The organism is Kurthia senegalensis (assembly GCF_000285595.1).
GTDB classification, from domain to species: Bacteria; Bacillota; Bacilli; order Bacillales_A; family Planococcaceae; genus Kurthia; species Kurthia senegalensis.
Map to the genome: position 1 here is coordinate 57,341 of NZ_HE611064.1, position 115,343 is coordinate 172,683.

At 37.2% G+C, this 115,343-nt stretch carries 118 protein-coding genes, 2 tRNA genes, 3 pseudogenes, 2 riboswitches and 3 other annotated features (1 of these 128 cut by a window edge); of the genes and pseudogenes, 36 read left to right on the plus strand and 87 right to left on the minus strand.

The features are described from left to right. From KSHG_RS19180 to KSHG_RS17860, 4 genes are all read right to left on the minus strand, one after another. Positions 1-217, minus strand: a 217-nt coding sequence (locus KSHG_RS19180; protein WP_210432970.1) for an LrgB family protein, incomplete at its 3' end; no start/stop codon positions are given. Next, positions 175-549, minus strand: coding sequence for a CidA/LrgA family protein (locus KSHG_RS00615; protein WP_010300347.1), 375 nt, complete (start codon positions 547-549; stop codon positions 175-177). The genes KSHG_RS19180 and KSHG_RS00615, both read right to left, overlap by 43 nt. 110 nt (positions 550-659) lie before the next feature. Continuing rightward, a complete protein-coding gene (locus tag KSHG_RS15760) occupies positions 660-1,385 on the minus strand; it encodes a LysR substrate-binding domain-containing protein (RefSeq protein ID WP_010300350.1) in 726 nt (241 codons plus the stop codon). Continuing rightward, positions 1,379-1,549, minus strand: coding sequence for a LysR family transcriptional regulator (locus KSHG_RS17860; RefSeq protein WP_010300353.1), 171 nt, complete (start codon positions 1,547-1,549; stop codon positions 1,379-1,381). Before KSHG_RS17860 ends, KSHG_RS15760 begins: the two co-directional genes overlap by 7 nt. A 210-nt stretch (positions 1,550-1,759) precedes the next feature. Here KSHG_RS17860 and KSHG_RS00625 point away from each other — a divergent pair, with 210 nt between their 5' ends. From KSHG_RS00625 to KSHG_RS00655, 7 genes are all read left to right on the plus strand, one after another. Then, positions 1,760-2,101, plus strand: coding sequence for a hypothetical protein (locus KSHG_RS00625; protein WP_235728324.1), 342 nt, complete (start codon positions 1,760-1,762; stop codon positions 2,099-2,101). A gap of 20 nt (positions 2,102-2,121) precedes the next feature. Continuing rightward, the gene (locus KSHG_RS00630) at positions 2,122-2,586 is read left to right on the plus strand and encodes a hypothetical protein (RefSeq protein ID WP_010300356.1); all 465 of its coding nucleotides are present in this window, start codon (positions 2,122-2,124) and stop codon (positions 2,584-2,586) included. Between the two features lie 68 nt (positions 2,587-2,654). Continuing rightward, positions 2,655-3,125 (plus strand): hypothetical protein, encoded by a 471-nt coding sequence (locus KSHG_RS00635; RefSeq protein WP_010300360.1) that lies wholly within the window; start codon positions 2,655-2,657, stop codon positions 3,123-3,125. 174 nt (positions 3,126-3,299) lie between these two features. After that, positions 3,300-3,370, plus strand: a tRNA-Thr gene (locus KSHG_RS00640). 147 nt (positions 3,371-3,517) lie between these two features. Further along, positions 3,518-3,640 (plus strand): hypothetical protein, encoded by a 123-nt coding sequence (locus KSHG_RS18905; protein WP_261797742.1) that lies wholly within the window; start codon positions 3,518-3,520, stop codon positions 3,638-3,640. Positions 3,641-3,719: 79 nt separating this feature from the next. Further along, positions 3,720-4,652 carry a sensor histidine kinase gene (locus KSHG_RS00650; RefSeq protein WP_026022466.1) on the plus strand — a complete coding sequence of 311 codons (933 nt, stop codon included), beginning with the start codon at positions 3,720-3,722 and terminating at the stop codon, positions 4,650-4,652. 4 nt (positions 4,653-4,656) lie between these two features. Further along, entirely contained in the window at positions 4,657-5,139 is a 483-nt protein-coding gene (locus tag KSHG_RS00655) for a hypothetical protein (protein ID WP_010300366.1), read from the plus strand. Positions 5,140-5,218: 79 nt separating this feature from the next. On the opposite strand, the gene KSHG_RS00660 is transcribed toward KSHG_RS00655, so the two are convergent. Beyond that, a tRNA-Lys gene (locus tag KSHG_RS00660) sits at positions 5,219-5,292 on the minus strand. Between the two features lie 433 nt (positions 5,293-5,725). On the opposite strand from KSHG_RS00660, the gene KSHG_RS00665 reads away from it, so the two are divergent. The 6 genes from KSHG_RS00665 (at position 5,726) to trpA (ending at position 11,242) form a co-directional block, all read left to right on the plus strand. Beyond that, the gene (locus KSHG_RS00665; RefSeq protein WP_010300369.1) at positions 5,726-6,367 is read left to right on the plus strand and encodes an alpha/beta hydrolase; all 642 of its coding nucleotides are present in this window, start codon (positions 5,726-5,728) and stop codon (positions 6,365-6,367) included. A gap of 169 nt (positions 6,368-6,536) precedes the next feature. Beyond that, positions 6,537-6,758 (plus strand) — a binding site (T-box leader). A 114-nt stretch (positions 6,759-6,872) separates the two neighbouring features. After that, positions 6,873-7,898, plus strand: coding sequence for an anthranilate phosphoribosyltransferase (trpD, locus tag KSHG_RS00670; RefSeq protein ID WP_010300374.1), 1,026 nt, complete (start codon positions 6,873-6,875; stop codon positions 7,896-7,898). After that, positions 7,898-8,677: an indole-3-glycerol phosphate synthase TrpC gene (gene trpC, locus KSHG_RS00675; RefSeq protein ID WP_010300376.1), complete on the plus strand. Its 780-nt coding sequence runs from the start codon at positions 7,898-7,900 to the stop codon at positions 8,675-8,677. Before trpD ends, trpC begins: the two co-directional genes overlap by 1 nt. 1 nt (position 8,678) lies before the next feature. After that, a complete protein-coding gene (locus KSHG_RS00680; RefSeq protein WP_010300379.1) occupies positions 8,679-9,296 on the plus strand; it encodes a phosphoribosylanthranilate isomerase in 618 nt (205 codons plus the stop codon). Then, the gene (trpB, locus tag KSHG_RS00685) at positions 9,277-10,467 is read left to right on the plus strand and encodes a tryptophan synthase subunit beta (RefSeq protein WP_010300380.1); all 1,191 of its coding nucleotides are present in this window, start codon (positions 9,277-9,279) and stop codon (positions 10,465-10,467) included. The genes KSHG_RS00680 and trpB overlap by 20 nt, the downstream gene beginning before the upstream one ends. 1 nt (position 10,468) lies before the next feature. After that, positions 10,469-11,242, plus strand: a complete 774-nt coding sequence (trpA, locus tag KSHG_RS00690; RefSeq protein WP_010300383.1) for a tryptophan synthase subunit alpha — start codon at positions 10,469-10,471, stop codon at positions 11,240-11,242. Between the two features lie 129 nt (positions 11,243-11,371). On the opposite strand, the gene KSHG_RS00695 is transcribed toward trpA, so the two are convergent. Further along, positions 11,372-12,445, minus strand: a complete 1,074-nt coding sequence (locus KSHG_RS00695; protein ID WP_010300386.1) for an AbrB family transcriptional regulator — start codon at positions 12,443-12,445, stop codon at positions 11,372-11,374. Positions 12,446-12,819: 374 nt separating this feature from the next. On the opposite strand from KSHG_RS00695, the gene KSHG_RS00700 reads away from it, so the two are divergent. From KSHG_RS00700 to KSHG_RS15770, 5 genes and pseudogenes are all read left to right on the plus strand, one after another. Further along, positions 12,820-13,773 carry an MBL fold metallo-hydrolase gene (locus KSHG_RS00700; protein ID WP_010300389.1) on the plus strand — a complete coding sequence of 318 codons (954 nt, stop codon included), beginning with the start codon at positions 12,820-12,822 and terminating at the stop codon, positions 13,771-13,773. A gap of 297 nt (positions 13,774-14,070) precedes the next feature. Beyond that, positions 14,071-14,403 (plus strand): site-specific integrase, encoded by a 333-nt coding sequence (locus tag KSHG_RS18625; protein ID WP_235728325.1) that lies wholly within the window; start codon positions 14,071-14,073, stop codon positions 14,401-14,403. A gap of 62 nt (positions 14,404-14,465) precedes the next feature. Then, the gene (locus tag KSHG_RS18630) at positions 14,466-15,035 is read left to right on the plus strand and encodes a tyrosine-type recombinase/integrase (RefSeq protein ID WP_235728326.1); all 570 of its coding nucleotides are present in this window, start codon (positions 14,466-14,468) and stop codon (positions 15,033-15,035) included. Between the two features lie 203 nt (positions 15,036-15,238). Next, positions 15,239-15,340: riboswitch (purine riboswitch) on the plus strand. A 133-nt stretch (positions 15,341-15,473) separates the two neighbouring features. After that, a complete protein-coding gene (locus KSHG_RS00715; protein ID WP_010300395.1) occupies positions 15,474-16,769 on the plus strand; it encodes an NCS2 family permease in 1,296 nt (431 codons plus the stop codon). A gap of 226 nt (positions 16,770-16,995) precedes the next feature. After that, positions 16,996-18,617, plus strand: a pseudogene (locus KSHG_RS15770) (sensor domain-containing protein). A gap of 45 nt (positions 18,618-18,662) precedes the next feature. On the opposite strand, the gene KSHG_RS00725 reads toward KSHG_RS15770, so the two are convergent. Further along, positions 18,663-19,697, minus strand: a complete 1,035-nt coding sequence (locus KSHG_RS00725; protein ID WP_010300402.1) for a PTS transporter subunit IIC — start codon at positions 19,695-19,697, stop codon at positions 18,663-18,665. Between the two features lie 430 nt (positions 19,698-20,127). Further along, complete coding sequence (locus KSHG_RS00730) at positions 20,128-21,414, minus strand: dicarboxylate/amino acid:cation symporter (protein ID WP_010300403.1); 1,287 nt, start codon at positions 21,412-21,414, stop codon at positions 20,128-20,130. Between the two features lie 205 nt (positions 21,415-21,619). Between KSHG_RS00730 and KSHG_RS18190 the strand changes: the two genes are divergently transcribed. After that, a complete protein-coding gene (locus tag KSHG_RS18190; RefSeq protein ID WP_154646860.1) occupies positions 21,620-21,778 on the plus strand; it encodes a hypothetical protein in 159 nt (52 codons plus the stop codon). A gap of 268 nt (positions 21,779-22,046) precedes the next feature. On the opposite strand, the gene KSHG_RS00740 is transcribed toward KSHG_RS18190, so the two are convergent. Together KSHG_RS00740 and phaQ are read right to left on the minus strand one after the other, a co-directional pair. Continuing rightward, complete coding sequence (locus KSHG_RS00740; RefSeq protein WP_010300407.1) at positions 22,047-22,559, minus strand: hypothetical protein; 513 nt, start codon at positions 22,557-22,559, stop codon at positions 22,047-22,049. Positions 22,560-22,613: 54 nt separating this feature from the next. Beyond that, complete coding sequence (phaQ, locus tag KSHG_RS00745) at positions 22,614-23,021, minus strand: poly-beta-hydroxybutyrate-responsive repressor (RefSeq protein ID WP_010300410.1); 408 nt, start codon at positions 23,019-23,021, stop codon at positions 22,614-22,616. 165 nt (positions 23,022-23,186) lie between these two features. On the opposite strand from phaQ, the gene KSHG_RS00750 reads away from it, so the two are divergent. Beyond that, the gene (locus KSHG_RS00750) at positions 23,187-23,699 is read left to right on the plus strand and encodes a PhaR (protein ID WP_010300412.1); all 513 of its coding nucleotides are present in this window, start codon (positions 23,187-23,189) and stop codon (positions 23,697-23,699) included. Between the two features lie 36 nt (positions 23,700-23,735). Then, positions 23,736-24,845, plus strand: a complete 1,110-nt coding sequence (gene phaC / locus KSHG_RS00755; RefSeq protein ID WP_010300415.1) for a class III poly(R)-hydroxyalkanoic acid synthase subunit PhaC — start codon at positions 23,736-23,738, stop codon at positions 24,843-24,845. A gap of 34 nt (positions 24,846-24,879) precedes the next feature. Here the strand turns inward: phaC and KSHG_RS00760 are convergent, their stop codons facing one another. Next, complete coding sequence (locus KSHG_RS00760; RefSeq protein ID WP_010300418.1) at positions 24,880-25,914, minus strand: DctP family TRAP transporter solute-binding subunit; 1,035 nt, start codon at positions 25,912-25,914, stop codon at positions 24,880-24,882. A gap of 87 nt (positions 25,915-26,001) precedes the next feature. Here KSHG_RS00760 and KSHG_RS00765 point away from each other — a divergent pair, with 87 nt between their 5' ends. The 4 genes from KSHG_RS00765 (at position 26,002) to KSHG_RS00780 (ending at position 30,682) form a co-directional block, all read left to right on the plus strand. Beyond that, positions 26,002-27,600: an ATP-binding protein gene (locus KSHG_RS00765; RefSeq protein ID WP_010300421.1), complete on the plus strand. Its 1,599-nt coding sequence runs from the start codon at positions 26,002-26,004 to the stop codon at positions 27,598-27,600. A gap of 12 nt (positions 27,601-27,612) precedes the next feature. After that, a complete protein-coding gene (locus tag KSHG_RS00770; protein ID WP_010300424.1) occupies positions 27,613-28,299 on the plus strand; it encodes a response regulator in 687 nt (228 codons plus the stop codon). A 12-nt stretch (positions 28,300-28,311) separates the two neighbouring features. Next, positions 28,312-28,812, plus strand: coding sequence for a hypothetical protein (locus KSHG_RS00775; protein ID WP_010300427.1), 501 nt, complete (start codon positions 28,312-28,314; stop codon positions 28,810-28,812). A 703-nt stretch (positions 28,813-29,515) separates the two neighbouring features. Then, positions 29,516-30,682, plus strand: a complete 1,167-nt coding sequence (locus KSHG_RS00780; protein WP_147630469.1) for a hypothetical protein — start codon at positions 29,516-29,518, stop codon at positions 30,680-30,682. Positions 30,683-30,762: 80 nt separating this feature from the next. On the opposite strand, the gene KSHG_RS00785 is transcribed toward KSHG_RS00780, so the two are convergent. The 22 genes from KSHG_RS00785 to KSHG_RS15785 all read right to left on the minus strand — a co-directional run bounded on the left by KSHG_RS00785 (position 30,763) and on the right by KSHG_RS15785 (position 48,680). Next, positions 30,763-31,188 (minus strand): GatB/YqeY domain-containing protein, encoded by a 426-nt coding sequence (locus KSHG_RS00785; protein ID WP_010300431.1) that lies wholly within the window; start codon positions 31,186-31,188, stop codon positions 30,763-30,765. 69 nt (positions 31,189-31,257) lie between these two features. After that, on the minus strand, positions 31,258-31,851 hold the full coding sequence (locus tag KSHG_RS00790) for an anthranilate synthase component II (RefSeq protein WP_010300434.1): 594 nt from the start codon (positions 31,849-31,851) through the stop codon (positions 31,258-31,260). Next, positions 31,852-33,138, minus strand: coding sequence for an anthranilate synthase component I (gene trpE / locus KSHG_RS15775; protein WP_010300436.1), 1,287 nt, complete (start codon positions 33,136-33,138; stop codon positions 31,852-31,854). Beyond that, on the minus strand, positions 33,072-33,242 hold the full coding sequence (locus KSHG_RS19055) for a hypothetical protein (RefSeq protein ID WP_315970493.1): 171 nt from the start codon (positions 33,240-33,242) through the stop codon (positions 33,072-33,074). Before KSHG_RS19055 ends, trpE begins: the two co-directional genes overlap by 67 nt. 73 nt (positions 33,243-33,315) lie before the next feature. Next, positions 33,316-33,521 (minus strand) — a binding site (T-box leader). Between the two features lie 47 nt (positions 33,522-33,568). Further along, complete coding sequence (locus KSHG_RS00800) at positions 33,569-34,330, minus strand: hypothetical protein (protein ID WP_010300440.1); 762 nt, start codon at positions 34,328-34,330, stop codon at positions 33,569-33,571. Positions 34,331-34,345: 15 nt separating this feature from the next. After that, entirely contained in the window at positions 34,346-34,681 is a 336-nt protein-coding gene (locus tag KSHG_RS00805; protein ID WP_010300444.1) for a hypothetical protein, read from the minus strand. 2 nt (positions 34,682-34,683) lie between these two features. Beyond that, a complete protein-coding gene (locus KSHG_RS00810) occupies positions 34,684-35,838 on the minus strand; it encodes a S8 family peptidase (RefSeq protein WP_010300447.1) in 1,155 nt (384 codons plus the stop codon). An 82-nt stretch (positions 35,839-35,920) separates the two neighbouring features. Further along, positions 35,921-36,628, minus strand: a complete 708-nt coding sequence (locus KSHG_RS00815; protein ID WP_010300449.1) for an ECF transporter S component — start codon at positions 36,626-36,628, stop codon at positions 35,921-35,923. Continuing rightward, on the minus strand, positions 36,618-38,300 hold the full coding sequence (locus KSHG_RS00820) for an ABC transporter ATP-binding protein (protein ID WP_010300452.1): 1,683 nt from the start codon (positions 38,298-38,300) through the stop codon (positions 36,618-36,620). Before KSHG_RS00820 ends, KSHG_RS00815 begins: the two co-directional genes overlap by 11 nt. Before the next feature lie 64 nt (positions 38,301-38,364). Continuing rightward, positions 38,365-39,168 carry an energy-coupling factor transporter transmembrane component T family protein gene (locus tag KSHG_RS00825; protein WP_010300454.1) on the minus strand — a complete coding sequence of 268 codons (804 nt, stop codon included), beginning with the start codon at positions 39,166-39,168 and terminating at the stop codon, positions 38,365-38,367. Position 39,169: 1 nt separating this feature from the next. Further along, complete coding sequence (locus KSHG_RS15780; protein ID WP_010300457.1) at positions 39,170-39,631, minus strand: DUF4430 domain-containing protein; 462 nt, start codon at positions 39,629-39,631, stop codon at positions 39,170-39,172. Beyond that, complete coding sequence (locus KSHG_RS00835; protein ID WP_010300460.1) at positions 39,628-40,176, minus strand: hypothetical protein; 549 nt, start codon at positions 40,174-40,176, stop codon at positions 39,628-39,630. Before KSHG_RS00835 ends, KSHG_RS15780 begins: the two co-directional genes overlap by 4 nt. A gap of 66 nt (positions 40,177-40,242) precedes the next feature. Beyond that, entirely contained in the window at positions 40,243-41,598 is a 1,356-nt protein-coding gene (locus KSHG_RS00840) for an Ig-like domain-containing protein (protein WP_010300461.1), read from the minus strand. Beyond that, the gene (locus KSHG_RS00845; protein WP_010300463.1) at positions 41,592-42,038 is read right to left on the minus strand and encodes a hypothetical protein; all 447 of its coding nucleotides are present in this window, start codon (positions 42,036-42,038) and stop codon (positions 41,592-41,594) included. The genes KSHG_RS00840 and KSHG_RS00845 overlap by 7 nt, the downstream gene beginning before the upstream one ends. A 134-nt stretch (positions 42,039-42,172) precedes the next feature. Beyond that, positions 42,173-42,362, minus strand: a riboswitch (cobalamin riboswitch). Between the two features lie 114 nt (positions 42,363-42,476). Then, on the minus strand, positions 42,477-42,644 hold the full coding sequence (locus KSHG_RS00850; protein WP_010300465.1) for a hypothetical protein: 168 nt from the start codon (positions 42,642-42,644) through the stop codon (positions 42,477-42,479). 147 nt (positions 42,645-42,791) lie between these two features. Then, positions 42,792-43,274, minus strand: coding sequence for a threonine/serine exporter family protein (locus KSHG_RS00855; RefSeq protein ID WP_010300468.1), 483 nt, complete (start codon positions 43,272-43,274; stop codon positions 42,792-42,794). Positions 43,275-43,286: 12 nt separating this feature from the next. Continuing rightward, complete coding sequence (locus KSHG_RS00860; RefSeq protein ID WP_010300470.1) at positions 43,287-44,033, minus strand: threonine/serine exporter family protein; 747 nt, start codon at positions 44,031-44,033, stop codon at positions 43,287-43,289. A gap of 89 nt (positions 44,034-44,122) precedes the next feature. Further along, positions 44,123-44,881, minus strand: a complete 759-nt coding sequence (locus tag KSHG_RS00865; protein ID WP_010300472.1) for an SDR family NAD(P)-dependent oxidoreductase — start codon at positions 44,879-44,881, stop codon at positions 44,123-44,125. 11 nt (positions 44,882-44,892) lie between these two features. After that, the gene (locus tag KSHG_RS00870) at positions 44,893-46,047 is read right to left on the minus strand and encodes an acyl-CoA dehydrogenase family protein (protein WP_010300474.1); all 1,155 of its coding nucleotides are present in this window, start codon (positions 46,045-46,047) and stop codon (positions 44,893-44,895) included. Between the two features lie 371 nt (positions 46,048-46,418). Beyond that, positions 46,419-47,165 (minus strand): tyrosine-protein phosphatase, encoded by a 747-nt coding sequence (locus tag KSHG_RS00880; RefSeq protein ID WP_010300478.1) that lies wholly within the window; start codon positions 47,163-47,165, stop codon positions 46,419-46,421. A gap of 180 nt (positions 47,166-47,345) precedes the next feature. Further along, positions 47,346-47,729 (minus strand): hypothetical protein, encoded by a 384-nt coding sequence (locus KSHG_RS00885; RefSeq protein WP_010300481.1) that lies wholly within the window; start codon positions 47,727-47,729, stop codon positions 47,346-47,348. Positions 47,730-47,948: 219 nt separating this feature from the next. Then, positions 47,949-48,680: an arylamine N-acetyltransferase family protein gene (locus KSHG_RS15785; protein WP_010300487.1), complete on the minus strand. Its 732-nt coding sequence runs from the start codon at positions 48,678-48,680 to the stop codon at positions 47,949-47,951. 90 nt (positions 48,681-48,770) lie between these two features. Here KSHG_RS15785 and KSHG_RS00895 point away from each other — a divergent pair, with 90 nt between their 5' ends. Continuing rightward, complete coding sequence (locus tag KSHG_RS00895) at positions 48,771-49,598, plus strand: MurR/RpiR family transcriptional regulator (protein WP_010300489.1); 828 nt, start codon at positions 48,771-48,773, stop codon at positions 49,596-49,598. A gap of 63 nt (positions 49,599-49,661) precedes the next feature. Further along, a complete protein-coding gene (locus tag KSHG_RS00900) occupies positions 49,662-50,516 on the plus strand; it encodes an alpha/beta hydrolase (protein ID WP_010300492.1) in 855 nt (284 codons plus the stop codon). 117 nt (positions 50,517-50,633) lie between these two features. On the opposite strand, the gene parC is transcribed toward KSHG_RS00900, so the two are convergent. Together parC and parE are read right to left on the minus strand one after the other, a co-directional pair. After that, on the minus strand, positions 50,634-53,060 hold the full coding sequence (parC, locus tag KSHG_RS00905) for a DNA topoisomerase IV subunit A (RefSeq protein ID WP_010300495.1): 2,427 nt from the start codon (positions 53,058-53,060) through the stop codon (positions 50,634-50,636). Then, positions 53,060-55,033 (minus strand): DNA topoisomerase IV subunit B, encoded by a 1,974-nt coding sequence (gene parE, locus KSHG_RS00910; RefSeq protein ID WP_010300497.1) that lies wholly within the window; start codon positions 55,031-55,033, stop codon positions 53,060-53,062. The genes parC and parE overlap by 1 nt, the downstream gene beginning before the upstream one ends. A gap of 294 nt (positions 55,034-55,327) precedes the next feature. Here parE and plsY point away from each other — a divergent pair, with 294 nt between their 5' ends. Beyond that, positions 55,328-55,930 (plus strand): glycerol-3-phosphate 1-O-acyltransferase PlsY, encoded by a 603-nt coding sequence (gene plsY, locus KSHG_RS00915; protein WP_010300500.1) that lies wholly within the window; start codon positions 55,328-55,330, stop codon positions 55,928-55,930. A 16-nt stretch (positions 55,931-55,946) separates the two neighbouring features. Continuing rightward, positions 55,947-56,249, plus strand: coding sequence for a HesB/YadR/YfhF family protein (locus tag KSHG_RS00920; protein WP_010300503.1), 303 nt, complete (start codon positions 55,947-55,949; stop codon positions 56,247-56,249). A 155-nt stretch (positions 56,250-56,404) separates the two neighbouring features. Here the strand turns inward: KSHG_RS00920 and KSHG_RS15790 are convergent. The 22 genes and pseudogenes from KSHG_RS15790 to KSHG_RS18640 form a co-directional block, all read right to left on the minus strand. Continuing rightward, positions 56,405-56,838 (minus strand): annotated as a pseudogene (locus tag KSHG_RS15790) (acyl-CoA thioesterase). Positions 56,839-56,891: 53 nt separating this feature from the next. Beyond that, a complete protein-coding gene (locus KSHG_RS15795; protein ID WP_010300510.1) occupies positions 56,892-57,779 on the minus strand; it encodes a M14 family metallopeptidase in 888 nt (295 codons plus the stop codon). A gap of 155 nt (positions 57,780-57,934) precedes the next feature. Next, on the minus strand, positions 57,935-58,465 hold the full coding sequence (locus tag KSHG_RS17300) for a hypothetical protein (protein ID WP_010300513.1): 531 nt from the start codon (positions 58,463-58,465) through the stop codon (positions 57,935-57,937). Between the two features lie 438 nt (positions 58,466-58,903). After that, the gene (acnA, locus tag KSHG_RS00940) at positions 58,904-61,612 is read right to left on the minus strand and encodes an aconitate hydratase AcnA (protein WP_010300516.1); all 2,709 of its coding nucleotides are present in this window, start codon (positions 61,610-61,612) and stop codon (positions 58,904-58,906) included. Between the two features lie 142 nt (positions 61,613-61,754). Beyond that, positions 61,755-62,150: a thiol-disulfide oxidoreductase DCC family protein gene (locus KSHG_RS00945; protein WP_010300517.1), complete on the minus strand. Its 396-nt coding sequence runs from the start codon at positions 62,148-62,150 to the stop codon at positions 61,755-61,757. Positions 62,151-62,289: 139 nt separating this feature from the next. After that, on the minus strand, positions 62,290-62,997 hold the full coding sequence (locus KSHG_RS00950) for a LutC/YkgG family protein (RefSeq protein WP_010300520.1): 708 nt from the start codon (positions 62,995-62,997) through the stop codon (positions 62,290-62,292). Next, a complete protein-coding gene (locus tag KSHG_RS00955) occupies positions 62,942-64,426 on the minus strand; it encodes a LutB/LldF family L-lactate oxidation iron-sulfur protein (protein ID WP_010300524.1) in 1,485 nt (494 codons plus the stop codon). The genes KSHG_RS00950 and KSHG_RS00955 overlap by 56 nt, the downstream gene beginning before the upstream one ends. A 2-nt stretch (positions 64,427-64,428) precedes the next feature. Continuing rightward, positions 64,429-65,154, minus strand: a complete 726-nt coding sequence (locus KSHG_RS00960; protein ID WP_010300527.1) for a (Fe-S)-binding protein — start codon at positions 65,152-65,154, stop codon at positions 64,429-64,431. A gap of 171 nt (positions 65,155-65,325) precedes the next feature. Next, the gene (locus tag KSHG_RS00965) at positions 65,326-66,033 is read right to left on the minus strand and encodes a hypothetical protein (protein WP_010300531.1); all 708 of its coding nucleotides are present in this window, start codon (positions 66,031-66,033) and stop codon (positions 65,326-65,328) included. Between the two features lie 57 nt (positions 66,034-66,090). Next, entirely contained in the window at positions 66,091-66,924 is an 834-nt protein-coding gene (locus KSHG_RS00970; RefSeq protein WP_010300534.1) for a tetratricopeptide repeat protein, read from the minus strand. 373 nt (positions 66,925-67,297) lie between these two features. Next, positions 67,298-67,510, minus strand: a complete 213-nt coding sequence (locus KSHG_RS00975) for a hypothetical protein (RefSeq protein ID WP_010300537.1) — start codon at positions 67,508-67,510, stop codon at positions 67,298-67,300. Positions 67,511-67,703: 193 nt separating this feature from the next. After that, positions 67,704-68,294 carry a 3-isopropylmalate dehydratase small subunit gene (gene leuD, locus KSHG_RS00980; protein WP_010300541.1) on the minus strand — a complete coding sequence of 197 codons (591 nt, stop codon included), beginning with the start codon at positions 68,292-68,294 and terminating at the stop codon, positions 67,704-67,706. Positions 68,295-68,308: 14 nt separating this feature from the next. Further along, positions 68,309-69,715 carry a 3-isopropylmalate dehydratase large subunit gene (gene leuC, locus KSHG_RS00985; RefSeq protein ID WP_010300544.1) on the minus strand — a complete coding sequence of 469 codons (1,407 nt, stop codon included), beginning with the start codon at positions 69,713-69,715 and terminating at the stop codon, positions 68,309-68,311. Between the two features lie 16 nt (positions 69,716-69,731). Next, positions 69,732-70,826 (minus strand): 3-isopropylmalate dehydrogenase, encoded by a 1,095-nt coding sequence (gene leuB / locus KSHG_RS00990; RefSeq protein ID WP_010300549.1) that lies wholly within the window; start codon positions 70,824-70,826, stop codon positions 69,732-69,734. Between the two features lie 75 nt (positions 70,827-70,901). After that, positions 70,902-72,442: pseudogene (locus tag KSHG_RS15800) on the minus strand (2-isopropylmalate synthase). Between the two features lie 2 nt (positions 72,443-72,444). Continuing rightward, positions 72,445-73,461: a ketol-acid reductoisomerase gene (gene ilvC / locus KSHG_RS01000; protein WP_010300551.1), complete on the minus strand. Its 1,017-nt coding sequence runs from the start codon at positions 73,459-73,461 to the stop codon at positions 72,445-72,447. A 48-nt stretch (positions 73,462-73,509) separates the two neighbouring features. Beyond that, on the minus strand, positions 73,510-74,025 hold the full coding sequence (ilvN, locus tag KSHG_RS01005) for an acetolactate synthase small subunit (protein ID WP_010300554.1): 516 nt from the start codon (positions 74,023-74,025) through the stop codon (positions 73,510-73,512). Continuing rightward, a complete protein-coding gene (gene ilvB / locus KSHG_RS01010) occupies positions 74,025-75,767 on the minus strand; it encodes a biosynthetic-type acetolactate synthase large subunit (protein ID WP_010300557.1) in 1,743 nt (580 codons plus the stop codon). The genes ilvN and ilvB overlap by 1 nt, the downstream gene beginning before the upstream one ends. 78 nt (positions 75,768-75,845) lie before the next feature. After that, positions 75,846-76,092 (minus strand) — a binding site (T-box leader). Between the two features lie 24 nt (positions 76,093-76,116). Continuing rightward, a complete protein-coding gene (ilvD, locus tag KSHG_RS01020; RefSeq protein WP_010300559.1) occupies positions 76,117-77,784 on the minus strand; it encodes a dihydroxy-acid dehydratase in 1,668 nt (555 codons plus the stop codon). 303 nt (positions 77,785-78,087) lie between these two features. After that, complete coding sequence (locus KSHG_RS01025; RefSeq protein WP_010300562.1) at positions 78,088-79,380, minus strand: D-arabinono-1,4-lactone oxidase; 1,293 nt, start codon at positions 79,378-79,380, stop codon at positions 78,088-78,090. Continuing rightward, positions 79,368-79,898: a type III PLP-dependent enzyme domain-containing protein gene (locus KSHG_RS18635; protein WP_010300565.1), complete on the minus strand. Its 531-nt coding sequence runs from the start codon at positions 79,896-79,898 to the stop codon at positions 79,368-79,370. Before KSHG_RS18635 ends, KSHG_RS01025 begins: the two co-directional genes overlap by 13 nt. Beyond that, positions 79,895-80,536: an alanine racemase gene (locus tag KSHG_RS18640; RefSeq protein WP_010300568.1), complete on the minus strand. Its 642-nt coding sequence runs from the start codon at positions 80,534-80,536 to the stop codon at positions 79,895-79,897. Before KSHG_RS18640 ends, KSHG_RS18635 begins: the two co-directional genes overlap by 4 nt. 385 nt (positions 80,537-80,921) lie before the next feature. Here KSHG_RS18640 and KSHG_RS01040 point away from each other — a divergent pair, with 385 nt between their 5' ends. Continuing rightward, positions 80,922-81,467 carry a cysteine hydrolase family protein gene (locus KSHG_RS01040; protein ID WP_010300570.1) on the plus strand — a complete coding sequence of 182 codons (546 nt, stop codon included), beginning with the start codon at positions 80,922-80,924 and terminating at the stop codon, positions 81,465-81,467. 45 nt (positions 81,468-81,512) lie between these two features. Here KSHG_RS01040 and KSHG_RS01045 read toward each other — a convergent pair whose 3' ends face one another. Then, positions 81,513-82,931 (minus strand): MFS transporter, encoded by a 1,419-nt coding sequence (locus tag KSHG_RS01045; RefSeq protein WP_010300572.1) that lies wholly within the window; start codon positions 82,929-82,931, stop codon positions 81,513-81,515. Between the two features lie 129 nt (positions 82,932-83,060). Here KSHG_RS01045 and mscL point away from each other — a divergent pair, with 129 nt between their 5' ends. After that, positions 83,061-83,444: a large conductance mechanosensitive channel protein MscL gene (gene mscL, locus KSHG_RS01050; RefSeq protein ID WP_010300574.1), complete on the plus strand. Its 384-nt coding sequence runs from the start codon at positions 83,061-83,063 to the stop codon at positions 83,442-83,444. A gap of 903 nt (positions 83,445-84,347) precedes the next feature. On the opposite strand, the gene KSHG_RS01060 is transcribed toward mscL, so the two are convergent. The 7 genes from KSHG_RS01060 to KSHG_RS01090 all read right to left on the minus strand — a co-directional run bounded on the left by KSHG_RS01060 (position 84,348) and on the right by KSHG_RS01090 (position 90,771). Further along, entirely contained in the window at positions 84,348-84,872 is a 525-nt protein-coding gene (locus tag KSHG_RS01060; RefSeq protein ID WP_010300577.1) for a CcdC family protein, read from the minus strand. 21 nt (positions 84,873-84,893) lie between these two features. Beyond that, positions 84,894-85,253: a response regulator gene (locus KSHG_RS01065; RefSeq protein WP_010300579.1), complete on the minus strand. Its 360-nt coding sequence runs from the start codon at positions 85,251-85,253 to the stop codon at positions 84,894-84,896. A 54-nt stretch (positions 85,254-85,307) separates the two neighbouring features. Then, positions 85,308-86,015: a cytochrome c biogenesis CcdA family protein gene (locus tag KSHG_RS01070; RefSeq protein WP_026022467.1), complete on the minus strand. Its 708-nt coding sequence runs from the start codon at positions 86,013-86,015 to the stop codon at positions 85,308-85,310. Positions 86,016-86,250: 235 nt separating this feature from the next. Continuing rightward, entirely contained in the window at positions 86,251-87,621 is a 1,371-nt protein-coding gene (argH, locus tag KSHG_RS01075; protein WP_010300584.1) for an argininosuccinate lyase, read from the minus strand. Next, entirely contained in the window at positions 87,621-88,829 is a 1,209-nt protein-coding gene (locus tag KSHG_RS01080) for an argininosuccinate synthase (RefSeq protein ID WP_010300587.1), read from the minus strand. The genes argH and KSHG_RS01080 overlap by 1 nt, the downstream gene beginning before the upstream one ends. Positions 88,830-89,090: 261 nt before the next feature. Further along, entirely contained in the window at positions 89,091-89,837 is a 747-nt protein-coding gene (locus KSHG_RS01085; protein WP_010300590.1) for an SDR family NAD(P)-dependent oxidoreductase, read from the minus strand. Beyond that, the gene (locus KSHG_RS01090) at positions 89,824-90,771 is read right to left on the minus strand and encodes an MBL fold metallo-hydrolase (RefSeq protein ID WP_010300593.1); all 948 of its coding nucleotides are present in this window, start codon (positions 90,769-90,771) and stop codon (positions 89,824-89,826) included. The genes KSHG_RS01085 and KSHG_RS01090 overlap by 14 nt, the downstream gene beginning before the upstream one ends. A 212-nt stretch (positions 90,772-90,983) precedes the next feature. Here KSHG_RS01090 and KSHG_RS15810 point away from each other — a divergent pair, with 212 nt between their 5' ends. Beyond that, positions 90,984-91,538, plus strand: a complete 555-nt coding sequence (locus tag KSHG_RS15810) for a pyrroline-5-carboxylate reductase family protein (RefSeq protein ID WP_235728327.1) — start codon at positions 90,984-90,986, stop codon at positions 91,536-91,538. Next, positions 91,424-91,789 carry a pyrroline-5-carboxylate reductase family protein gene (locus KSHG_RS18645; RefSeq protein ID WP_235728328.1) on the plus strand — a complete coding sequence of 122 codons (366 nt, stop codon included), beginning with the start codon at positions 91,424-91,426 and terminating at the stop codon, positions 91,787-91,789. The genes KSHG_RS15810 and KSHG_RS18645 overlap by 115 nt, the downstream gene beginning before the upstream one ends. Before the next feature lie 78 nt (positions 91,790-91,867). Here the strand turns inward: KSHG_RS18645 and KSHG_RS01100 are convergent, their stop codons facing one another. The 6 genes from KSHG_RS01100 to KSHG_RS01125 form a co-directional block, all read right to left on the minus strand. Continuing rightward, positions 91,868-94,936: an AAA family ATPase gene (locus tag KSHG_RS01100; RefSeq protein ID WP_010300596.1), complete on the minus strand. Its 3,069-nt coding sequence runs from the start codon at positions 94,934-94,936 to the stop codon at positions 91,868-91,870. Continuing rightward, complete coding sequence (locus KSHG_RS01105; RefSeq protein ID WP_010300598.1) at positions 94,918-96,093, minus strand: exonuclease SbcCD subunit D; 1,176 nt, start codon at positions 96,091-96,093, stop codon at positions 94,918-94,920. The genes KSHG_RS01100 and KSHG_RS01105 overlap by 19 nt, the downstream gene beginning before the upstream one ends. 84 nt (positions 96,094-96,177) lie before the next feature. Next, positions 96,178-97,509 (minus strand): sodium-dependent transporter, encoded by a 1,332-nt coding sequence (locus tag KSHG_RS01110; protein ID WP_010300600.1) that lies wholly within the window; start codon positions 97,507-97,509, stop codon positions 96,178-96,180. A 132-nt stretch (positions 97,510-97,641) separates the two neighbouring features. Then, on the minus strand, positions 97,642-98,058 hold the full coding sequence (locus KSHG_RS01115; RefSeq protein WP_010300603.1) for a PaaI family thioesterase: 417 nt from the start codon (positions 98,056-98,058) through the stop codon (positions 97,642-97,644). Positions 98,059-98,283: 225 nt separating this feature from the next. Beyond that, positions 98,284-99,060 (minus strand): alpha/beta hydrolase, encoded by a 777-nt coding sequence (locus KSHG_RS01120; protein WP_010300605.1) that lies wholly within the window; start codon positions 99,058-99,060, stop codon positions 98,284-98,286. Between the two features lie 441 nt (positions 99,061-99,501). Then, positions 99,502-100,020 (minus strand): hypothetical protein, encoded by a 519-nt coding sequence (locus tag KSHG_RS01125; RefSeq protein WP_010300608.1) that lies wholly within the window; start codon positions 100,018-100,020, stop codon positions 99,502-99,504. Positions 100,021-100,222: 202 nt separating this feature from the next. On the opposite strand from KSHG_RS01125, the gene KSHG_RS01130 reads away from it, so the two are divergent. Then, complete coding sequence (locus KSHG_RS01130; RefSeq protein WP_010300612.1) at positions 100,223-101,020, plus strand: enoyl-CoA hydratase/isomerase family protein; 798 nt, start codon at positions 100,223-100,225, stop codon at positions 101,018-101,020. Positions 101,021-101,170: 150 nt separating this feature from the next. Here KSHG_RS01130 and KSHG_RS01135 read toward each other — a convergent pair whose 3' ends face one another. From KSHG_RS01135 to KSHG_RS15825, 16 genes are all read right to left on the minus strand, one after another. Continuing rightward, on the minus strand, positions 101,171-101,653 hold the full coding sequence (locus KSHG_RS01135) for a GNAT family N-acetyltransferase (protein WP_010300616.1): 483 nt from the start codon (positions 101,651-101,653) through the stop codon (positions 101,171-101,173). A 1-nt stretch (position 101,654) separates the two neighbouring features. Continuing rightward, complete coding sequence (locus KSHG_RS15815) at positions 101,655-102,293, minus strand: hypothetical protein (protein ID WP_010300619.1); 639 nt, start codon at positions 102,291-102,293, stop codon at positions 101,655-101,657. A 4-nt stretch (positions 102,294-102,297) separates the two neighbouring features. Next, positions 102,298-102,462, minus strand: coding sequence for an ATP-binding protein (locus tag KSHG_RS18195; protein ID WP_010300622.1), 165 nt, complete (start codon positions 102,460-102,462; stop codon positions 102,298-102,300). Continuing rightward, entirely contained in the window at positions 102,459-103,289 is an 831-nt protein-coding gene (locus KSHG_RS01145; protein ID WP_010300625.1) for a Cof-type HAD-IIB family hydrolase, read from the minus strand. Before KSHG_RS01145 ends, KSHG_RS18195 begins: the two co-directional genes overlap by 4 nt. An 18-nt stretch (positions 103,290-103,307) precedes the next feature. Then, positions 103,308-104,321: a YdcF family protein gene (locus KSHG_RS01150; protein WP_010300628.1), complete on the minus strand. Its 1,014-nt coding sequence runs from the start codon at positions 104,319-104,321 to the stop codon at positions 103,308-103,310. Positions 104,322-104,352: 31 nt separating this feature from the next. Beyond that, positions 104,353-104,583 (minus strand): hypothetical protein, encoded by a 231-nt coding sequence (locus KSHG_RS15820; protein WP_010300629.1) that lies wholly within the window; start codon positions 104,581-104,583, stop codon positions 104,353-104,355. Positions 104,584-104,635: 52 nt separating this feature from the next. Continuing rightward, positions 104,636-104,962 carry a hypothetical protein gene (locus KSHG_RS01160; RefSeq protein WP_010300632.1) on the minus strand — a complete coding sequence of 109 codons (327 nt, stop codon included), beginning with the start codon at positions 104,960-104,962 and terminating at the stop codon, positions 104,636-104,638. Between the two features lie 406 nt (positions 104,963-105,368). Then, positions 105,369-106,391, minus strand: coding sequence for an LCP family protein (locus KSHG_RS01165; RefSeq protein ID WP_010300636.1), 1,023 nt, complete (start codon positions 106,389-106,391; stop codon positions 105,369-105,371). A gap of 347 nt (positions 106,392-106,738) precedes the next feature. Next, entirely contained in the window at positions 106,739-107,263 is a 525-nt protein-coding gene (locus KSHG_RS01170) for a tubby C-terminal domain-like protein (protein ID WP_010300640.1), read from the minus strand. Between the two features lie 89 nt (positions 107,264-107,352). Then, positions 107,353-107,793, minus strand: a complete 441-nt coding sequence (locus tag KSHG_RS01175) for a CoxG family protein (RefSeq protein WP_010300644.1) — start codon at positions 107,791-107,793, stop codon at positions 107,353-107,355. Between the two features lie 32 nt (positions 107,794-107,825). After that, a complete protein-coding gene (locus KSHG_RS01180) occupies positions 107,826-109,076 on the minus strand; it encodes a glutamate-5-semialdehyde dehydrogenase (RefSeq protein ID WP_010300647.1) in 1,251 nt (416 codons plus the stop codon). Positions 109,077-109,079: 3 nt separating this feature from the next. Further along, positions 109,080-110,177: a glutamate 5-kinase gene (proB, locus tag KSHG_RS01185; protein WP_010300649.1), complete on the minus strand. Its 1,098-nt coding sequence runs from the start codon at positions 110,175-110,177 to the stop codon at positions 109,080-109,082. Between the two features lie 355 nt (positions 110,178-110,532). Next, positions 110,533-110,802, minus strand: coding sequence for a hypothetical protein (locus tag KSHG_RS01190; RefSeq protein WP_010300653.1), 270 nt, complete (start codon positions 110,800-110,802; stop codon positions 110,533-110,535). Between the two features lie 103 nt (positions 110,803-110,905). Next, positions 110,906-111,709 (minus strand): hypothetical protein, encoded by an 804-nt coding sequence (locus tag KSHG_RS01195; RefSeq protein WP_010300655.1) that lies wholly within the window; start codon positions 111,707-111,709, stop codon positions 110,906-110,908. Positions 111,710-111,825: 116 nt separating this feature from the next. Further along, complete coding sequence (locus KSHG_RS01200; protein ID WP_010300657.1) at positions 111,826-112,644, minus strand: YitT family protein; 819 nt, start codon at positions 112,642-112,644, stop codon at positions 111,826-111,828. A gap of 91 nt (positions 112,645-112,735) precedes the next feature. After that, a complete protein-coding gene (locus KSHG_RS15825; protein ID WP_052309315.1) occupies positions 112,736-113,695 on the minus strand; it encodes an MFS transporter in 960 nt (319 codons plus the stop codon). Positions 113,696-113,979: 284 nt separating this feature from the next. Between KSHG_RS15825 and yeiL the strand changes: the two genes are divergently transcribed. Beyond that, entirely contained in the window at positions 113,980-114,669 is a 690-nt protein-coding gene (gene yeiL / locus KSHG_RS01210; RefSeq protein WP_010300659.1) for a transcriptional regulator YeiL, read from the plus strand. 149 nt (positions 114,670-114,818) lie between these two features. After that, positions 114,819-115,343: the start of an aminotransferase-like domain-containing protein gene (locus tag KSHG_RS01215; protein ID WP_010300662.1), read on the plus strand. It continues 648 nt past the right edge of the window; only the first 525 of its 1,173 coding nucleotides appear in the window; it begins with the start codon at positions 114,819-114,821; its stop codon lies off the right edge, out of view.

The window sequence follows — 115,343 nt, forward strand, 5'->3', positions numbered from 1 at the left end:
ATTCAGCGCCGCCGTTATATTGAGCATAATCTACATTAAAAATAAATAATAAAATGATAATAATAATCGGACAAGTTAGTAAAGGAGAAAGCCATATTTTTTTATGCGTTGCGTAAAATTTTTTACTGCTATAAAAAACGATGATTGTCCCAATTAAACAAATAATGGATAGCATCATTTTGCAACATCTCCTTTTGCAAATTTTTCTGCAATCCATCCAGTTGAAGCCATGACAACCATCGTACTACAAATAATGACGATGATTAATTTAATACCGATTATACCGAATATATCTTCATATTGAACGATGCCTACTGCAGCTGGAACGAAAAATAATAATAATTCGCCTGTTAAAAAGCTTGCACCTGCATCAATCCACTGAAGTTTAATAATATGCAATTTCAAACAAATAAATAGCAATACTAAACCGATAATACTTCCTGGTAGTGGAATCGAGAAAAAGTTACTTACCCAAGTACCTAGCAATAAAAAGCCCCATATAAAGATAATTTGTACGATGACTTTGAGTATTTTTTTACATTTTTCCATTGATACACGACCTTTAAAATTACAAAAACCACTTCTGGGAAGTGGTTTCCTTTCTGAGTTCTTATTTAGTGTACATGAAAAAAACATATTCGTAAAATACATAATAATTATCATTTGGATTCCAAAATGGAATGTTTTTGAATATAATGAATGAATTCTTGCATAGCACGTGAACGATAACGATTTTTTTTAGAAATGAACGCAATTTGCCATAAAATCGGCTTTTCTAATGCAATCGTACATACTTTTTCATGATTCACTTTTTCTGCAAATGGTTCTGGGAATAAAGCAATCCCTAAATTATGCTCGACCATTTGACTAATGAACTCCCACTGAGAACTTTCGAATGCGATATGGGGCTCGAATCCATAATCTTGGCATTCTTGAATAATCCGATCATGCAAAGTGAAATCTTCTGAGAAAAGGAGCAAACTTTCATTTTCTAATTGAGATACGGATAATTGCTGTACTTTTGAAAGGGCATGTTCTTTCGAAACGATTGCAACGACGTTGTTTTCCACGAAAGGCAGTACATCATAATCTTCGTCATGTGCAGGTAACATAACAAAACCACCGTCTAAATCACCTGAGAGAACACGTTCTTTGACGACATTGGCACCAATTTCATCTAATTGGAATGTGATTTGAGGAAAAAATTGCTGGAATCCTTTCATCAGTTTTGGGAAAAATAAAATACCGATGAGTGGTGGCATGCCTAATTTTAAATGTCCTTTTTTCAGATGCTCTAAATCTTCTAACACGAGATGCACTTCATCAACCATTTGAATGATTTTGAGTGCCCGTTCAAAAACGATTTCACCAGCGTCCGTTAACATTGTTTTTTCTTTGCTCGATCAAGCAATGTCGTACTTAATTCCGCTTCTAGTTGGCGAACCATTTTTGACAAAGTCGGTTGTGTGACATGTAATGTGTGCGCTGCCTTCGTAAAGCTTTGTTGTTTTGCTACTTCGGTAAAATACATAAGTTGACGAATATCCATAAATAACCTCCGAACCGCTTCTTAATAATTACTAGTATACGCCATTTCACGCAATCTTACTTACATGTAACAATAAAATCACTTTGAAAATTAAGAAAATTTTGTATAATAGAACATACATAAATGAGTAAGATAGGAATGAGTTAGATGACGATGTCTTTGCCAGTCTTTTTTGTATTTTTTTATTGCATCATTCTCATATGTATAAGTATGAGCGGACTAATTCACTATAAAAAATATAAAGCAGCTCTAAATGGAGAAAATGTAAAGCCGCCGCTTCTTGGCATGCTGTATACGACCCTACGCAAACAACGTGTATTTCGTACACTATTAGAAATATGTTTAAAGTTTGCTATTTATTTTTACGCTTATTTATTGTATCCAACGAGTCAACTAATGATCATCATCGCCTTATTAAGTATTTGTCGAGTGTATGTGTTATGGATGCCCATTCAAAAGTTAAAAAATACGAAGTTGGATTTCATCGTCCTTTTATTCGAGTTATCATTTTTAACTATTTTCACCGCATCTTTGCTCGTATATGAAGCATAGAATGAATGGAGAGGATTTTAATGAAAATTGTATGGGCTATTTTCGGGGATGAGGAGTTAATAGAAAGAGGAAAAGTGGATGAGTTTTTTTGGAAAGGGTGTCGCTTTGACGTCTTTGAAGAAGGAAAATGTCCGTTGACGATTCAATCAAACGTTAACCACGGTGTATTGATTGAAGACATCGCTACAGCTCTCAGTAATGCGATTCAAACTGATGATAACCAAATATTTCATACGTATATTACATCTCAGTCATATGAGGTGATTTTTTTAGGGCGTGACATTGAATTTCGTAACTTTGATCCAAATACGAAAAAGACGCTGCGTCGGTCAATGGTTCCGAAAATTGCTTTTATTGATGCTTTCATCTATGCTTTCACAAAATATGTCAACCATTTAGTTGAGCGGAACGAAATCGTACGAAAAAATAAGATGTACCAACGTCTTCAACAATTACTTCTACAATTAAATCAATTGACAAAATAGCCAATTCTAATGAATTGGCTATTTTTTTATGAAAACGTCACTTATAATATGAGATGGAGGTTGATGATTTGAATAAATTAGCTTGGTATGTGTCACTAGCGATTAGTTTGTTTGGCTTTTTACTAATCCGTTATTATTTTACGTTAAAGCCTACTGAAAAAATAGGTGAAATTAATCCGGCTTTCATTCCGGGGATTTTCCTTATTCCTTTCGTTTGTTTAAGCTTATTCATTACGTTCATAGTAGGTTCTGAATATTTTGCAGAAAAGCAAGCGCGTACGTATACGAAATACGCCTTATTCATGCTGCTCATTATCGTAGCAGGTGGTCTGCTTGAATATGTACAAGTATCAAATGATTTAGAAACATTCGGTGGCGGTGTAAGTGCACCGCACTCAAAATTATATGAGTTACTGATTTGGAATAGTTATACGAATGGCTGGTTTTTAAATGAGTCTGTCTTTTTCTTTATCCATGGAATCGCATTTGGACTCGGTATGTTAAAAAAAGTACCAATTGAAAAAAATAAAAACGCGTAATGTATAGCATAAAAGCAATTATGCTTCTTGTATTAGAAATAATTAGATTAAAAGAGAAATTAATTTAATATACAAGAAAAGTGTTTTTTGTACAAATATATTGCTTTAAGCACAATATATTGTTATAATAGACTCATCAGTTAAGTGATAAACATATTTTCACATAATGATTTTGCCCACTTAGTTTAATGGTAGAACAGCGGTCTCGTAATCCGCAGATGAGAGTCCGATTCTCCCAGTGGGCATATAAAAAATTCAAAAAGAAGCTCGTGATTAATCACGAGCTTCTTTTCTTTTTCAATATACAAATGTCATAAGAAAGACGTGTGTTTTATTACTTTGAAAAAATGGGTGAAACATTTATAATGAAAGACGTTGAAAGGAGCGATTTTATGCAAAAAAAGGCCTATGCCTTTGAAATTATTACGAATCGACCACTTTTAAGCTTTATGTTATGGATGTTAGCAAGCTTTATCCCCTTTACGGCGATTTTTATACGAGAGAAACGTATGTAATTAGTATTGCAACGGCCTTACTAATTAGTTTTTAATTTGTACATATTTTGCATCAACTTTATCGAATGGGCTCGTTTATATGTGGCTATCATTTATGATGACAATCAATGCCGTCATGGCCATTTTGTACGGCTATTTCTACTTCGCCTTCTTTACAGCAATGTTAATTGGACGCATCCGTAGTACGGCTGGCTTTTATATTATGTACGGTATACATATCGGTATTACGGTCGGTTCAATTATTGGGGGCTTTTTCATTAATACGACACTATATGTCGAACAAATCCCTTATATGGTACTCGTTGTGTTCGGAGCGATTTTAGGACCTTTCTATTTATATAGTAGAAAGCAAAATACGGAATTAGAAGGACAACTTCAATCTGCAAACGAACGAATTTCTGAATTAAGCGTTTATGAAGAACGTCAACGCATTGCGCGTGATTTGCACGATACACTCGGTCAAAAGTTGTCGATGATTGGTTTGAAATTAGACTTAGCAATTCGTCTTGTAGATCAAAAACCCGCACAAGCAAAACAAGAACTAAAAGAAGTTCGCCAGACGACAAGTTTAGCGTTAAAAGAAGTTCGAGAAATGGTATCGGATATGAAAAAAGTGAAATTGTCAGATGAACTGATCCAAGTAGAAGAGCTATTACGTGTAGCCAATATTGATAGTTCATTGAAAGGGACGTATAAACTAAAAGATGTACCATTAATTGTAGAAAACACGTTAAGCATGTGTTTGAAAGAAGCGATTAATAACGTCGTTAGACATAGTGAAGCAACAGCTTGCACAATCGTTGTTTCTCAAACGTCAAAAGAAGTACAACTTACGATTACAGATAACGGAAAAGGGTTACCGCCCTCTGTTGATCAGGCCAGTGGGAACGGCTTGAAAGGCATGAAGGAACGTGTTGAGTTCGTCAATGGAAAACTGACAATAGACACGACAACAAAAGGAACAACACTTACCTTTACCGTACCACTCGTAATCGTATACCAAGAAGGATGATTCGATGAAAAAGAAACGCTGGATTATGATTATTTTAATGATCGTACTTGGCATAGCAGCATTTACGTCACTTCAGCAAAATAAAAACGCAGAGCAAGACGTTGAAAAAATCATAAATGAACGTGACCAAATCGATCAAATTATCGTGAAACAAGAAGATCAAACGATTCAAAAAATTGTTGGGGTACAATCGGTTAAACAATATGTGGAAGAAACACCACTAGCCAAAATCGAAAATTTAGAACGCAGTACGAAAAAGAAATTTGTTAAAAAACCTCAGTGGACGATTGATTATAAAATAGGCAATCGCGTGTTGTATAGCGTAGACGTATTCCAATTGAAAAAAGAAGAAGCGTTATCTACAGAAGAAAATGATTATATTTTTTCAATCGGTCAACAATCGTATATGCTCGTATGGCAGCCTTATGAAGAAAGACTTTCACAAAATGAGCGAACGTTGCAACTACTTGAAAATAGTGTGAAATAATAAAAGAGAGCGTATATACGCTCTCTTTTATTATGATAAAAAAATAAAACACTTCAAATTGAAGTGTTTTATTTAGAAGTGGACCTGGTGGGGATCGAACCCACAACCCCCTGATTAAGAGTCAGGTGCGCTAACCAGTTGCGCCACAGATCCATATGTTTTATAAGTAATAAGTTGTTTCGTTCTCTTGAACAATTAATAGTATAGCACGATGAAAAATAAAAACAATAGTCTTTTCCCTATATAGTCAAGTTATTTTTCTTCGTTTTGTGCTTAAAAGCTGTTATTTATACGTATTTTCTGTTACAAACAATCAAATGCTCATTTTTGCTTTTTGAAAATAAATTATTTTTTAACGTATAGGCAACTACTGTTCTTTCAAAGAAAGTTATTCTAACAAGGGGAATACGATTAGGTAGTGGGGATTTCTTTTATAAAGTATTTCAATAAAATAAATACTGTAATAATTTTCCATATTGAAATGATACAGGAAAAGAATCGACTGTTTTGAAGAAGAATGTTTGGGAAAGGAAATCATAGTGTGCTACTATAATGTTGAACTGTTATTGTTGAAAGGAAGATTAATTTGAAATCACCATTTACATTTGAGCATAGTGCTCCGAATAATATCGAAAAAGGGAAACTATATCCTGCTGTCTTTTTAATGCACGGTATGGGAAGTAATGAACAAGATCTACCTCCGCTTCTAAATGAGCTTAAAGACCAATGTCACATTTTCAGCTTACGTGGACCTATCGTACAACCCCCAGGCTATGCCTTTTTCACAATTGAAGAATTCGGCAAACCGAATAAAGCTATTTTCGATAAAATTGTCATTCACATTCGTGACTTCATTGAAGAAGTTGTTAGTGAATATCCAGTCGATGCAACGAAACTATTCGTTATGGGCTTCAGCCAAGGTGCAATCTTATCTCAAACATTATCACTCGTACTAGGAAACGAAAAACTAGCAGGTGCCGTCGTTTTAAGTGGCTACTTACCTGAGCACGTACGCGATGAGTATTATAAACACGATGTGACAAACTTACCGATGCTTGTGACACACGGCACGATGGACTATATGCTTCCTTACCAATGGGGAGAAGCGACACGTGACTACTTTAAAGAACAAGAAGCAGACGTTACATTCCTTTCTTTCGAAGATGGTCATGGTGTCACACCAGCTGTACAAAAAGAAATTATTCGCTTCTTTAAAAAACATTTCTAATTATACATTCAGAGAGCTAGTATGCAGAGCATACTAGCATTTTTTATTTTTATGTTTGACAAACTTTACCTGCTTGCGTTAAGATAATATCAACTTATTCGAACGGAGGGTAGAAAGCTTTGAGAGCAAAGCTTCCCTTTAGATGAGTTGAGAAGAGTAGAGCATAGCTGAGAAATTGAAGAGTAAGAGTAGTAGCAAGTCTTCCTTTGAGAAGAGAGTCAGTGGTCGGTGAGAACTGAACGAAGGACCTTGTGAATGGACTTATGAGAGCATTTACGAAATGATGTAGTAAATGACGCCTCATCCCCGTTACCGGATGCTGAGTAATCAGATAGAGCGGGAGTTTTTTAACTCCAACTTGAGGTGGCAACGCGGTATATTCGTCCTCATGAAAGATTTTTCTTTCGTGAGGGCTTTTTTATTTCTCTTTCGATCGTACTAGGCGGTTCAACTATACTACGTTTAAAATTCTAAATTTTCAGTATAAAAGGAGTCGGTAGACAAGATGAAGGAATACATTGAAAAAGTGAAAAATAATGAGTCTTTAACGATGGAACAAATGAAACGAGCAGCAGAAGCGATTTTTAATGAAGAAACACCCGCTTCGATTATAGAACAATTTTTACGTGCACTAAGTGAAAAAGGAGAAACAGCAGACGAACTAGCTGCACTCGCAATCGTTATGAAAGAAAATGCGTATTCCTTACACGAAACACCTCAAAGCTATTTAGACAATTGCGGAACGGGGGGCGATGGAATTGGAAGCTTCAACATTAGTACGGCTGCTGCTTTCGTATTAGCTGCAGGAGATGTATACGTCGCAAAACACGGCAACCGAAAAGTATCAAGCTTAGCAGGAAGTACAGATACGTTAGAAGAACTAGGCATTCATGCAAACTTCACACATGCACAACTTAAACAATTGTTAGATGAACAAAAACTAGCGTTCATTTTCGCACCGTCGATTCATCCGAAATTGAAAAGAATCGGTCGTATTCGTCAAAAAATAGGCAAACCGACGATTTTCAACCTCGTAGGACCACTTGCGAACCCTGTAGCGCTTCCTACGCAGTATACAGGAATCAATCGCCCTGAATTTGTCGTAGAGTATGCCAAAGTCATGCGACTACTCCAACGTGAACGAGCTGTCGTTGTTAGTGGGGAACAAGGGATGGACGAAGCATCTTTATCAGGGATTAACCGACTCGCTATTTTAGAAAATAATCAGATTACACAAATGACATTAACTGCAGAAGATGTCGGGTTGCAAACGTATCCGCTATCTGCCATTAAAGGAGGCAATAGCCGAGAAAATGCACAGCTCATTCACCGTGTATTGCAAAATGAGCAAGGCGCTTATTTAGATACCGTGTTACTCAATGCCGGTATTGGCTTTTTCGCAAATGGAAAAACGACGACGATTCAAGAAGGAGTTCATTTAGCACAACAGCTAATTGCTTCTGGAAAAGCATATGAAAAATTACGAGCAATCATCGCTTTTAGTAAAAACTATGAGAAGGAGCATGCTTAATGACGATTTTGGAAACAATTATTCAAACGAAGAAAGAAGAAGTTGAACGATTAAAAGCACAACCGACGCCACTACCGATACAAAGAAAGTCACGTCCATCGTTAACGACATTGTTTCAAAATAAACAGTTGCAAGTCATTGCTGAAGTAAAAAGAGCTTCCCCCTCAAAAGGAGATATTAATATAGAAGTCGATCCGATTCAGCAAGCGATTCAATATGAACGAGCAGGTGCTTCGTGTATATCTGTTTTAACAGATCATCATTACTTCAAAGGCTCTTTTAAGGACTTAAAAGCGGTTTCTGAACATGTCGACATCCCTGTACTATGCAAAGACTTCATCATTGATTCTATTCAAATTGATTACGCGTATGCGAACGGCGCATCGGTCGTATTATTGATCGTTGCAGCGCTTCCTCAAACGAAGCTTCAATCTTTATACGCGTATGCGAAAAAGTTAAAATTGGACGTTTTAGTCGAAGTGCATAACGAAGAAGAGCTCGAGCGTGCACTGTCATTAGATGCTCGCTTAATCGGTATTAACAATCGAGATTTAAAAACATTTCACGTAGATTTAACACATACCGTTCAACTAGCAGAGAAATTCCCATTTTATGAAGACCGCTTCTTAATTAGTGAAAGTGGCATGAAGCGCGTTGCAGACGCTGCGTTCGTTGCGAATGTTGGAGCGAGTGCTGTACTAGTCGGTGAAACATTAATGAAAAGTGATGATATTGCTTATACGATTCAATCATTCCACGTTGAAAAGAAGGTTCGATAATATGACACGTGTAAAAATATGCGGATTAAAGCTTGTCGAAAGTGTCCACATTGCAACGAAAGAACGTGCCGATATGGTTGGATTTGTTTTTGCGAAAAGTAAAAGACAACTGACACTACAAGAAGCGAAACAACTTGCGAAAGATGTACCACCGTCTGTTTTAAAAGTAGGCGTCTTCGTGAATGAGCGACTAGAAAATGTTCTAACGATTGCGCAACAAGTCCCTCTAGATGTTATTCAATTACACGGGCATGAAACAAATGAATACATTCAAAAAATCCCATATCCGACGATTAAAGCGCTCGGTATTCGAACAGAGGAAGATGTGAAAAGCTTATCTAATTATCCATCTGCTACGTACATGCTCGTCGACGCACCAATCGCTGGAAGCGGTGAAACATTTAATTGGGCATTACTTAAAAATGTTCAACAACCACTTATTTTAGCAGGTGGACTTCACATAAATAATGTAGAAGAAGCTATTCGAACGGTGAACCCTTATATGGTTGACGTATCAAGTGGTGTAGAAACAAATGGCCAAAAAGATTCGAAAAAAATAAAGCAATTTATTCAAAGAGTGAAACAGGGAGAGATGACAGATGACAGAAGCGACGATTAAAAAAGGGCGTTATGGGAAGTTTGGAGGACAATTCGTACCGGAAACGTTAATGACAGCTTTACAACAATTAGAGCAAGCGTATGAAGAAGCAAAACAAGATCCAACGTTCCAACAAAAATTGAACGGTTATTTAAAAGATTATGTAGGGAGAGAAAATCCGCTTTACTACGCAGAACGCTTAACGAAAAAACTAGGTGGCGCAAAGATTTATTTAAAACGAGAAGATTTAAATCATACTGGCGCACATAAAATTAACAATGCACTCGGACAAGCGCTATTAGCACAACGTATGGGGAAAAAGAAAGTCGTCGCAGAAACAGGTGCGGGACAGCACGGTGTAGCAACCGCAACCGTTTGTGCGTTATTTGATTTAGAATGTATCGTCTTTATGGGAAAAGAAGATGTGAAACGCCAAGCATTGAATGTTTTTCGTATGGAGTTACTCGGAGCAACTGTCGTATCTGTCGACCAAGGTTCTGGAACACTTAAAGATGCTTGTAATGAAGCGCTACGTTACTGGGTCTCTAACGTAGAAGATACGCATTATATTTTAGGTTCCGCTTTAGGTCCTCATCCATTCCCTGCGATTGTGAGAGATTTCCAACGCGTCATTGGAGATGAAACGCGCCGACAAATTTTAGAAAAAGAAGGAAAACTACCAAATACAATCGTTGCTTGTGTCGGAGGCGGAAGTAATGCAATCGGGATGTTTACACCTTTCGTAGAAGATGAAGACGTTGCTTTATATGGTGTTGAAGCGGCTGGTAGTGGCATTCAAAGTGGCTTACATGCCGCTGCATTTGCTGAACTACAAGAAGGGGTTTTGCACGGGGCATACATGTATATTTTGCAAGATGAACATGGTTTCATTAAAGAAGCACACTCTATTTCTGCCGGCTTAGATTATCCAGGTGTTGGACCTGAACATTGTCATTTACACGATATAGGGCGTGTGCAGTATGATGCGGTCACAGATGATGAAGCACTGGAAGGATTACAATTACTATCTCGCACAGAAGGCATTATTCCTGCATTAGAAAGTAGTCATGCGATTTATTATGCCGCTCAATTAGCCAAAAAAATGAAACAAGATGAAATTTTAGTTATTTGCCTTTCAGGACGTGGTGATAAAGACGTTCAAACCGTGCAAAAAGCATTGGAGGAAAAGTAAAATGAAAACACTTCAAACACAAATTGAACGTATTAAAGCACGAGGACAAAAAGCGTTTGTCCCTTACGTAATGGCAGGAGATGGCCATTTAGAAGAACAACTTCTTTATTTGCAGCAAAAAGGAGCAACAGCGATTGAAGTCGGTATTCCATTTAGTGATCCTGTAGCAGACGGACCCGTCATTCAAGAAGCGGGGCAACGAGCGCTTCAAAACGGGGCGAACTTAACACGTATTTTAAAAGAACTTCATACGCTACAAGCGACGATTCATATCCCACTTGTCTTAATGACGTATTTAAACCCTATTATTCACTATGGCATAGAGAAATTTGTTCGAGAAGCGGAAGCAGCGAATGTAAAAGGGCTTATTATTCCTGATATGCCACTTGAGGAAGCCGATTGTATTCAACCATTTTTAATCGAAACTGACATCGCACTCGTCCAGCTTATTTCTTTAACGAGTCCTTTAGAGAGAATTAATAAATTAGCCGCTGCTGCAGAAGGGTTTATTTATGCTGTAACGGTAAACGGCACAACCGGTTCTCAAAGTCAATTCAAATCGAATTTACACGAGCATTTTGAAGTGCTTGAACGCGCGGCATCTATCCCAGTACTAGCAGGTTTCGGCATTTCTACGCCACAACAAGTTCAAGAAATGAATCAATACGTAGACGGCGTCATCGTTGGAAGTGCTATCGTCAAAGCATTTCACGAAAATAACAATTCACATATAGATGAATTGCTAGCCGCTGCTTCATCGCCAATTCGTTCGTAAGCTCTTTCGTTAAGTTTCGAATTTAATTTACCAATCAAAAAAGATACTTCCAAAAGTTTTATCTTTTAGAAGTATCTTTTTTATATATTCTTAGAAATTGAGGTTCAGTCTTTTATGAGAAGATTTTCTTTATTTTAATGATGACGCTGTATACCGTCGAACTGCTAGTGTAATGAGTGGTGGAACGAGGAAATATACGAATAGCATTCTAAATACTTGATACATCGTAATCATAGACAAATCTGCGCCAATCTCATGTCCGATAATACCCATTTGATCTACACCGCCTGGGGCAAGACTTAAAAACCCTGTTGCAATAGATGTTTTTTCAATCCATGGCATCCAAGTAGCACTAAGTAAAAAGGCTGTCGCAATAAGCGTAACACAACTTAAAATGCTGAGTGGGATAACGACTTTCTTTCTCGGTAAATCTGATGGATTCAGCAACAAGCCAATATGTGTACCGATTACTAACTGACAAATAGCCATAAACCAGTTTGGTAAAGAAAATGCTGAAATTCCGATGAAACAACTAATGAAAATCGTTCCGACAATTGGTCCGAGAATCGTCGGTGCGGGGACTTTCCACTTTTTAAACAATAAAAAATGGACGTAACATACGACGATATACAAAATAATTTTAATTAAAAGCGGTACATCGAAACGGTCATTTATTGGATTTATAAAGGCTGTTGGATTCGTTACAGCTTGTTGAATTGCTGGGATGTGTACAATTAATGGTACGAGTGAGACGATCATAATGACTCGAATCGTGTGGAAGAAAGCGACTACCGTAATATTAATACCACGCAGTTGTTCTGCCAGTGCCACAATTTGTGTCAAGCCGCCGGGGACACTGCTCGTAAGCGCTGTCGGGTAATCGACTCGACCAAATTTAGAAAGTAACCAAGAAAACAGTAAACTAATCGCAAAGAGGACGAGTGTTGTAACGAGCATGCTCGGAATATGATGAACCATACTTTTTAATATAGGTAATGTAAAAGCAGAACCTAGAGCATAGCCGATAATCATTAAACAATAATTACGTATTTTTTTAGGCCATTTCAGCGGGAGCGATGTTAGTTGGTTCAATAAAAGCATCGTAATCATCGGTCCTAAAAGAAAAGGCACGGGAATGCGGCATACATAAAAGAGTATCGCTCCAAATAATGAACATAGTAATGTAATAAAATAAGGATTCATAAGGGCACACCTTTCTAGCCACAATTATACCGATTATTCTTCGTTTCGCCAATTATTTTAAATAATATTATTATGTAAACTAATAAACGAATATAAAAAGAATTACTTTTGCTGATTTCTATCATAATAGGAATCAGTGAGTATAGTAAAAAATGCGATAACTGCAAAAGATATGTCGATTAAAAGCTTATTTCTAGCCAATTTATTATAAACTGTTTTCAATAAGGGCACTCCTTTAGTCAATGCTATTTTTAATGAATTACGAATGAAACATTTTATCGAAAAATGATTTCTTTTGTTTATTTACCCTCTCTCATTGTAAATATAGTAAAATACCTTTATCTTTACCGATTTTTTTCGAAAGGAAATGAATAATGACACGTCACATACCAATTGAATTTTCTATCCCTCAATTTCCGTTAAAATCTATTAATTGCTACATAACAGACAATGAACAGCAAACGATTTTAATTGATGCAGGAATTAACCATCCAGCTTTTAAAGATTTTTTCAAGAAGACAATTACAAGTGAAAACATGTCCATTTCATCACTCGATGCCGTTTATTTAACGCATCATCATGAAGATCACGTCGGGCTTTTACCGTATGTATTGTCGAAAAAAGAGCTTCCTGTTTACGTTCATAAAGAAGCGTTACCTCGCTTGCGATATGAAGAGGATTTCTTATTAATGCGCATGCATTTTTTCGAGCAGTTGTATCGTAACTTAGATTGTTTAGAAGATGCCGAGCAGCGTTTTAAAAAATTACAGAAAACGTACGAAAAACGACATGAATTAAAAATAGATGCTGATTTTCGAATCATCGAACCGAATAAACATCTCGGTCGGTTCCAAGTAATTCATTTACCAGGACACTCCGAAGATTCTATTGGATTTTACGATGCGATAGCACAAGAAATATTCGCTGGAGATGCTTTATTAGCTCAAACATCGACTAATCCAATTGTCGATCCAAACGTGAACGGTGAGTATGTTCATAATAGTTCGCAACAAAGAAATACATGGACGAAACTTGCTAATATGCCGATTCGTACATTGTACGCAGGACATCAGCAACCGATTAAACAAGTTGCTGCAGTCGTTTTTCAAAAACAACAGAAATGGTTAGCGAAAGAACAAAAAGTACTTTCGCTTTTAAATCATCCGATGACAGGAAGAGAAATTGCTCAAACTTTTTACGGTTCGTTGTATAAAAAACAATTTTCACTTATCATGTCTGAAATGGTCGGTTTGTTAGATCTTTTAGAAAAGAAAGAACAAATTATAAAAATCGTAGAGAAAGGACGGTATATTTTTATGAAACGATAGGCACTATGCCTAAAGATAAATATTCTGAATATTCAGATGAAGCTTCGCTAAGAACTTTAATGAATGTATTCGTGCGTAAAAGGCGATTTCAAAAATGCGATTTTCCTATTCATTATCCAACTGCTGAAATAAAAATTTTGGGAAATTTAGTACGCTATGAATTTCTTTCTAAAATGCAAAAAAAGCATCATTTTTTAAATAAAATAGAAAAAGGTTCCCAAATGTATATTTGGGAACCTTTTTTGTGGTAAAATAAGATGAATTATGACGGAAATAAAGAGATTGAGGCGAGTATTTATGAAGAAAAATCCAAAAGTACTGAAAGATTTTTTGATTTATTTAACAGCAATTAAAGGGAAATCGAAACGAACACGTGATGAATACGAATATGACTTAACCTTGTTCTTTAAATTTTTAATCGCATTAGAACGCGATTTAGATGTGACAAATTTAAAGGAAGTATCCATCGATGAAGTAGATGTCATATTTATGCAAAAAATTTCATTAGAAGATATGTATTTATTTCTAGAATATTGCGAGGAAGTACGGAAAAATAGTGCAGTAACACGTGCTCGAAAAGTAGCGACGTTAAAATCATTCTTCAAATACTTAAAAACGAAAAACGTTTAATTGATGATAATCCTGCAGAACTTTTAGAAACTCCGAAAACGAATCGAAAACAGCCTGTTTATTTGAAGTTACCCGAAGCAGAGCAGTTTTTATTACATATCCCATCACGCACGCATTATTACCGCGATATGTGCATGATGACCTTTTTATTAAATATTGGTTTACGTGTAACGGAATTATGTAACCTAACAATGAAAGATGTCAAAGATCGTTACATTACAATCGTCGGAAAAGGTGGAAAAGAACGTCGTATTTACTTGAATGATCGTTGTATGGAAACATTAGAGGATTATTTACAAAATGAAAGACCTGCTTTAGCTAATAAACTTGGCACAGAGGCATTGTTTCTATCGCAAAAGGGAACGATGCTTACGAGACAACGCGTAGCAAAAATCGTAAAAAGTATTAATGCCGCTTCAAAGTTAAACATTGATCATCTAACGCCGCATAAACTTCGCCACACATCTGCGACAATCATGTACCAAAATGGTGCAGACATTAGAAGCTTACAACAAATTTTAGGGCATTCTAATTTGTCGACAACACAAATTTACACGCACGTTGAAGATGAAATGTTGAAAAAAGTGTTCGATAATAACCCATTGAATCATCGTACGACAGATTCTGAATAAAAATTGAAAAATAATGTTTTTCGTTTTTATTTTAAGAATACGTATCAAAACAATGATATAGAACTTTATAGCTAATAAAGACATATATTTTCAGTTCAATCTATTATTTCATTCGCCTTTTTTACTGTATACGTAGGGAATTAAGTTAATTTGGAATATATTCCATTGACGCTATGACATAAATTTGTTATTATTCTACTATTATTTTAAAAGAATATAGACCTTGTATAAATTCAAGAATATGGCTTGAAAGTTTCTACCAGCTACCTTTAAATAGCTTGTCTACAAGGATTGAAAAATAAACATGCTATTTTTTAATTCTGTTTGTAAAGTAACTTTGGCCTCGCATTTGCTCGGTCAAAGTTTTTTTGCATTTATGACACCTATATACTTTCTTTATATCTTTTAATGACAACTTCATAAGTAGGAGATTAGATCATGAAAAACTTTTTCAAATTCGCGGAACGTAACACAACGTACAAAAGAGAAACGATTGCAGGGATTACAACATTCTTATCAATTGCATACATTTTAATCGTTAACCCGCATATTTTAGCTCAATCTGGTATGGATCAAGGAGCGGTATTTACAGCAACTGCGCTAACAGCAATCATTGGTACGTTATTAATGGCGATTTTAGCCAACTTCCCAATTGCAATTGCACCTAGTATGGGATTAAACTCAATTTTTACTTTTAGTATTTGTATCGGTATGGGCATCCGCTGGGAAGTCGCTTTAACAGGCGTATTTATTGCTGGTGTCATTTTTATGATTTTAAGCGTATTAAAAATCCGTGAAAAAATCATTAACATTATTCCGAAAGATTTAAAATTCGCTATCGCAGCAGGAATCGGTTTCTTCATTACTTTTATCGGTTTGAAAAATGGTGGTATTATCGTCGGAAACAAGGACACATTCGTTTCAATTGGTAACTTAACATCTCCAATGACGTTACTTGCCATTTTAGGTTTAGTTATTACCGTTATTTTACTCGTACGTGGGATTAACGGCGGGATTTTCTACGGTATGGTTATTACGACAATCGTTGGTATGTTCTGTGGCTTAATTGAAGTACCAACATCAATTATCGGTAGCATTCCGAGCCTTGAACCTACATTTGGTGTTGTGTTCAGTCATTTTGGTGATGTGTTTAACATTGAAATGGTCACAGCTATTTTCACATTTTTAATCGTTGCATTTTTTGACACAGCCGGTGCTTTAATCGGTTTAACAAGTCAAGCAGGTATGATGAAAGATAACAAAATTCCAAACATTGGAAAAGGTTTATTAGCAGATTCAACTGCAGGTGCAATTGGTGCTGTTTTAGGTACATCAACACCTGCAACGAGCGTTGAGTCTTCAGCAGGTATTGCACTTGGTGGACGTACAGGATTCACAGCCATCGTTATCGCTATTTGTTTTGCGATTGCTATGTTCTTCTCTCCATTAGTTAATATTATTTCAGTCGAAGTAACGTCAGCTGCATTAATTATCGTTGGTTCATTAATGGCAATGGAAATCCGTCGTATTGATTGGTCAAAATTAGAAATCGTTATCCCGGCATTCTTGACGATTATTATGATGCCACTTACTTCTAGTGTCGCCATCGGCATTGGTGTAGGATTTATTTTCTATCCAATTTGCTTAGCAGCTCAAAAACGTTTCAAAGAAATTCATCCAATTATGTACGTTCTTTGTATTTTATTTATTTTATATTTTGCATTCATTCTTTAATGTTAGTAAAAAGAACTGCCTCGGCAGTTCTTTTTTTGTGACTTTGATAGGTGTAAAGATATCGTTTTGGATTAATTAAATGAATGAATGAAAAAATAATAATTCTTTATATCTAGTTTATGGTAAAATAGTTTTAGTTAAATAAACCGGTATGGAGGGTTCTATATTGCCTATGAATGAACAAAATGATAAGAAAGTTTTATCCTCTACAACTATTTTAAAAGCAATGAATGAAGCGCTCATTATTGCGGTGACGGATGATAGTGGGAAAATATTGTCCGTCAACGATCAATTTTGTAAGATTTCTCAATATAAAAAAGAAGAATTAATCGGGGAGAATCATAGTAAAATTAGTTCAGGCTATCATACGAAAGAGTTTTTCGAAGAAATGTGGCATACGTTACTTGAACGTAAAACATGGTCTGGTGAAATATGCAACCGTGCTAAAGATGGTTCTATTTTTTGGTTGAAAACGACGATTATCCCAAGTTATGATCAATTGAAAAATCAAATGCACTACATTACGATTCGCACAGATATTACAGAACGTAAAAATATGCCTCATTTAAAAAAACCGTATACAATTGATAGATTGACTCGCTTAGGTAATGGACGCTCACTTGATATGCACTTTAATAAAACGCTCGCCACAGACAGTGCTGAAACAATCTCAGGTATTATTATGTTGGATTTAAGTCGTTTAAAAAAGATTAATGATAGTTTTGGGCGCTCTATTGGGGATTTATTTATATTAAATGCAATAAAAAAAATTAAGCTTACTTTAAGTGAAAATGACAGAATTTTCAGATATAATGGGAAGAAGCTCGTCATTACGACAAATGAATTTAAAGTTCCTTTCCTTACCCAACAAATCATCGCTATTTTTAATCGCCCATTCACCATCGAAGAATATCACTTTTATTCGAATGTACATATAGGCGTTGCAATTTTTTCTAAAAATGGTTTAACGATTCAACAATTATTGAAAAATGCTGAATTAGCATTAATTGAAGCTAAAAAAGAGCATGGTAATAAAGCATTGTATTTTAAAGAGTCGATGACGACCATTTTTACAGAACAACTCGATATAGAAAAAAGGCTTCGAATAGCACTTCATACGAACCAACTCACGTTATACTATCAGCCGAAATTTGAAACGAAAACGCATCAATTAATCGGGATGGAGGCATTGCTCCGTTGGTACGATCCCGACTATGGTTTTATTCCACCGGATAAATTTTTACCGATTGCTGAAAAAAATGGTTTAATGCCACTTATTGATGCATGGGTATTAAAAACAGCCGCTGAACAAATGAAAGAATGGCTCAATCAATTTCCGCATCTTCCACTACGAGTAGCTGTTAATATTTCACCATTGCACATTCAAGAAAAAATTTTATTTGTTTCGTTGAAAATATTTTACAAGAAGTACAATTGAAAGCGATGTATTTAGAAATAGAAATTACGGAAAGTTCATTCATTAATGAGGCAGACAACGTATTACAAACGATTTTAGCTTTGAAACGGTCTGGTATTTCGATTGCAATCGATGATTTTGGTACAGGTTACTCTTCTTTAGCGTATTTGAAACAATTTCCGATTGATACGATTAAAATTGATAAATCTTTCATACGTGGTATAAAACAGCATTCAAAAGATGCTTCTATGGTAAAAGCGATTATTCATTTAGCACATATTATGAATATGGACGTCGTCGTAGAAGGGGTAGAAACGTTAGAAGAGTTGACGATTATTACGTTAGCGAATGGTGATATGATTCAAGGCTATTATTTTTCTCCAGCGCTTGCAGTCGAAAATTTTTACAGAATTATTAAAAGTGACGCATGATTCTATGCATCGCAAATAAAAAAGAGATGCCGAAGCATCTCTTTTTTATTTATAGTCTACTTTATAATCTTCCGAAGTAATCCAGTTTAATTTACGTTCGAAGATTTTTAAGAATGTTAAGTTGAGTATGATTGGTAGTACAATAAATAAGGCTAATGTAACGATGACATTATAAGAAGTCCAACCTTCTAGCGATAAGTATTTTAACGGTCCGACAAAGCCAGCTAAACCAAAACCAGCTGAATAAGGATCCCCTATAATTTTAAATACGCCTGCAAGTGCACCGAGTATAGCAGCTGTTAAAATAGCTGGAAACGCAATTTTTGGTTTCATAAAGAAATTACGCATTTGTATTTTAGCAGAAGCAACATGAGCTAAAGCGGTTCCTAAGTTGTTTGCACGGTAAGAAGCAATCGCCATCCCTACACCTGAAGCACAAACGCCTAAGTTCGCTGCACCTGCGCCGATGCCTGAAAGCATAATCACCGTCGCAACCCCAATTGTTGAAATAGGAGAAAGAATTAAAATAGAGAAGATCATCGCAATAAGTGCACCCATTAAAATCGGTTGTAATTCCGTTACATATTCAATTCCGACACCTACATAATCCGCTCCTTCTTTTACGTAAGGAAGAATGGCCATCCCGATAAAACCAGGGATAAACATTGATAGTGCTGGCATCGCAAGAAGCGTCCAGTCTTTTAGCTTCGTTCCTAAGAACATTACGAATCCAGTTGCTAGACCTGCTGTAATCCCGATGTTAATAACAACACCAATGCCTGCCATTTTCATTCCTTCATCTGTAAAGGAGACGACACCAGAACCGACCATCGTCGCTAATCCAATTGAACACATTTGAATAGGTGTTAGTTTAAATTGAATACCGACCATAACCCCGATAACAAGAGGGAGGCAACTCATCGCTAAAATCGAAATATTTAATATAGTAGATAGTAAAGGTACATTCGGATAATGTGCAATTACTAATTTTAAAATCTCTCCAACGAGTGCATTTGGAATTAAACAAACGACAATTCCAAGACTCATACCTGTTAGTAGCTTACTAAAAAAATCTTTCATCTAATCATTCTCCTTTGACGATACCGTTTAGCAGTAAAGTTGCGTTGTTTTTAAGTGTTTTTAGTATAGGAATTTTTTAATTATCCGTCAATATCGAATTTTCTGAAAAATTAGTTATGAAAACATAAGTGAGCTAAATTGTGTTTTTTGTAGATAATATATTCAGAATTAACAGAATATATTTTATAATATGTAATATATTACATAGGGATATAAAAGCTTCACATTCTAAAAACAGTAGAAAAATGCTTGGAAATAAAGGTTTTAATCGATTTGAAAAATAATTGTATATTGTATTTTACATATTTTTTAAAGTTCGCGTCATAATACGTGTACTATGTATCTTCATTAGAAGTTAATTAATCAAAAAAGACCGCTATGATTTAAAGTCATAACGGTCTTTTCGATAAAACGAATGTTTTGTACGTATTTATTTAGAATGATGTTTCATGTTTCGTTCTTCCGCGAGCTCTTGAAGTAATAACTCGTGCTGTTTCGGATCGTATTCATTTTCCCATTTAGCAACGATTACTGTAGCAGCAGAATTTCCGATAATATTTGTGATGGCACGTGCTTCAGACATGAAGCGGTCTACACCGATTAAAAGAGCAATTCCTTCTACTGGAATCATCGGGAATGCTGCGAGTGTTGCAGCGAGTGTAATAAACCCTGAACCTGTCACCCCTGCAGCTCCTTTAGATGTCACCATTAAAATTAACAATAAATAAACTTGTTGCCAAAGTGATAATTGAACGTCATACACTTGAGCGATAAACATCGCTGCCATTGATAAGTAAATAGCTGTTCCGTCTAAATTAAAGGAATAGCCTGTTGGAACGACTAAACCAACGACTTGTTTAGAACAACCAAAGCGTTCTAATTTTTTCATAATGAGTGGTAATGCCGATTCAGATGAAGACGTTCCTAATACGATTAATAATTCATCTTTTAAATACACTAAAAATTTGAATATGTTAACATTTGCAAAGTATTTTAAAACGAGTCCTAAAATAACGATGACGAATAATGCCATTGTAATGTATACACAAAGCATTAAAGCGCCTAAATTAATAAGAGATTTCATACCGAAGTTCCCAATCGTAAATGCCATCGCTCCAAAAGCAGCGATAGGAGAGAAGCGCATGACCATCCCTACAATTTTAAAGAAAATTTGAGAAGTTTGTTCACACAGTGTAATGATTGGTTTTACAGGTTCGCCAATAGAAGCGGCAGCTAATCCGAAAAATACAGCACAAACGAGAACAGGAAGTAGTTCACCATTTGCTAAAGAACCGAAAAAGTTTTCAGGTAATATGTTCATAATAAATGCTTGAATGGAATTATCTTGTTCTGAAGCGGCTTTCGTATATTGACTAATATCGCCACCTGCAATTTTAGACGTGTCAACGCCTTTCCCAGGTTGGATAATATGTACGACGATAAATCCAATAGCAAGAGCAATCGTTGACATGACTTCAAAGTAAATCAACGCTTTCAAGCCGATGGAGCCGACTTTTTTCATATCGCCCATACTACCAATACCAATAACGACTGTTAAGAAGATAATCGGTGCGATTAACATTTTAATAAGTTTAATGAAGATATCTGCAAGTATTTTAAGCTGTGCGCCGAACGTTGGGAATATTGCCCCCACAATAATCCCTAAGACGATAGCAACCAACACTTGTACGGTAAGATTTTTGAAATTTATTTTCATTTTTCCAAACCCCTTTGTCTTGTTTGTAAAACGCTTACATTATGTAATTTAGTACATAATCAAAGTATTTGGAATATTGTGTTCATAATGTTTATTTTGGTCTTTTTGGTCTTTTTTATTTAAATGGATTTTCATTCATTTTTTTAAGGGGATATGTTACATTGAAATGGGCGATACCCTTGTCATAAGGCAGGGGGGTGAGAAGATGTTCGAAACCTTTTGCATTGCTGTTATGTTGTATTACGTACCATTGATTTTAAAAAGAGTTCATTTTGAAATATCGCGAGATGAACACGGAAAAGTTCGACGTACGTTTAGCTATAATGCCCGTGCAAAAGAAAAAGACTCCAATTCAGATGAATAGGAGTCTAAGTCAAAACATCAGTTAAACCGTCGGGAAACGGTGTGACTAAGCAACGGTTATTCAATCACTTATGATCAAAGTAATCCGTTTGTCCGAGTCGTAATCGGATCTGGATAAGTCGCCTAGAAGAAGATGTTCGCGCATCTTCTTTTTTTAATCTTAACATCATTTAAATGGAAATTCAACGAAACGATTCCTCGCTCATTTAGAACGGTATGATTCGCTGTTATACAATAAAAAAGAATCGCTACATAGCGATTCTTTTTACTTATTTTGCTGCAGGTGCTTGAGGAAGTTTCGTTAATAATGATTTTTGATCTTCTTTTAATTTTGCAGTTAATTGTTCAATATTTTTCAATGCTTTATCACGTTCAGCTTTTTGAGCTTTTACAGAAGCGGCTACTGTTTTATCCCATTCTGTTTGCGCTTTTTCAATGTATTCTGAAGCGATTTTTGTCGGTTTCGCAGTTAGTTCTTGTGTTTGTTGTGTTACTTGTTTTAATGTCGTAAACCAAGTTGAAAGTTGTTCTGTTTGTGCTGGAGTCGCAACTGATTCAAAGCTTGTTAACAATTGATTTTGCCATTGTTGTAATGCCTCATTTGTTTTCACTTCAGCAGCTTTAAATGTATTTAACGCTGTATTGAATGTCGTTTTTTGAGCATTTAATGCTTCAATCGTACGTTTTTCAATATCCTCTTGTACCGTATTAATTGTTTTAACGCTGTTTAACCAGTTGTCCCAAATTAAATCTACACTTTTCGTTAATAGTTCGTTTGCCATATGAATGTTCCTCCCTGAAAATAATGTTTTTTTGCGGGGAGTCTTGGCTGTCATTTATTCTTTGGTGTCGTCCGCTGAATCCGTTTCTTCCTCTTTCCTAGATAAAATAGAAGGTGTGAAAAGAAACGGGTTGTACAATTTAAAGAAATTTGTAATCAACTTTTGATATTCGTCAAAAGAGCCTGCCCAAATGTCCAAATACTGTTGACCTTCTTCTGTTATAGCATATACACGTTTTGCTGGACCGTTTTCATCTGTATTCCATTCTGATGTAACGAGTTCGTCTTTTTCAAGTTGTCTTAAAATCCGATAAAAATTCCCTCGATCAAGAGAATCGATTCCGAATGACGTCAGCTTCTCCATCAATTCATATCCATACGCGTTAAAATCTCTTAAGTGCAGTAAAATTACAGGCACTAGAAAATTTTTAGGTGCGCCAGTTTTTGGTTTTTTGGTAGACATATGATCACCTCTCTTCAAATTACTTATAAGTGTAATTTACATCTATATGATTTTTTTGTCAACTGAAAGATTTTAGATAATTTATTCAGTAAAAAATAATTGAAAAAAATACATTATGTGGTAAAGTTGGAATTGTACTACGACAGATTGATAGGAGGAATTCAATTGGCAAATCAAACTTCTTTCGATGCTTTTTCCGTTTGGAAAGATTTATACAACCAGACAGAATCAGCATTTCGTGATTCAATTCAATCCACTCTTGAACAACCTGCCTTTGCAGAAAGTTTAGGAAATATTCAAAAACAGTACTTACAATATCAAGGTGTCGTTAACGGCATGACAGAGTCTTATTTAAAAACACTGAATATTCCGACGCGTGATGAAATAGCGAGTCTCGCAAAACTTGTTATTAATACGGAATCTAAAATAATTGATTTAGAAGATCAATTAGAACATATCGGTGACCGCAGTGAAAATAACGCAAAAGAAATTAAGCTTTTAAAGTCATCTGTCGGGAAACTAGACAAAAAACTTGATACGATCATTGAGTTACTTTCTAAACAACCGAATGAAACAATTCAAAAAGCAACTGTGGTCAATGCAGCTACACCCCAAAAAACAGCAACGAAGACACAATCAACTACGACTGTAAAACCATCTTCACAAGCAAAAAAATAAAAATAGACGATTTTTAATCTAATGGAGGTTTTTGTTGTGACAAACGGAGTAAAGACACCCCCAGGTTTCGAAGAGTGGCTACAATCATTTAAAATTCCAGAAGAAGGCTTTTTAAAAGAAAATGTTGATAAATTTACACGTTTTCAAGAAGTAATGACGACAGATGCCGAACCACAAGTAGGTCAAACACCGAAAGAAACAATTTGGACGAAAAATAAAGCATCTCTTTATCATTACGCACCAGCGAAAAAGAAAACAAATCAAGTACCGATTTTATTCGTTTATGCGCTTATTAATAAAGCGTATATTCTGGATTTATATCCGGGGAATAGTCTTATTGAGTACTTAACAGATCAAGGACACGACGTTTACCTACTTGATTGGGGTGTAGCAGGTTACGAAGATCGTCATATGAAACTAGACGATTACATTTTAGATTACTTACCGCATGCAGCGAAAAAAGTATTGCGTCATTCAGGTGCGAAAGAGCTTACGCTATATGGTTACTGCATGGGTGGAACGATGACGGCTATTTTTGCTGCTCTGTATGCGAAGCTTTTGCCAATCCGAAATGTCGTATTAATGACATCGCCAATTGATTTTTCAGAAGCGGGATTATATACGAAGTGGCTTAATAAAGAGACGTTCCAATTAGATAAGTTAGTTGACGTACTCGGAAATATTCCATTTGAGATGATTGATTACGGAAATAAATTATTGAGTCCTATTTCAAATTCAATGGGAACGTACATTAATTTAGCAAGCCGTATTGATAATGACCAAGCTGTCCTTAATTGGAAATTGATGCAAACGTGGCTCAATGATGGGGTTCCTTTCCCGGGAGAGTCATATCGTCAATGGATTCGAGACTTTTATCAAGATAATAAATTAATTAATGATGAATTGACGGTACGAGGGCAAGACGTTCGCCTGCAGCATATTACAGCGAATTTACTTAACATTTGTGCTATGCGTGACAATATCGTGATGCCACATCAAATCCAAGCATTGAATGAAAAAGTATCGAGTAAAAATAAAACATTACATGAAGTACCGACTGGTCACGTATCGGTATGTACGGGGCGTTACGCGCAAAAAGAGATTTATCCATACGTTAGTGAATGGTTGCATAACAATTCTAAATAATAAAAAACAGGAGTCGCTAAGCGATTCCTGTTTTTTATTTCGTTATTCGTTGAATTTGTTGTAAAAGATCCGTCTGATGTTGTTTTTTAAACGTGTCGTATAAAGGGATAAACGTTCGTTTCCATTCTTCCTTCTCTTTCTCCGATAAAGTGACAATTGTCGTACCGTACTGTTTCATCGCTTTCAAATCCGCTTCATTCATCGCTTGCGCATTTTTCTCATTCCACTGTGAAGCTTCATTCATCGCATTTGTGATGACCTGTTGATTCGTTTCCGATAAACTTTCCCAAAATGATTCATTCATTAAAACACCGTATCCGAGAATCCCATGATTAGATAATGTAATATACGGTTCTTTTTTGTAAAAGCTTTTCGAAAAAATATTCGAGAGCGTATTTTCTTGTACGTCTATTTTCTCTTCATCAATCTTTTTGTTCACTTCATCAAAAGAAATCGCATTCGTACGTGCCCCTAAAAGCATTCCTTGTTGAAGTAAAATGTTGCTATTCATCGTTCGCATAGAGCGCCCTTTAAAATCGGATACGTGTCGTATGCTTCGCTCGTTTGAAATCATTTGTTTGAAACCATTTTGCCAAAAGCCTAAGCCATGTAAGCCTTCTTCTTTTGTTTTCGATAGGAGTTCCTTGCCAATCGCACTGTTTAAAATAGATTGTACTTGTTGTTCATCTTTAAATAAGAAAGGAAGGTCAAGTACTTCCCAAGAAGGGACAACGGTCGAAATTTTAGAATAAGTAGGGGCAATCATTTGAATTTGATTTGTTTTTAATGCATCCATTTCCGTTTCATCATTGTATAACATACCATTCGGATACAATTCAACACGGATTTTGCCATTCGATTTTGATTCGACTTGTTTTTTAAAATAAAGAGCTGTTCGTCCTTTTGGGGTGTTTTCAGCGACGACGTGACTGAAGCGGATTGTAACAATCTCATTAAGTCCAACTTGCTCAGCATCGTATGCTGTTTGTTGTTTCGTAAAATTAGGGTATGCGATTAGTCCAATAACGAGACATAAAATAATACCAGCTGATCCGATGTACATACGCATATAGTTCACTCCTTACACTTTCAAGTTTCCCTATTTTAACACGGTATTCATGATAAAATGATACTAGTTTATAAAGGGGATGTCATCATGCAGCATAGAAAGTTATCGATGAATGGGAAAATCGTTGCATTACTTTATTTCATACTCGCTTTTTCTTTTTTAGTCATCGGCATTTTCATATTGAATAACATACGAACGAATCAGCAACAAGCTATGTCAGACAGAGCAGAAGTAGTTGCTCAAACAGTAGGGAAGCTGACGGTTGTGACACAAACATTAACTAATCAAACGTTATCGAATCAACGACGCGCAACTATTTTAAAAGGGCCGATAGAAAATGTTCGTTTATCGAATGAAGCGAAGTATATTGTCGTCATGACGATGGACCATATTCGTTTAACACATCCAAACGAAGGGCTTATTGGACAATCTTCTACGTCTGGGGACATAGAAGATTCTTTCACTGAACACTATTACACTTCAATAGGAAAAGGGGAATCAGGGTATGTAGCGAGAGCATTCGTTCCAATTATGAATGCGAATCATGAGCAAATAGGGGTTGCGCTCGTTGGCTACGCGATTCCTACAATGTATGAAATCGTCCGTTCATTGAAAGTGGAAATACTCATCGGAACGATGATTACGCTTATTTTCGGTGCGTGGGGTGCTTTTCTCGTCAGTCGTAGTTTAAAAAGGGAACTATTAAACAATGAACCACATGAAATTGCGAAAATGTATATTGAACGGACAGAGACATTTAATGCGATGCACGAGGGAGTCATTGCGATTGATACGACGTTTTGTATTACTATTTTTAACGATAAAGCTAAACAAATATTAAACGTAAAGGAGCCCAACTTAATCGGTCAAAACATTTATGATGTTTTACCAGACTCTCGATTACCTGAAATACTTGATTTCAATCAACCTATTTACAATAAAGAATTATTGATTAATCAACATACGATTTTATCGAATCGTGTGCCGATTGAAGTGGAGGGGGAGACAGTAGGGGCGATTGCGATTTTCCAAGATCGTACGGATGTAAAGAAAATAGCAGAGGAACTCACAGGCGTCAAAGAATTCGTACAAGCGTTACGTGTACAAAATCATGAACATAAAAATAAAATTCATACCGTAGCGGGCTTGATAGAACTCGGCAACTATACGGAAGCGCTACACTATATACAAGATGTCAAAATAGAACAAGAAAAAATACATCAATTTTTAAATGAGCGGATTCAAAATAAAAATATAGCTGGTCTATTATTGAGTAAAGTGAATCGAGGAAAAGAACTCGGAATTCAAGTCGAAATTGATAATCAGAGTATGTTGCAGTACTTACCAGAAGCACTTTCGTTAAATGATCTTGTTATTATATTAGGAAACTTAATTGAAAATAGCTTTGATGCACTGCAACTAGCTTCTATTGAACCGAAAGAAGTGTTATTAAGTATTGACCAAAATGAACAAGTTTTAACAATTCTCATAGAAGATAACGGCATCGGGATGAGCGATGTACAAATAGAGCGGATTTTCAATAATGGCTATACGACAAAAAATTCGAAAAATCATGGCATTGGTTTGTATTTAATCCAAGAAATTATACAGAAAGCGAACGGAACAATTGATATTCAAAGCACAGAAAAAATGGGGACGAGTATCGTGTTAACTTTTGAAATGTAGGGGTGGAGTGTATTGTTTAAAGTACTTTTAATAGAAGATGATCCAATGGTTCGACAAGTAAACGAACAGTTTATTGAAAAGGTATCCGGTTTTGAAGTGATCGCTATTGCAAAAAATGGTGTAGAAGGTGTTCAAAAAACGGTGGAATTACGACCAGACCTCGTTTTTATGGACGTATTCATGCCGAAGCAAGACGGAATCGAAAGTTTGCGTCAAATACGGGAAAAGGGACTTTCTGTAGACGTCATCGCCATTACTGCAGCGAATGACTTACAAACAATTGAAAAAATCGTACATCTCGGTGTATTTGATTACATTATGAAACCTTTTTCATTCGAAAGATTACAGACGGCGCTCATGCGTTATCGTCAATTTAAACAAAAGACAGCACATAAAGAAGCGTTTACTCAAAGTGAATTAGATGAGTTGTTGCATTATCCAACAACTCATGCGCAACATGAAAATGAATTACCAAAAGGGTTAAATAAAGCGACTTTAGAAAAAATTATCGCACATATTGATACGCAAGAAGCGGCCATTTCTGCAGAACAAGTGGCAAATGGGGTAGGGCTTGCTAGAGTAACTGCACGTCGATACTTAGATTACTTAGAAAAACAACATATCGTCGAAATTCATATTCAATATGGAGGGGTAGGAAGACCAGTCAATCAATATCGTTTACTTCCACATACGACATAGGAGGTACTTTATTTGAAAATTGTGCGTAAAACGAGTTTTACAGAAGCAAATGATCATACATTTACGATTTGTAATGCGAAAAATCAGCTTTACTATCGTACAAAAAAGAAATGGACGTTTGCACGTTTATTTAACTTGATTTCACTATTATTTTCGGAAACGTATGATTTGTATACAGTTGACCATCAATTAGTATGTGCGTATCGAAAAATAAATCGTACAACGTATAAAATTGGGCATCAAAAAGTGGCCTACGCGTTAAAAAATGGCGATCGTACATATACATGGCAATCTAGCACGAATACGTATACGCTGTATTCACGTTATATGACATCTATTTATTTTAAAAAGAATGATGAAATACCTGTAAATATTTCATTTCATTATACGTCAGAATTTAAAGCTGAAATGGAAATAAATTTACAACCGATGAATGAAGCGGATTTGGTCGTTGTTATGAGTATTTGCATCAATGCGTATTTTCAACGTAATATCGATGGGAAATTATTTTAAAATGAGTAAACCAAAATATATGCGTATATGCATATACACATATATCCGTATACGCATATACGCTCGCATAAAAGTTATTTAAGAAGATACGCTTAAGGTTCAGCACACGAATCAACTCAACTGATGAAATGATATAAGTACATAATTCATTCATAAAACACGACAATAGTTAAGCGTATAAATCAAGTAGCATGAAGAAAACAAAATACTGCATACCGTGGTATGCAAAGAAACGATTAAAATGTACGGGAGTTAAAAACCATACATTTTAATTTTAAATACTCAACTTCCTCTAATATATATTATGTAAACTAAATAAAATAGAATAAAGGGTTAGCGTTCTCCTTCTTATATTTGGGCTAACTATTTATAAAATGCCAAACTTCCTGTTCTTTCTATTTTTATTTTATTTCGATCTTATTACGCCGTCTATTTTCCATACGTAAATGTAGAATAAATTCCATATGAAAATCGAATCCGTTTTCGTACAAAATCCGCTTCGTTTTATCCAGCCTATGAGCAAGTCGCATATTTTTCTCATTCTAAATCATACATTTTGAGTAATATGATGTTTTTTAGAGCGAAAAATGTCTTTTCTTTAAAATATGCCCTTTTTATCGTTATAGAACAAATGTTCGTTTTCGCTTTTTTTACCCCGCTTCTGTATAATGGTATAGACTACAAATCGAAAGGTTTTGAGAACATGTCTAACGTAGAAAAATTATTAACGAACGCAAAAGAATTAATGACACAATCCCGCTTGAATCAAGCAATCAATATGTGTACAGCAGCAATTCAAGAAGAACCTGCAAATAGTAATATTTATCGCCTATTAGGTGAAGTGGCATACTTAATGGAAAATAAAAACTTAGCAATTGCCTCTTACTTATCTGCCCTACATATTGAAATTGCGAAAATCGAACATTACGGCTTAACAGAGCAAACGCAACCGATGTACGATCAAATTCCGGATGAGATGAAAAAGGATTTACCTGTAGTAGGCGCATTCCTTTTATTCTATGATACGAATACGTTACGTAACTTAGCACATGCCGTTGCGGACTACGACGAAAATGCGGTAAATAGCGAGGAACAACTACAACTATTTAAACAACTGTATCGTCATCAGTTAATGCAAAATCAAGAAGGTTTCCAAGCGTTATTAAACGAAAACAATTGGACAGAAAAAGAATACAATGAAAATGAAGAGTCTTTCTATATTCCGATCGGTAAAGAACTTGCTGAAGCTTGGGTTCGTTGGGATCAATTAGAAAGTCTTGACGTAGGACGCCTTTATTTCGGCACAGAGCCCGCTTCTAAAGAAGAGAAACCGAAAGAGGAAGATAAAGACTTAGAATCTGTTAATCGCCTATACAGCATGCTATTTAGTCAATTACTGCAATATGTTGATCAAGATAGCGTTCAAAAAGAATACAATGCGATGTTAACAGGTGAAAAAGTAACGATGAACGGTAAAACGGAAGTATATGAACATTCCCTTTTACAAAAAATCGCTTCACTTACAGGTAAGCAAGGTTTACTCCTCGAGTTATTAAAAGAATTAATTCGTACGAAGACGTCTTATTCAACAGACGAATTGGATGCCAAACTAGCAAAATCTGAAGAAGATAGCTTAACGACATACAATCAAGTGATTCCTATGCTAAAGCAAATGTATAAAGGCTCTGAACAACAAAGAATCGATGCATTAGAGCGTGATTATAAATTGTATTCATTTACGAATAGTTTATTAATGGATTTAACGATGATGTTAAATGATAACGAAGCATTATTAACACGTTTAGCAATCGTTTCACCCCGAAATGAACGCGAATGTGATTCAACAATATTGCGGGTACTATTTAAGTGAGTTATTCCCTACTAACTAAATAATAAATAAAAAGAGCAGTTCCTTATAAGAGGAGCTGCTCTTTTTATTTATTGTATACATTAAATTAATGATTTTACGACTTTCGCCATTGTTTTTCCGTCTGCTTTACCGGCAAGCGCAGGTTTCGCAATTTTCATTGCATCACCCATATTCATGCCTTTTGTAATGCCTGCATCTGTTAAAACTGAAACGATTTCATCTTCTGATAATTGTTTCGGTAAGAAAGCGTGTAAAATATCCAATTTACGTTTTTCCGCTGTAATTAAATCTTCACGTTTTGCTTGTTCAGCACCTTCAAGTGCTTGCTCAGTTTGTTTCACTTCACGTTGAATAATCGCTAGTTCATCTTGTTCTGAAACAGGAGCGCCTTGTTCTTTCGCTTGTAAATCAATTGCTGATTTCACGAGAGTTAATACGCCTTTTTTCAACGTATCTTTATCGCGCATCGCTTGTTTTAATTGTGTAAATACTTCATCTTTAATCATGTTTATCACTCCTATGCTTCTATTGTAGCACTTTTAAGGAATACGACTACCCTTTTGACTCGGAGCTCATTAAAAAGAAGCGTGTTCAATTGTCATTTGTTTGAAAAACTGTGCGACCATCTGCGTTCCTTCTTCCGTTCCAATAGACTCTGGATGAAATTGTACACCGTATATCGGATAATCCTTATGTCGAATCGCCATAATCTCTTGGTCATCTGTAGACGTCGCTAGTACGACAAGACTGTCTGGTAACGTATCCGGATCAATGACGAGCGAATGATAACGCATAACCGTTGGATGTTCTGAACATAATTGGAATAACGACTGTTTTTCTTGAATCACCAAATCCGAAAATTTTCCGTGCATAATTTGCTGTGCACGTATAATATGTGCTCCGAAAGCTTGACCAATTGATTGGTGACCTAAGCAAATACCTAAAATAGGGAATTCCATATACAACTGTTGAATAATTTTTAAAGTCATCCCCGCTTCATCTGGCGTTCCTGGACCTGGGGATAAAACAATCGCTTCAGGGTTCATTTGTCGTATGTCGTCAATCGTACATGCGTCATTTCGTACGACATGTACGTCATAGCCTAAACTGGCGATTTGTTGGAAGAGATTGTACGTAAATGAATCATAATTATCGATTAATAAAATCATTTACAACACCTCCAATAACGCTTTCGCTTTATTAAGTGTTTCTTCATACTCCATCTTTGGTATCGAATTATAAACGATACCGGCCCCTGCTTGAACGTATGCCTTTTCATGTCGGACGACCATCGTACGGATGGCAAGTGCCATATCCAAATCACCGGAAATCGATAAATAACCGACAGCCCCTGCATACACACCTCGTTGATGCGTTTCAAGCTGATTGATTAGTTGCATTGCCCGAATTTTTGGAGCCCCTGATACCGTTCCAGCAGGTAATGTCGTAGCTAACACGTCCATCGGATGAACCGTTTCTTTTAAATGACCAGTGACTTCCGATACGATATGCATTACGTATTTATATTTTTCAATCATCATATATTTTTGAAGTTGTACAGAACCGATTTCACATAGCTTACCAATATCATTTCTACCTAAATCAACGAGCATACGATGTTCCGCTAACTCTTTCTCATCTGCAAGAAGTTCTTTTTCGAGCATTGCATCTTCTTCAGCTGTTTTTCCACGCTTCCTCGTCCCCGCAATTGGATTAGTCGTCACATATCGATTCGTTACTTTTACAAGACTTTCTGGAGACGTTCCGAGAATCGTGTAGGAATCAAATTGTAAATAATACATATACGGTGAAGGGTTACTTAAGCGCAATTTACGATATAAGCTCATCGGGTTCCCTGTAAAGTTTGATGAAAAGCGCTGAGACAGCACAATTTGAAAAATATCGCCTTTTTGAATATGTTGTTGACTTCTTTGAACGATCTGACAAAATTCCGCTTCTGTCGTAGAAGATTCAAAGTGAAGCGGTTCTAATTCATCTGCCGGAATGAGTGTCGGATGTTCAATTTGATAAATCATCTCGTCAACACGGTCGGCTAATTCCTTTTCTGTCATCCCTTCATGAAACAAATCAATCGCAACAATAGATAACGTCGATGTTACGTGATCCAACACGATAAAAGAATCGAAAAAAAGTAAGTGCACATCAGGCATATCCAAATCATCTCGTAACTTATGACCAATATCCTCATGTTCAAAAGCTGTTTCATACCCGATATAGCCAATCGCCCCTCCGTAAAATGAAAAAGGATAGTTTGTCGGTTCATTTGGCATTAATTGTTTCATTACATCAAAAACGGACTGTGTATGTTGAATGTTTGTACCGTCTTTTAATTTCTCTATTACATGTCCATCTTGACTAATAAGCTCTTTTACTGGATTTGCTGCAATAAATGAATAGCGACCGCTTTCTTCGTACTTATCACTTGATTCGAACAATATTTTTTCTTACCATATAAAGAATGATATAACGAAATCGGCGTTACTAAGTCTCCTGGGATCTCTTTTTGAATATACGTTGCTGTTCTCTGCTCTACTGTCATATGAATCTTCCTCTCTACTCTAACTCTGCTCGGCTAAAAAATCATAAAAAAACTCCATAGAGAAAATTTCTCTATGGAGGACGAAGGATTCCGCGGTACCACCTCTGTTATAGCAATAAGCTATCACTCGTACATAACGGTGTACGACCGAATTTCCATACTATCATTCAGGAAACTACTCAGAGGCCCATTCGCAATTTGTAAATGATTAGGCTTCCACTATCCCTAACTCGCTCACATTTACCGACAATTGTTACTATCCCTCATCAACGCATTATCATGATTATATACAGTGTAAAATAAATTAATTAATTTTTCAAATATTTTTATTTTATTTCTGCTGTACGTTCAGGATTTTGGCAAAAGCGTAGCATATAATGAACGTAACGACGATTCATTGTTATTTGATGTGTCAACGATTCTTTAATTACTTCGTAAAATTCATTTCCAAGATCCGTCCCTTTAAGTTCCCGCTTCGTACGACGTTCATCAGGCCATCTTCCGACGATGTATTCTAATTCTTCAAGTTCCCACGAAACGTTATATAAGTAACCGTTAGAAGGCGCCCAGCCGTAACGATCTAACAATTGTTTTTCAACATCTGCCATCGAAAACGTACTCCGCGTTTGAGCAATGTTGAATACCATAAAACGCACGATATCTTTAATCGAAATTAATTTTGAAAAATAGCTGCGAAAAGCTTCGGGTAACTCATGGCTTGGTTTCGGTGGCTTCTCGCCGTTTTTTGTCAAATCATAATAAAAACGGTCCAACACTAAAACAATTTCACTAAATCGAGATTCATAAAGCTCTCGGTAACGCTGCAGACGATTTAACCCGATTTCCGTTATTTGATAACGAACTTTACGTCCCTCTGTGTAACTATCTAAAGCACCTTCCCCTTCTAAATTTTTAGCTACTCGCGCCACATATTCATAGCCGACCGTTCTACCGGGGAACGTTTCTAAAAAATTAAAATATACTTCTCTTGGATATTTTGAACTTTCTTTCGTTTCATATAAGAAAAATAAAGCGATCGTATCTTTTACACTGAAGCCGACTGCTTGCTGAAATGTTTTTTCTTTCATCAAAATCGCTCCTTTTTAATTAATTTTAACTGTAGAAGCATAACTTTTTTTAGAAGCATGCCCTGTTGTATCATAAAGTATAACACTCGCTTTGTAATTTTTAGCTTTCTTCAATACTTTCGTCGTAAACGAGGTTGTTGTAGACTTCCCAACATATATGCCATTTAAATACACTTTCGCATACGCGTAATCAGGTGTCCCCTCTACTTCCCATTGCACGAGTGCTCGTTGGTTCGTTGCTACTTTCACACGAATATTTTTTGCAGGCTTTGGAGGCGTCACATCTTTTAACGTCGTAAACGACAATGTTTGAGGTGTTGCGCTAACGCCTTGCGTATTTAAAGCCCGCACTTCTATTTTTTGTTTTTATTCGCAGTTAAGTTCGGTATCGTCAACGAATTATTTGATGTACGGTATATTTTTTTACCATTCACATTTACGTAAATGGTTTTCCACGTATCGGTCGCTTTTCGTTCAAATGTAAGCGTCACACGATGATCTTCTATATGTTGAATATGAATATCCGATACTGCGGTCGATTTTTTGTCTGTTTTATAACTATAAATAGGCATACCATATCCGTACGTTTGGTCATATCCCTTCGTACCTAAGTCTTTTGACAATCCACGTAATTTACTTTTAATCGTCGTAGGAGAAATATACGGGTACTGTTGTTTTAATAAGGCAACCATCCCTGTTATATACGGTGTTGAAAAAGAGGTCCCATACGCCTCCCAAAAATCGCCCGTAGAAGAAAGCGTGACAATGTCTTCTCCAGGTGCTACAAAGTCAACACCTGCCCCTCTATTCGCAAAATTGCTAATTTTTTGTTTCTTGTTAACAGAAGAAACGGCAATGACTTCTTTGTATTTAGCGGGGTACGTAATTTTCTTTTTTCCATCGTTTCCTACAGAAGCAATAACGACGATATTTTGCTCTACCGCTTGTTTAATCACACGATGCAAAGCAGGAATATCCTCGTACAAACCTGATGAAATCGTAATAATGTGTTCTTTATTTTTAATGGCTTGTTGAATCGCTTTTACTAAGTATTCGACTTCCCCTACTTGTGTACCGTCCTTGTATTTGTAAGAAGTTAAAATAGCTTGTGGGGCTACGCTAATCATCGTATACGGAAAAAGATTTTTCGTAAGAGGTTTCGCATTGATGATCCCGGCTACACCCGTGCCATGTCCATTTTCTACACGATCAAAAATATCTCCCTCGTTCCACTTCGTACGTAGAACATCTTTCGTCACTGTTACACGTGTTTTTACATTCGGCAAAAATCCACTATTTTTATTAATACCGGTGTCTATAACGCCGATTTTCACTTTTTGCCCAGCAATCCCTTGTGCCCATGCATCCGAAATATGAAGTTGTTTCAATTGGGGGCTTACTTTCTCTGACGTATACAACGCATTTGCATGACTTGTCATCGAATTAGCTATCAATAAAAGACCGACCGTAACACTTACTGCAATTTTTTTCGAAAAATGACATTTCATCTCGTTCGCCTCCTTTTCTTTATTATACGAAATAACACATGAAAAAAGGAAGCGTACACTTTAAAAGCATCGCTTCCTTTTTTCACACTCTTTTAATCGATGAATTAGAATTCAACCCATATTTCGTTACAATCCGCTCTATTTTATCGCCAATTGATTTCGTCAGCAATAAAAGAAAAACAATGTTAGAAAGTGCATATGTAAACGTATACGGTAAAGCCGTTACACTCGCTTGTAAGTAGCGGGTCAACGAAAACCCATTTTCATAAGATAACGTCGTCCAAATATCCATCATAAAGGAAAATAGCACGCCTGTTAAAATACCGAAAATAATGAGCGGTACTTTTTTCATCATCCACTGTTTTTTACCTAATAGCCCCGCAATAAAACCAATCGTTCCCCACGTAAACATTTGAAAAGGTGTCCAAGGACCTTGTCCAAATAAAATATTGGAACAGATAGCTGATAAAGCGCCTGTTAAGAAACCTGCTTCTGGCCCAAGTTTAAACCCGGTAATTGCTGTAATTGCCGTAACTGGCTTAAACGCAGGGAGCCAAATAAATGCCGCACGCCCAACGACAGCAAGAGCTGCCATAACAGCGATAATCATCATTTCCTTTGCATCGGTCTTCCGCTTCTCAAAACGAACGAAAAAAGGAATACACGCAATGAATACGATACACATCGAAATCATATTGTATTGTTTTTCTTCTAAAAGAAAATAACCAACATACAAGACGACTGGAATAACTAAAAATAAAAGAATCCCGGTAAGTAATTTACGCTTCAACGTATGCACACTCCTTTTTTGCATAATGAATGAGCTGAGGTAGCGTTGTCGCACCTTGTATCCACTGGCGCGTCATCCGATGAACGGCTGTCGTATAAAAATGATTGCCGGTGAAAAAAGAATTTGTCGGTGCACAACTAACGATTTCTCCATCGAAAAACAAAGCGGCACGGTCTGCATACAGTGCGCTAAATTCTAAATCGTGCGTCACGATGAAAATCGTTTTTCCTTGTTGTTTTAACTGCGTTAAAAATGTTGCAAGTTGTTGTTTCGAATCAAAATCCATTCCTTTTGTCGGTTCGTCTAAACAAATGATACTCGGGTTATTCAATAACACTTTTGCTAAAGCGACTTTTTGTTGTTCTCCACCACTTAAATCGTACGGGTGTTGCTCGAACAAATGCGTAATCTTCAATTGTGCCGCAATAGCTCGTTCTTTTTGTCGTTTTTCCTCTTCAGACATTGTCCAAACAGACGTCACGTCCTGTAATTCTAAAAGAACCGTTTTAGCTGTAAAAATCGTTTGTGGATTTTGCGGACAAATCCCAATCCATTCACGGTAAACTTTGGATTTTTCATATTTTTTAAACGGTTTCCCATACAATGAAACCGTGCCACCCCGACTCTTTAACAAGCCCGTCATCACTTTCATTGCAGTCGTTTTACCAGATCCGTTTCCTCCGAGTAATGTAAAGATTTCTCCTTCATACAATTGAAGAGAAAAATCTCTCAATACGTCTTGCTCATGCATGCTATAGCTAAAATGACTATTTCGAATTTCTAAAGCAATCGGTCGTTTTTCGGTGCGAGTCGGATTTTCTAAAATTTCTCCTTTCGGCAACTCGTGACGAATCCATTCTTGTCCTTGTTGAATCGTTAAGGCGACATCTGCCACAGCCTTTTGAAGCGTATATTGCAGCTGTACGCTTGCCGGGAAACTAAGTTGAAAAGCAGGGACGAGTTGTTCTGTTTTCATTTTACGAATAACCGCTCGTGGCGTATCGTTCGCTACGACTTGCCCTTCATGTAACACGATGATTCGATTCGCAATCGAAAATAACTCTTCTAAACGATGTTCAATCATAATGACTGTAATCCCAAGTTCTCGTTGCAGTTGATGTACAGTACGAATAAATTCCACTGCCGCAATAGGGTCAAGTTGTGACGTCGGTTCATCAAGTAGTAAAACATCAGGTTGCATAACCATGACACTCGCTAAGTTCACGAGTTGCTTCTGTCCTCCTGATAATGTTGCTGTATCATCATGGAACCAATTTTGAATACCGAAGTAATGAGCCATTTCAGCTACTCTTCGTCGAATTTCATTCGTCGGCATACCGAGATTTTCTAAGCCAAACGCTAATTCATGCCACACTTTATCCGTTACGAGCTGTTGATCTGGATTTTGCATTACATAGCCAATTCGAGTCGCTTGGTCACGCTCAGACAATGTGTGAAGCGGTTGCCCATCAAATACGATGCTCCCTTCTTTTTCTCCAAAAGGAGCGATTTCTTGCTTCAACTGTTTTAATAAGGTCGTTTTTCCACAACCAGATAATCCACATAAAACGACAAATTCTCCGCGTTCTATTTGTAAGTTTATTTCGTTCAGTGCTGGATCTATCTTTTTTGGATAGGTGAACCGAACGTCTTTAAATTCGATAAATGCCACGTAAAAGCCTCCCATACGTATAACGCAATAAAATACATCGCCATCATAAAGAATGAACTATAATTTATGATAGATAAAATAGAAAATGACATTTTAGCAAATGTCGGATAAAAATAAAAACATCTTGTTTACTCCAAATGAAAACGAGTTGCACGATTAAAAAGAATAAAAATGGTAATGCGTACTTCGTATCCCGCTTCGACCATCGATAAATGGCAAATGTCGTACGTCCTTTTAACCCAAACCCCCTTGCTTTCATAGAATGACTACTTTCCATCGCATTTTCTAAAGCCCACGTAATTAAAATCGATAAAATGCGCATCGCTGCTTTTAAACGCTGTATGACATTCCCTGTAGAAGGGTCTAGCCCGATTGCTTTTTGTGCGCTCACAATTTGCTGTAGTTGATAATTCAACAATTGAATGAGGCGCATCGTGATTGATAGAAGCAACGCAAGTTTCGGTGATACGTTTCCGAATAAATAAATAAACTGATCGGTCGTCATAATTTTACTTAAAGCATTCAGCCAAAAAAACATCGCTAAAAACAACACACTCATATTGATACCATATGCGAGTGCCTCTAATGTAATCGCTTGATGGTTCACGTAAAGAAGCGGCGTTTCACCGTCGTGTGAGATGAGTGGATTCACGAGTGCTGTGACAATACCAATTGGAATAAACCATTTTAATGATTTAACGAAACTACGCCAATCAAGTAAGCAATTCAAGACGACACTACTAATGAGCGATAGAAGTAAAAGAAGTGGATGCTTCGTAAACATCGTCAGAATCGTCAAACTAACAAAATACGTGAATACTATAAAAGGATGCATTTTTGAGAAAAACATCGTCGTCGTTGTCTGCATGTTAATAGCCGATATCCTTTCCGAGATTCACTGTATATTGCCATGAAATACGATCATTTTTCTTCACTTCATAACTGGAAACACCTACATTAGGTGCTTTGCCGTTAATCGCATACATCCAACCTGAAAGAGAACCCGCTTGTCTTTCGTAAATGTGCTGAATACCTTTTACGTATATCGATCCGTATTTCGTTTCCGTCGCCCCTGTATAATCTACATGGATACTATTCATTTGAAGTGCCTTCCTCGTTACAGTCCAAGCCGTATCTCCTTCTTCAATAGTGATTTTCGTCTGATTTAAAATCGCTCCATCACTCGGAACATATTTTTCGGATTGTATACCTTCTGGAAGTAACGCATAGTTCTCTTCTTTTAACAGCGTATCAACACGTACTGAAACGAAAGCATACTCCTTCGTGTCAGGCTTTTCTATCGGTGCATCTTGTTTCGGTTTCGTTGTCACAACATTTGTCGTATTTGAAGATGTTGTCGTTTGCTCTTGTTTTTTTGATGTCGTCTCATCTTTCTTTTTAGCCGATTCAACGTCTTTTTCTTTTTGGCTGCTGCCTTTTTCTCTTCTTTCTTTTTCATGACAGAGGTACGTTCTTTTTCTAAGCTTTTTGGTGACGTACTCACGGATTCTTTTTTAGCTTCAATCGTTTTCTTAGATGATGCATTCTGTGTTTCCGCTTCATTTCTTTTCGAAAATTGCTCTTGCTGTTTCTCAACTGGTATGACGGTCTTTTGAGTTACAATCGTTTCGTCTTTTTTAAGTTCTTCTGTTTCTTTATGAGCTTTTTCTTTTGCAACGACTGAAGGAGAAGACGATTCTTCAGTCGTTGCTTGTGTCGTATTCGTCTGTTGTGGCGATTCTTCCTTTTCGACTTGTTTTTCAACAATTTGTTCGTTCGCTAATCGTTCTTTTTCTTCATCATACTGTTGAACGGTTTGAATGTTACAACCAGCTAAAAAAGCTGTTAGTAGCCCTACCGCAATAATTTTACGCATCGAACTCCCCCTTACTATACGAAGAGGGCACTGGAATTTATTCCAGTACCCTTCGTGCTTACTTTTTTATGATTGAACTTTTTTTGAAACGATTTTCGATTTATTTTTCGCTGCATCTATTGCATATACTTTCACGACTTGCTTCGCTTTTAAAGCAGGTACTTTTATAGAAAACTTCGATGTAGTGACTATTTTTTTGTACGATTTTGAGCCGATTTTCACGACAACTGTTGCCCCTTTTTCAGTCGTCCCTGTAATCGTTTTAGCGCCTTTTTTCATTGTGTTAACTTTCGGTGCATTCGGTGCCGTTCGATCTAAGACACGAATCGTTTTCGCCATTGATTTATTTTTCGCTGCATCCGTTGCTGTAACTGTTAACACCGTATTCGCTTTCTGTTTCGCTATTTTTGTTGACCATTTTCCAGAAGTAGCTACTTTCGTTGAAGCAATCAACTTCGCCCCTTTTTTAATCGTAATCATTGCCCCTTTTTCGGCAGTACCTGAGAGTTTTATCGTACGGTCTGAGACAACCGTCGTTACTTTCGGTAATGCGGGAGCTGTTTGATCTAGTACAGAAAGAGTTGTCTCTGTTGACGTATTCCCAGCAGTATCTGTCGTCATAACACGTAAAGTCGTACCAGCTAGTTGTTTACTCACTTTAAGTTGCCAACTACCATTACCGTTGACGATCGTTGTTCCAACGGCTTTCGTACCATTCTTAATAGTTACAGTCGCATATTTTTCAGCAACACCCGCTATCATTGTCGTTTTATCTGAAACGGTCGTATGAACTTTCGGTGCATTTGGTGCGATTTCATCTACTGCTAAATCCGTTGCATCAACGTGTGAAAAATCATAAAAAGCTGCTGCTTTCGTTTTGTATAAATCATATGCTGTTAAAGCGAGTGTAGCACTTTTCGTTGAATAGCCATCTACGACATTATTCGGCGCTAATTGGAACCCCCCTTCTACCGCATCATAACTCGATAATAAATTACGCACAGACCAGTGCCCATTTTTTACGAAATTTATTTGTGTTTGTGGATTGATATGCATCGCTGTTTGCGCAACGATTAGTTGTGCGACAGAATCTGAACTGTCACCGTTCGCATACGAACTATAAAAACCAACGCGTTCATTTGCTTCTTCTGCTATATAAGAAAATGCTTGATCTACAATTTTTTGCGCTGTCGCATATGTTTGTGTATACGGCGCAAGTGCTGTAATAGCGAGTGCTGTCGTATCAACAGAAGGTGTTTTACCCCATTCATTGTCAGAACTCCAAGACAATCCACCATTTTCAAATTGTTTTTCTTCTAAAAATGATAGCAACGTCTCAATAGAAATTGCTGAAGAATTGGTAGTAAGTTCTGTTGACTCTGCGGCGAGTAGCAACCAAATAATATCATTTTCAGTTAACATATTTTTTCTTTTAAGCTTGTTGCTTCGTTCAACATACGCTCTACTAAGTTAATACCGGCTACATTCGTTGCGTCTTTGCCAATCGCTCGTAGTGCAACGATTGTTTTTTCGTATACACCGAGGCTATAAAATCCTTCAAAGTTATTTGAAACGGCTTTTTCAACCGCTTTGTAATATGTATCATAATAATTTTTAGCAACTGGATAATTCGCTCTCGCTAAATAAGTAACTGCATCGTACGAAGAAAACGTAACATTTTTATCATTTGCGTACGTAAGTGCCGCAGCATCTTCTAATGCCGCCTTGTACGCGACATCCGCTCCTTTGACAGTTGTTGCTGTAGAAATACTTCCTTCTGTTGCATGTACCGCTGTAGCAGAAATTGTACTAAAAGCCAAAATAGCTGCAAGTGAAGCCGTACATAATTTGTTTTTTGACATAAAAAATCCCCCTTAAATTATTTTTGAATTTTCAAATAAAATAATCGAGAGGAATAAAAAAACTCTTTGCCGCATAGCAAAGAGGGATTTATCGTATGTATATAATTATACGAATAAATCTTCCCCTCGAAGATTGTTCATTCAACGTAAAAGCAGGTATCCTGGCTCATGATCATTTTACTCTAGCGGCTTCTCATTCCTTTATTTCAAGAAACAATGCCAAATGCTATTTCATCCCATTTACAGTAGCGGGGCTGCGTAGGTTTCTCACCTAACTTCCCTATTATCCTTTTTACTTAAGGCACTTTTACGGTATTCAATTGACTGTTAGTAGTATTTCACAGTTCACCTCTTTTGTAAATATACTATTTTGAAAATTAAAAAGATACGTTTCACTTTACGAATGATGTCGCAAAGAAACGTATCTTTTATCGTTTGTTATGGATGTACTACATCGAAAAAATCAACTTCTTTTCGATGTTCATTAAAGGCATTTAACTGTTCTTCAGTTAGTTGTTTAATGTATAAATGAAAATTCATAGACGGCATTCCATACTGTTCACAAGCTTCACAATAAATTTGATATCCTTTTCGATAAAAATCCATCACATATCATCTCCACTCTTTTTTGTTATATAACAAAGTTTTATTATTTAATATAATATATAACAGTTTATGCAGCACGTCAATTAATTATCTGAAAATTTATAAAAAATAGTAGTAGTGAATTTAAATTCACTACTACTATTTTACTTATCCTTTATTTTTCGATACTTTCGGTACAATTTTTTTAATGTGTACCATTTTACGAATCATTTTTCTGTAAAGCTGAACGAGTACTTCTGCAATAACGAGCCCCATAACAATCGCACCTGTAATAATTCCTGTTTTTAAAAAGAATTGTAGCGATTCATTATATTCATTCGCTACGACATGGCGCATCGCTTCATAAGCTAATCCCCCAGGAACGAGTGGGATAATACCCCCAACAACGAAAATTAACATCGGTGTGCGATGCTTCGCTGCTTGGTAATGCGCAACAATAGATACGAGGAACGCTCCGCAAAATGACGCCGTCACACTATCCGTATCGTGGCGGATCATGACATAATAAATGAGCCAACCAATCATTCCTACTAAACCGCATGGAACGAGCGTTGATTTAGGAGCATTGAAAATGACGGCTATACCGTATGTTGCAACGAAAGCACATACTAATTGTAAAATATAATCCATTTTTTCACTCTCCTAAAATAAAATTAACACGAAAGCTATACCGGAACCAATCGCTAATGCAGTTAACGAGGCTTCCGCACCTTTCGTCACACCGGATACGAAATGTCCTGCCATCATATCACGAACGGCATTGGCGATTGGTACACCTGGTACGAGGGGCATAACTGCTCCGATAATAATTTTGTCTTCTTGAAAGCCAAAACCGATATGTAAAAAAAGAATCGTCAAGAGACCAACCGCAATCGAAGCGGTGAATTCAGCGAAAAATTTCACTTTAGTAATCGCGTTCATACGTAGACATACCCAGTGTCCTATACCACCCGCAATAGCTGCTGCAGGCATATCTGAAATAGACCCCATAAATAAAATAACGAAACAACCACTCGCAATGGCTGCATATATCACTTGAGCAAATTCAGACATAAAAAGATTTTTTTGCTCTAATGTTTTTAATTGATCGTGTGCTTCTTCGATCGTAATTTGGTGAGATGTTAGTTTTCGAGAAATTGTATTAATTTCTGCAATTTTTGTTAAATCTGTCGCACGTTTCGGTATTTGTGCTATTCTCGTCGGACTTTCATGGCCTGCTGAGAAAATAATACCTGTTGGTGTAACAAAGCTTTGTGCATCTTCATATCCTTGTGAACGAGCCATACGTAACATCGTATCTTCCGCTCGATATGTTTCTGCACCACTTTGCATTAATAAGCGACCCGCTAATAAAAAGCAATCTGCCGCAAAAATCGTAGTAGCTTCCATAACAAGTCCCCTTTCATAAAAAATAAGGAGCACAAAAGGCTCCTTCATATTATAGTTGTTTCCTATTCATTTTAGTACTATTAATTTAATTATTTTGCAGGTAAACGCGTTGCGGCATCTAAGCGAATACACTCAGCATTCACATACGTACTCTCAATTAAATATTTAACTGTGAAAGCATAATCTTCCGGCAATCCAAGACGTTTCGGGTATTCCGGCATATTTTGCAAAGATTTTAATGCTTTTTCAGGCATTCCAGCCATCATAGGTGTTTCAAATAACCCTGGTGCAATCGTATTCACACGGATATTTTCACGTGCTAAATCACGTGCCAATGGTAGGGCAAGGCTTGCAACTCCTCCCTTACTCGCAGCATATGCCGCTTGTCCAATTTGCCCTTCGAATGCGGCAATTGAAGCGGTATTAATAATAATTCCTTTATCTTGACTATCTATCGCTTCATTTAAAACCATTTTTTCTATCGCTAATCGCAGGACATTGAATGTACCGATTAAATTAATTTCAATCGTTTTTTTAAATAAATCAAGTGACATCACACCTGATTTTCCATATACTTTTGCCGCTGGAGCAATGCCTGCACAGTTAATGCAAATATGTAACGCCTTATCGGCAATAATAATAGCATCTATCGCTTTTCGGACATGTTCTTCGTTCGTAACGTCTACTTGGTGATACGTTACTGTATGAAGTCGTTCTAACGCTTCAGACTTTTCTTGAATGTCAAAAACATGGACGTGTGCTCCTTGCTCACTTAGCATAATCGCTGTTGCTAAACCTAATCCTGAGCAGCCTCCTGTCACGATTGCTACTTTGTTTTGAATGTTCATTATATTTCCCCCTATTTTAAAATACTTTTCCCGATAATTTGCTTCATAATTTCAGAAGTTCCCCCGTAAATACGTTGCACCCGTGCATCGATGAAAGCACGGGATATTGGATATTCCTCCATATAGCCATACCCACCAAATAGTTGTAAACAACGATCAATCACGCGACACTGCGCTTCTGTCGTTGAAAGTTTTGCCATACTCGCTGTTTTCGTGTCCAGTTGATTCGCTTCAATTTGAGAAATACAATATTCAATAAAGCGACGTTGTACTTCACAAGTTGTCGCAATTTCAGCTATTTCAAACTGCGTATTTTGAAGCTCGCTAAGCGGTTGGTTAAATACAGTTCTTTCTTTTACGTACTGAATCGTTTGTTCTAAAGCACCTTCCATAGCTCCTTGAGCACAAACAGATAGCGTTAAACGCTCTCTAGGTAATTGATTCATCAAGTAATGAAACCCTTCATCTACATTTCCTAACAACGCCGTTTCTTTCACACGAATATTTTCAAAGAACAATTCAGACGTGTCACATCCGTGTAACCCTATTTTTTGCAAGTTTCTTCCTCTCGAGAATCCTGTAAGCGTTTCCAAATCTTCTAATACAAATAACGACATCCCTTTTGAAGGTTTTACATCTTTATTCGTAATCGCTGCGACAATTAAAATATCGCATAATTGACCGTTCGTAATAAATGTTTTGGACCCATTAATCGTATAGTGTCCATCTTGTGCGAGTGCGGTTGCTTTAATGCCTTGAAGATCACTTCCTGCTCCGGGTTCAGTCATTGCTATAGCGCCGACAGATTCTCCTGATGCCATTTTCGGTAGCATTGTTTTTTTCTGCTCTTCTGTACCGTAATTAGCAATGTAATGCGCAACAATTTGACTGTGAACGGTTAAATTAACAGCGAGTGCCGCATAGCCTAGTATAGAAAATACATCAACGACAACCGATGAAAAACGATAAGGTAGCCCTAACCCGCCGTACTGTTCTTCTAAATCAGAGCATAAGAAGCCTGCTTCTCCTAGTTTTAGCCACAGCTCCGGTGGGATGAGTCCTTCTTTTTCCCATTGTGCGTAAAAAGGCTCGATTTCTTTTTCTGCAAATAAGCGAATAGATTTTTTTAACAGTTCATATTCTTCGTTTAGTTGTAAATCGTTCATACAAATGTCCCCCTTTAAATGCGTAAAAATAGAGCTAGCACATAGCCAGCTCTATTTTTCTGGTCCTTTTATTTCTTTGCGACCAAACTGACTCTCTCCATTGATTTAGTAACGACAGGTGGTGTTTTGCGTTCTGTAATTGTCGCCTTGTTTTGTAAAAAATTTATCGTTACATCTACATTTTGTTCTTGTTGTTTACTATATAGCCAAATAAATAAAACCGGTAACGTACACAATACTACAAAGAGAAGAATAAAAATGAATACAGTCATTTGCTCTCACGCCCTTCCGGTAATTACTATGTAAATTCCTCTTAACCGAAAGTTTCAAACACATGTATGTATAAATTTTATTTTCTTTCTCTTATTTTATTATTCTGTGTAGTACGCACGTATTTTTTCGATGTCACTTTGTGTTAACTGATGTTCTTTTAAAAAGTACGTTGAATAGTCACCGTATTTTGATAAAATCGCGTCAAATACAGGCTCAATAAAACGACGATTGCAACGTGCTAAGGCAGTTAATGTCGGATGCTCGCCTACTTTTAATACGACATAACGATACCAATTAGGAGGAGACGCATCAATGTAGTCATTCGTTAATAAATATTCCTTCACAATTTCTTCTTCAGAAACGTTTAATAACAAGTAAATTAAAGCTGCCCCTACTCCTGTGCGGTCTTTACCCGCAGAACAATGATGAAGTAAAGGTACATCTTTCTCTGCAACGAGTTGAATCAATTTTTGATATACCGGGTTGTTAAATGGTAACTCTGTATAAAATGTAGCGAAATCGTCTAATGAAATCGCATCAAGTTTGGAGCGATCTGTCAACATTTCCATAGAGGCAGTCGGCAAAATACTCGTTTCCTTTCGCGCAGGGATTTGTATAATTGTTGATTGAATGTTTTCTGAAGATGGTTGACCTGCCGCTTCACTATCGTCTCTATAATCGATGATTGCTTTTAAATTAAGTGTATTCAATGTTTGAATATCTTTTTCAGATGCATCAAACAGAGCACCTGAGCGGTAAAAGTAATTCGATTTAACTGTTGTCCCATCGAGTGTTTGAACGCCACCCATATCCCTAAAATTCGATAAACTTTCAAATTGCACCATACAATCCTCTCCTTTACTCCTTATTTATCCCATAAAAAGTATGAATATTCAACTAATATGAGCATTGGAAGGTTATGTGATTTCCAACTACTTTAAAGAGTGTATAAACAAACTAACAGATGTTTAAGAAAAGAAGCGTAATGACCTATCCATCTAGTCATTACGCTTCTTTTATGCATCCTATTTTGAAAGCATTTTTACGTATTCGGTGAAACGACATTCTGCTGCAATCGTCGTTTCTAATAGCTCAATCGATTGGACAGTCGGAAATTGTTCATGCATCTTATGTATATTTGCGTTCATCGTATACCCTACGATTGTACAAAATGGATTCGATTGTTGTAACTCGTCGATAAGATGAGCGCTTTTTACTGTTGGTGTGTCGAGATTTATGTATGCTAGAGAAATTTCATTTTCTTTAGCATACTGTTTAAACGTATTCGGTTTTCTCGTTGTTAAAGCGATTTGTACGTCTGCTAACTCATTCATTTTGCAATAGCGTTCTATGTAATTATGTACACGGTTAATGGAAGAATAATCTTCATCAAAAATAATAATTTTCATCTATGTAATCCTCACTTATTTCGATTTCACTCTATCATATTTTTAACATAAAAACTGAATAATTAATATATAAAGTTGCTTTTGTAATACAATTATAATATTTTTTATATGCTCATGTGTAATTTTACACAAAGTAAAAACACCGACACTAGCGTTTATCGCGTGCCGATGTTTTTACTTATCTGCGTTTTTATTTTATATATACTAGCGAGGTTTAATTTATAAATAATTTAATAGGGTTTGAACGTTCTTTTCTGATAATGTTTTTACTGTTTTATGACCTTTTTTCATCTCAAACAATTGTCCTTTAGCAAATGTACGTGTCCCGTCTTCGGTACACTTCGTAATAAGAGGTGCTTTATTAAAAGGCGAACGCTCGTCTCGTTCAATTATGTGTTGAATATTTGTTAATTTGGATTCTTCGAGTAATTGTCCAGACAACGTGTACCCTTTTATAAATTGTTTGTCACGGTACAATCGTTTCATCATGAAATGATTGTTGTCAAAATAAAAACTACCATTCGTCGTAGAAACGACATCCCCTGTGAGTGGAACAGGAATTAACGGGATATTATTGCCAAACCCACTATCGATCACGTATTTTCTATCTGGCGTTTCTAAAATGACGACGACATGCGTTGCCCCTGTCGGTGAATAAGCTTCCGCTTCTGCATCATACACAGTAGCACCCATCAAATAGACGTTAAAGCCACATTCTTTTAAAATGCCATATAAAAGCACGTTAATTTCATAACATACGCCCCCTTCACGTTCTACAACAATTTTTTGCACGCTATTTTCAACAGTTGGTAACAATGCTGTTTGATTTAAAATGCGCAAATTTTCAAACGGAATCGTATTTGCTGTATGGCGCAAAATGAGTGGCAAACTTTTCATCGATATGTCCATATCTTCTAAATGGATTCTTTTTAAAAACAGTTCTTTATACATACAATCACCTTTTTCATTTATTTTAAATAATTCATTTGTCGCTCTATGCTATAATCATGGTATAAATTCACCTGTTAAAGGGGCTTCGTTATGTCATTATTATTAAACAAAATCCAGCAACATTACACGCATTTCACAGATCACGAAAAACGTATCGCGGACACTTTAATTGCACAACCCTTATTATTTTCAACAGAAAATATTTCGACGATTGCAAAAGAAATAAACGTATCGAACGCATCCATTACACGTTTTTGCAAAACGATTGGCTACAGTGGCTTTAAAGAATTAAAACAAGCGAGCCACTACGAAAATCAAACGAAACAACATGAAACACCGCTTGAGCAATTCGATCATGTCATTCAAGAAGTGTTTGAAGCAAATACGCTGACGTTACAAAAAACAGCACATCATTTAGATTTTGACATGATGCAGCAAGCCGTTCAATTTTTATTGAAAGCGGATACAGCTTATTTTATCGGCACAGGCGGCTCCCTTAGTATAGCACTCGATGCCTACTATAAATTTTTAAGAACCGGCATCCAATGTAGTTCTAACATCGACGCACATTTTCAGCTCATTGCCGCTAGTCAAATGAAAGCAACAGACGTTGCTCTTATTGTTTCACATTCTGGCAAAAATCGCGAAACGTTACAAATTGCGCGACTCGCTAAAAAAAATGGTGCAAAAATCATTGCAATTACGAGTCATCCAGATAGCAATCTAGCACGTCTTTCTGATGCTACACTCATTACAAAATCTGATGAAACGCCATTCCGTACAGAAGCTCTGTCTTGTCGAATTGCTCAAATGACACTCATCGAAATTCTTTTCGTTCTCACAATGCATGCGAAAAAAGGAGCAGGCATTGAATCAATGAAAAAAGTACAACATACGATTATCAATACACTTTTGTAAGTCATTCATTTACGCAATGTTCAAAAAACGGTATGATAAGAACAACGATAAGGAGTGATGTACATGAATTCAAATGGAGTACAACCTACATCAATGGAATCAATTGGAAACCGTGTCGGCATTTTAGTACTACACGGATTTAGTTGCACGACGCAAACCGTTCTTCCGTGGGCAGAAGCTTTTGCGAAAAACGGTTATACAGTGAACATGCCTGTTTTAGCAGGTCATCATACGACAGCAGAACAGCTATATGACGTCTCAAAAGAAGATTTAGTACGAAGCGCACTCGATGCTTATCATTGGCTAGAAGAGCGAACAGACTATATTGTCGTATGCGGTTTTGACTTTGGTGGTACACTCGGCCAATACATTGCAGAAAATTATCATATTGACGGTCTTTTGCTATTAAATAGTTCGTTCGATTTGCCAACGAAGTTAACAGAATTATTGGAAATGCACGTATCAAATGAAGATTCTTACGTTCCAATCGGCACAGCGGATATTAAAAACCCACGTGCTACGGTCGCACGTTACGACAAATATCCTGTGCACCTAGCAGAACAACTCGTTGCGTTTGCAAAAGAAGTAGCAGAAGATGCCGCGAAAATCGAAGCACCTATGCTTATTATGCATTCAATCGACGATCATGTCATTCCGCCACAATCAGTCGATCGTTTAATTTCAACAGCTCGTTCGAAAGAGAAACATTTAGTTATGTTAAAAGACAGCTACCATTATGCACTCGTTGATTATGATGCTCCTCGCATCGTGGAACAATCGCTTTACTTCGTTAAAGGCATTGATCCCGATCGCTACGTGCAAAAACCAGAAGAAAAATCTAAACGTAAAAAAGACGCTTTTCATAACTACGATATAACTAAAAAGAGAACGGGCAACCGTGTCTCCTCTCTCAAATAAGAGTAGCGTCACTTTTTAATACGAAAAGAGCCAGTAAGATATTAATATCTTACTGGCTCTTTCTAGTTAACTAAGATTTTGTCCTAGCCTTTATTTTATTAGTAATAAGAAAACAGATTATGCTTCGTCTAATGATGATTTTGCAACGCGTACGATATCTCCATCCGATTCTGGATCAATGACAAATTGACCGTTTGAATAACGCTCCGCATGACGATATTTAGAAACAGCAAGTACTTCCTTCGTCCCATTCGTCGTTTCAATCGTAATTAAATCATTTAATGTTACGCGTTTTACTGTGAAAATACGGTGCGGTTTCGTTTTTAATTCTCTCAAGATTGTTAATCCGCGTTTCGCACGCCCTGTTTTTTCAAATTCAGCGATGTGCATTCGTTTAACAGCTCCGCGGTCTGTAACGACGAATACGTCACCTTGGTCTTCCTCATCAGCAATAATGACTGATACGAGGTAATCTTCATCTTTTAAGTTAGCTGCTTTAACACCAGCTGTTCTTGTGCTTGTAGGGGCTATTTCGTCCATAGAGAAACGTAATTCAAACCCTTGATGTGTAATTAAAATAACATCTTTATTTTTTGCGTCTACTACTTCAGCAAAAATTAACTCATCGTCTTTTTTCACATTCATCGCTTTATACGTTTTATTAAAGCGTGTAATCAAATATTCTTTTAATGCGGTGCGTTTAATTTGACCATTTTTTGTTATAGTTACAACGAATTTATCTTCATCAAAGTTCGTTACCGTTTCAGCAGAAATTAATTGCTCATCTTGTCCGAGAGCAACAATACTTGAAATATGTTGACCGAGGTCTTTCCAACGAATGTCCGGTAAATCATGCACTAATTGTAAAATATAATGCCCTTTATTCGTAAACATTATCGCATGTTGTTGCGTATTAATGACCCCTTGGAACAATTCGTGATCCGTTTCTTTCATGCCTAATTCTTTCCCGTTAGAAGATTTATGTGAACGCAAGCTCGTACGTTTAATATAACCCGCTTCTGTCACCGAAACCACGACTTCTTCACTCGGAATTAAAACGTCTAAATCTACTTGAATTTCTTGAATGTTTGCTTCAATTACAGAATGACGTTCCGTTTTGAACGCTTTACGGATTGCTGTTAATTCTTTGCGTAACACACTAATTAATGTTTTTTCATTATCCAATATGTCACGTAATTCAACGATTAGTTGACGTAATTCACTTTGCTCCGTTTGCAGTTCCGTAATATCCGTATTCGTTAAACGATATAACTGTAATGAAACGATTGCTTCGGCTTGTTCGTGAGAAAAGCTAAATTTTTGAACTAAGTTTTCTTTTGCATTTTTTTTGTCTTTAGAGCCACGAATCGTATGAATCACATCGTCTAAAATAGATAAGGCTTTCATTAAACCTTCAACAATATGTAAACGACTTTGTGCTTTGTTTAAATCAAATTGAGAACGACGTGTAATAACGTCCTTTTGATGCATGATATACGCATCTAACATTAACGGTAATGTCATCATCGTCGGACGTCGATTATGAATCGCAATCATATTAAAGTTATACGTTACTTGTAAGTCTGTATTTTTAAATAAAAACTGTAAAATAGGCGCTGCAGCGACGTCTTTTTTCATTTCGATGACGATTCGTAGTCCTTCACGATCGGATTCATCACGAACTTCTGAAATACCTTCTAAACGTTTATCTAAACGCAAATCATCCATTTTTTTCACAAGATGCGCTTTATTCACATCAAAGGGTATTTCAGAAACGACAATTTGCTCTTTTGAACCTTTTAATTGTTCAATCATCGTTTTTGAACGCACGATGATTTTCCCTCTACCCGTTTCATAAGCTTTACGAATGCCATCTTTCCCTTGGATAATACCACCCGTTGGAAAATCTGGTCCTGGTAAAACGTCCATTAGTTCTTCCACTGTTGCTGTCGGTTTTTTCAAGCGAAGTAGTGCCGCTTCGATGACTTCGTGTAAAGCGTGCGGTGGAATATCTGTCGCATACCCGGCTGAAATCCCTGTAGCTCCGTTCACGAGTAAATTAGGGAAGCGTGATGGTAATACAGTTGGTTCTAAATCTTGGTCATCAAAATTTGGAATAAAATCGACTGTTTCTTTTTGTAAGTCTCGTAGCATTTCTGAAGCAATTTTAGATAAACGTGCTTCTGTATAACGCATCGCAGCAGGTGGGTCACCATCTAATGAACCATTGTTGCCGTGCATTTCAATTAAAGGCATACTCGATTTCCAATCTTGACTCATACGAACCATTGCTTCATATACACTCGTATCACCATGTGGATGGTAATTACCAATAACATTCCCAACTGTTTTTGCTGATTTACGGAACGGTTTTTCAGAAGTATTCCCTTCATTAAACATCGCATATAAAATACGACGTTGAACAGGTTTTAATCCATCACGTGCATCTGGTAACGCACGATCTTGAATAATATATTTACTATAACGACCAAATCGGTCTCCAATTACATCTTCTAAAGGAAGATTTTGATAGCTCTCAGCCATTAGTTAATCCCCTCTTCTTCTTGAATAGACTCATTTTCTAAAATGTTGCCGTCTTCTTCCATGCTAAAGTCTACATGGGTTTCAATCCATTTACGACGCGGTTCTACTTTATCACCCATTAATGTTGAAACGCCACGCTCTGCACGTTCTAAATCATTAATCGTCACACGAATTAGCGTACGCGTTTTTGGATTCATCGTCGTATCCCACAGTTGATCTGCGTTCATTTCACCTAACCCTTTATAACGTTGTAAAATGTAACCTTTACCGATTTTCTCGATAGCTTCTTGCAAATCTTCATCTGTCCAAGCGTATTGCAATACTTCTTTACGTCCGGTTCCTTTAGAAACTTTGTATAAAGGAGGTAGTGCGATATACACTTTACCCGCTTCAATGAGCGGTCTCATATAACGGAAGAAAAATGTTAATAACAACACTTGAATATGCGCACCATCGGTATCCGCATCGGTCATAATAATAACTTTATCATAAGCAGAGTCTTCTACTTTAAAGTCCGCACCAATACCAGCACCAACAGCATGGATAATCGTCGAAATTTCTTCATTTTTTAAAATATCTTGCAGCTTCGCTTTTTCTGTATTGACTACTTTACCGCGCAACGGAAGAATTGCTTGGAACGTACGGTCTCGTCCTTGTTTTGCAGAACCACCGGCAGAGTCACCTTCGACAAGGTATAATTCATTTTTCGCAGCATTTTTCGATTGGGCAGGTGTTAACTTACCTGAAAGAATATTCGCTGCTTTTTTATTTTTTTTACCGTTTCGTGCGTCTTCACGTGCTTTACGTGCCGCTTCACGTACTTGTTGTGCACGAATCGCTTTGCGAACAAGTGATGCTGAAAGGTCTGCATTTTCTTCTAAAATATACATTAACTTACGTTGCACGACTGCATCGACTGCACCACGGGCTTCGCTCGTTCCTAATTTTCCTTTTGTTTGTCCTTCAAACTGAAGTAAGTTTTCTGGAATACGTACAGATATAATCGCAGCTAACCCTTCACGAATATCCGAACCGTCTAAGTTTTTATCTTTTTCTTTTAATAAGCCAATTTTACGTGCGTAGTCATTAAACACACGCGTCATTGCTGTTTTAGCACCTGTTTCATGTGTACCACCATCACGTGTACGAACGTTATTTACAAAAGAAAGCATCGTTTCAGAGTAGCCATCGTTAAATTGGAATGCAAACTCCACTTCCATTTCATCTTGCTCACCTTCAACGTATTGAACAGGATGTAGTACATCTTTATCTTCGTTTAAATACGTCACGAATGCTTCAATGCCGTTTTCGTAATGATATGTTTCATGTCGGTCTGTATTTTCATCAATTAATTCGATTTTTAATCCTTTAAGTAAAAAAGCAGACTCTCTTAAGCGCTCTGCTAACGTATCAAAATTAAATTTTGTTACAGAGAAAATCGTTGGATCTGGTTTAAAGTGGACGCGTGTTCCCGTATCTTTCGTAGCACCTAAATGTTCTAACGTCGTAGCAGGGTGTCCACCATTTTCGAAACGCATGAAGTATTTCTCACCATTTCGGTGAATTTCAACTTCTAAATAACTTGAAAGAGCATTTACAACAGATGACCCAACACCGTGTAAACCGCCACTTGTTTTATAACCACCTTGTCCAAATTTACCACCTGCATGTAAGATTGTAAAAATAACTTCGGGTGTAGGCTTTCCTGTTTTGTGCATACCTGTTGGCATACCACGACCATGGTCAATAACCGTAATAGATTGGTCTGCATGTAATTTGACGATAATATGATTACCGTAACCAGCTAAAGATTCATCGACTGCGTTATCGACGATCTCATAAACTAAATGATGTAATCCTCTACCATCTGTAGAACCAATATACATCCCTGGTCGTTTACGAACCGCTTCGAGTCCTTCTAATACTTGAATCGCATCTTCATTATATGATGTAGTTGTTTGTTTCACTGCCAAAAAAATTCCCCCTAATACAAACACCTGTTCGTTTAATAATTAGTTTATCATTCATTTTATTACTGTCAAGTTCGTTACGTACGAATTTCACTCACGGATTATTGTACACAAATATTTATTCATACACAAACTAAACCTTGATTTTAATGGATATTAATCGGATTTACTACCCATTGAATTACGTGTTAAAGAAGATTAAAATAAAATAGACAATCGTAAATTGTATCAATTATATAGAGTATGGTAAACTTATCAATACATTAGTACCTACTACTAATTCTAAGGAGTTCTTATATGAATTTATTTTTAGTTATCATTCTGGCTTATTTACTCGGGTCCATTCCAAGTGGTCTTTGGATTGGACGTCTCTTTTACAAAGTAGACATTCGTGAACACGGAAGTGGTAACTTAGGTGCGACGAACACATTCCGTACGATCGGTAAAAAAGCCGGTGCCGTCACAATGATTATTGACATTTTAAAAGGAACACTTGCTACCCTTTTACCGACATTCGCTATTTTTGCACATAGTGGTATTCATCCACTCGTTGCAGGGATTATCGCTGTTATCGGTCACATGTTCCCTATTTTTGCAAGTTTTAAAGGTGGTAAAGCAGTAGCTACTTCCGCTGGTGTATTACTTGGCTATCATTGGATTATTTTTGTCATTATTATTGTAGGTTTCCTTATTTGTTTAAAATTATTTAAAATGGTAAGCTTAGCTTCAATGTTCGGTGCAATTGTTGCACTAATCTATGCAATTGTTAACGTATTTTTAACGGGAGACTGGCTGCTACTAGTCATCGTTTGTTGTTTAACATTTTTCGTTATTTATCGTCACCGCTCGAACATTACACGAATTAAAGATGGTACAGAACCGAAAGTAACTTGGTTATAAAAAGGAGCTGCACATAATGGAATTGATTCTATCAAAAGAAGCAACACAATGGTTTAAAGACGAAATGGATGCAACATCTGGCGACTTTATTAAATTTTTCGCTCGCTACGGTGGTTCTAACCCATTTCACGAAGGCTTTTCAATTGGCGTAAATTTTGAAGAACCGATTCAAATAGCGGTTTCAACAGTAATCGATGGTATTACATTTTTCGTAGAAGAAGATGACTTATGGTTTTTCAATAACCATGACCTTCACGTCACGATGGATTCTGAGACGGACGAACTTCATTATGAATACGTCCAACCACATCTTCACTAAATAAAAAAGGAACGATTACAATCGTAATCGTTCCTTTTTTATTTAATGAAATTCATCCTCAAAACAGATCGTATCAATTAATGAAATAATCACGTATCATTTTACGTAATTCTCTATTACACGCAACTGCGTTTGAATTTTCTGTCTTTTAAGTTCTACTTAGAAACTACTGGGTTTTCCGCAATTTCAACGTATTTATTAAACCATGCCTCATTAATTTTTTAAATGAAACTGGACGGAAATTTTCTTTTTTTACGATAATATGTTCTGACGTTGCTGTTGCTGCAACAGTGCCATCTTCATGCAATATTTCATAAGCATACACCGTTCTCAGACGATCTTGTGATTGTACCCATGTTTTCACAAAAGCTTTTTCACCATAACGTAGTGCCGCTTTATAATGAATATTAACGTTCATTACAGGTGATACATACCCTGCGTTTTCGACTTCAACAAATGAAAACCCTAATTCCTCAATTAAAGCCGTTCTTCCAACTTCTAACCAAATTACATAATTCGCATGGTAGACGACACCCATTTGATCGGTTTCTGCATAACGAATTTCAATTTCTTTCGTATTTGTAAACATTATTTTCACCTCTCATTTAGTATGAAGTAATAAATGGAAAATGAAAAGGAAAACTATCGTCCAGCAGCTTCTTTCGCAGCAAGTAATCCGACTGATTTATTTTTGTTCCAAACACTCGACCAATATTTGTGTGGAACGGTTGTTTCACCCACATATGGTGCAATTTCAATTGTAATACCAGGGCGTTTAAACGTTGAAACAAACCAATCTTGGCCTGCTCCTGAGCCATTTGCGATGCCTGTTGATGTGACAGGGTTATACTTCGTTACATTATAAATTTTTCGTACGAGGTAGTAATCGCGTTTTTTCTGTTTTACCGACTGATTATAATACCAATATTGTAATTGACCAGAGGAATGATACGCTAAATACGTTTTAAATGAATGTTTCTTTACAAAGCTGACCATCGCTTTCGTTTCGGGCTCAGAAACAGCTGAGGGGCCTTTATACGCCTTATAATAGGGCTTTTTAATGCTTGTAGACGTCGTTTTCCACGCTACATTGTAATTTCGGTTTAAATCAACGCCTCGAATATTAGATTTATACCGTGCAAAATTTTTACTGCCATCATTCGCTTTCAAAACCTTTTGTTTATAAGGCTCTTGAACCGATTTTAATCCTTGTTGTACGAGCATAACACCGTCCGGGTTGACCATTGGTACGAACCATATACTTGTCGTATTCAGTACTTTTTTTACATCGTAGTTGTACAGCTTATTTTGAGTCGTATATGCTTTTGTATACGTATCAATCATTTTCATCAGCACATTCGTCGTCATATGTTCTCTTGCGTGTGTTGAAGCATCCATGTAAATTTCTTTTTTACCAGTTCCTAATTTAAAAGCATAAATCGCTCGCCCTTGAACAGATTCCCCAATTTTTATTCGTTGCGTTTGTTTCGGATACATCGCTGCAAGAACGCTTAGTTGATACGCATACAAATTGTAAGAAATTGCTTTTGAACCGTCTACGAGATTATTATGTGTATAATTCGTTAGTGATACGTATCCAGTATAGTTCGCAAAACGAATAAGTCCTTTACCATTGACTACATTTATTAATGCAATCGCTTTTCCTTTTGCTATTTCCCCAATTTTTATTCCCTTTTTATTGTAAACTGCATGATTTTTTTACTAAAAATCGTCACCGGGTATTTTTGTGCTTGTTGTTTATTAAAACTTACCGATCTTTTCGTAGGCAGTAAAGATGATTTTGCTACAACAAATGTCGTCTTCCCTGTTTGTAAATAAGCATTTTGTTGATCGAATTTGACTACATGAACAACCGCTCCAGCGACGACTGTACCTATGCTTGTTTTTTTACTATTTTTAATTTGAATAATCGTTTGTTTTTCAAGCAATTCGTAGTTTTGTTTCGTATATTGAATAACAAAATCTTTCTTATTAATAAAACCTTTTTGATTTCCAATTTGAACGATTAAAAAAGTCCTTTTATTTTGCAACACTTTAAATGTCGTTGACTCGTTACCTTTCCAAAGAACAGTCGATTTTAAAGAAGCATTTTCGTAAATCGTATAAGATTTTTTAGTTTTCAAATAAAGATTTTTCTTATTTTTAATCTTTATTGCGTTTTCAGCAAAAAGAGGAGCATCTTTTTCTTTAATCAAGTATGCTTGATCGCCTACCTTAATTGTGTAAAAACCTTTTATTGTTGATTTTTTATACGAGAATGATAGACTCCTCTCAAGCTTCACACCTGTATCTTTTCCCTTTTCTGTATATAAGTGTGTGCCTTTTCTACTAAAATATAATCTGATTGTTCATTGTTAGATGCGATTTTATTTTCTTCTATTGCTTGTGCTTCAAAATTCCCTACAATGATATAACATGTAGCGATACATATCATCATACATACGTATTTTTTATAGACATATTCATAAAAATTCTCCCTTTTTTCATTATTTTACCATATAAATTTCTTTTATGTATTTTATGTAGCGTTTTTTTAAATATATACTAACGAGGTCTATTTAATATTTTATTTTTATGTATAAAAAAAGAAGGTAAGGATGATCCTTACCTTCTCTTAAAGAATGCGCTACAAATTATTTATTTTCAGCTAATTTGTTACGTAATACCATTTGTAAGATACCACCGTGACGGTAGTAATCTACTTCAACGTCTGAGTCGAAACGAGCTAATACGTCGAATTTAACTTCAGAACCATCAGCTTTAGTAGCTGTAACAGTTAAGATATCACGAGGTTTAACACCTTCAGCGATATTTACTGCGAATGTTTCTTCACCAGTTAAACCTAGAGATTCAGCGTTATCACCATTTAAGAATTGTAATGGAAGAACACCCATGAATACTAAGTTAGAACGGTGAATACGTTCGTATGATTCAGCAATTACTGTTTTAACGCCTAGTAAGTTAGTACCTTTGGCAGCCCAGTCACGAGAAGAACCCATACCGTAGTCTTTACCAGCTAATACTACTAAACCAGTGTTTGTTTCAGCATATTTCATTGCTGCATCGTAAATGTACTCAACTTCGCCTGTTGGCCAGTAAGTAGTGAAACCACCTTCTGTACCTGGAGCGATTTGGTTACGGATACGGATGTTAGCGAATGTACCACGCATCATAACTTCGTGGTTACCACGACGAGAACCGTAAGAGTTGAAGTTACGGATTTCTACTCCATTAGCTTGTAGGTATTGACCTGCTGGAGTTTCTTTACCAATTGCACCCGCTGGTGAAATGTGGTCAGTTGTGATTGAATCACCAAACTTAGCTAATACACGTAAACCAGAAAGTGTTTCAATGTCATCTGGAGTTACAGATAAGTTTTGGAAGAATGGTGGGTTTTGGATATAAGTTGATTTAGTATCGAACTCATATAAAGTATCAGTTGAAGTTTCGATTGCGTTCCAAGCTTCGTTAGCAGTGAATACAGTTTCATATTCTTTTTGGAATAGGTCACGAGTTACAACTTTGTTTAATACAGCGTTAATTTCATCAGTTGAAGGCCAGATATCATCGAAGAATACATCGTTGCCATCTTTGTCTTTACCGAATGAATCTTTACGTAAGTCGATATCAACAGTACCAGCTAAAGCGTAAGCTACAACTAATGGAGGTGCAGCTAAGTAGTTAGCTTTTACAAGTGGGTGAACACGGCCTTCGAAGTTACGGTTACCAGAAAGTACTGAAGTTACGAATAAATCGTTAGATTTGATTGCTTCTTCGATTTCTGGAAGTAATGGACCTGAGTTACCGATACATGTAGTACAGCCGTAACCTACTGTGTTGAAACCTAATTGATCAAGGTATTCGTTTAAGCCTGAATCATTTAAGTAACCAGTTACAACTTTAGAACCTGGTGCTAATGACGTTTTAACCCATTTAGGAACAGTTAAGCCTTTTTCAACCGCTTTTTTAGCTACAAGACCAGCAGCGATTAAAACGTATGGGTTAGAAGTGTTTGTACATGAAGTGATTGCAGCGATTGCTACGGCACCTGCAGGAATTTCAACGTCGCCTTCAGCGAATTTAGCTGTAGAAGATTTAGTAAACTCTTCTTCAGTAAGACCAAAACCTTGTACGCCAGATGGAGCAACTACTACTTCGTGGTAGCGTTGTTTCATGTTTGATAAAGGAATTAAATCTTGAGGACGTTTAGGACCTGAAAGGTTTGGTTCGATTGCTTCTAAATCGATTTCTACAACAGAAGTGTAGTTAGGTTCTAGAGCTGGATCGAAGAACATATGGTTTGCTTTTAAGTAAGCTTCAACAACAGCGATGTGCTCTTCGTCACGGCCTGTTAAGCGCATGTAGTTAAGAGATTCGTCATCGATTGCGAAGAAACCACAAGTAGCACCGTATTCAGGAGCCATGTTTGAGATTGTCGCACGGTCAGCTAATGGAAGACCTACAACGCCAGGACCGAAGAACTCAACAAATTTGTTAACTACGCCTTTTTTACGTAATTCTTGAGTTACTTTAAGTGCTAAGTCAGTTGCAGTTGTGCCTGAAGGTAATTTACCTGTAAGTTTAACACCGATTACTTCTGGAACTGGGAAGTAAGAAGGTTGTCCTAACATACCAGCTTCAGCTTCGATACCACCTACACCCCAACCAAGAACACCGATACCGTTGATCATAGTTGTGTGTGAGTCAGTACCTACTACTGAGTCAGGGAATGTTTCGAAAGTACCGTCAGTGTTTTCGTTTACGTGTACAACAGGAGCTAAATACTCTAAGTTTACTTGGTGAACGATACCAGTTGCTGGTGGTACAGCACGGAAGTTATCATAAGCTGTTTGAGCCCATTTTAAGAAGTTGTAACGTTCTGCGTTACGTTCGAATTCAAGGTCCATGTTAGCTTGTAATGCTGCTGCGTTACCGTATTTATCTACTTGTACAGAGTGGTCAATTACTAAATCAACAGGGATTGCTGGGTTGATTTCGTCTGGGTTACCACCCATATCTTTCATTGCTGTACGTAAAGAAGTTAAATCAACTACTACTGGTACACCAGTGAAATCTTGTAAAACTACGCGAGATGGTTTGAATGGTACTTCACCAGTCGTATCTGCTTCTGGAGTACCCCATTTAGCTAAGTTAGCTACGTGTTCTTCAGTGATTACGTAGTTGTCATATTGACGTAATACAGATTCAAGTAATACTTTAATTGAGTAAGGTAAGTTTGATACTTTTGCTATGCCTGCTTCTTCGATTGCTGCTAAGTTATAGTAATTGTAAGTTTTACCATTAACTTCGAATGAAGAGCGGCTGTTGTGTAAGTTTGCCATGTTTAGTGGTCCCCCTCTAAATGTTCTTATGAAAAGGTTGCAAGTAAATGCGCTACTTTTCTCCAAAACCAATCATACCGAACGATGATGTATAAGTAAATAAAATTATTTTTATGTGTTGCGATAAGTTTTATTTATGACTTTACGATGTGATGAACCGTTTTCTTTGCTTTTGTGATAGTAACTGACAGCTTTTTCTCGATTGCGATAAAGAATATCTGTTTTTCGCCAAAAACTCATATGCTTTATTGAATGGCCACTCAGGTAAGTATTTTCCTGCATATGCCCATCTAAAAGGAATTTTTAAATAGTTTGCTATAAAAAAAACTGCTTTCGCCTTCGTGTAAATATGATTTCCATCTAAAACAACGATTGAATCTAAGTTCTCCCAGTGTTCCTGTGGCAATGACTGCTTCGCAAAATCACTTTGCAAAGAAGCAAAGTGAAGTTCATCTGTTCGCTCATGGTCCAATATAAATTGAACAGAGCGATTACAAAAGCCACATGCACCATCATAAAATAAAATTGGCTTATCCATCTATACCCCATCCTCAGAGATTAGTTCCAAATCATTTCAAAAAACGTTTTTTAAAATGATGTCTTTCACTTTTATTATACGAAAAAAGACATAAAAAATCCACCTTCCTACTATTATTATAGTAAGAGGGTGGAACGACTTAACAATCTTCTAAAATGATGTATGTTGCTTCTACAGGTCCATGTACGCCAACGACTAATTTCATTTCAATATCGGCTGAATTACTCGGTCCTGAAACGAAATCAATCGCATGTGGTAAAATTTCTCCTGCATCTACTCGTTTTTGAATTGCCTCGGCAGCTTGTGTCATACGCGGTAAAATCGTACTTTTCGGCACGACGGCAACGAATGCATATGGCAACAAACCTACAGCTTTCCCAGCTCCTTTAGCAGAATACAACACGACCGTTCCGGATTCCGTCAAACAATATTCACTAAACGCAACGCCCACTTTCGCTTCATTCGCATTCGCAAAATTACGATCTCTTGATTGCTCAGCATCCCATTTATGAATAGTTCGCTTTTCTGCTGGCCACGTTTCATCAAGCAACGTTTGGCATCCATGTTGTATGAAACGGGGATCGTCCCATATAGACACAGGTCCTTCTCCATATTTAGCAACGACTTCATGCAACGTCTTTGCTAAATTCTCAGACGTCGTTTTCACGACATCTGTATGAATATTTTTACATTGTTGTTCAAGCGCTTCTACGAGTTGTTGTTCGTTCATCACCGAATAATGTTTTTCAATCGGTTTGAATGCCCAATCATTGACTGGCTTTTCCGTCGTATTAAGTGGTCTTTGCAGTTGGTTCGCTAAATTTTGTAAAAATGCCGTTCTTTCCATTATTTTTCTCCCCTTTCTCTCGTTGGTCGAACCAATCTCGTAACCGTTCCTCTTTCGGTGCTGGGAAGTCTCGAACGTCTGTCCATGCTTTAATTGGACCTGGTCCTTTCGTAATCTTATTATTTTTCGTAAATGGTTTTACCGCTTTCGTCGCAATTTTCGTGCCGAAACGATAAAGAGGTGAACTCGATGCACCTATTTCAAACATTTTCATCATGGCACTTTCTGCAATAGGTGCTTTTCCTTCTTTTTCTACGATGACTTCACGATGCTTCCGTAAAAGTTCGTGTAAAGGAATTTTCACCGGACACGCATCTGTACATGCCCCGCATAAACTAGATGCATACGGCAATTCTTTGTAATCATCGTAACCTGCTAATAGCGGTGTTAATACCGCTCCGATCGGTCCTGAATAAATCGAGTTGTACGAATGCCCCCCGATATGGCGATAAACAGGACACGTATTCACACAAGCGCCACAGCGAATGCATTGCAACACTTCTTGAAAATCTCCACCTAAAATATTCGAACGACCATTGTCTAAAATAACTAAATGGAATTCTTCCGGTCCATCTACTTCTTCCGCTCGCTTCGGCCCTGTAATAATGTTAACGTAACTTGGCATTTTTTGACCGACGGCACTTCGCGTTAGCATATTAACGAGTACTTCTAACTCTTTCATAGAAGGTACTAATCTTTCCATCCCCATTACAGCAATATGCGTTTTAGGAATTGTCGTCACGAGTCCCGCATTTCCTTCGTTCGTCACGAGACAAATCGAACCGCTATCTGCCACACCAAAGTTACAACCTGTAATGCCTAAATCTGCTTGCAAAAACTCATCTCGTAATATCGTTCGTACGTGACGTGCTAATGGTCCAGCTTCAGAAGATGCTTCACTCGGATACGCTAGTTGATCGACAAATACTTCTTTAATTTGATCTTTATTTTTATGCAAAGAAGGTGCTACGATATGAGACGGTTTATCGCCTTCCAACTGTAAAATATATTCCCCAAGATCCGTTTCGAGCACTTGACACCCTTCTTTTTCAAGTGCCTCGTTCAAACTAATTTCTTCCGTGACCATCGACTTTGATTTAACGACGCGTTTCGCGCCTTTATCTCGTGCTACTTGGCGAATATACGTATTCGCCTCATCGCCATCTTTCGCAAAAAAGACGTGACCTCCCGCTTTTTCTACGTTTGTAGCTAATTCATTTAAATAATAGTCTAGATGTTTCAAAACGTTTTGCCTTATTTCTTGCCCATGATTACGCCATTGTTCCCAATCGCCTAATTCTTCAACTGCTTTTAAACGACCGTTGTGCAAACGGTTTTGTGCGGCACTCACCGCACCACGCATAAAGTCATCTTCTAAATTTTCTTTCACCGTATCTTTAAATTTTTTATCATAAAATTGAATAGACATCGCTACACCCCCTCATGTTGTGTCAAAATCTCAACGATATGTTTCGTGCGCATCGTTTCACCACGACGTTGCATCCGGCCATCAATGTTCATAATGCAGCCACCATCTGAAGCAATTAAATATTCCGCATCTGTTTCCACCGCGCAATTCACTTTTTCGTCGACCATTTGCTCCGAAATATTGCCCATCTTCACAGAAAATGTCCCCCCAAATCCGCAGCAGTTATAACTGTTTGGTAAATCGACTAACTCAAGACCTTTCACATTTTTAAGTAACGTAAGCGGTGCATCCTTCACCCCTAACAGACGCGTCATATGGCACGAAGGATGGTACGTAACTCGATGATGATAGCTTGCCCCTACATCGGTCACATTCAATACGTTAACGATAAAATCCGTCAGTTCATACGTTTTGTCTGCTAAACGCTGCGCCTTTTCCGCATAAATTGGATCATCTTTAAAAATATGCGGGTATTCTTGAAACATTGTTGCGCAAGAACCGGATGGCGTTACGACCCATTCTTCATCAATGAACGTATCAATCATTTTTTTCATCGGTTCTTTAGCATCTTTCGTATAGCCTGAGTTATAGGCAGGTTGCCCACAACACACTTGCCCCCTTGGGAATGTCACTTCACACCCGAGTGTTTCGAGCAATTCTACGGTCGCTTTCCCTACATCTGTTTGGAATAAATCAACTAAACATGTCGCAAATAATGAAACTTTCATCTAAGTATCCCCCTCAAAAATCGAATTTTTAGATTATTCTCATTATAACGCGTAGCTATATCGGAATAATATGTATGCCAAAAAAGAATAGTTTTCACATATTTTAATAAATTAAGGAATAACTAGATGAAAACTCGTGCCAAAATAAAAAACAGAACGCATTCGTTCTGTTTAACACGACTGATCGTGTGCGTTATACAATTTTTCTAGTTGCTCTTGATAAGCGACTGTTAATAAAGTAGGTGTTTTGGCTACACGTGCTTCTTCTACTATTTTGTAAAATCCACTCATATTCGTATGTAGCAGGTGATACGTTAGAGGACTCGCTTTCTCACATTGGACAACTTGATCGACATCGACGAGTTGATTCAACACGTAACGTACATTTTGTTCAAAATGATAAAATTCAAAAATACGTTCAAATTTCTCTCGTAGTAAATGTAAATCCCGCATTAATTGTTGTTCAGTTAAGCCTTCTTCATACCATTGCAGTACGTAACAAACAGCAAATTTCAGCTGACTTTTATAACCGCCTTGCAACAGTAAGCGATAATCTTCTTTCTCATACGACTGTTCAAAGTAACATATGCTATCAATCATGCCCATAACCTCTTCACCTGGAATAGACTCATTCGCTTGGCGATGGAGTTCACGGCGTAATTGTTCTAATCTTTCTACGATACAAAAATGTTCTGTAAACTGGTACAAGCCACAATCTACGTGCGCACATTCTGCTAACACTTGACGAACGATACTGACGAAATTAAATGTTGGGGATTCAACAATCGTCCCCTGTTTCTCGCTCACTCGTCGCTCTAAATCAATATTACGCATTAAATAGCGTTCTAAATGAAGTAATTGGTCAATGTGATGTTGCATGCGCCTCACCTCTTTAAGAAGAATATTTCCCATTTCTCCTCTTTTCAAAACAATGTTTTATTGTAAAAGTGCTAACCGTTGTTTCGCCAAATCGTCCCCTTGCAATGCCGCTCGCTTCAACCAATAAATGGCCTTTTCTTTGTTTTGTTCTATCCCGATACCTTCTTCAAAACAAAAACCGACATTGTATTCCCCTTCTACATCTTGTCCTCGCGCAGCTTGCATATAAAAAGCAAACGCTTCTTCAAAATCACCATGTTGCATCGCTTTATGGCCTAAATAATTCGCTGCATACAAATCACCAAGTATTGCTGCTTTTTTAAACCATGCAATGGAAGTCGATTCATCCGCTTCAACAACAACGCCTTTTTCGTACATATACCCCATCGTAAACATCGCTTCAGATACACCGAGCATTGCGGCTTTGTTGAACCATACGTAAGCTTCTTCTTCATTTTTTTCTACGACTTCTCCGTGAAGTAGCATATCTGCATAATTGTTCATCGCATCTGCAAGACCAGCATTTGCTGCAAGCTTGTAGCACTCAAGCGCTTTTGCCGAATTTTCTTCCGTACCAAATCCTTCGTAATGAAAGTTCCCCAACCAGTAAGTCGCTTGTAATAGACCGGCATTATGTGCATGTTTAAAACAGTAAAAACTACTATCGTAACAATCTAAATTTCTTAACAAATGTCCCATCGCATAATAGGCATCTGTTTCATTTTTATTAATTCCTTCGATGAATAGAAGTCCTTGTTGAATCATGTCCTCGTCTATATAAAGGTGTTCATCTGGAAACGTCACTACATTTTCTAAATAAATTTTTAACGGTTCATCTTTTGTTATATGCTTTAAAAATATTGTTGCCAATTGCTCCATTGAATATGTCAAAATGACCACCTCTTACTTATTAGTATATAGCATAAAAAAGCACCTAGCTAAGCTAGGCGCTTATATCGAATCCTTCGTTTTACGAACATTTCTATTATATGTCCATCCCCATGGTCATATGTATGAAGATACCCCTATCTTCAACTCATACACGATTCATTTGATTCATAGATTCCCCGATCTATTATAACAATCTGTTATAAAACAAAATGAACCGTATATTTCATAAAAACCTACACAATTTAATCCCTTAAAACAGCTAAACTGTACGGTTTTGTCATTAAAGTCATTTTATCATTAAAAACTATTATTTGTACATAGTTATTTATTAATATTTTTATTTTATCTGTTATAAAACAACGTTATACATACTTTATTTTTTCATAGATTTACGGTCAATTACAACGAGTTGATCCATTTCTTGTTGTATTTTCACTTCCATTGGATGCTTCACTTGATTTTTTGACTTTACATTATATCCAAATATCTTTTCATCTTCATGTAATTCTGAACGATACGCCATTCTTTCTTTTTGATCTGTTGCTTTTTTCAGTGTTTGTAACGCTTCGGTAAAGTTATTCTTCATATCGATCCACTCCTTAGGTTAATATAAAACATTTTCCAATTATAAGACTTTTTAAACATCTGAAAGTTCCATTAAAATGATAATTGGTATTTTTGTAGTAAATGTACTCATTTATAAGTGAATACTAGACAAAAATAAGCATTGTATTTTTAACAAAAAAGCCATTTGATTGAATAATCAAATGGCTCTTTTTCTAAGCAAATACCGTACGATTTTGCTCGTAACGTTTTATTTGTTCATCATATTGAATAGTTAACGAAATTTCATCCCAACCGTTTAACAACATTTGTTTGTAATAAGCATCTATTTCAAACGGATATACTTTCGTCCCAATCGATACGGTTTGTTTTTCTAAGCTAACAGTTGCTTCTGTCGCTATTTGTTCGCTAATTGCTAAAATTTCTTCTACTTCTTGAATAGATAGTTCGATCGGTAAAATACCGTTTTTAAAACAGTTATTATGAAAAATATCTGCATAGCTCGGTGCAATTATGACGTTAAAACCGTAATCTAAAATAGCCCACGGTGCATGTTCACGAGAAGAACCACATCCAAAATTGTCGTGTGCAACGAGAATAGAGGATCCTTTATATTCAGGTTGATTCAATACGAAATTCTCAACGGGATTACCTAAAGCATCGAACCGCCAATGATAAAATACGTATTGACCAAATCCTGTTCGTTCAATTCGTTTTAAAAATTCTTTTGAAATAATTTGGTCCGTATCTACATTTTTTCGATTTAAAGGCGTTAATACACTGGTCACTTCATTAATTGGTTTCATAACATGCCCTCCTCCTATACGGTTGCTTTCATAATTTCTCGTACGTCTACAAAATGTCCGGCAATGGCCGCAGCCGCTGCCATTGGCGGTGATACTAAATGCGTCCGAGAACCTGCTCCTTGACGTCCTTCAAAATTACGATTCGAAGTGGAAGCACATCGCTCACCTGCGGGCACAACGTCTTCATTCATCGCCAAGCACATCGAACATCCTGATTCTCGCCATTCAAACCCTGCTTCTAAAAACAATTGATCTAATCCTTCTTGCTCTGCTTGTTGCTTAACAGAATACGACCCTGGTACGACAATGGCACGGACACCATCTGCCACTTTCCGACCTTGAATAACCGAAGCAGCAGCACGTAAATCGTGTAATCTTGAATTCGTACAAGAGCCGATAAATACGTGTTGAATCGCAATCGATGTAATCGGTGTTCCTTCTTCTAAATCCATATAAGCGAGTGCTTTTTGAAGTGCTTGTTTATCCGATTCATCAGTAAAATCTTCTTTTGCTGGCACATTTTTTGAAACGCCGATTCCCATAGAAGGATTCGTTCCCCACGTCACAATCGGTTCGATTTCAGAAGCCTCTATAATCCGTACTTCATCATATGTCGCATCTTCATCAGAAGCGAGCGATAACCAATACGCTGCCGCTTCTTCAAATTCCGTTTGTGGCGCAAATTTACGCCCACGAATGTATTCAACCGTCGTCGCATCTGGTGAAATCAATCCAGCTTTCGCACCGGCTTCAATCGACATATTACAAATCGTCATACGCTCTTCCATCGACAATGCATGGATTGCTTCCCCTGTGAACTCCACGATATGCCCAGTACCCATATCAATTCCAAATTTCGCAATAATAGCTAGAATAATATCTTTCGCTGCAACCCCAAACGCTAGTTGTCCTTCTACTCGAACTTCCATCGTTTTCGGTTTGTTTTGCCATAGCGTTTGCGTACTTAATACGTGTTCGACTTCAGACGTCCCAATACCAAAAGCAATGGCACCAAACGCTCCGTGCGTAGACGTATGCGAATCGCCACAAACTATCGTCTTACCAGGTTGTGTCAAACCGAGTTGCGGTCCAATTACGTGAACAATCCCTTGATCTGGATGCCCCATATCAGCTAGTTCAACGCCAAACTCTCGACAATTATCTGCCAACGTCATAATTTGTTTTTTCGCAATTGGATCATTAATGACGGGTAGATTTTGAGTGGGTACGTTGTGATCCATCGTCGCAAATGTTAAGTCCGGACGACGAACTTGACGATTATTGAGACGTAACCCTTCAAAAGCTTGTGGACTCGTTACTTCATGTACTAAATGTAAATCGATAAATAATAAATCCGGTTTTCCTTCTTCTTCATGTACGATATGATTATCCCAAACTTTTTCAATAATATTTTTTCCCATCGTTCCTCATCCTTTCTTAAAATAAGCTCGTCATAGCATCTGACACATACGCTGGATTAATTTCTGCAATGACTTTTTCTGTCCAGTCATTCGTAGATAATGCTTGCGTACCTTTTGGTGCCATATCTCCTGTGAAGTGTCCTGCAGCAAATGTACGTGCAACCGCTTCTTCGATTGCTGTTGCCTCTTCGCCTAATTCAAATGTATATCGTAATAACATCGCCGCTGATAAAATCGTCGCCGCTGGATTTGCAATACCGAGACCTGCAATTTCTGGTGCCGATCCGTGTACAGGCTCGTATAAACCAAAGTTGTCGCCACGCATAGAAGCAGATGGTAGTACACCGAGAGAACCGGTAATAACGGACGCTTCATCTGATAAAATATCGCCAAACATATTTTCCGTCACGATGACATCGTAAGCTGACGGATTCGTAATTAACTTCATCGCTGTTGAATCAACTAAGCTATGCTCTACTTCCACGTCTGGATAGTGCACTTTTTTTTCTTCCACGATTTGTCTCCATAAGCGAGACGTGTCTAACACGTTCGCTTTATCGACTGACGTTAATTTCTTTCGACGAAGACGAGCCATTTGGAAAGCATTGTCTACAATTCTTTCAATCTCATTTCTCGTATAAGAAAGCGTATCAAATGCGTCGGTTTCAGAACGTTGTCTATCTCCGAAATAAAGACCGCCTGTTAATTCACGAACGATTAACAAATCAACATCTTTCACATTTTCTTCTTTCAATGGTGAGGATGCAAGCATCGATGGAATCGCTTGTACTGGACGTAGATTTGAAAATAAATCAAAATGTTTGCGAATACGAAGTAATCCTTTTTCCGGGCGTAACTCAGACGGATTATTATCCCATTTAGGTCCGCCTACAGCGCCTAATAAAATCGCATCACTTTCTTCGCATAACGTAATCGTTTCTTTCGGTAGCGGATCATTAAACTGATCAATAGCCGCGCCACCAATTGCTCCTACCGCAATATGAAACGTATGATTGTATTTTTGTGCAATCGCTTGTAAAACTTCTACTGCACTCGCTACTACTTCTGGACCAATTCCGTCCCCAGGTAAAGCTGTAATTTTCTTTTCCATGATGTTGTCCCCCTAAAGTACATTTATGTAACAGAAAGATGTGCCTAAAAGACACATCTCTCCTTGAAATACGTATTAATAACTCGCTTCTTTTAATCGTAACTGTTGTTGAATAATTTGACGATTAATCGCATCTAAGTACGCTTCTGCTGATGCTTTTAAAACGTCTTGTGCCGCATCGCGACCACGATATTTACCATCTTTATATGCGATGTTAATGACCGCTTCTCCGAGTGCGTCACGACCCGAACCGACAGACGATACACGATAATCTAATACACGAACCGGTTCTTCCACTAGTTTCTCAAGTGTATTAAAAATCGCTTCAACGGAGCCCGAACCAATCGATGCAACCGTAATTTCTTCACCCGAAGGCTTCGTCGCACGAACCGTTGCGGTCGGAATGTTTTCCGTACCGTATTGCACTTGAACAGATTGTAACGAATACAGTGGTATATTCGCTGTTTGAATCGTTTCATCTGTTAGTAGCGTAAGTAAATCTTCTTCTGTAATTTCTTTCTTCTTATCTGCCAAATCTTTAAAGGAAACGAATGCACGTTGCAATTTTTCATCATCTAAGTCGAAGCCCATTTCAATTGAACGTTCTTTGAATGCATGACGACCTGAATGTTTTCCTAAAATGAGTGGTATTTTATTTTCACCAACAAGTGCAGGCGTAATAATTTCATACGTTTCTGGATTTTTTAAGACGCCATCTTGATGAATACCCGACTCATGAGCAAAAGCATTTTTACCGACGATGGCTTTGTTTGGCTGAACAGGTGACCCTGTTAATTTACTTACTAAACGAGACGTTCGTGTAATCTCATTTAAATGAATGCCCGTGTCCATTTTGTACAAATCATTTCGAATATGTAGGGCAACAGCAATTTCTTCTAACGCTGCATTACCAGCACGTTCTCCAATACCATTGATCGTACATTCTACTTGTCTCGCACCATTTTCCACTGCTGCAATAGAGTTCGCGACAGCCATACCTAAATCATCGTGACAATGAGATGAAAATTTTACGAGATCGCTATTCGGTACTTCTTCTATAAGATATTTAAATAACGCTCCATACTCTGCGGGACTAGCATAACCAACCGTATCTGGTACATTAATAGTCGTTGCACCTGCTTGAATTACTTCATCAATAATTTGAACGAGAAATGCAGGATCAGAACGGAAAGCGTCTTCTGCTGACCATTGTACGAGTGGGAAAAATTGTTTCGCATATTTCACCGCTGCCACGCTCGCCTCAACGACTTGTTCAGGTGTTTTATTCAATTTATATTTCATATGAATAGGGCTCGTCGCTAAAAAACATGAATATGTGGATTTTCAGCATGTTTCAATGCTTCCCATGTCACATCAATATCTTTTTGCATGGCACGTGCCAAACCAGTTACTGTTGAATTTTTCACCGTTGTGGCGATTTGAGAAACCGCTTCAAAATCACCTGGTGAAGAAGCAGGAAACCCTGCTTCAATAATAGAAACACCAAGACGTTCTAATTGCTTTGCGATTTCAAGCTTTTCACCAGTATTTAAATTAATACCTGCTGACTGCTCGCCATCACGAAGGGTTGTGTCAAAGATATCAATTTTTGTCATCGTTATTTACCTACGACTTCAACTTGAGCTTTTTGACCAACGAATGGCATCATTTCGCGTAATTTTTCACCAACTTTTTCAATTTGATGATCTTTTACAGCTTGTTTTTTCACTGTATATTGTGGACGATTATTTTCATTTTCAGCAATCCATTCTTTTGCGAATGTACCATTTTGAATATCTGTTAAAACGTCTTTCATTGCTGCTTTAGAAGCTGCCGTTACGACGCGAGGACCTGAAACATATTCGCCCCACTCTGCTGTATCCGAAATCGAATAGTTCATGTTTTCGATACCGCCTTCGTACATTAAATCGACGATTAATTTTAATTCATGGAAACATTCGAAATAAGCGATTTCTGGTTGGTAACCTGCTTCTACTAATGTTTCGAAACCTGCTTTCACAAGTTCTACAGCACCACCACAAAGAACAGCTTGTTCACCGAATAAATCCGTTTCTGTTTCTTCTTTGAACGTCGTTTCAAGAACACCTGCACGTGCAGCACCTATACCTTTAGCATAAGCAAGAGCTAAATCTTTCGCTGAACCTGTCGCATCTTGATAAATACCGATTAGTGCTGGTACACCAGCGCCCGCTTGATACGTACGACGAACTAAATGTCCTGGTCCTTTCGGTGCGATTAAAAATACATCTACATCGGCAGGTGCAACGATTTGTTGGAAATGAATGTTAAAACCGTGCGCAAAAACTAAAGAGTTCCCTGCTTCAAGACCTGGTGCGATTTCTGCTTCGTACACTTGTTTTTGACGTTCATCTGGAAGAAGAACCATGATCACATCTGCTTCTTTAGAAGCTTCTGCTACTGTTTTCACATCTAAACCGTCATTTTTAGCACGTTCTGCAGAATCTCCTGGACGAATACCGACACGTACGTCAAATCCTGATTCTTTTAAGTTTAATGCATGTGCATGACCTTGCGATCCGTAGCCGATAACAGCGATTTTTTTACCTTCTAAAACTTTCTCGTTGATGTCTTGATTATAGTACATTTTTGCCATGATTCTTTTCCCCCTGTAATATACATTATTTTTTTGTGTTTGTTATTTTTATTGTAAAAGCGAAAGTTGTGTCTTCTGTTGTAATTGTGAATCACGAACAAACGCTGTAACACCTGTGCGAGTGAGTTCTTTAATACCATATGGTTTCATTAACTCAATAAAAGCATCGATTTTTTCTGGATTCCCTACGACTTGATATGTAATGACACTTTTGCCCATATCGATAGCTTGTGCTCTAAATGGATCAACGATGGCATTAATTTCTGCTCGTAAGTTAGGTGGCGCAACGACTTTAATTAATGCTAGTTCACGAATAACATTTGATTTATCTGTAATGTCATTCACTTTGATCACATCAATTTGCTTCGACAACTGTTTGACCAGTTGTTCAATTTTGCGCTCATCTTCTACATTGACGATAAACGTCATTTTCGAAATACCTGGCTGTTCTGTATGCCCAACCGTAATACTTTCGATATTGAATTGGCGTTTCATTAATAACCCTGTGACGCGATTCAACACACCACTTTGGTTAATAACCGTTACTGTTATAATGCGTCTCATTATTTTTCAACTCCAATCATTTCATTCAAACCAGCACCCGGTGCAACCATTGGTGTTACGAGTTCTAGTTGTTTCACACGACAATCAATTAATACCGGACCATCGTAAGCGAAAGCTTCCGCTAATTGTTGTTTCGCCGTTTTCGCATCGTCAATAACGATTCCTTTCACGTTATATGCTTCTGCCAGTTTGACGAAATCTGGTTGAACAGGCATTAAAGAAGAAGAATAGCGTTCGTTATAAAATGATTGTTGCCACTGACGCACCATACCTAGACATGCATTATTCAGCATGATGATTTTGACTGGCAAATCAAACTCTTGCAATAAGCCAAGCTCTTGAAGTGTCATTTGGAAACCAGCATCTCCGACAATGGCCACAACGACTTCATCAGGAAAAGCAAATTGCGCTCCGATGGCAGCTGGGAAACCGAATCCCATCGTACCAAGTCCACCGGATGTTACCCAACGATGATCTTTTTTAAATGAAAAGTATTGTGCTGCAAACATTTGATGTTGCCCAACGTCCGTCGTCACAATCGCTTCTCCTTTCGTTAAATCATTTACATGTTGTAAAATTTGTTGTGGTAGTAGCGTTCCTTCTTCATCGACTTCATACCAGTATGGATACTTTTCGCGCCACGTATTTAACGTAGTGACCCATTCTGTATGATCTTCCACTTCAAACTCTTGCTTCAGCAATGCCTGAAGTGCTTCTTTTGCATCGGATACAATCGGGACATCTGTCGGAACATTTTTACCGATTTCCGCTGGGTCGATATCAATATGAATAATTTTAGCGGACGGCGCAAACTTCGATAAATTGCCTGTTAAACGGTCATCGAAGCGGGAACCGATATTAATGAGTACGTCGGCTTCCGAAATCCCCATATTCGATGCGTACGTCCCGTGCATTCCAGCCATACCGTAAAACAGGGCATGATCGTTTTCGATTGTTCCTAAGCCGAGTAGCGTATTCACAACAGGTAGCTGATATTTTTCAATAAATTGATTAAATTCTAATTTAGCGTTCGCAGCTAAAATCCCTGCACCTGCTAACACAATCGGTTTTTTCGCTTTTTGAATGAGTTCAATTGCTTTTTTGATTTGAAGGAAGTTCGGTCGAATCGTCGGTTGATAACCTGGCAAATTAATCGGTTCATCTTTATATGACGCTGCATCAAACAATGCATTCGCAATATTTTTAGGGAAATCCACAACGACCGGTCCTTTTCGACCTGTATTCGCAATATGAAATGCCTCTTTAATAATACGTGGGATATCTTGTACGTCTTTAATTTGATAATTATGCTTCGTAATCGGTTGTGTAATTCCTACAATGTCTGCTTCTTGGAAAGCATCCGTTCCAACGACTGTCGTCGCTACTTGGCCTGTAAAAACGACTAGCGGTAAGGAGTCCATCATCGCATCCGTTATTCCTGTCACAAGGTTCGTTGCTCCAGGCCCAGAAGTTGCAATGACAACACCTGGCCTACCTGTCACACGTGCATATCCTTCTGCCGCATGAATCGCGCCTTGCTCATGACGAGCTAAAATGTGCTTGATTGGATTTCGGTATAACGCATCGTATAGCGGTAAAACAGCGCCACCTGGATAGCCGAAAATAATATCGACGTCCTGTTCTTTTAACGTTTCAATAAATACTTCTGCTCCTGTTTTTCGTGTCGTTTCGACGGGTTGTTTCGTTGATGGATGATTTTCTAATTCAAGTTCTGCACTCATCTTTTAGCTCCTCCTTCACTCATTTCAAGTTCAATAAAAAAAGTTTTTTCATGCCACGCAAAAATGTTGCTCGCTTTGCGTAGGGATGAAAAAACTTTCACGGTACCACCCTGCTTCATCGTAAAGTCACCTTTACGACCTCATGGAATAGATTACTCTATTCTTTAGTTAACGAGTGACACGCACCCGGAATGACCTAATAACTGATGCGTTTAGCCATTCACTCAGAGGGGATGTCAGAAATAGTTGGCTACTGATTCACACCGACCATCAGCTCTCTGCAAAGTCCAAATTCTACTTCCTTTAACCTCTTCAACGCTTTAATTTATTCAATTTTCAAATAATTTTATTAATATTTCATCGTTCCGCCTGTTGAAGCAGATGTCACGAGCATAGAATAACGAGCAAGCCATCCTTTTTTAATTTTCGGTTCAAATATTGGCAATGTTTTCGCTCTTTCTTGCAATTGTTCTTCCGATACTTCTACATTAATGGTACGTTCTGGTAAATCAATCGTAATCAAATCACCGTCTTGAATCAATGCAATCGGACCTCCTTCTGCTGCTTCAGGTGAAATATGTCCGATAGAAATGCCTCGTGAAGCACCACTAAAACGACCGTCTGTAATGAGTGCTACGTCTTTTCCTAATCCACGTCCTTGAATCGCTGATGTGGGGGCAAGCATTTCTGGCATTCCAGGTCCACCTTTAGGTCCTTCGTATCGAATAACGACAACATGTCCAGCTTGAACAATCCCGTCATCAATTGCTTGTTGTGCCGCATCTTGTGAGTTGAAGCAAATCGCTTCGCCGCGGAACGTTTGAATAGATGGATCGACAGCACCTACTTTAATAACGCCTCCATCCGGTGCGATATTACCGAATAAAATAGATAAACCACCTACTTTACTGTACGGATTGTCTTTCGTACGAATGACATCGGTGTTCGTAATGTTATTTTCAGCGACGTTTTCACGAACAGTTTTCCCTGTTACCGTTATACGATCTGGATGAATGGCACCTGGAATTTTCGTTAATTCATGAATGATTGCTGAAATGCCGCCTGCTAAATGAATATCATGCATCGAATAATTAGATGCTGGCATAATTTTTGCTAAATACGGTACGCGTTTGGCGACTTCATTAATATCATCAACTTTATAGTCAATTTCCGCCTCATGTGCTAACGCAAGTGTATGAAGAACCGTATTCGTTGAACCACCCATTGCCATGTCTAAAGCAAAAGCATCATCAATCGCTTCTTTCGTAACGATATCACGTGGTTTTACATCATTTTTAATCATGTCCACTAAGTTTTTAGCAGCTTGTTTAATCAATTCATGGCGTTCTTTTGACGTTGCTACGATTGTCGCATTTCCTGGAACTGTCAGCCCGACCATTTCCATTAATGAGTTCATTGAATTGGCTGTAAACATTCCTGAACAAGAACCACAAGTTGGACAAGCATTTTGTTCAATATCAAGTAGTTCCGACTCACTCATACGTCCACTCTTATAAGCTCCTACACCTTCAAATACCGATGTAAGTGAAAGTGGCTCTCCTTTAGATGAAACGCCCGGTTCCATCGGTCCTCCCGTAACAAATATAGAAGGAACGTTCGTACGAACCGCTGCCATTAACATACCTGGTGTAATTTTGTCACAGTTTGGAATGTAAAATACACCGTCGAACCAGTGTGCATTAATAACGGTTTCTGCACTGTCTGCAATTAATTCACGTGATGGGAGAGAATAACGCATTCCGATATGCCCCATTGCAATACCATCATCGACACCGATTGTATTAAATTCGAATGGAATTCCTCCCGCTTCGATAATCGCTTGTTTAACGACTTTCCCGAACTCTTGTAAATGGACGTGTCCCGGAATAATGTCAATATATGAATTACAAATTCCGATAAATGGTTTGTCTAAATCTTTCGTTTTTACACCAGCCGCATATAATAAACTACGATGCGGTGCTCGGTCGATCCCTTTTTTTATCATGTCACTTCGCATATTCTACACCTCTTCTATATAGACAACCCGCAAAAGAATATCATCGCCACACTTTTATAACATCGGTGTGTGATGCGCTTTCTTGTGCTGTTAACGCTGTAAAACGTTTTTTAAATTGTTGTTATCATAGTATGTATAACCATTGAAGTCAACAGTCTATTTTGAATTATCAGACTATTTTAAAAACTTTATTGTAAATTAAAACGCTTTCAATGGCTTTATTGCTGTTTTTTGCTCATTTTTGAAAAAAGAAAAAATTTTTATTTATTCTATGCAATATATCGCAATGAAATCATTCCGAATTTATTTTAGCATTCGTTTGAAGAACGCTGTTCGGAATAAACCTTGCGGATCAAATTGCTCGATATGTGCTAGAAATATATTATGTTTGGCATATTGTCGTTTAAAATCACCCTCATCGTAATGATTCATCTTACCGAAATGTGCCCGTCCACCGTATTTTGAAGTGACATAATGTACGTAACGAAAATACGGTTCATAACGCATTCCTTTATACATATGAAATGCAATAAACACACAATCCTCCCCTTGTGTCGGACTTAAAAAGCCGCGCTCGCCTTTTTGTGTTCGGATTTCTATTGGAAAATGGACAGCGTACGGATGACGTGACAATGTTTCATGCAACTCTTCAAAACAAGCTTCAAAATTTTCAATAGGAATCGCATATTCACATTCTACAAACTTCACTTTACGTGGTGTCGCAAACAATTGATAACTCACATCTTCACGTTGACCTATCGGTACAGCTTTCGCACTCAAGTTACTAACGAGCTTCGTCGCCTTTGGTATCACTTTGCATAAACTCGAAGCATATTGTAATACGTTGTTTTCTAAAAAAATGTCCATCTTCGACAAAGGCTTCGCTTGAACAGTCATCGGATCGATTGGATTCATCACTTTTTGCTGTACGTCCGTTTGACCAGGGAAATAAAACCATTCCGCATGTCGATTCGTTTGAACGGTCTTTTGAAACGTCGACAGCAACGTATTTGTCGTCACTTTAGAACAGTCATAAGCAAGTCCGTACAAAGGTACCGCTTGAATCGTGACGTCTGTAATAACGCCCATTAATCCAAGAGAAATATGCATACTCTCCGAATAAGCATCCTCCCTCGTAATTTGACGATACGTACCGTTCCCATCAACGACGCCCCATCTGACAATTTGATTCGAAATCGAACCGAGCTGAATACCTGTTCCGTGCGTTCCTGTACTAATGGCTCCAGCAATCGTTTGGACGTCGATATCGCCCATGTTTTCTAGTGCCAATTGAGATGCTGCCAGCAAAGGGCCGACATCATACAATCGCGTACCCGCCCAAAACGTCGCTTGTTGTAAGGTTTCATCTACATGAATTAACCCCGTCATATGAGATAATTCCATCGCATAACAATCGGGTAATGCGACTGGACTAAAAGAATGTCCCGTCCCAACTGTTCGAATCGTTTTATTTTGATTTTTCGCACGAATAACAATGTTTTGAACGTCTTCAATACTTTGTGGTGTGTAAAAAGAAGCTTGTTCTCGAGACGCTGTTTCTCCCCAATTTCGCCAATTTTTCTTTATAGAAAACATTGCCCTTCCCCCCTATATGTTTGATATGGACCGACATAACCATTTTTATTAAACGTATGCAGCACTTGGAATCTCTCGCATAGTTCACCCGCTTTACTATGACGGAAAAACACAAGATCTCCTATGCTATACGTTTTTGTTCGTTGTTTCATCGGCGTTTGTACTTCACCCGCACCTTCTAATGTGAAAAATTCCAATTGTTCGTCTAACGGCTTCGGCATTTTATCTACGGATATAGCTCCGCTCGCTATGTATCCACCTCCATGTAACACAATTGTCTGTGCATCAGGTTGTCGCGTCACACGTAAGCAAAAACCAGCTGCTTGCTGAAAAGGCATCTCTTTATATGCATCAAACAATGCTGGTTTATATAAAGCAGAGCCGACTGTAATTTCAGTTACTTCTGGACAAGATGCATTGAAGCGTAGACTCCCCGAGCCTCCACCATTTACAAATTGGAGTGGCCCAACATGACGTTCTACTAGCTGGACAGCTTTTTGCCGTTGTGCTTGAATCATTGATTTTGATTTTTTTGAAGTTGTCGAATCAACATCCCTTTTGCTTTGTTTAACGGTTTATCTCCTACACCAGCCAACTGTGCATCGTACCCCATAAGTGATGTAATATGAAGTTGCCCAAAAGAACGGCTTTGTTGAATCAATTTTTTAAGTTGTAATTCATTTGTAACACTTGAACGTCTCGTCCCAAAATAAATCGCTTTCAAATCTAGCGATACGTTAATATCAATACAAATATTTACAGAAACATTGCGTTCCAATGCTAATTCATTTAAATGTCTCATGTGCGCTTCGCAATCTACCATAAACGTAATATCTTTCCCTTTTTGGATCCATTGCAATAACGCTCGGACACTCGTCGTTTCCATCGTCGGATATCCTAATAAAAAATGGTCGAATCCTTTTTCACATAAAAAAGCGGTTTCTGCAGCGCTATATGTCATCCAACCACTTAGTTGTTCCCTTAAAAGGGTCGCTACATTTTTCAATACATCGACCGAACGAATCGATTTTGTTGCAATACGTATTTTTTTAGTCGATGCCATTTTCTTCACTTGTAAACTATTCGCCTCCAACGCTTCTAGGTCTAACCAAGCAAAAGGTGCTTCTAATTGTTGAAGAAATGAACTATGTTTCATCTGTTTTCCCTCCATAAAAAAAGCTGCTCATAAAATGAAACGAAAACTCGTTCAATTTATGAGCAGCAGAATGAATTGCGTCGTACGATTACACATTGACACCTGGAATGAATGTTAAGTCTAATGCCAAATTCAACATAACGAATAGATGAATCCCCGCAACTAAAAAGCCAATTTGGTTATATTTTTTCACTGACATTTCTTTCATAATAAATTCCACCTTTCACTGCTTCAATTATATTAATCGCTCGTTCGCTCTTAATATTTGTTTTAATAATACAATCACCTTTATAATATTGCAACTATTTTTTGTCTATTTTGTGACATTTTTTATTTTTAGACAAATCGTTATGTATTCGGTAAAGTAGAACATAGGAGGTGTCAGATGGAAGCTTTACTTATTATTGATTATACGAACGATTTCGTCGCAACAAATGGTGCACTAACGTGTGGGGAACCAGGGCAACAATTAGAAACATATATTACCGATTTAACGGTGAAAATGGCCGCACAAAAAGACTTCATTGTATTCGCTTGTGACCTTCATGAACAAGAAGATCCATATCATCCTGAATCGAAGCTATTTCCCCCGCACAATATTCGCGATACCGATGGAAGAAAACTGTATGGAACCGTCGCAACAGCGTACGAACATATAAAAGAAGAACCTTACGTCTACTGGATGGACAAAACACGTTACTCTTCTTTTGCCGGTACGAATCTCGCTCTAAAATTACGTGAGCGAAACATTACATCCATTCACCTCGTTGGTGTTTGTACCGATATTTGTATTTTACACACGGCCATCGATGCTTATAATGAAGGATTTACCGTGACGATTCACGAAAAGGGCGTCGCAAGCTTTAACGCAGCCGGGCACGAATGGGCTCTGAACCATTTTAAAAATAGTCTCGGCGCAAAGGTATTGTAAATAACATATAAAAAAAGGAAGTCCCTAAAATAGGACTTCCTTTTTTTATAAAGTCGTTTTACGTTTTTTATAAAATAAACTAATTAATACACACGTCATACACGCATAAATAGTTGCCGTGAAAAAGACACCATGTATACCTGAAATGAGATGATCAATAACCGGTATTTCATATGCTTTTTCAGCTAAATTCACATTCGTATATCCTAAAATAATTAATGGATTTAATGCGAGCATATTAAAAATAATGCCACAAACCGACGCATTAATTGACTGACTAAACGTGTTTGAAAAAGAATTTAAGCCGGTCGCAATACCAAGACGATTCGCTGGTACGACTTTTTGGATAGACAAAATAATGAGCGGTGAAATTAACCCCATACCAAGTCCGGCAATGCTACTTGCAGTTAATAAATAGTACATCGATGTATCGAAAGAAATAAAAATAAGCATCGCTGCCCCTACGATTAAACAAATCGTACCGGTTAACATAAATATCGCATTTTTCACTTTTCCAATTAACGACCCAATTGCCATCGCGCCGATTGTCCACATAAGTGAGAACGGTGCAAGCATGAGCCCTGCTTTCGTAGCAGAATAGCCTAAAATGCTTTGCCCTAAAACGGGAATGTACGCAGAGAAAATCATCACAAGTGCCATCGAAGCAAATGATAACCCAAGTAAGAAACTATATTTTCTATTTTTAAAAAGAGCAAATGGAATCAATGGATCCGATACGTTCTTTTCAACAAAGAAAAAGGCTGTACAAACAGCTAGTAAAACAATGTAACCTAGTAGTTGCTGTCCACTTACCCATTGCCCGCTTTGACTACCATTCATTAATAAAAGTAAAAAGCCAATCGTTCCGACAGTGAATAACATCGCCCCGATATAGTCAATTTTAACTTTCGTCGTCTGTTTCACTTCATGATAAGATTTGGCAATAATATAAAACGCAATACACGCAAATGGAACATTCATAATAAAAATAAAGTGCCATGAAGTAAAATCAATTAAAAATCCACCAATTAGTGGACCTACGACGCCCGCTACGCCCCATACCATACTAATATAGCTTTGTGCTTTTGCACGTTGTTTTTCTTGCTTGAATAGCTCTGAAACCATCGTTAATGTAATCGGTAAAATCGAACCTGCCCCAATTCCTTGAATCGCACGGCTAATAATTAAATACGGCATCGACGTTGCGATTCCGCACAATAATGAACCGATCGTAAAAAAGCTAATCCCAATTAATAACATTTTTTTGCGGCCAAATAAGTCCGCTAATTTCCCGAAGATTACCGTAGCAATAGCCGAAGTTAATAAGTAGGCTGTGTAAATCCAACTCATCCATTCCGCACCTTTTAAATCAGTCGTAATGGTTGGTACAGCTGTCGCTACAATCGTTCCTTCAATTGCCGCTAATGCTGTAATAAACAAAATGGCAACAAATACAATATTCATTTCATACGCTCCTTCAGTGCATAATGCACTATTTTTAACATTTTTTCAGAAAAACATTTGAAAATTTACATTTTTTTCTGTATCATACAATTTGTTCACAGTTTATTCATAAAGGAGGTTCTCCAAATCATGTGGAAAGAATTTAAAGAGTTTGCTCTTAAAGGCAATGTGATTGATTTAGCAGTCGGTGTCGTGATTGGTGCAGCATTCGGTAAAATTGTTACATCTCTAGTAGAAAATATTATTATGCCACTCGTTGCTCTTCTTGTTGGTAAAGTTGATGTTTCAGACTTAGCATATAAGAGCATCATGTACGGTAAATTCATTCAAAGTGTTATCGATTTTGTTATTATTGCTTTTTCAATTTTTATCTTTATCAAAATCATTATGTCGATCGGCAACAAAATGCGTAAACCTAAAGAAGTCGCTGAAGAAGCAGCTACAGAAACACAAGAAGATGTCCTTAAAGACATTCGCGAGTTATTACGCCAACAAAATGACAAACAACAATAATGAGATCTATATCAACTCGCTATGAACTTTCATAGCGAGTTTTTTATTTTTTATTAGTGTAGTCCATTTTTAAAATTCCTTCACTCTATCGCTCTCTTACGCCGTCCAAATCATTCGAACTATTCATCCACTATATAGATTCCTGTCCAATAAAAAAAGTCTGCTCATGCAGACTTTACTGTTTCTTTATTTTACTACTCTTTCGGTACGTCTGCAGGAATTTTTTTCGTTACGAGCGTTTTATCTGTTTCGCTATCTACGAATACGACTTCTGCTTTCGGTTCGTCAATACCATTTAAAATTTGATATGTCGCGATTGGAACAGCTAATGCATCAAAAACATATGGATCTTTTTTCTCATTAAATTTTTTCGCATCTACTGTAATTTTAATATAAGCAAAATCTTTATAAGCATCTACTTTCGTTACAGAATCTAACGTTTTCCCATCTGCTAAATCTTGTAATGCTGCAACGATACTCGTATCAATTTCATCACGTTGTTCTGCTAATTTTTTTGTGTAAACGTATATTTCGTTTGTTTATCTTCTACTTGTACGTGCTCGATTGATTTCGTATCAATTTCGCTAGAAGTACCATCTTTATTTAAATACGTACGTGGAATAACGATAATTTGATTTAATTCTGAACTCGTCGTTGAACTCGTAGCAGCTTTTTCTTCATTTGCTGCTTCTGTTTTTCTTTTGTTCTTCTTCTGTACCTGTTAAGCCACTGCTACAACCCGCTAATGTTAAAGACAGTACACTCGCAGCTACTAATAAGTGCTTTTTCATGAAATCACTCTTTCTGACTTGTAATCGATTTATTTGCATTCTATTAGCCATTCTAGCACATTCTACATCCTTTGCGTCATGAATAAGACAATCGAAAAAAACCTGTCACAACTTATGACAGGTTTCTCCACAATTTACGCAAATTCCGATAATTGTTTTTTAATTTATTGAACTTCGCGAGCATCGCCAGTCTCCATGGTAATAACATAGAGTACGCTAAAATAAAGAAAATCCCACCTAATTCGCCAAGATGGAATGTTCCACCTAAATAAATTTTGGCAACCGTACGCAAAACGAGTAGTACAACGAGTACGACTGCGAATGCTTTAGACGGTTTTAAATAAATATCTTGTTCAACAATTTCAAATTTTGACGTTTTAATTAAAATAGTCGAACATAGCATACCGATCAATACCGTAATCACTAAGTGTTCAAATGTTACACGGAAAAAGGGGAATAAAAACATTAGTGCTCCTGTCGACATCGCAAGTGGCGGAATCATTATTTTTTTAGCACTCGCTGGTTTCTTAGATGATTTTTGGCGCATAATCATCGCCATAATCCCCATACCTAAAACAAATACCGTTGATGCAACTACCCAAAAAGTAGAAGGTAAGTTTTGTATAAATTCAATCACATCAATCTCTTCTTTCTTTATTTAATCAACTTGTTTGTATAGCACGTGAAGAAGCTGCTGTTGATCAAAAGGTTTCGTCATAAAATCTTTTGCACCGTTTTTAAGTGCCTTTACGACATTCTTTTGTTGACCAACTGCTGTAATCACGACAATTTTTGCATTTTTGTCATATTCATAAATTGCTTTCGTCGCTTCTAACCCATTTTTTATCGGCATCGTAATGTCCATCGTCACAATATCTGGATGTAATTTTTTGTATTGTTCGATTGCTTCTTCGCCATTTTCCGCTTCTCCAATTACGTCAAACCCTTGTCCTGCAATCATCCGCTTAATCGTTTCACGAATAAACAACGTATCATCTACTACTAATACAGTGTGCATATAATTCCCCCCGCAAACAAATAAACTATAATATAAAATTCTTTAAATTGCGAATCAAAAACCGATAAAATCGCCATATATAGGTATAAATAAACGATTTAACGTACTCATTTGGTCAAAAAATAATAAAATACCGACGATGACCATAATTATGCCACCAATTTTAAAGAACAGTTGCATTTTATTTTTCACCCATGTTAATTTTGGTACGAAAAAAGCGAGTGTCAAGAAAGGAAGACTAAATCCGATGACATAGCTTGCCATATAATTTACCGCATGCGTAGGGGCAGTCGCAGCCAAGAAGAAAATCGATGCTAAAATAGGACCCGTGCACGGTGTCCAACCGACAGCAAATACGAGACCTATTAAAATCGAACCGAAAAAACCTGTTGGTCGATTTTTCAATGTAACACGTCGTTCTTTTAAAAGAAAACGTGGTGTCCAAATCCCGACCATTACACAGCCGAAAAAGACGATGAAAATCGCACCTACTTGACGAATAAGCTCATCGTATTCAAAAAAGAGTGCACGAATCCACGTCGTGCTATACCCTAATGCAATAAATACGAGTGAAAATCCTATTAAAAAGCAAATTGTATGTAAAATGGCCGTACGCTGTTTCATTCCACCGTTACGTAAATGGTCAGAAGAAACACCTGTAATATACGATAAAAAGGCTGGATATAATGGCAAAGTACAAGGAGAAATAAAACTGAACAAACCTGCAGCAAAAGCAATATAAATCGTTAAATCCATATTCATTCCCTCCTACTCATATAAGTATCCCATATAATTATGAAATAACTGTGAACTTACGAACACAAATGAACGTTTTTATCGTAATCAATCTATGGGTGATTTGCAACACGAAAAAATGACTTCTATATAAACATAACAAAAAAACGAACAGCCCTCTGTCTGTTCGTTTGTTGAAGAACATATGTACATGTCCTAGATCGGCTTAGAATCCCCTCTGTCATTCATCCACCAATAAAATTTATAATGATTTCGCTAATTCTAATTGTTTCTTCACTTGATCGAAACCCGTTCCCCCAAGAGAATGACGACGTTTTACAGCAGCTTCTGGTGCTAATACGTCGTATACATCCGCTTCAATTAAATTGCTACCTTCTTGCATATCTTCTAGAGATAAATCAAGTAAGTAAATGCCTCGTTGAATACATGTGAAAACAAGTTTCCCTGTCACTTCATGTGCCTCACGGAATGGCATGCCTTTTGCGGCTAAATAATCGGCAAGTTCTGTCGCATTGGAGAAGTCATTGTGGACGGCTTTATGTAGCACGTCTTTATTCACTGTCATCGTACGAACCATGCCTTCGAAGATTTTCAATGCGCCGACAATCGTATGTAACGTGTCGAACATGCCTTCTTTATCTTCTTGCATATCTTTGTTATACGCGAGTGGAATTCCTTTTAGAACCGTTAGTAAGCCCATTAAATTCCCATACGTACGGCCCGCTTTACCACGAATTAATTCGGCCATATCTGGATTTTTCTTCTGTGGCATAATGCTTGAACCCGTTGAGAAAGAATCATCTAAATCGATGAATTTAAATTCATCTGTTGACCAAAGAATGATTTCTTCAGCAAAACGTGATAAGTGTGCCATCATAAGCGCCCCGTTTGATAAAAATTCAACGATGAAATCACGATCACTAACCGCATCAATTGAGTTTTGATACACATTAGAGAAGCCTAATAGTTTCGCACTTAATTCACGGTCAATCGGGAAAGTCGTACCCGCTAAGGCACCCGCACCAAGTGGTGAAATATCAATACGTTTCACAGATTCTGTAAAGCGTTGTTTATCACGTTCTAACATCCAGAAATATGTCATTAAATGATGTGCAAATGAAATTGGCTGTGCACGTTGTAAATGCGTATAACCTGGTGCTAACGTTTCAATATTGTCCTCTGCTTGCTCGACAATAGTATCTTGTAACTGTTGAATTAATTCAATTACTTCGACGACACGTTTTTTAAGGAATAAGTGCATGTCTGTTGCCACTTGGTCATTCCGGCTACGTCCCGTGTGTAATTTACCACCAACTGGTCCGACTAAATCCGTCAACATTTTTTCAAGATTCAAATGAATATCTTCATTTTCTACTTTAAATTCTAGTTCATTGTTGTCAGCTTTTACTTTTAATTGTTCTAAGCCGCCTTTGATTGTTTCTACTTCATCAGCTTTTAAAATACCACATTCTCCAAGCATCGTTACGTGAGCTATGCTGCCCTCGATATCTTCTGTAACGAGTTGTTGATCAAAACCGATTGAAGCACCAAATTCATCTACCCAAGCTTCAGCAGATTTTTGGAAGCGACCGCCCCATGCTTTTCCGCTCATTAGTTTTTACCTACTTTTTTACCGTTCACGATAGCATTTACTTTCGTTGGAAGACCCCATAATTCAATGAAACCTACAGCTGAGTTGTGGTTGAACTCATCATCTTTCGTATACGTTGCTAATTTTTCATCGTATAAAGAGTTTGGTGATTTACGTCCTTCAACGATTGCATGACCTTTGAATAGACGTACACGTACCGTACCATTTACGTATTGTTGTGTATTTTTGATGAATGCTTGAATTGATTCACGTAATGGAGAGAACCATAAGCCGTTATAAATAAGTTCAGTTAATTGTTTTTCAACGACTGGTTTAAAGTGAGCTAATTCTTTTACTAATGTTAAATCTTCTAATTCTTTATGTGCGATTAATAATGTATGTGCACCTGGGATTTCATATACTTCACGAGATTTAATTCCTACAAGACGGTTTTCGATGTGATCAATACGTCCAACACCGTGTTTTCCAGCAAGTGCATTCAATTTTAAAATCATTTCAGATAATTTGTATTCTACACCATCTAATTTCGTTGGGACACCTGCTACGAATTCGATTTCGATAATGTCCGCTTCATCTGGTGCATCTTCAATTTCAACTGTTAAGTCATAAGCATCTTTCGGTGGTTTTGCCCAAGGATCTTCTAAAATACCACATTCATTTGCACGGCCCCATAAATTTTGGTCGATTGAGAATGGTGAGTCTAAGTTGATTGGAATCGGAATATTACGTTCTTTTGCATATTCGATTTCTTCTTCACGGCTCCAGCCCCATTCACGAACAGGTGCTAACACTTCTAAATCTGGGTTTAATGCGTTGAAAGCAACTTCAAAACGAACTTGGTCATTCCCTTTACCTGTGCAACCATGTGCAACAGCTGTAGCACCCGTTTTTTCAGCAATTTCAACTAATTTTTTAGCGATTAATGGACGAGATAATGCAGATACTAGTGGATATTTTTGTTCATACCATGTATGACCTTGTAAAGACATTAGAGCGAAATCATCAGCAAACTCATCTTTTGCATCGATGACGTATGATTCAACTGCGCCTACTTTAAGTGCTTTTTCTTTTACGTGTGTTAAGTCTTTCCCTTCACCTACGTCTAAGCAACAAGCTACGACTTCGTATCCTTGTTCTTGTAACCATGTGATTGCAACCGATGTATCTAAACCGCCTGAATAGGCAAGTACTACTTTTTTGTTTGTCATAATGTTTTCCTCCAAAGTTGTAAATTAAATTGTATTTTTATACGTTTATATTTAATATTTATGCATTTATAATAGCATGTAATTTTTATTAGCGCAAGTGTATTTTTATAAATTTTTAAAAAAAGGTGTGAATTTTAATTTATCGTTGGTATACATTATGAAACACCCTATTTTCTATACGATATTTTTTTAACTTTTCGCATATCAATCATTTTTTATGCAAAATAAATGTATATAAAGGATGTTTTATGCATATTTATTTCATTTTTTATTAAAAAAGGACTTTCCGAACAATTCCACCATTTTTGGAGAAATCGTATAGAGCTTGCTAGAAACCCCCATATACCAAGGAATATTAACTTCTCTTTTCCGTGTATGAATCGTATGAACTGCTTTTTCAGCGACTATTTCTGGTTTCAACAATATGCGGCCCATCGCTTTTCTATACATCGCTGTTTGATCGGCATGGTCAATAAACGGTGTGTCAATTGGTCCAGGATGGATGACTGTTACCGCAATGTTTCGTTGTTTTAGTTCTAGACGAAGAGCATTCGTATAGCCAATTAATGCATGCTTCGTCGCAGCATAAACACTCGCTTTAGGCGTCGCAACCTTTCCTGCTTGTGACCCGATAAAAATCAACTGCCCCCCATCCGGTAATTGATGAAGTAAATCACGTGCCATTTTCATCGGTACTTCTACGTTTAATTTCAACATATTTTCGATGGCTTCATCACGTATACGATCAGCATATTCAAACGTTCCTACGCCTGCACTTAACATAACGACATCCACTTGATTGATTTGTTCAATGAAGGCTTTTCTTTGTCCGTCATTTAATAAGTCTACTTGTGCTATTTCCGCACCTTCTTGTTTTAACAGCGCTAATTTTTCCTTATTTCTTCCTGTCGCAATAACGTGTTCGCCTTTTCCGCATAAAATTTTCACGATTTCAAATCCGACGCCAGACGTCGCACCTGTCACTAAAAAGGTTTTACGTTCTTTCATATAATAAAACTCCTTCATGATTGAGCGTAGCTTTTAATCGATTTTGTTCGACTAAATAATCGAGTTGCCCAATCGTAGACGATAATGTAAGTCCGAGTTGTTGAGAAATTTTCGTTGGAAATACACGTTCTGTAATTTCAAATGCTGAAAGGGGAGCATCGATAAGTGCTAACACTTTTTCTGCTCGACTTTGTTGTTTGTTTAATCGCTGTTCAATGAGTTCTACACTATTTAATACAGCGTCTCCATGGCCTGAAAAAACAGTTTCAAGCTCATATGAAGCTAATTTTTTTAATGATGCATTGTATTGCAGTTGAGATTTCGGACGTGGCATCGTCGGATCAAGCGGTGGCTCAATCAATGGATTAGAAGCAATCAATTGAATGAGTAAATCTCCACCGAATGCATATCGTTCATTCTCATTCACGAACATTAAATGGCTCTGCGCATGACCTAATGTTTCAACTGCACGTAAATGTGGGTGTCCTGGAATCGGGTCTCCATCTTTTAAAATAGTCGTTAATGGTTTAGAACCCATATAGGCCACTTCTCTCGTCATTTTTTCTATCCAGCGATTGTAAGCGCTCGGAACACCTTCTTCTCGCAATTGGTTTAAATAAAAACGCGCTTGGTATTCAAAAAAAGCTTCATTTCGTTTTAAGAAGAAATCATTGTACGCATGTCCTAATACAGTTGCATTCGTAAATAAATCCGTTAAGCCAATATGATCTGGATGATGATGCGTTAAAATGATTTGTTCGATATCTGTAACCTCGTAACCTTGTTCCGAAATAGCTTGAATCATTGCTTCTTCTGCCGCCGGAAAATTAGTTCCCACATCGACAATCGATAACGTGTCTCCTACGATTAAAAAGCTATTAGCATTTCCTATTCCGAACGGTGTCGGCGTTTCAATTTGAATAATTTTATCCATAATACTCACCTAACTTTTCTCTTTTTTGATTTATAATTTCTCATTTTCTAATAATTCTAATTTTAACATTGACTTTCAAATTTTCCACCTCTATAATTCACATAACTCAAGCATTTAAAAGGTTTTCTCTTCTTTTAATCGAATTATAGTAACGACGTCAACATGTTTGTGCCTGAGGGAAAACATGTTTTTTATTTATAGGAGGTCACATAGTGAATAACATATTATTTTACGGAGCAGGTTCCATCGCAGAAGCGATTATTCATGGTCTTGCGAAAAAATCATTTATTCGAAATGAAAATATTTTCGTTACGAACAAGCAAAACAAAGCAAAAATCCAAACATTGCATACGACATACGGAGTAACACCCGTCGAAAATTTAGAAACGACGATTCAACAGTCCGACTTAATTATTTTAGCGATGAAACCGAAAGATGTAGCGGAAGCACTCGAAAAAATCAAAAAGGTGATTCAACCGAATACACCGATTTTATCTATTGTAGCGGGATACAGTATGGATTCGATTGCGAAAATCGTTCAAAACCGCCCACTCATTCGTATGATGCCAAATACGTCTGCACAAATTGGTCAAAGTACGACGGGTGTTGCTTTTAACGAAGCCGTGACAAATAACTTAAAAAAGAAATCCAGATGTTATTGCAAACGTTCGGAACTGTCGTCGAAGTGCAAGAAGATCAATTGCATGCCGTTACCGCTCTTTCAGGAAGTGGCCCTGCTTACTTTTACTATGTCGTCGAAGCGATGAAAGAAGCAGGACTTGCATATGGGTTAACGAGTGATGTTGTTGACCAATTAATAGTTGAAACGATGGCGGGTGCTGCCGAAATGTTAAAACAAGTAGACGAAGAGCCTGCAACACTTCGCAAAAAAATTACGAGTCCAGGCGGTACAACAGCTGCTGGGATTGCCGCTTTACAACAATTTGATGTCAAGCAAGCGTTTATTGAATGCGTCGATGCTGCTGAGAAAAAATCACGCGACCTTGCGAATAGCTAGAGATTCATTAAAAAACACGTTCAAAAGAAGGAACCCGTATGAGTGCTTCTTTTGAACGTGTTTTTATTTTTACGTATATTACTGAATATGAAACGTAGCGTGACTATATCCTTCACTTTGTTTTTTCACTTCAAGAACTGCTGGGATCGCTTCTTTCAATCCTCGAACATGTGAAATAACCCCAATCATTCGACCAGATTTTTGTAAATCTACGAGCGTGTCGATTGCTTTGTTTAACGCTTCATCATCTAGCGTTCCGAATCCTTCATCAATAAACATCATATCCATTTGCATTTGCCCTTGGCTACTTTGAATAATATCACTGATTCCAAGTGCTAAACAAAGAGAGGCATTGAATTTCTCACCGCCAGACATCGTTTTGACGTCGCGTTCTAATCCGGTATAGGCATCGTATACGTCCAACCCGAGACCACTTTGCTTCCCTCTCGCTTCTAAACGGTCACTTCGGCGTAATTCAAATTGTCCATTTGATAATTTCCGTAATCGAATATTTGCCGCTTCAATAATTTGCTCTAAATACTCAATTTGTAAATACCGTTCAAAAGACATTTTTTGACGATTTTGACCGCGAAGTAAATCGTATACGTGTACGATTTCTGTCGCTTTTGCCGTCAGCTGTTGGATTTTCTCTACCATCTCTGTCACTTGTTGTTCAAAATGCTTGAAATCCTTCACTTGTTGAACACTATGCGCGAGAGAATCATTTGCGGCCACTACCTTTTCTTTTACATGCGCTGCTTCTGTTTGCAATACCGTTACGTCCACACGTTCTTTCCCTTCGTAAACAGCTAAAGCAGTTAGTTGATTTTTGACCGAATAACTTTGTTGTTCATACGATTCATATGTCGTTTTAAACGTCTCATATTGCGGAATTTGACGTTTAATTTCTTGATAATGTGCTCCATCACGAAATTGTTGCAGCACACGCTCTTGGAAAGACTGAAGCGCGACTTGTAATCGTTCTTCTGTTTCTGTTGCTTGTGTTCGGCGATTTATAACGTTCGTTTCACAAATGACGAATTGATTTTTCGCTTGTTGAAGTGCATCTGTTGCACGCTCAACCGTTTGCTCAATCGCCTTTTGTTCCATTTCTAAGCGCTGAATCTCTTTTGTCAGTTGATCTTTCGACGTATAATTTTCAGGCAATTTTTGAAGTAAATCGTCTAAACGTGCACGATTTGCCGCGACGCGTTGCTGCAATTCATATACGTGTTGTTCTACTTGCTTACATCGTTGTTCGTTCACTTCTATATGTGACGCCATCTCATCTAAAGTACGTCGGTCGACTACGAGTTGTTGCTGTTTCGTTTTTAAATGCCCCACTCGTTGCTCTAATTGTTTCACTTGCGTAACATCATACGGTTCGCTCAAGTCAATCCCTAATTGAATACATTGCTGTTCCACTTGTCGTACGGTCGTTTCACTACTTTCATACGAGGCTTTCACACGATAAAACGCATTTTGGCGCGTATCTAATTGCATTTTCGCTCGTTCAAATTCTTGCTCATCAAATGAAACGACTTCTTTTTGTGATAAATCGTGATGTGAAGAACCACAAACAGGACATGGCTCGCCTTCTACTAACTCTTGAGCTAAAACGAACGCTTGATTTGAAAGCCAACTCGCTCGAAGTTGTTCATAATGCGCCGAGGCTTCTTTGTACAACTCGTCTGACTGCAGGACTTCTTGGCGCATCGAGTTGAATGTCTGATTCGCTGTCATCCATCGTTCCATTTGTTGAACATTTTGCATTTCTTTATACAAGTTTTCTTGTAACGACGGAAGAGAAGCCACTTCTTCTTCTATTTGTCGAATCGCTTGTTGCTTCTCATTACGCACACGACGAGCTTCTTCAAGTACGTGGCGTTCTTTTATGAGTTTCTCTTCCATTTGCTGTTGCTCTGTTTGTAGGACTACTTGTTCAGATTGTAATTGCTGCAGTTGCTCAAAAAGAGGGAGTAGCGGGACTAATGCTCTCAACTCACGTTCTAAATGCGGAATTTGTTCTTTCGCTGTCATCGCTTGCTCGTAACGTTGTTGTTGTTCGTTCAGTCGTGTTACCGCTTGTTCTTTTTCTGTTTCAAGCGTTTGAATGAGTGTCTGTAATTTCGTCAGCTGTTGCTTTTCTTTTTTATACTGTTCATCATACGGCGTAATTTTTTCCGCATAGGTAATTAATTGCACCGTATGTTTCAAATGTTCCATCGCTTCTTTTTCACGCGCTAATTGTTTCGCTTGTCTTTTGAGTGCTTGTAGTTGATCAATTTGTTCATTCAATGATTCGGCTTGTCCGAGTGCTTGCATTTTCTCATCATAATGCGTCGATAACTCACGCACACGCTTTTCTAAATTAGGAATAGTTTCTTCAACAAATTGTCGTTCTACTGCCATTGCATTTTTCAGTTGTGCATTCGTAAAATCATTTTGTTGAAAAACAGATGCAAGTTCACTCTCCTCGCGTAACACGATGTTTTGTTGGATCGTATGATACAGTTGCTGTTCCATTAATTGCGCTTCGTCTAATTGTTTTTGTGCATCATTTCTTTTTTCTTTTAATCCTTCGACAATTTTTCCGTACTTCATCGTCTTAAACAACTTACGTAAAATTTCTTCTTTGTTTTCTGTATCAGACGTTAATAACTTTTGGAATTCCCCTTGTGGTAGCATGACAATTTGTTTAAATTGTTCTTTCGTAAGCCCTAATAATTGTTGGATTTTTTCGGCAATGTCCGTTGCTTTTTGTTGGTCAACGAGCGGTATTTCTTGACCATCAATGATTTCGTACAATTCGACTTTACCAGGTGTTTCACTTTTATTGCCTGCTTTTTTGTACGGCAATTGTCTGAAAATACGATACAATTTTTGTTGAATTTCAAATTGTAATTCAACAGTCGTCGCTACGTCCTCTTCTGCAAATTGACTACGTAAATTTCTTGCTTCTTGCCGGTCCTCTCCACTCGCTGTGCCGTACAACGCATATAAAAGTGCATCAAAAATTGTCGTTTTCCCAGCACCTGTCGCCCCAGAAATGACGAATAATCGCTGTTCTCCTAACAGACGAAAATCAATTGTTTCACAATTTTTATACGGACCAAACGCCGTCATTTTTAAGAGTTTTGGTTGCATGATGCACTGCCTCCTTCACGTTCACTTTGTAATTGCTCTTCTAATAGTTGTTCAAACAGTGCTTTTATCGATGGAGATACGTCTTTTTGCTCCATTTCTTTATAAAAAGCTTCAAACAACTCCGTATCACTCATTTGTTGTTTTTGAACATTATTTTTTGTATCGTCCCGTTCTAAATAAACCATTTTACGCGTCACATGCATCGCATTCGGATACACTTTACGAACTTTTTCCATTGGAGATAAAACTGGTTGTTCGTCTAATAACGTAACAAATACATAATCTTCATTTCGCTCATGCGTTAATAAATCCGCCATTGTCGCTTCAATCGAACGCATATCTCGCTTCGGCATAAGTAAATTCTTTTGCACAGTACATTGCTCAGACGACAATTCAATGACTAAATAGCCTTTCTTATGCTTTTGCTCTGAAATAGAATATTTTAAAGGTGATCCTGCATAGTGTATTTTTTCATCTAATACGAAATGCGCACCGTGTAAATGTCCGAATGCCGCATAATCAAATGGCATAAATAAGGCCGCATCAATACATTCGGTCCCCCCAATGGATAAAGGACGTTCCCCTTCGCTATCATTTTCAAGCTGTTCGCCGCCTTTTGTAACAAATGCATGCCCGACAAATACGTTACGAATAGACGGGTCCATTTTTTCTGTGATCGATGCGATAATTCTCTCCATCGCTTGTTGATGCGTTCGAATCGTATCATCTTCAAATTCAAAGCGAACTTCTGAAGGGTCCATAAAAGGCACCGGCCAAAAATCAACTAATCCTTCCGCATCTTTTAATCGAATAGCTTGGCTATCTTGATGCCATTTCCCGACCATATGTAAACCACTTTTCTCCATTAATGAAGAAGCAAAATCAATTCGACTCGCACTATCATGATTCCCCGCAATAGCAATGACCGGAATACCGAGCGTCAAAACAAGCTCATTCAATGTATCATCTAATAGTTGCACCGCTTCTGTCGGCGGAATAGAACGATCATATAAGTCTCCTGCCACGAGAATCACATCAGGTTGAATATCTTTCATCTCATCTATAAATTTACGTAAAATATATCGTTGATCTTCTGTCATATAAATGCCTTGCACGAGCTTTCCTAAATGCCAGTCTGCCGTATGTACGATTTTCATATAAATTACCTCCTATATATGTATTATAACAAGAAAAACCTGTCGAGTAGAAAGTTCACTTTCTACCAGACAGGTTCCATTCATTTAAAACATTCCTTTGTATAAAACAAACGCAATCACAACCGGTACGACGTACGTCATAAGGGTGCGCCAAATCGTGTAGTACGTTTTAGAAATATGACTGCCACTGAAAAATTCTTTTTCAATAACTTTTTTATCTACTTTATGCACGATAAACAATGCAATTAATAAGTTTCCAAGTGGCAACAAAATATTGCTGACTAAATGATCCGTCGCATCAAATATCGTTTGACCAAATATCGTAAAATCACTTAATGTTGAATAAGAAAGTGCTGCTGGAATAGCTGCTGCAAAAATGACAACACCTAGTACCCACGTAATACGTTTCCGAGCATTCGGCACTTTTTCTTCGACTGCAGCGACGATAATTTCGTACAAGCTAAAGCTAGACGTTAATGTCGCAAATAAAAACAGCAATAAGAAAATCGCAAAGAATACTTCACCGAATGGCATATGTCCGAATACAGACGGCAGCACGACAAAAAGAAGACCCGGTCCATACGTCGGTTCAAACCCTCCCGCAAACACTGCTGGAAAAATTGCGAGACCTGCTAATAAAGAAACGACGATATTCATAATGACAACAGAGCTCGCCGCACTCGGCAAACTTTCTTCCTTTTTCAAGTAAGAACTGTACGTCACCATACATGAAAAACCGACTGCTAGTGCGAAGAACGATTGCCCTAACGCATACAATACGCCTTCCCCTGTAATTTTTGTAAAATCAGGTTGTAAAAAGAAACGTACACCTTCCATCGCACCGTCTAACGTTAAAGAACGGACGACTAAAATGATGAAAAATATAAAAAGCAAAGGCATCATAAATTTATTTGCTTTTTCAATACCATTTTGAACACCTAAAGAAATAATCAATACGTTGAACAGCGTAAACAAAGCGACACCTATAATCGTCATTGATGGACTACCTGTAACTTGACCGAACAATACGTCCGGTGGTGTAGAAGAAATCGCTGTTCCTGTCAGTGCTTTGATCGTATAAAGTAAAATCCAACCACCGACAACGCTATAAAATGATAGTAATAAGAAACAACCAACGACGCCCAGTTTCCCAATCCAAGCAGTCACGGATTTCGGTGCAAGTTTTTTATATGCTGATACAGCTTCTTTTTGTGTACTTCTACCGATTAAAAATTCTGCAATTAACATCGGTAAACCAATTAATAACGTAAAAATGACAAATAGTAAAAAAAATGCGCCCCCACCATTTTGTCCTGTTTCGTATGGCATTTTCCAAATCGCTCCAAGCCCAATTGCGGCACCTGCTGAAGCTAAAATGAAGCCGAGTTTCGTCGACCATTGCCCTTTTTCTTGCATAAAAACTCCTCCAAACTCTGCTCTACCGATAAAATCGGATTCGTCTTAATGTACGAAGCTTTCTCCATACGCAAACGAATACCGTTATTCTACCATAAAAAAAGCATTCATTTGATTCAGTTTCGTGAAATTTTATGCTTTCTTCGGTAAAATCATTAAAGAAGACACCGTATCGCCTACAAGTTTTCCATTTTGTTCGATTTCTACTTCTGCATACATAATAGAACGTCCTTTTCGTTTAATCGTCGCATGGAAAAGTGCCGTCCCGATGAAAAGTGGTTTATGAAACGTCGTTTGTAAATTAATGCTCGAATAGCCTTGGTCCGCGTCGACGAGAAGTGCGCCTGCATAACCAATCGCAACGTCTGCTACAGCGGCAGTAAATCCTCCGAGTGCAATGCCTGCTCTATTTAAATGTTGTGACTCAATCGTCCACTCACACGTCACTTTTCCATTTGCTAAATCTCCTGAAACGACTTTCACCCCAAGTAATTTTTCACATTCTGGTATGTCAATTTTCCCTTCAATCACATCTTGTATCGTCGTCATAAAAATCCCCTCTTTCTCTTTTATACTATTATATGCTCGAATAAGTAAAATTGCACTAAAAAATGAATAACTATTCACTAATGTTTTAAAAATAAGGAGCCTTCGAGCCAACTCAAAAAGTTCGTTACTTATTCAACTAAATAAAAAACAAAAATGACGCTACGTATTGGCAGCGTCATTTCTATATTGAAAGATAAGTTGTTCTCATCTCATACAATTTTTCAATTAAATCGTTGCGACTTGTTTTTGAACAGCTGGTTCTGACCAAGCTAATGTGTCTAAAAACTTCGCCGTATCCGCGAATACTTGTTCACGCTCTTTACCGAGTGTAATAATATGTCCTGAATTGTTGTACCAAATTAATTCTTTTTCAGGTGTTTCTACCGTATCAAAAATAAATGGTGCGCTTTGTTGATACAAAATATCGTCTAATTTTCCTTGTAAAACAAGTGTCGGTGTATGAATATCTTCAATTTCTTCACTCGTATGTTGAATTAATTTTTGTACTTCTGTTAATGCAGAACGGTCCAACATCTCAAGTTCATCTAATTCCATTTCAATTTGAGCTTCTGGTTTTCCTTCTAGACGTTTATACACTTCTGCATATTTATAAAGACGTTCAAATAAACCATCTTTTGAACGACGTTTAATCGGTGCACACATAGAAACAACCCCTTTTACCGGGAACTCTGCTCCTACTTTTAGTGTGAATACACCACCCAATGAAATACCTGCGACTGCAATTTCGTCGTATCCTAAATCTTTTAAGTGTAAATAACCGCGTGTTACATCTTCCCACCAGTATTTCGCACCATATTTCAAGATTTCTTCCGGATCCACACCATGACCACGGTACATCGGTGCATGACAAGTATAGCCTCTTTTATTTAAAAATTGTCCCAATTTTTTCACGTCTTTCGTGCTTCCTGTAAAGCCATGCAATAATAATACGGCACGTTTGCCGCCTTCCAATGTAAATGGTTGAGGTGCTAGTAATTTCATCTACAACGTCTCCTTTTATATTTACCCGTTTTAATATGTCAATTTTTTATAATATCAAATGTATTTTTTATGAATAAGTTGCACAAATTTTGTACACAACTTTAAGCTACATACACTCTAACACCTTTTATCAATAATGTACACAATATAAACCTCAATTTACTTATGCATTTTTGTAATAGGTTTTATACCTTTCAGTCCATCTATAAACCGCGTTATAATAAGGTTTCGTGAAGGTTTTCACATACTTCACGAACTTTTGATTTTATATTTTCATGAAATTCAATATGAATTTGCGATAAAACTGTTCTGAATTAGAAATTTTACGATAAAACGCTTTCATTTTTTTGAAAATACGAACAATAAAAAAAGAAATGCCTCTCATTCTTCAGATACATTTCTTTCTTTTCTCAAAAAATAATTACTTTTACGCAAATAAATTTACACATTTATATTTTTTGTTTGCTGTTTGATGCACGTTTCAAAGTCACGATACTGTTGTTGTTGCCTATCTCTCGCTTTTCGATACAACTGTGTAGCCTCTAGTGCATGAGCATCCGATTGCAAAATGGCTCTCATATACGCCCATTCTTTATTTAAAAATATGTATCGTGCTTCCATATAAGCAATAAACAATTGTAAACAATCTGCCCCTATATCCGTTTGTTGTTGCTTTAACATCATAATTTCTTTTTGTAAACTTTCGTGAAACTGACGAATTTCGTCTACTAACTGTTCTGGAAGCTGTTTCGTCTCCACAACTTTCTCTCTTACTTCTTTATGTAAATGTTTTTCAAAAATATCATTTTGAGATCGAATCGAAAATTGTTTGTAGCTTCCCCATAATTGTTGCTGCAATTCTAAAAAAAGTTGCTTCTCATTACTTAACCTCGAACGTTTTGGTTTCACTACAATGAATAAAATGATGATAATAAGAAAAATAATCACGAGCATTTCCATATTCAAAAGCTCCTTTCCACAGCTAATCAAACAACTCTATTCCATTATAAAATAGGTAACGTATCGTTCGATGTAAATTCTCTTATTTTTCATACTTTTTTGGAATTATGCATGAATACAACATTTTATGTTCAAAATAACGTTTCCTCCCTCAAACTGTTATATAATAGTTTTACTATTCCATCTAAAGGGGCAATCAATTATGAAAGTTTCAACAACGAAATTAGAAAAAGAAGATGCAAAAATTGTTTATCAAGAAACAGCTGGACTTGCGATTATTACGATTCGTCGCCCACAAGCGAAAAATGCTTTAACAGCCAATATGTGGCAACAATTAAAAGTAATCGCACTTCAAACATTACAAAACCCTAAAAACAAAGTATTAATGATTCGCGGGTATGGTGAAAATTTCACAGCAGGATCAGACATTAAAGAATTTCATTCGATTTCTTTAGACGAAGCAGAAGCAGCATTTGTCGCAATGGAAGATACGATTGCGACAATTGAACGTCTCCCGCTTCCTACAATTGCGATTATTAATGGCCCTGCGATGGGTGCCGGATTAGAACTTGCTTTAGCTTGTGACTTACGAATTGGTTCAGAACAAGCGAAACTAGGCATTCCTGTTGGCAAGTTGGGCATCACACTCAACAATAAATTTGCACAACGTCTCGTACAACTCGTCGGTCCTAGTTTAACGAAAGACCTTGTTTTTACAGGGCGTACGTTAAAAATGGAAGAAGCGTACCGCGTCGGTATGCTAAATTATACGTCATCTGTAGACCAACTAGATCGCTACGCGTTTCGCTTAGGGAAACTTGTCGCCTCTATGTCACCCGCTTCCTTACTAGCTGTCAAACAATCTGTACAGCAATGCAACGATTCGGCACCTGATTTATGGACAAGTTCAACACCATTTGTAGACCATCTAGACTTTCCAGAAGGTGTGCGTGCATTTGTTGAAAAACGTCCTGCTCAATTTTCGCGAACAATCCGATAAACAAACATTTAAAGAGACTGGGACAAAACACGTCATTTTTCTTTTTTAGCGTTCGCAACGAAAAACCGGAACCGCGCCACAGCGCGATTCCGGTTTTTCTTATGCTCATATGAGAGGTGATTTCTACACGTATGTCCCAGCCTCTTTGTTTTAAAGTGATTTCACTAAGTTATACCATACTTCTCCCGCATGCTGAGAATCTGATATGCCTTCATTCACATACCCTAACTTTTCATAATACGATACTAAATGGGTTAAGCACGTCAAAGAAATCGCTTCACGTTGTTGTCGTGTGGCTACGTCTTCTAATTGCTCCATTAGTTTTTGACCAACACCTAATTTTCGATAAGCTGGATCGACTGCTAAACTTAGTATACTTTGGATACCGCCTATTGCCAGGTTATTCGTCAAGGTTTCAAACTGATCGTCCGTTATGTAGCGCTTCGTCATAACATTCCCTACGACAAAACCAATTACCTGATGTTCATGCTCAGCAATTAAAAAGCTGTCTGGAATCTTTTGAATACGTTCTGCCATAGCAGCTTCTGAAGCCGCTTCCTCTACAGAAAAGCCTCGTCGTTCGATTTCCATAATAGAAGATAAATCTTTTTTCATCACTTCTCGAATCATCATACTATGCTTCTTCTCCTCGTACCACTTCAATAAGATGGAGTGTAAAATTATCAAACTGTAAATCAAATCGCTCATTCATAAGTGCTACAACTTCCTTTTGTGTTTCAGTTAACAAAGGCCCTAATTGATGATGAAGTGGAATACAAATAGCTACATAAACACGTAATGAAGGCAGCGGTAATAAATTAAACTGTAAATCTCGGATAGTTACGTACGGATTTCTTTCAATAATTTCTCGAAATTCGTTCGGCATTTGTTGAATGTCGATCGTCGTTTGTGCTTGATGAAAATCCGGTTGTACAATCGTCGTTTCGCCAATTTTTTCGCTTTTTAACGTAAAAATTTCCATCCCTTTTCGAATGAGGCGGCTAAAAAAGTTTTGTTCGATTTGTTGCATCGGTACAGGCATCGTATGTTGTCCTGCAACATGACGCATAAAACGTGCTAAGCGAATTTCGGTTTGTGTACGAATGCTATCAATTGAAATGATTTCTGTAATTTCCACCTGTAATTTTTCAGCAATTTTTTTAAGCATTTTTTCAGACGTACCAATAATGAGTAACTTTTTCGGTTTCGTTTCAGCAATAGCGCGTTGCACTTCTACCGCATGTGCCTCTTCTGTAAAAATAGCACGTTTCACCGCTTTAATCGTATTTTTTCAAACTTTGCGGACGTACCTGCTTGTTTTTCCCTTTATAAATATAAAGACCATCATCAATAATACCTTCAATTTGATGCTCATATGCATAGCCTAACGCAGCTGTACTTTTCCCTGTTCCACTCGGTCCATTTAATGCATAAACAATCATCGTTCCTCACCTAAAATATATCGTTTCAACGCATGTGCTACACCGTTCTCTGCATTAGATTTCGTAACAAAAACGGCTAAATCTTTCACTTCTGTTACGGCATTTCCCATCGCAATTGGGACACCCGCAAACGTTAACATCGAAATATCGTTTAATTGATCCCCAATCGCTAACACTTGGTGCTGTTGTAATTTCAACCGTTTCGATAATTGTTTCAACCCAACACCTTTATTCGCCGTTTTCGCATTCACTTCCATATTTTGAAGGAATGAACTCGTCACCGCATATCCTTTCGCTACACAAGCATCCCATGCTTCTTGGCGATCTTCTGCCGATGTAAAAAACAAGTTAAACTTATCGATTGGTTTTTGTAATAGTTCCATAAACGTATGGATATTTTCAACCGTATGACGCGTCGATAAAATATAATCAACGAACGGTCCTGCACCGTACTTTTCTAGTTGTTGATATACGCTTTCTTGTATGAAAATTTCACCATCTACGTACACTTCAATACGCATATCATATTTTTTTAAAATGGACATAACGTCCATCGCATTTTCATATGGAATTGTATTTTCAAACAACTTTTCACCTGTTTGATTGTCCCAACAAGCAGCGCCATTTCCTGTAATCAAATACGGAATATACTTTAATTGTTTGCGTTCACTTTCTAATTCACTCAATGTTCGACCTGTACAAATACAAACCGCTACATTTTTTAATAAAACACGTTCAATTGTTTGTTTCGTTTCTTCAGCAATCGTTAAATCGGGCAATAATGTCGTCCCATCCATATCGAGTGCTACTAATTGAATTTGTTGCATGTTACACCATCCTTTTCACTACAAATATGCGCGGAACAATACCCCACAAATAACGGTCCATAATAAAAAGAGCGTTATTTGTAATTTTTTAGACATGACCATCAAAGCGATAAACTCTCTCGTAAAAGCATTCGGCAAATAATAACTAGCTGTCGGTGAGCCAACACCTTGTGCTCGCAACTTCACTTTTCTTGCGTATAAGCTTGCCCGGAATACGTGAAAATTATTCGACACGAACAATCCTTTTTTATCTGGGCACTGTTGATCAATAATCTTTTTTGAAAACAAGAAATTTTGATACGTATTAACCGATTGATCTTCAATGAACAAGCGACTTTCTACTAAATCTTTATGATGCTCCATAGCGTACGCTTTCATTGCAAATCCTTCAGAAACGAGTTCGTCTGAACCTTGTCCTCCTGAAAAAATAAGCACAGCCTCAGGATTTTTCCGCCAAATATCCACTGCTTTATTAATTCTACTCGCAAGAAGTGGCGGCACTTTTTTACCAATCAACCCTGAACCAAGCACTACAATGTATGCTGGCTTGTACGTTACTTTTCTAAAATGATACAAAATGGCGTATACGGTCGTACTCGTAAATAAATACAACACATATAACAACATACAAGCAAAATAAAGGAATAGGATTTCTTGCGCCGCGGAAGCGTTTCCTACGAATCGAGAAATATAATACCAGACGACCATTCCGATCATCGCTACACCGAATGCGCTAAATAATAAATTTTTTAATCGGCGACCTTCTTTTTCCAATAATATTTTACTACTAAAAAATGTTAAACTGCTTAATATTAATAACGTAATTGGAATAATAGCAAAAAACAATAAATAATAAAATTGTGCGACTCGTGGTGATTCTTTCGTAACATCAGGCAATATATACACTAAGGCAACTGTCAAAATCATTGCCATTGTCAAACCGAGAATGTACACATTTATAAAACGTCTCGGTTCGATAACATATACGAATATCGTCAGTGCTACAAAAAATGAAATGATAATCCAAATCAAATTGATCCCTCCCAATCATTGTATTCCCTAACTATTCAAATGTATGTGTTTTTATTTTCTTTTCTAACGATTCGTAGACGAACTGTCTACACGCTTCACTTAACGTCGTTTTCTTCGGATGAATAATGTCCCCGTATGGAATATTTCCTACGATACGAACCATCCCTTTATGCGTTGTCGCTTGTGCTACATCACGTACTTGGAATGTAACAAATACGGTCTGTCCATTTTTCACATAATCTAGTATCGAAAATTCAAACATCTATTTCACTCCTTTAGAACAATAAAACCGCGAAGATCGCGGCTTCAACAAGTTATTTTTTTGTTTTCTTTAATTGTTCTTCTATTTCTTTTTCTCGTGCCACTTGTTGTTTCGCACGTTTATATTGCATTCGAAGTTGGAACACACTCACAATTAATACAATGATAAAAATCGGTTCCGTCGGTTTTAATCCTACTGCAGATTGTCCACCGAACATCGGCATTAAAACAATCAATGCTAAGATGAATACGATGACGCGTAACTGCATCCAAAAATTTTGAATTAACGAAATTTTCTTTTCTGGATAAAAACAAACAATTAAAGCAATCACAATTACTATGTAAAAAGGCGTTGATGGTATGCTTTGCCAAATAGCCAAATCATGAAATTGATCTCGTAATAAGACGATAAAAAATTAGTAACAATGCGATACTTTCTTTCAAAACTTTCACATATATCCCCTCCAAGTTTTAAGAATAGCAAACTCCCTTCCGGATTGCTATACAGAGGAATGAAAATAACACAATTGTTCCATAAAATACGTTCCAGAGTGGATACGTACATTTTTTGCATACAAAAAAGGAAGCGCCCGTCAAATTCCACTTAAAAGAAGTTTCTTTTTCACTGTCTCACTTTCGTGGGTCAGTTTCTATATCGATACTGTCTTTGTTCGAAGTCGAAGATGTAGTTTCTGTAAAAAATAAGACAAAAAGAGCTGCTAGAATATTAACATCATAGCAGCTCTTTTATTTAACTGATAGTTTGTCCAGTCTCTTTATTTTCTATTATTGTTTATTGATTGTCGTCGTATGATCTAATAAATAAGAATTTTCATAGTTAACTTCTGTATCTACAGGTAAACTTAATTGTTTTTGCAGTTCTTGACGTACAGATAATACACTATCTTGTTTCAATTTATAGTAATATGTTCCAGTCGTCATATCGTCATAGCCATCTAATGATAAATTCGTAATAGACGGCTTACCATTTTGAACATAAGCAAACAATGATTTCATCGTGTCAAATGACATATTAGTCGTCATATTATCACCGATTGCGGTAATAAGGCTGCTATATTTTGTCATCGACGTTGCTTCTGTCGCTTTGCTTACAATGGATTCTAAAATCATTTGTTGACGTTTCCCACGTTCAATATCGCTATCTTGGTGACGTGTTCTCGCAACAGCAAGTGCTTCTCGTCCATCAACTGTCTGAACACCTTTTTTAAGGTTTACTGTTCGCTTATCATTTTCATCTAATTCTTTCATATCATACGGTACATCTACTTCGATACCATCTAGCGCATTTACGACATCAATAAACGCATTAAAATTCACTTCTACGTAATAATCAACCGGTACATTTAATAAATTTTGTACAGTATCAATCGTACTATCAATCCCACCGAAAGCATGTGCATGATTTATTTTCGTCGCATATTGCACACTTGGAATATACGTATAAGAATCTCGAGGAATGCTTAATAGCTTAATCGTTTTGTCTTCATTGTTTAGCGTAGCAAGCATTAAAGCATCCGATCTTGCATGACTTGAGCCTTGCCCACGTTCTTCGCTATCATCAATTCCGACAATTAGAATAGATAAATCATCTGTTAATGGCTCCACTTTTTCTTCACGCATAGAAGATTTCACATCGCGTGATGAATCATATGACTTGGCAACGGTTTGTTCACTTTTTTCATACAAATAATAAGCATATCCCCCAATAACAGATAAACCCATTACGAGCAAGCAACTAAGCGTCAATATGACGCCTTTAAACTTTTTCTTTTTCTTCCTCTTTTTCATATTCCATGCTCCCTTATATATAAGTAGTTAATTCGATTGTATTCTAGCTATTAGACGTCCCTATATTGTGAAAGTTTCATAATAAAACGACACATACGAAAGTACGTGTCGTTCGATCGTTATTTTTTGATTATACCATTTTTTTCATTATAAAACGGAATAAATCTCCATTTATTATAATATTTGACTTCCTCATCTTTTCGAATAGTCGTCCATACACGGTACATAAAACGTCGAAGTAGTTAATTTTTAACCTGTTTTACGATTATAAAACGTTTTTCACTTATATACAACATTTGATTCATTTGTATAGAGCAAATGACTTAAGTATTTTTGAAATCGATTCATTAAGAACCGATGTATAAAATCGTTTGAGCGATTGCAATATAAAAGGCAGCATATTGAATCGGTGCTGCTTCAAAAATTTCTAATTGTAATTCAAATTCATCATTTTGTTCGTTAAAATGCGCAAGCCATCTTGCGTATTCCACATCTTCATATTCAAAAACAGACCAATCGTCCATTTCTTTATGAAGATTCATGACGATTGTGCCATTCGTAATTCTTAAATCTGGAATTAAATCTCGCCATCCTACGTAACCAATTTCAAAAGGAGTATATCCTTCTAAGTCTGCACGGTAATAAATGCGACCTTTTCGAGAAATTTTTTTGCATTTCGCAATCGGTTCTCCATCTATTTCTGCAACGTGTAGAACAAAATATTTATGATCCATCGCTGCATTCATCCATTTTGTCACACTATTTTTAAACGTTCTTTGGCAATAGCCTACCGCTTGATCTTGGTCATTTAATACGATACATTTCGGTGTTTTCGTAATCGTATTCGGATGTTTGTATGTATACGTTCTCATCGCTAATCCTCCTTTACATATAAAAACACCTATCACCAAAGCTTCATATGTTCCAAAAAAGCGTCAGCAATAGGTGCATTCATTACTCATTATGCATTTTGAATTTTTGTTACGACACGTCCAGCTAATTTTTCAGCTGCTAATGGTAAAGCAATTTTGAAAATCGGATTCAATGCAACGCCTGCAATGCCGCCCGCTTTCAATTCTAAATTCATCGTCATATTTGTTGTAGTTGCTGAAACAGGTGTTGCTTCAAAATAACCAGCACCTGTAAATTTATCGCTAAGACCTTGCAAAACAAAACCAATTTTTGAAGGTTCTTCCCAATCGGTAATATCAATTTGCACTTCGACCGTTTTCGTCATTCCTGCAACTGTTCCAGAAAACGTCCAAGTCGATTGTTTATCATTTAGCATCGTATGTTTACGATATCCTGGTACGAGAGAAGCCCAATTTTCGATATTAGATACGAATTGCCATACTTTTTCATTTGGAGCTGTAATATTCGTTTTGTACGTTGTTGTTGCCATTGTCCGTCACTACTTTCTTCTAATTAAATATTTTATGAGCGAATTTGTCCTGTTCCTTCAATCCAAACTTTCGTTGAAGTAAGTGCAGGTAACCCCATTGGGCCACGAGCATGTAGTTTTTGTGTGCTTATGCCGATTTCTGCTCCATAACCAAATTCAAAACCGTCTGTAAAACGCGTTGAAGCATTGTGATAAACTGCTGCAGCGTCTACCATACGTTGGAAGCGCGTTGCACGTTCTTTATGCGGTGTAATAATCGCTTCAGAATGTTTCGTCCCATACGTATTAATATGACGAATTGCTTCGTCTAGGGTTGCCACTATTTTGACAGATAGTTCTGCTTCTAAATATTCTGTGCCCCAGTCTTCTTCTGTCGCTTTTAAAATACGATCGGGTGCTACTGCAGAAACCAGTTCATCTCCGTGAATCGTAATATTTTTAGCTAATAAAAATTCCATCAATGTATGTCCATAATGCGTGAACCAATCTTTATGAATAAGTAAGCTCTCCGCTGCGTTACAAACGGAAGGTCTTTGTAATTTTGCATTTTCAACAATACGCTCAACCATTGATAACTCAGCATCTTCGTCAATATAAATATGACAGTTTCCAGCGCCAGTTTCAAGTACGGGCACACTTGCTTCACGAATAACCATCTCGATGAACTTTTTGCCACCTCTAGGAATTAAAACGTCTAAATATTCTGTTAAGTGGAACAAATCACTCGCTGTTTCACGGCTCGTATCTTCAATTAATTGAATGGCATCAATGGGTAAAGTAGACTGTTCTAATGCACGATGAATCGAATTAACAATCGCTATATTAGAATGTTTTGCTGAAGAGGATCCTCTTAATATAACCGCATTTCCCGTTTTGAGTGCCAACGTTGCTGCATCAACTGTGACGTTCGGTCTTGCTTCATAAATCATCGCAATGACGCCAAGTGGTACGCGTCGCTTTTCAATATGAAGACCATTTTCTTTATCGATCGTCTCCAACACTTCTCCAACAGGATCTTCTAATTCAATCAATTGTAAAATGCTATCGTGCATCGCTTCGATACGTTCAGCCGTTAATAAAATACGATCTAATACGGACTGACTCAATCCAACTTGTGCCCCTAATGTCATATCTTCATTATTTGCATCAATAATTTCGACCGTATCTCGTTTCAATTGTTCTGCAATAAGTCTCAGTGCATTATTTTTTTCCTCTGATGTTTTTTCATTCATCATATAACTTGCTTGTTTTGCGAGTGCCCCTTTTTCGTGTACTTCTGACATAGTTTACATCCTCCCTGTTGAAACAAAACGATCACGATGAATGACAACGACCATATTTCGATCAATTTCATCAGAACGTTTGCCCATTACTTTTTTTAATGTAGTTGAATCATACAATACTTCTCCGCGACCGATACATTGACGCTCTTTATATACTTCCACAACATCGCCTGTTGAAAACTCACCTTGTACGATATATACACCTGCTGGCAATAAACTTTTTCCTTTATGCAATAACGCTTCACTTGCCCCTTCATCGATGTAAATACGCCCCGCTACTGCTGAAAAAAGCGAAATCCATTGTTTTTTACTCGGTACGACCATCGCATGTTCTTTTTCAATATACGTGCCGTCTCCGCTACCGCTTAAAACCGCTAACAGTTTACGTTCACCTTCTCCTCGTCCGATAAAGACCGGTACACCAAGATCGAAAGCCGTTTTGGCTGCTAACAATTTAGATTGCATCCCACCGGTTCCAACTTTTGAACCTTCCGCCGTTGCAAAACCTAACATTTCATCCGTAATTTCCGTTAAATGGTCAAAGTGTACAGCATTTGGATTCCGTTTCGGATTATCTGAATACAAACCATTAATATCCGTTAATATAATCAGTTGATCTGCATGGACGAGCCCGCTCACTAGTGCGGACAACATGTCATTATCACCAAATGTCAGCTCTTGAACAGATACGGTATCATTTTCATTAATAATAGGTAAAATCCCACGTTCTAGTAATTCTTCAAACGTTTCGTATGCATTTTGGTAGCGATCTTTTTTCGAAAAATCGGTTCTCGTTAATAAAATTTGTGCGGTCGTAATACGATGTTCCGCAAATATTTCTGTATATTTTTGCACGAGTAAACTTTGTCCGACAGCAGCTGCTGCTTGTTTCCCTTTCAACGTCACAGGACGCGACGGATAACCTAGCTTTTTGAATCCACAAGCAACTGCTCCCGAAGAAACTAAAATAACTTCATGACCACTTTTTTGAAGCATCGCAATCGCACTCAAATGGTCTTTTACTTTCTCGTCATCGATTTCTCCTTGTTCATTCGTTAAGCTACTACTGCCAATTTTCACGACGATTCTTTTTTGTTCCATATTGCTCACTCCATTAAAATAACCCTTTTCATCCAATAATTTAAGGACGAAAAGGGTTCATTCGCGGTACCACCTTAGTTGAACGTATTTTACTATACGTTCCGCTCTTCTCATAACGCTTGAGTCTGCGCCTATGTTTGCATAGGAGCTAGAAAGTAGGTTCAATAAATTGCCACGTCGTTCTCTTTCAGCCGATGGAGAACGTTCTCTATCCGTACATACTTTATTTACTAGTCAATCTTACGCTTATGTTTATATTTATATATATGATGCGAAAAAAAAGTTCATATGTCAAGGCTCTCACACAAATTCAATCGAATATTTATTCAATAATATGAAAATTCCTTCATTTTTCTTACGGTAAAAAAAGACGGTTTTGTTTCCGAAGTAAGGAAATCGCTATTACTCCGAAAAAAAGTGCGGCTAAGCCGAAATAAGCAGCAGATTTCCCAGTAAACGTGTAATTATTAAAGCCTACCATCATTAATACAACACCAAGTACAATTAAAATGATTGCAGGTAATCGTTGTTTCAATATGGAGTAGTGTTTTTTTTGAAACAATATTGTGACGTGCAAAGCGATAAAACCAGCAATCATTCCAATAAAGAATGGCCATATAATCATAATGCACACCTCCATTAGTACGTTTACTTCTTTTTTTCCTGCAACCTTTCATTTTTCATCTGTTACTTTCGGCTAAAATACGATTTCTACTTTCCTGTATCTTTTAGCCTTTCTCATCTTCTTCATAAATTTCTCCAAAATACATATCTTCAAAATCGGTAAATTCATCGCTCTCATCGTGTGCAATTGACGCATTTTGTGCTGCGATAAATGTTTGTGGATCCACATACGGTGAAGTTTGTTGCGTAGCAGTAGCCGAATTTACTGTCGGTGCAGATGGCATAACGCTCGGTACAGTCGGCTGCTCGATTGGTCGTTGTACAGACGGTTTGCTTACTTCACGTTCTATTTCGGCATGATGTACTCTTCTTTTTTCTTCAATGATTGGTACACTTTTTTCTACGATCGGTTGTGCCACTTCAAAAACGGCTAACTCTTCTTGATTAATCGCTAAAACAGACGCTAACCAGTTTTCATAACTTTGTGGGTAGCGAAGCATTTGCTCTGCTTGTTGTTGAATCGCCGCATCTTGCATGGCATATTGTTGTAGCGCTGAAAATCCACTGTAAGCGCGTACTTTTGCTGCTAAAACTTCGTAATAACGTGCATCTTCCATCGCATTCGCCTTCGCATATACCGCTGCTAACTTCTCATAAATTTCACCATTTTGCTTTTGCTCAAATGCTTTTAAATAATGAATCGTCGCCTGCTGTACATCGCCTTGCGTCGCATAATAATCGCCAAGTTGTTCGTTTGTCAGACGTGCATTCAATCCCCCGTTTAGTACGTCTGTTAATTCATTTAACAATACTTGAACACGCTGTTGCTCCTCTTTTGAGCGTGCATTCAATTTATCGTTCCACTCGTGCTCTAAACTCGCAATCATAAATTTATTTATTTCGTTCATACTAAAACTCCTCATTCAATTTCTTTGCTTTATTATACCAAAAAGAACAGTTGATTTTGAATTTATGACTTTATAAAAAAAAGCAACTCGAATTATCGAGTTGCTCGTAAAAGAAGTTATCCTCGGTCAAAATTACCGAATACTTCTACAGATTGTGTAATGTTAATAAAAGCATGTGGGTCGACTTGCTTCGCAATTTGTTTCACTTCATTCAACTGATAACGTGTAATAACCGTCATCAAAATGTCGCGATGCTCTCCCGTATAACCGCCTTTACCTTCCATAACGGTAATCCCACGATATAGGCGAGCGAGTAACGCATCTTTCGTTTCGTCCCCTTTTGCCGTAATGATTGTCACCGTTAATTTAATATGATTCGTATGAATTAAATCAATGACTTTCCCAGTCGCATAAATGCTAACGAGCGTATTGAAAGCTGCATCCCATCCGAAAACAAAACCTGATGCCACGACAACTACTGCATTTAATGCTGAAATAATCGAGCCGAGTGGGAAACTGCTTTTTTTACTAAGAAGCATCGCAATAATATCAAAACCACCCGTTGAGCCCGATGCTTTAAAAACAATGCCAATCCCAATCCCAGCAATAACGCCACCAAACAACGCCGCTAAAATCGGTTCGTGCGTAAATTTTATTACGGGCAAAATCGTTAAACTAGCAGATAATACCGCTACGGATACGATTGTATACGTAATAAATTTTTTACCTAATTTCCAAATACCAATAACGAGTAATGGCAAGTTTAAAATAAAATTTAAAACCCCTGTATCAATCGGTGTCACGATACCAAACATCATCGCAATCCCGCTTAATCCACTACTTAAAATACTATGTGGAATTAATAAAAAATTATAAGCAGCTGCAATAATCAATGAACCGATGACAACGAGCGTTAAGTTTCGTATGTGATGCATCTCTTAATCCCCTTTAACGTCCAATTACAATTTCAACCGTTATTATAGAGCAAAATGATAGTAAATAAATGTTAAAAGTATTTTCTGAAAATTACTGTTTTTGCGCAGTGGACAACTGTTTTCTACCGATGTAAAGACCGATTAATAATGCTGGAATCGTACAAATAATCATCCCTAAAAAAGCTGTCCGCATCGAGAATCCGTATAAGTACGTTGCATAAAACGTTAAAATAGCTGTTGCAAAACTTTGTGCAAACGTTGCGTATAAACCTTGTGCGTTTGCTAAAGATACCGTCGGGACATTTTTCGTAATAAATTGCATGAAAGCATAATGTGCAAGTGCAAAAGATAAACTATGGAACAATTGGCTCACGACGAACATTTCCACATTCGGAAACAAATAAATAAGCACCCAGCGAATAGTCGAACCGGCAGCAGCAAGTGCAAACATATTCCCCGGTGTCCATTTTTTAAACAATTGATCTGCAAAAGTGAATAAAACGATTTCCAAAATAACAGATACGTTAATAATAAAACCGATATAAAATTTCGGCACGTCTAGTTGTTGTAAATATAAATAGCCATAATTGTAGTAAGCTGCATGTGCTCCTTGTAATAAAATAGCCAGCACTAGTACGGTACCGAATTTTGGAACACGAAAGACGGAGTGGAGCGAAGCTTTCTCACCAGCAGCTGCTGTTGGTTTTTCAGTCGCTATTTCGGGTGCTGTCGTCCACATCATCATCGTGAGCACGCCTAACACAGCAATCATTGCGAATAAAAAGACGTCATCTCCAAATTCACCCGATAGCATGCTTACGATGAGCACACTACATATGAAACCGATAGATCCATATGAACGTGCCTTTGCATAACGAAGTCCTTCATGTTTTGTTAATGAACTGGCCGTTGCATCTAATGCAGGCATTAACATCGGGAAAAAGAAATTAAATAAGCTCGTTATAATAAATAAAAGGACGTAGCCTTCTGCAAATAAATAACTAATCGCTAATAAAAAAGAAATCGCACTCGTCCACTGTAAAACGTGCACATCACTTTTATTTTTTTCATATATGGATACAACGTAACTGTTGAAAATCCTCTCATTAAAAGACCAAAGCTCATCATAACGCTTGCCTCTTCAATCGAGAGTCCTTTGCCATCTACTAAGTATCCTGTCCAATACGGTAGAAAAATACCCCAGCCCATGAAAAATAAAAAAAAGCGCTTGGACATCCATTTTTGACTCATCACGCACCTCAGCTCCTTTTTTTAAAATCGTATCATGAAAAAATAACGTATACTATGAGAAATCTCACATTTTGGAGGATGAACATGCAAAAATTATCGCCTACTCTTTTACAAACGTATTTAGCAAAACATAGCGAACAACTTTTCATTCCAAAAAGCTGTATTCCATATTTGGAATTACTTCAATTCGAAAAGAATGAATGGTTATTTCAAGAAGGTAAATTTACTGATCGTATTTATTTTGTATTAGAAGGAAAAGCAAAAGTGTATATGACTCAACAAAACGGCAAAATTTCATTATTACACTTCATTGGACCCGGTGCATTTGTCGGTGATATGGAATTGTTAGAACAACATTATTATTCAAAAGGTGTTCAAGCTTCCCACCCGCTTCTTTGCTTTTCTCTCCAAACATCACGCGTGCGTTCTTTATTGTTAAACGATTTAACTTTTTTGCAAAACCTTTGTCGCTATCTCGGTCAAAAAATCACACGCGATTCTTCTAAATTTTCTCAAAGTATTTCGTTTCCTTTAGAAAATCGCCTCGCAGAGTTTATATTGATTTCTGAGAACGATTCCGTCTATAAAGAAAAACATACAGAAGTCGCCGCTTTTCTCGGTGTTTCGTATCGTCACCTGCTGTATATGTTCGCGCAATTTTGTGAGGAAGGTATTTTATCAAAGCGAAAAAACGACTATATTATTTTAAATCACACGCGCTTGAAACAACTCGCTACGACTATTTTCTCATCTGATCCACACCGATTAACATAATCGTTCACCGCATAATTCGCTAAATGATGCATCAATATCCTTAAATATTGAATTGTCTGAAAATAGAAGTCTATGACGTGTTGTATTTATGTATAAATTAGTGCTACAATTTAGAAAATTAAAATATATTCGCAAAGGAAGTATGCCCTATGGAATTTTCACAACGTATTTTAAATACACCTTCTTCGTTCATCCGAAACATTTTAAAAGTGACAGATTCACCAAACGTTATTTCATTCGCTGGTGGACTACCAAACCCAATTTCTTTCCCAGTCGAAAAATTACGTGAATCTGTCAACCGGGCCATCGATGAAAACGGTACAAAATTATTCCAATATTCTACGACAAGCGGATATGCACCTCTTCGTCAATATATTGCGGATAAATATAATCGTCAGTACGATTTAGACATTACGGCTGACGATATTATTATTACGACAGGCTCACAACAAGCGCTCACATTGTTAGGGCAAGTACTCGTGAATGAGGGCGATGGCATCATCATTGAAGAACCGGGCTATTTAGGTGCTATTCAAGCGTTCATGCTAGCACAACCTACGTTCTACCCTGTTACACTTGAACAAGACGGTTTAAACATTCAAGAACTTAAACAAGCGTGTGAAAAACCGAATGCGAAATTTATTTATACAGTGCCTAATTTTCAAAATCCAACA

What these genes read in the sequence shown, in the direction of transcription:
- KSHG_RS01080 (WP_010300587.1), bottom strand. Translation starts at nt 88,829, where the DNA reads ATGACAAACAAAAAAGTAGTACTTGCCTATTCAGGCGGTTTAGATACA.
- leuC (WP_010300544.1), bottom strand. Translation starts at nt 69,715, where the DNA reads ATGGGAAAAAATATTATTGAAAAAGTTTGGGATAATCATATCGTACAT.
- KSHG_RS01195 (WP_010300655.1), bottom strand. Translation starts at nt 111,709, where the DNA reads ATGAACGAAATAAATAAATTTATGATTGCGAGTTTAGAGCACGAGTGG.
- KSHG_RS00785 (WP_010300431.1), bottom strand. Translation starts at nt 31,188, where the DNA reads ATGATTAAAGATGAAGTATTTACACAATTAAAACAAGCGATGCGCGAT.
- KSHG_RS18640 (WP_010300568.1), bottom strand. Translation starts at nt 80,536, where the DNA reads ATGAAACATAGTTCATTTCTTCAACAATTAGAAGCACCTTTTGCTTGG.
- KSHG_RS01130 (WP_010300612.1), top strand. Translation starts at nt 100,223, where the DNA reads ATGAAAGTTTCAACAACGAAATTAGAAAAAGAAGATGCAAAAATTGTT.
- trpB (WP_010300380.1), top strand. Translation starts at nt 9,277, where the DNA reads ATGACAGAAGCGACGATTAAAAAAGGGCGTTATGGGAAGTTTGGAGGA.
- KSHG_RS00855 (WP_010300468.1), bottom strand. Translation starts at nt 43,274, where the DNA reads ATGGATTATATTTTACAATTAGTATGTGCTTTCGTTGCAACATACGGT.
- KSHG_RS18905 (WP_261797742.1), top strand. Translation starts at nt 3,518, where the DNA reads ATGCAAAAAAAGGCCTATGCCTTTGAAATTATTACGAATCGACCACTT.
- KSHG_RS01175 (WP_010300644.1), bottom strand. Translation starts at nt 107,793, where the DNA reads ATGGCAACAACAACGTACAAAACGAATATTACAGCTCCAAATGAAAAA.
- ilvD (WP_010300559.1), bottom strand. Translation starts at nt 77,784, where the DNA reads ATGCGAAGTGACATGATAAAAAAAGGGATCGACCGAGCACCGCATCGT.
- KSHG_RS18190 (WP_154646860.1), top strand. Translation starts at nt 21,620, where the DNA reads ATGTTCGAAACCTTTTGCATTGCTGTTATGTTGTATTACGTACCATTG.
- KSHG_RS01125 (WP_010300608.1), bottom strand. Translation starts at nt 100,020, where the DNA reads ATGGAAATGCTCGTGATTATTTTTCTTATTATCATCATTTTATTCATT.
- KSHG_RS01105 (WP_010300598.1), bottom strand. Translation starts at nt 96,093, where the DNA reads ATGAAAATCGTACATACGGCAGACTGGCATTTAGGAAAGCTCGTGCAA.
- plsY (WP_010300500.1), top strand. Translation starts at nt 55,328, where the DNA reads ATGAATTTATTTTTAGTTATCATTCTGGCTTATTTACTCGGGTCCATT.
- yeiL (WP_010300659.1), top strand. Translation starts at nt 113,980, where the DNA reads ATGCAAAAATTATCGCCTACTCTTTTACAAACGTATTTAGCAAAACAT.
- KSHG_RS01025 (WP_010300562.1), bottom strand. Translation starts at nt 79,380, where the DNA reads ATGTTTTCTATAAAGAAAAATTGGCGAAATTGGGGAGAAACAGCGTCT.
- KSHG_RS15760 (WP_010300350.1), bottom strand. Translation starts at nt 1,385, where the DNA reads ATGTTAACGGACGCTGGTGAAATCGTTTTTGAACGGGCACTCAAAATC.
- KSHG_RS00655 (WP_010300366.1), top strand. Translation starts at nt 4,657, where the DNA reads ATGAAAAAGAAACGCTGGATTATGATTATTTTAATGATCGTACTTGGC.
- KSHG_RS00960 (WP_010300527.1), bottom strand. Translation starts at nt 65,154, where the DNA reads ATGAAAGTTTCATTATTTGCGACATGTTTAGTTGATTTATTCCAAACA.
- KSHG_RS00810 (WP_010300447.1), bottom strand. Translation starts at nt 35,838, where the DNA reads ATGAAATGTCATTTTTCGAAAAAAATTGCAGTAAGTGTTACGGTCGGT.
- KSHG_RS00715 (WP_010300395.1), top strand. Translation starts at nt 15,474, where the DNA reads ATGAAAAACTTTTTCAAATTCGCGGAACGTAACACAACGTACAAAAGA.
- KSHG_RS00835 (WP_010300460.1), bottom strand. Translation starts at nt 40,176, where the DNA reads ATGCGTAAAATTATTGCGGTAGGGCTACTAACAGCTTTTTTAGCTGGT.
- leuD (WP_010300541.1), bottom strand. Translation starts at nt 68,294, where the DNA reads ATGAAACCAATTAATGAAGTGACCAGTGTATTAACGCCTTTAAATCGA.
- KSHG_RS00965 (WP_010300531.1), bottom strand. Translation starts at nt 66,033, where the DNA reads ATGCAACATCACATTGACCAATTACTTCATTTAGAACGCTATTTAATG.
- KSHG_RS01040 (WP_010300570.1), top strand. Translation starts at nt 80,922, where the DNA reads ATGGAAGCTTTACTTATTATTGATTATACGAACGATTTCGTCGCAACA.
- mscL (WP_010300574.1), top strand. Translation starts at nt 83,061, where the DNA reads ATGTGGAAAGAATTTAAAGAGTTTGCTCTTAAAGGCAATGTGATTGAT.
- KSHG_RS00615 (WP_010300347.1), bottom strand. Translation starts at nt 549, where the DNA reads ATGGAAAAATGTAAAAAAATACTCAAAGTCATCGTACAAATTATCTTT.
- ilvN (WP_010300554.1), bottom strand. Translation starts at nt 74,025, where the DNA reads ATGAGACGCATTATAACAGTAACGGTTATTAACCAAAGTGGTGTGTTG.
- KSHG_RS00740 (WP_010300407.1), bottom strand. Translation starts at nt 22,559, where the DNA reads ATGGCAAACGAACTATTAACGAAAAGTGTAGATTTAATTTGGGACAAC.
- KSHG_RS01115 (WP_010300603.1), bottom strand. Translation starts at nt 98,058, where the DNA reads ATGACGACGATACAAGATGTGATTGAAGGGAAAATTGACATACCAGAA.
- KSHG_RS00800 (WP_010300440.1), bottom strand. Translation starts at nt 34,330, where the DNA reads ATGAAAGAAAAAACATTTCAGCAAGCAGTCGGCTTCAGTGTAAAAGAT.
- trpD (WP_010300374.1), top strand. Translation starts at nt 6,873, where the DNA reads ATGAAGGAATACATTGAAAAAGTGAAAAATAATGAGTCTTTAACGATG.
- KSHG_RS00895 (WP_010300489.1), top strand. Translation starts at nt 48,771, where the DNA reads ATGTCATTATTATTAAACAAAATCCAGCAACATTACACGCATTTCACA.
- KSHG_RS01165 (WP_010300636.1), bottom strand. Translation starts at nt 106,391, where the DNA reads ATGAAAAAGAGGAAGAAAAAGAAAAAGTTTAAAGGCGTCATATTGACG.
- KSHG_RS00950 (WP_010300520.1), bottom strand. Translation starts at nt 62,997, where the DNA reads ATGGAAAGAACGGCATTTTTACAAAATTTAGCGAACCAACTGCAAAGA.
- KSHG_RS01120 (WP_010300605.1), bottom strand. Translation starts at nt 99,060, where the DNA reads ATGAAATTACTAGCACCTCAACCATTTACATTGGAAGGCGGCAAACGT.
- KSHG_RS00880 (WP_010300478.1), bottom strand. Translation starts at nt 47,165, where the DNA reads ATGGTGCAATTTGAAAGTTTATCGAATTTTAGGGATATGGGTGGCGTT.
- KSHG_RS01170 (WP_010300640.1), bottom strand. Translation starts at nt 107,263, where the DNA reads ATGAGAACGTATACATACAAACATCCGAATACGATTACGAAAACACCG.
- ilvC (WP_010300551.1), bottom strand. Translation starts at nt 73,461, where the DNA reads ATGGCAAAAATGTACTATAATCAAGACATCAACGAGAAAGTTTTAGAA.
- KSHG_RS01085 (WP_010300590.1), bottom strand. Translation starts at nt 89,837, where the DNA reads ATGAAAGAACGTAAAACCTTTTTAGTGACAGGTGCGACGTCTGGCGTC.
- KSHG_RS18645 (WP_235728328.1), top strand. Translation starts at nt 91,424, where the DNA reads ATGTTATTGCAAACGTTCGGAACTGTCGTCGAAGTGCAAGAAGATCAA.
- KSHG_RS01100 (WP_010300596.1), bottom strand. Translation starts at nt 94,936, where the DNA reads ATGCAACCAAAACTCTTAAAAATGACGGCGTTTGGTCCGTATAAAAAT.
- leuB (WP_010300549.1), bottom strand. Translation starts at nt 70,826, where the DNA reads ATGGAAAAGAAAATTACAGCTTTACCTGGGGACGGAATTGGTCCAGAA.
- KSHG_RS00945 (WP_010300517.1), bottom strand. Translation starts at nt 62,150, where the DNA reads ATGGATAAGCCAATTTTATTTTATGATGGTGCATGTGGCTTTTGTAAT.
- KSHG_RS01110 (WP_010300600.1), bottom strand. Translation starts at nt 97,509, where the DNA reads ATGCAAGAAAAAGGGCAATGGTCGACGAAACTCGGCTTCATTTTAGCT.
- KSHG_RS00725 (WP_010300402.1), bottom strand. Translation starts at nt 19,697, where the DNA reads ATGAAAGATTTTTTTAGTAAGCTACTAACAGGTATGAGTCTTGGAATT.
- KSHG_RS01180 (WP_010300647.1), bottom strand. Translation starts at nt 109,076, where the DNA reads ATGTCAGAAGTACACGAAAAAGGGGCACTCGCAAAACAAGCAAGTTAT.
- KSHG_RS00825 (WP_010300454.1), bottom strand. Translation starts at nt 39,168, where the DNA reads ATGCAGACAACGACGACGATGTTTTTCTCAAAAATGCATCCTTTTATA.
- ilvB (WP_010300557.1), bottom strand. Translation starts at nt 75,767, where the DNA reads ATGAGTGCAGAACTTGAATTAGAAAATCATCCATCAACGAAACAACCC.
- KSHG_RS01090 (WP_010300593.1), bottom strand. Translation starts at nt 90,771, where the DNA reads ATGGATAAAATTATTCAAATTGAAACGCCGACACCGTTCGGAATAGGA.
- trpA (WP_010300383.1), top strand. Translation starts at nt 10,469, where the DNA reads ATGAAAACACTTCAAACACAAATTGAACGTATTAAAGCACGAGGACAA.
- KSHG_RS01070 (WP_026022467.1), bottom strand. Translation starts at nt 86,015, where the DNA reads ATGAATATGGATTTAACGATTTATATTGCTTTTGCTGCAGGTTTGTTC.
- argH (WP_010300584.1), bottom strand. Translation starts at nt 87,621, where the DNA reads ATGAGCGGAAAAGCATGGGGCGGTCGCTTCCAAAAATCTGCTGAAGCT.
- KSHG_RS18195 (WP_010300622.1), bottom strand. Translation starts at nt 102,462, where the DNA reads ATGATTGTTTATGCATTAAATGGACCGAGTGGAACAGGGAAAAGTACA.
- KSHG_RS15820 (WP_010300629.1), bottom strand. Translation starts at nt 104,583, where the DNA reads ATGTTTGAATTTTCGATACTAGATTATGTGAAAAATGGACAGACCGTA.
- KSHG_RS00680 (WP_010300379.1), top strand. Translation starts at nt 8,679, where the DNA reads ATGACACGTGTAAAAATATGCGGATTAAAGCTTGTCGAAAGTGTCCAC.
- KSHG_RS00840 (WP_010300461.1), bottom strand. Translation starts at nt 41,598, where the DNA reads ATGTTAACTGAAAATGATATTATTTGGTTGCTACTCGCCGCAGAGTCA.
- KSHG_RS01145 (WP_010300625.1), bottom strand. Translation starts at nt 103,289, where the DNA reads ATGCAACAAATTCAATTAGTAGCACTCGATATGGATGGGACGACATTA.
- KSHG_RS00850 (WP_010300465.1), bottom strand. Translation starts at nt 42,644, where the DNA reads ATGGATTTTTATCGAAAAGGATATCAAATTTATTGTGAAGCTTGTGAA.
- KSHG_RS01065 (WP_010300579.1), bottom strand. Translation starts at nt 85,253, where the DNA reads ATGCACACTGTATTAGTAGTAGATGATACGTTGTTTATTCGTGAAACG.
- KSHG_RS01190 (WP_010300653.1), bottom strand. Translation starts at nt 110,802, where the DNA reads ATGATTATATGGCCATTCTTTATTGGAATGATTGCTGGTTTTATCGCT.
- parC (WP_010300495.1), bottom strand. Translation starts at nt 53,060, where the DNA reads ATGGCTGAGAGCTATCAAAATCTTCCTTTAGAAGATGTAATTGGAGAC.
- KSHG_RS00920 (WP_010300503.1), top strand. Translation starts at nt 55,947, where the DNA reads ATGGAATTGATTCTATCAAAAGAAGCAACACAATGGTTTAAAGACGAA.
- KSHG_RS00650 (WP_026022466.1), top strand. Translation starts at nt 3,720, where the DNA reads ATGTGGCTATCATTTATGATGACAATCAATGCCGTCATGGCCATTTTG.
- KSHG_RS00885 (WP_010300481.1), bottom strand. Translation starts at nt 47,729, where the DNA reads ATGAAAATTATTATTTTTGATGAAGATTATTCTTCCATTAACCGTGTA.
- KSHG_RS00760 (WP_010300418.1), bottom strand. Translation starts at nt 25,914, where the DNA reads ATGCGTATGTACATCGGATCAGCTGGTATTATTTTATGTCTCGTTATT.
- KSHG_RS00975 (WP_010300537.1), bottom strand. Translation starts at nt 67,510, where the DNA reads ATGAAGAATAACTTTACCGAAGCGTTACAAACACTGAAAAAAGCAACA.
- KSHG_RS00900 (WP_010300492.1), top strand. Translation starts at nt 49,662, where the DNA reads ATGAATTCAAATGGAGTACAACCTACATCAATGGAATCAATTGGAAAC.
- KSHG_RS19055 (WP_315970493.1), bottom strand. Translation starts at nt 33,242, where the DNA reads ATGACAGTAGAGCAGAGAACAGCAACGTATATTCAAAAAGAGATCCCA.
- KSHG_RS15785 (WP_010300487.1), bottom strand. Translation starts at nt 48,680, where the DNA reads ATGTATAAAGAACTGTTTTTAAAAAGAATCCATTTAGAAGATATGGAC.
- KSHG_RS00860 (WP_010300470.1), bottom strand. Translation starts at nt 44,033, where the DNA reads ATGGAAGCTACTACGATTTTTGCGGCAGATTGCTTTTTATTAGCGGGT.
- KSHG_RS00625 (WP_235728324.1), top strand. Translation starts at nt 1,760, where the DNA reads ATGAGCGGACTAATTCACTATAAAAAATATAAAGCAGCTCTAAATGGA.
- KSHG_RS00845 (WP_010300463.1), bottom strand. Translation starts at nt 42,038, where the DNA reads ATGTCAAAAAACAAATTATGTACGGCTTCACTTGCAGCTATTTTGGCT.
- KSHG_RS00955 (WP_010300524.1), bottom strand. Translation starts at nt 64,426, where the DNA reads ATGTCTATTCAATTTTATGATAAAAAATTTAAAGATACGGTGAAAGAA.
- KSHG_RS00695 (WP_010300386.1), bottom strand. Translation starts at nt 12,445, where the DNA reads ATGAATCCTTATTTTATTACATTACTATGTTCATTATTTGGAGCGATA.
- KSHG_RS18625 (WP_235728325.1), top strand. Translation starts at nt 14,071, where the DNA reads ATGAAGAAAAATCCAAAAGTACTGAAAGATTTTTTGATTTATTTAACA.
- trpC (WP_010300376.1), top strand. Translation starts at nt 7,898, where the DNA reads ATGACGATTTTGGAAACAATTATTCAAACGAAGAAAGAAGAAGTTGAA.
- KSHG_RS01045 (WP_010300572.1), bottom strand. Translation starts at nt 82,931, where the DNA reads ATGAATATTGTATTTGTTGCCATTTTGTTTATTACAGCATTAGCGGCA.
- KSHG_RS00630 (WP_010300356.1), top strand. Translation starts at nt 2,122, where the DNA reads ATGAAAATTGTATGGGCTATTTTCGGGGATGAGGAGTTAATAGAAAGA.
- KSHG_RS00730 (WP_010300403.1), bottom strand. Translation starts at nt 21,414, where the DNA reads ATGAAAATAAATTTCAAAAATCTTACCGTACAAGTGTTGGTTGCTATC.
- KSHG_RS00700 (WP_010300389.1), top strand. Translation starts at nt 12,820, where the DNA reads ATGACACGTCACATACCAATTGAATTTTCTATCCCTCAATTTCCGTTA.
- KSHG_RS00765 (WP_010300421.1), top strand. Translation starts at nt 26,002, where the DNA reads ATGCAGCATAGAAAGTTATCGATGAATGGGAAAATCGTTGCATTACTT.
- KSHG_RS00870 (WP_010300474.1), bottom strand. Translation starts at nt 46,047, where the DNA reads ATGAACGATTTACAACTAAACGAAGAATATGAACTGTTAAAAAAATCT.
- phaQ (WP_010300410.1), bottom strand. Translation starts at nt 23,021, where the DNA reads ATGTCTACCAAAAAACCAAAAACTGGCGCACCTAAAAATTTTCTAGTG.
- KSHG_RS00865 (WP_010300472.1), bottom strand. Translation starts at nt 44,881, where the DNA reads ATGAACATTCAAAACAAAGTAGCAATCGTGACAGGAGGCTGCTCAGGA.
- proB (WP_010300649.1), bottom strand. Translation starts at nt 110,177, where the DNA reads ATGGAACAAAAAAGAATCGTCGTGAAAATTGGCAGTAGTAGCTTAACG.
- KSHG_RS00790 (WP_010300434.1), bottom strand. Translation starts at nt 31,851, where the DNA reads ATGATTTTATTAATCGATAATTATGATTCATTTACGTACAATCTCTTC.
- acnA (WP_010300516.1), bottom strand. Translation starts at nt 61,612, where the DNA reads ATGGCAAACTTACACAACAGCCGCTCTTCATTCGAAGTTAATGGTAAA.
- KSHG_RS01200 (WP_010300657.1), bottom strand. Translation starts at nt 112,644, where the DNA reads ATGCATCACATACGAAACTTAACGCTCGTTGTCATCGGTTCATTGATT.
- KSHG_RS01135 (WP_010300616.1), bottom strand. Translation starts at nt 101,653, where the DNA reads ATGATGATTCGAGAAGTGATGAAAAAAGATTTATCTTCTATTATGGAA.
- KSHG_RS17860 (WP_010300353.1), bottom strand. Translation starts at nt 1,549, where the DNA reads ATGGATATTCGTCAACTTATGTATTTTACCGAAGTAGCAAAACAACAA.
- KSHG_RS00780 (WP_147630469.1), top strand. Translation starts at nt 29,516, where the DNA reads ATGTCTAACGTAGAAAAATTATTAACGAACGCAAAAGAATTAATGACA.
- KSHG_RS18635 (WP_010300565.1), bottom strand. Translation starts at nt 79,898, where the DNA reads ATGATTCAAGCACAACGGCAAAAAGCTGTCCAGCTAGTAGAACGTCAT.